This window comes from Neisseria perflava (assembly GCF_024170405.1).
GTDB classification, from domain to species: Bacteria; Pseudomonadota; Gammaproteobacteria; order Burkholderiales; family Neisseriaceae; genus Neisseria; species Neisseria perflava_B.
Window position 1 is genome coordinate 1 of sequence record NZ_JALJYC010000005.1, and the last position, 108,573, is coordinate 108,573.

99 protein-coding genes, 3 tRNA genes and 3 pseudogenes are annotated in these 108,573 nt (G+C 53.3%); 41 read left to right on the forward strand and 64 right to left on the reverse strand.

Annotation, left to right across the window (positions count from 1 at the left end):
• The first annotated feature begins 102 nt into the window (after positions 1-102).
• From J2T37_RS02730 to mnmA, 9 genes are all read left to right on the forward strand, one after another.
• Positions 103-639: an MFS transporter gene (locus tag J2T37_RS02730; protein WP_367398801.1), complete on the forward strand. Its 537-nt coding sequence runs from the start codon at positions 103-105 to the stop codon at positions 637-639.
• A 284-nt stretch (positions 640-923) separates the two neighbouring features.
• Positions 924-2,291 carry an MFS transporter gene (locus tag J2T37_RS02735; RefSeq protein ID WP_253353667.1) on the forward strand — a complete coding sequence of 456 codons (1,368 nt, stop codon included), beginning with the start codon at positions 924-926 and terminating at the stop codon, positions 2,289-2,291.
• 133 nt (positions 2,292-2,424) lie between these two features.
• Positions 2,425-3,762, forward strand: coding sequence for a glucarate dehydratase family protein (locus J2T37_RS02740; RefSeq protein WP_253353668.1), 1,338 nt, complete (start codon positions 2,425-2,427; stop codon positions 3,760-3,762).
• Between the two features lie 123 nt (positions 3,763-3,885).
• Positions 3,886-5,214 carry a glucarate dehydratase gene (gene gudD / locus J2T37_RS02745; protein WP_253353669.1) on the forward strand — a complete coding sequence of 443 codons (1,329 nt, stop codon included), beginning with the start codon at positions 3,886-3,888 and terminating at the stop codon, positions 5,212-5,214.
• Between the two features lie 226 nt (positions 5,215-5,440).
• Positions 5,441-7,102: a DNA repair protein RecN gene (gene recN, locus J2T37_RS02750; protein ID WP_253353670.1), complete on the forward strand. Its 1,662-nt coding sequence runs from the start codon at positions 5,441-5,443 to the stop codon at positions 7,100-7,102.
• An 89-nt stretch (positions 7,103-7,191) separates the two neighbouring features.
• Positions 7,192-8,148, forward strand: coding sequence for a glutathione synthase (gene gshB, locus J2T37_RS02755; protein ID WP_253353671.1), 957 nt, complete (start codon positions 7,192-7,194; stop codon positions 8,146-8,148).
• A gap of 165 nt (positions 8,149-8,313) precedes the next feature.
• Positions 8,314-8,718 carry a diacylglycerol kinase gene (locus J2T37_RS02760; protein WP_253353672.1) on the forward strand — a complete coding sequence of 135 codons (405 nt, stop codon included), beginning with the start codon at positions 8,314-8,316 and terminating at the stop codon, positions 8,716-8,718.
• A 113-nt stretch (positions 8,719-8,831) separates the two neighbouring features.
• On the forward strand, positions 8,832-9,305 hold the full coding sequence (locus tag J2T37_RS02765; RefSeq protein ID WP_253353759.1) for a copper chaperone PCu(A)C: 474 nt from the start codon (positions 8,832-8,834) through the stop codon (positions 9,303-9,305).
• 181 nt (positions 9,306-9,486) lie between these two features.
• Positions 9,487-10,593, forward strand: a complete 1,107-nt coding sequence (gene mnmA, locus J2T37_RS02770; protein ID WP_253353673.1) for a tRNA 2-thiouridine(34) synthase MnmA — start codon at positions 9,487-9,489, stop codon at positions 10,591-10,593.
• A gap of 65 nt (positions 10,594-10,658) precedes the next feature.
• Here the strand turns inward: mnmA and J2T37_RS02775 are convergent, their stop codons facing one another.
• Positions 10,659-11,432, reverse strand: a complete 774-nt coding sequence (locus J2T37_RS02775; RefSeq protein WP_253353674.1) for a M48 family metallopeptidase — start codon at positions 11,430-11,432, stop codon at positions 10,659-10,661.
• Positions 11,433-11,556: 124 nt separating this feature from the next.
• Complete coding sequence (locus J2T37_RS02780; RefSeq protein WP_437179431.1) at positions 11,557-12,492, reverse strand: serine hydrolase; 936 nt, start codon at positions 12,490-12,492, stop codon at positions 11,557-11,559.
• Positions 12,493-12,817: 325 nt separating this feature from the next.
• Between J2T37_RS02780 and clpX the strand changes: the two genes are divergently transcribed.
• Complete coding sequence (clpX, locus tag J2T37_RS02785) at positions 12,818-14,095, forward strand: ATP-dependent Clp protease ATP-binding subunit ClpX (protein ID WP_253353675.1); 1,278 nt, start codon at positions 12,818-12,820, stop codon at positions 14,093-14,095.
• Positions 14,096-14,363: 268 nt separating this feature from the next.
• Positions 14,364-16,949: a bifunctional aconitate hydratase 2/2-methylisocitrate dehydratase gene (gene acnB, locus J2T37_RS02790; RefSeq protein ID WP_253353676.1), complete on the forward strand. Its 2,586-nt coding sequence runs from the start codon at positions 14,364-14,366 to the stop codon at positions 16,947-16,949.
• An 82-nt stretch (positions 16,950-17,031) separates the two neighbouring features.
• Here acnB and panB read toward each other — a convergent pair whose 3' ends face one another.
• The 3 genes from panB to J2T37_RS02805 form a co-directional block, all read right to left on the reverse strand.
• Positions 17,032-17,820, reverse strand: a complete 789-nt coding sequence (gene panB / locus J2T37_RS02795) for a 3-methyl-2-oxobutanoate hydroxymethyltransferase (protein ID WP_253353677.1) — start codon at positions 17,818-17,820, stop codon at positions 17,032-17,034.
• A gap of 150 nt (positions 17,821-17,970) precedes the next feature.
• Positions 17,971-18,046: transfer RNA gene (locus tag J2T37_RS02800), tRNA-Thr, on the reverse strand.
• Positions 18,047-18,082: 36 nt separating this feature from the next.
• Positions 18,083-18,158, reverse strand: a tRNA-Thr gene (locus tag J2T37_RS02805).
• A 197-nt stretch (positions 18,159-18,355) separates the two neighbouring features.
• Between J2T37_RS02805 and J2T37_RS02810 the strand changes: the two genes are divergently transcribed.
• The 3 genes from J2T37_RS02810 (at position 18,356) to J2T37_RS02820 (ending at position 20,275) form a co-directional block, all read left to right on the forward strand.
• Entirely contained in the window at positions 18,356-19,147 is a 792-nt protein-coding gene (locus J2T37_RS02810; protein ID WP_253353678.1) for a polyamine aminopropyltransferase, read from the forward strand.
• Positions 19,148-19,169: 22 nt separating this feature from the next.
• Complete coding sequence (locus tag J2T37_RS02815) at positions 19,170-19,553, forward strand: hypothetical protein (protein ID WP_253353679.1); 384 nt, start codon at positions 19,170-19,172, stop codon at positions 19,551-19,553.
• Between the two features lie 74 nt (positions 19,554-19,627).
• Positions 19,628-20,275 (forward strand): alpha/beta hydrolase, encoded by a 648-nt coding sequence (locus tag J2T37_RS02820; RefSeq protein WP_253353680.1) that lies wholly within the window; start codon positions 19,628-19,630, stop codon positions 20,273-20,275.
• A 183-nt stretch (positions 20,276-20,458) separates the two neighbouring features.
• On the opposite strand, the gene J2T37_RS02825 is transcribed toward J2T37_RS02820, so the two are convergent.
• The 3 genes from J2T37_RS02825 to folB form a co-directional block, all read right to left on the reverse strand.
• Positions 20,459-20,995 carry an NUDIX hydrolase gene (locus J2T37_RS02825; RefSeq protein WP_253353761.1) on the reverse strand — a complete coding sequence of 179 codons (537 nt, stop codon included), beginning with the start codon at positions 20,993-20,995 and terminating at the stop codon, positions 20,459-20,461.
• A gap of 901 nt (positions 20,996-21,896) precedes the next feature.
• Positions 21,897-22,610, reverse strand: coding sequence for a hypothetical protein (locus J2T37_RS02830; RefSeq protein ID WP_253353681.1), 714 nt, complete (start codon positions 22,608-22,610; stop codon positions 21,897-21,899).
• A 98-nt stretch (positions 22,611-22,708) separates the two neighbouring features.
• Positions 22,709-23,062, reverse strand: a complete 354-nt coding sequence (gene folB / locus J2T37_RS02835) for a dihydroneopterin aldolase (protein ID WP_253353682.1) — start codon at positions 23,060-23,062, stop codon at positions 22,709-22,711.
• Positions 23,063-23,120: 58 nt separating this feature from the next.
• Here folB and plsY point away from each other — a divergent pair, with 58 nt between their 5' ends.
• From plsY to J2T37_RS02850, 3 genes are all read left to right on the forward strand, one after another.
• Positions 23,121-23,729: a glycerol-3-phosphate 1-O-acyltransferase PlsY gene (plsY, locus tag J2T37_RS02840; RefSeq protein ID WP_253353683.1), complete on the forward strand. Its 609-nt coding sequence runs from the start codon at positions 23,121-23,123 to the stop codon at positions 23,727-23,729.
• A 197-nt stretch (positions 23,730-23,926) separates the two neighbouring features.
• On the forward strand, positions 23,927-25,420 hold the full coding sequence (locus J2T37_RS02845; protein WP_253353684.1) for a patatin-like phospholipase family protein: 1,494 nt from the start codon (positions 23,927-23,929) through the stop codon (positions 25,418-25,420).
• Between the two features lie 76 nt (positions 25,421-25,496).
• Positions 25,497-26,219 carry an epoxyqueuosine reductase QueH gene (locus J2T37_RS02850; protein WP_253353685.1) on the forward strand — a complete coding sequence of 241 codons (723 nt, stop codon included), beginning with the start codon at positions 25,497-25,499 and terminating at the stop codon, positions 26,217-26,219.
• A 70-nt stretch (positions 26,220-26,289) separates the two neighbouring features.
• Here J2T37_RS02850 and kdsA read toward each other — a convergent pair whose 3' ends face one another.
• The 6 genes from kdsA to hda form a co-directional block, all read right to left on the reverse strand.
• The gene (kdsA, locus tag J2T37_RS02855; RefSeq protein WP_253353686.1) at positions 26,290-27,132 is read right to left on the reverse strand and encodes a 3-deoxy-8-phosphooctulonate synthase; all 843 of its coding nucleotides are present in this window, start codon (positions 27,130-27,132) and stop codon (positions 26,290-26,292) included.
• Between the two features lie 62 nt (positions 27,133-27,194).
• Positions 27,195-27,578 carry an aspartate 1-decarboxylase gene (panD, locus tag J2T37_RS02860; protein ID WP_253353687.1) on the reverse strand — a complete coding sequence of 128 codons (384 nt, stop codon included), beginning with the start codon at positions 27,576-27,578 and terminating at the stop codon, positions 27,195-27,197.
• A gap of 79 nt (positions 27,579-27,657) precedes the next feature.
• Complete coding sequence (cutA, locus tag J2T37_RS02865; RefSeq protein WP_253353688.1) at positions 27,658-27,981, reverse strand: divalent-cation tolerance protein CutA; 324 nt, start codon at positions 27,979-27,981, stop codon at positions 27,658-27,660.
• 15 nt (positions 27,982-27,996) lie between these two features.
• Positions 27,997-28,623, reverse strand: a complete 627-nt coding sequence (locus J2T37_RS02870) for a LysE family translocator (protein WP_253353689.1) — start codon at positions 28,621-28,623, stop codon at positions 27,997-27,999.
• Positions 28,624-28,661: 38 nt separating this feature from the next.
• Positions 28,662-29,333 (reverse strand): HAD family hydrolase, encoded by a 672-nt coding sequence (locus J2T37_RS02875; protein WP_253353690.1) that lies wholly within the window; start codon positions 29,331-29,333, stop codon positions 28,662-28,664.
• Positions 29,330-30,001, reverse strand: coding sequence for a DnaA regulatory inactivator Hda (gene hda / locus J2T37_RS02880; protein WP_253353691.1), 672 nt, complete (start codon positions 29,999-30,001; stop codon positions 29,330-29,332). Before hda ends, J2T37_RS02875 begins: the two co-directional genes overlap by 4 nt.
• A 252-nt stretch (positions 30,002-30,253) precedes the next feature.
• On the opposite strand from hda, the gene J2T37_RS02885 reads away from it, so the two are divergent.
• Positions 30,254-30,886, forward strand: a complete 633-nt coding sequence (locus J2T37_RS02885) for a DedA family protein (protein ID WP_437179434.1) — start codon at positions 30,254-30,256, stop codon at positions 30,884-30,886.
• Between the two features lie 89 nt (positions 30,887-30,975).
• Here the strand turns inward: J2T37_RS02885 and J2T37_RS02890 are convergent, their stop codons facing one another.
• The gene (locus J2T37_RS02890; RefSeq protein ID WP_253353692.1) at positions 30,976-31,587 is read right to left on the reverse strand and encodes an MlaC/ttg2D family ABC transporter substrate-binding protein; all 612 of its coding nucleotides are present in this window, start codon (positions 31,585-31,587) and stop codon (positions 30,976-30,978) included.
• A gap of 212 nt (positions 31,588-31,799) precedes the next feature.
• Between J2T37_RS02890 and J2T37_RS02895 the strand changes: the two genes are divergently transcribed.
• Positions 31,800-31,884: transfer RNA gene (locus J2T37_RS02895), tRNA-Leu, on the forward strand.
• 261 nt (positions 31,885-32,145) lie between these two features.
• Here the strand turns inward: J2T37_RS02895 and J2T37_RS11555 are convergent.
• The 3 genes from J2T37_RS11555 to J2T37_RS02905 all read right to left on the reverse strand — a co-directional run bounded on the left by J2T37_RS11555 (position 32,146) and on the right by J2T37_RS02905 (position 33,728).
• Complete coding sequence (locus J2T37_RS11555; RefSeq protein WP_437179435.1) at positions 32,146-32,487, reverse strand: aldo/keto reductase; 342 nt, start codon at positions 32,485-32,487, stop codon at positions 32,146-32,148.
• The gene (locus J2T37_RS11560; RefSeq protein ID WP_437179432.1) at positions 32,475-33,053 is read right to left on the reverse strand and encodes an aldo/keto reductase; all 579 of its coding nucleotides are present in this window, start codon (positions 33,051-33,053) and stop codon (positions 32,475-32,477) included. Before J2T37_RS11560 ends, J2T37_RS11555 begins: the two co-directional genes overlap by 13 nt.
• A gap of 138 nt (positions 33,054-33,191) precedes the next feature.
• Positions 33,192-33,728 (reverse strand): hypothetical protein, encoded by a 537-nt coding sequence (locus tag J2T37_RS02905; protein WP_253353693.1) that lies wholly within the window; start codon positions 33,726-33,728, stop codon positions 33,192-33,194.
• Positions 33,729-33,805: 77 nt separating this feature from the next.
• On the opposite strand from J2T37_RS02905, the gene J2T37_RS02910 reads away from it, so the two are divergent.
• The 3 genes from J2T37_RS02910 (at position 33,806) to J2T37_RS02920 (ending at position 35,928) form a co-directional block, all read left to right on the forward strand.
• Positions 33,806-34,432, forward strand: a complete 627-nt coding sequence (locus J2T37_RS02910) for a LysE family transporter (protein WP_253353694.1) — start codon at positions 33,806-33,808, stop codon at positions 34,430-34,432.
• 80 nt (positions 34,433-34,512) lie between these two features.
• Positions 34,513-34,929, forward strand: coding sequence for an NfeD family protein (locus tag J2T37_RS02915; RefSeq protein WP_253353695.1), 417 nt, complete (start codon positions 34,513-34,515; stop codon positions 34,927-34,929).
• A gap of 33 nt (positions 34,930-34,962) precedes the next feature.
• Positions 34,963-35,928 carry an SPFH domain-containing protein gene (locus tag J2T37_RS02920; RefSeq protein ID WP_253353696.1) on the forward strand — a complete coding sequence of 322 codons (966 nt, stop codon included), beginning with the start codon at positions 34,963-34,965 and terminating at the stop codon, positions 35,926-35,928.
• A gap of 126 nt (positions 35,929-36,054) precedes the next feature.
• On the opposite strand, the gene J2T37_RS02925 is transcribed toward J2T37_RS02920, so the two are convergent.
• A complete protein-coding gene (locus tag J2T37_RS02925) occupies positions 36,055-36,549 on the reverse strand; it encodes a hypothetical protein (protein ID WP_253353697.1) in 495 nt (164 codons plus the stop codon).
• 153 nt (positions 36,550-36,702) lie between these two features.
• Positions 36,703-39,276: an ATP-dependent chaperone ClpB gene (gene clpB, locus J2T37_RS02930; protein WP_253353698.1), complete on the reverse strand. Its 2,574-nt coding sequence runs from the start codon at positions 39,274-39,276 to the stop codon at positions 36,703-36,705.
• A gap of 342 nt (positions 39,277-39,618) precedes the next feature.
• On the opposite strand from clpB, the gene trpS reads away from it, so the two are divergent.
• Entirely contained in the window at positions 39,619-40,629 is a 1,011-nt protein-coding gene (gene trpS, locus J2T37_RS02935; RefSeq protein ID WP_253353699.1) for a tryptophan--tRNA ligase, read from the forward strand.
• A gap of 149 nt (positions 40,630-40,778) precedes the next feature.
• On the opposite strand, the gene J2T37_RS02940 is transcribed toward trpS, so the two are convergent.
• The gene (locus tag J2T37_RS02940; protein WP_253353700.1) at positions 40,779-41,048 is read right to left on the reverse strand and encodes a YihD family protein; all 270 of its coding nucleotides are present in this window, start codon (positions 41,046-41,048) and stop codon (positions 40,779-40,781) included.
• Between the two features lie 99 nt (positions 41,049-41,147).
• On the opposite strand from J2T37_RS02940, the gene ung reads away from it, so the two are divergent.
• Both ung and J2T37_RS02950 read left to right on the forward strand, forming a co-directional pair.
• Positions 41,148-41,810 (forward strand): uracil-DNA glycosylase, encoded by a 663-nt coding sequence (gene ung / locus J2T37_RS02945; protein WP_367398802.1) that lies wholly within the window; start codon positions 41,148-41,150, stop codon positions 41,808-41,810.
• 453 nt (positions 41,811-42,263) lie between these two features.
• Positions 42,264-43,898, forward strand: coding sequence for a glycoside hydrolase family 3 protein (locus J2T37_RS02950; protein WP_253353702.1), 1,635 nt, complete (start codon positions 42,264-42,266; stop codon positions 43,896-43,898).
• A gap of 189 nt (positions 43,899-44,087) precedes the next feature.
• Here J2T37_RS02950 and aroD read toward each other — a convergent pair whose 3' ends face one another.
• The gene (gene aroD, locus J2T37_RS02955) at positions 44,088-44,837 is read right to left on the reverse strand and encodes a type I 3-dehydroquinate dehydratase (RefSeq protein ID WP_253353703.1); all 750 of its coding nucleotides are present in this window, start codon (positions 44,835-44,837) and stop codon (positions 44,088-44,090) included.
• 220 nt (positions 44,838-45,057) lie between these two features.
• Between aroD and mfd the strand changes: the two genes are divergently transcribed.
• Together mfd and J2T37_RS02965 are read left to right on the forward strand one after the other, a co-directional pair.
• Complete coding sequence (gene mfd, locus J2T37_RS02960; RefSeq protein ID WP_253353704.1) at positions 45,058-48,447, forward strand: transcription-repair coupling factor; 3,390 nt, start codon at positions 45,058-45,060, stop codon at positions 48,445-48,447.
• Positions 48,448-48,587: 140 nt separating this feature from the next.
• Positions 48,588-49,589, forward strand: coding sequence for an adenosine deaminase (locus tag J2T37_RS02965; RefSeq protein ID WP_253353705.1), 1,002 nt, complete (start codon positions 48,588-48,590; stop codon positions 49,587-49,589).
• Between the two features lie 57 nt (positions 49,590-49,646).
• Here the strand turns inward: J2T37_RS02965 and scpB are convergent, their stop codons facing one another.
• From scpB to J2T37_RS03015, 10 genes are all read right to left on the reverse strand, one after another.
• Entirely contained in the window at positions 49,647-50,279 is a 633-nt protein-coding gene (scpB, locus tag J2T37_RS02970; RefSeq protein WP_253353706.1) for an SMC-Scp complex subunit ScpB, read from the reverse strand.
• A gap of 122 nt (positions 50,280-50,401) precedes the next feature.
• Positions 50,402-51,364, reverse strand: a complete 963-nt coding sequence (ylqF, locus tag J2T37_RS02975; RefSeq protein ID WP_253353707.1) for a ribosome biogenesis GTPase YlqF — start codon at positions 51,362-51,364, stop codon at positions 50,402-50,404.
• 102 nt (positions 51,365-51,466) lie between these two features.
• Positions 51,467-51,718: a protocatechuate 3,4-dioxygenase gene (locus tag J2T37_RS02980; RefSeq protein WP_253353708.1), complete on the reverse strand. Its 252-nt coding sequence runs from the start codon at positions 51,716-51,718 to the stop codon at positions 51,467-51,469.
• A gap of 32 nt (positions 51,719-51,750) precedes the next feature.
• Entirely contained in the window at positions 51,751-52,602 is an 852-nt protein-coding gene (gene rapZ / locus J2T37_RS02985; protein ID WP_253353709.1) for an RNase adapter RapZ, read from the reverse strand.
• A complete protein-coding gene (gene hprK / locus J2T37_RS02990) occupies positions 52,583-53,545 on the reverse strand; it encodes an HPr(Ser) kinase/phosphatase (protein WP_253353710.1) in 963 nt (320 codons plus the stop codon). The genes rapZ and hprK overlap by 20 nt, the downstream gene beginning before the upstream one ends.
• Before the next feature lie 2 nt (positions 53,546-53,547).
• A complete protein-coding gene (gene ptsN / locus J2T37_RS02995; RefSeq protein ID WP_253353711.1) occupies positions 53,548-53,997 on the reverse strand; it encodes a PTS IIA-like nitrogen regulatory protein PtsN in 450 nt (149 codons plus the stop codon).
• 195 nt (positions 53,998-54,192) lie between these two features.
• Positions 54,193-55,098 carry a 4-hydroxybenzoate octaprenyltransferase gene (gene ubiA, locus J2T37_RS03000; protein WP_253353712.1) on the reverse strand — a complete coding sequence of 302 codons (906 nt, stop codon included), beginning with the start codon at positions 55,096-55,098 and terminating at the stop codon, positions 54,193-54,195.
• A 371-nt stretch (positions 55,099-55,469) separates the two neighbouring features.
• Complete coding sequence (gene trpB / locus J2T37_RS03005; protein ID WP_253353713.1) at positions 55,470-56,672, reverse strand: tryptophan synthase subunit beta; 1,203 nt, start codon at positions 56,670-56,672, stop codon at positions 55,470-55,472.
• Positions 56,673-56,921: 249 nt separating this feature from the next.
• A complete protein-coding gene (locus J2T37_RS03010) occupies positions 56,922-57,506 on the reverse strand; it encodes a DNA glycosylase (RefSeq protein WP_253353714.1) in 585 nt (194 codons plus the stop codon).
• Positions 57,507-57,604: 98 nt separating this feature from the next.
• Positions 57,605-58,225, reverse strand: coding sequence for a phosphoribosylanthranilate isomerase (locus J2T37_RS03015; protein WP_253353715.1), 621 nt, complete (start codon positions 58,223-58,225; stop codon positions 57,605-57,607).
• A gap of 306 nt (positions 58,226-58,531) precedes the next feature.
• On the opposite strand from J2T37_RS03015, the gene mnmC reads away from it, so the two are divergent.
• The 3 genes from mnmC to argS all read left to right on the forward strand — a co-directional run bounded on the left by mnmC (position 58,532) and on the right by argS (position 62,820).
• Entirely contained in the window at positions 58,532-60,139 is a 1,608-nt protein-coding gene (mnmC, locus tag J2T37_RS03020; RefSeq protein ID WP_253353716.1) for an FAD-dependent 5-carboxymethylaminomethyl-2-thiouridine(34) oxidoreductase MnmC, read from the forward strand.
• Between the two features lie 130 nt (positions 60,140-60,269).
• Positions 60,270-60,998 carry an excalibur calcium-binding domain-containing protein gene (locus J2T37_RS03025; RefSeq protein WP_253353717.1) on the forward strand — a complete coding sequence of 243 codons (729 nt, stop codon included), beginning with the start codon at positions 60,270-60,272 and terminating at the stop codon, positions 60,996-60,998.
• 103 nt (positions 60,999-61,101) lie between these two features.
• Positions 61,102-62,820 (forward strand): arginine--tRNA ligase, encoded by a 1,719-nt coding sequence (gene argS / locus J2T37_RS03030; protein WP_253353718.1) that lies wholly within the window; start codon positions 61,102-61,104, stop codon positions 62,818-62,820.
• Between the two features lie 80 nt (positions 62,821-62,900).
• Here the strand turns inward: argS and J2T37_RS03035 are convergent, their stop codons facing one another.
• The 9 genes from J2T37_RS03035 to J2T37_RS03075 all read right to left on the reverse strand — a co-directional run bounded on the left by J2T37_RS03035 (position 62,901) and on the right by J2T37_RS03075 (position 72,665).
• A complete protein-coding gene (locus J2T37_RS03035) occupies positions 62,901-63,794 on the reverse strand; it encodes a DMT family transporter (protein ID WP_253353719.1) in 894 nt (297 codons plus the stop codon).
• Positions 63,795-63,872: 78 nt separating this feature from the next.
• Positions 63,873-65,351: an aldehyde dehydrogenase gene (locus J2T37_RS03040; protein WP_253353720.1), complete on the reverse strand. Its 1,479-nt coding sequence runs from the start codon at positions 65,349-65,351 to the stop codon at positions 63,873-63,875.
• Between the two features lie 244 nt (positions 65,352-65,595).
• Positions 65,596-66,495: a dihydrodipicolinate synthase family protein gene (locus J2T37_RS03045; RefSeq protein ID WP_253353721.1), complete on the reverse strand. Its 900-nt coding sequence runs from the start codon at positions 66,493-66,495 to the stop codon at positions 65,596-65,598.
• Between the two features lie 93 nt (positions 66,496-66,588).
• Entirely contained in the window at positions 66,589-67,962 is a 1,374-nt protein-coding gene (locus J2T37_RS03050; RefSeq protein ID WP_253353722.1) for an MFS transporter, read from the reverse strand.
• A gap of 282 nt (positions 67,963-68,244) precedes the next feature.
• Positions 68,245-69,564 carry an NAD(P)/FAD-dependent oxidoreductase gene (locus tag J2T37_RS03055; protein WP_253353723.1) on the reverse strand — a complete coding sequence of 440 codons (1,320 nt, stop codon included), beginning with the start codon at positions 69,562-69,564 and terminating at the stop codon, positions 68,245-68,247.
• Between the two features lie 101 nt (positions 69,565-69,665).
• A complete protein-coding gene (locus J2T37_RS03060; RefSeq protein WP_253353724.1) occupies positions 69,666-70,361 on the reverse strand; it encodes a GntR family transcriptional regulator in 696 nt (231 codons plus the stop codon).
• Positions 70,362-70,654: 293 nt separating this feature from the next.
• The gene (locus J2T37_RS03065) at positions 70,655-71,338 is read right to left on the reverse strand and encodes a hypothetical protein (RefSeq protein WP_253353725.1); all 684 of its coding nucleotides are present in this window, start codon (positions 71,336-71,338) and stop codon (positions 70,655-70,657) included.
• A 71-nt stretch (positions 71,339-71,409) separates the two neighbouring features.
• Positions 71,410-72,093 carry an MOSC domain-containing protein gene (locus J2T37_RS03070; protein WP_253353726.1) on the reverse strand — a complete coding sequence of 228 codons (684 nt, stop codon included), beginning with the start codon at positions 72,091-72,093 and terminating at the stop codon, positions 71,410-71,412.
• 101 nt (positions 72,094-72,194) lie between these two features.
• Positions 72,195-72,665, reverse strand: a complete 471-nt coding sequence (locus J2T37_RS03075; protein ID WP_253353727.1) for a universal stress protein — start codon at positions 72,663-72,665, stop codon at positions 72,195-72,197.
• A 198-nt stretch (positions 72,666-72,863) separates the two neighbouring features.
• On the opposite strand from J2T37_RS03075, the gene J2T37_RS03080 reads away from it, so the two are divergent.
• The 4 genes from J2T37_RS03080 (at position 72,864) to cysI (ending at position 77,798) form a co-directional block, all read left to right on the forward strand.
• A complete protein-coding gene (locus tag J2T37_RS03080; RefSeq protein WP_253353728.1) occupies positions 72,864-73,649 on the forward strand; it encodes a tRNA threonylcarbamoyladenosine dehydratase in 786 nt (261 codons plus the stop codon).
• A complete protein-coding gene (locus J2T37_RS03085; protein ID WP_253353729.1) occupies positions 73,649-74,497 on the forward strand; it encodes a segregation and condensation protein A in 849 nt (282 codons plus the stop codon). Before J2T37_RS03080 ends, J2T37_RS03085 begins: the two co-directional genes overlap by 1 nt.
• A 139-nt stretch (positions 74,498-74,636) precedes the next feature.
• Positions 74,637-75,860: a nicotinate phosphoribosyltransferase gene (gene pncB / locus J2T37_RS03090; protein ID WP_253353730.1), complete on the forward strand. Its 1,224-nt coding sequence runs from the start codon at positions 74,637-74,639 to the stop codon at positions 75,858-75,860.
• 165 nt (positions 75,861-76,025) lie between these two features.
• Positions 76,026-77,798 (forward strand): assimilatory sulfite reductase (NADPH) hemoprotein subunit, encoded by a 1,773-nt coding sequence (gene cysI / locus J2T37_RS03095; protein ID WP_253353731.1) that lies wholly within the window; start codon positions 76,026-76,028, stop codon positions 77,796-77,798.
• A gap of 539 nt (positions 77,799-78,337) precedes the next feature.
• Here cysI and J2T37_RS03100 read toward each other — a convergent pair.
• The 5 genes from J2T37_RS03100 to J2T37_RS03120 all read right to left on the reverse strand — a co-directional run bounded on the left by J2T37_RS03100 (position 78,338) and on the right by J2T37_RS03120 (position 82,082).
• The gene (locus J2T37_RS03100) at positions 78,338-79,114 is read right to left on the reverse strand and encodes a ferredoxin--NADP reductase (RefSeq protein ID WP_253353732.1); all 777 of its coding nucleotides are present in this window, start codon (positions 79,112-79,114) and stop codon (positions 78,338-78,340) included.
• Between the two features lie 95 nt (positions 79,115-79,209).
• On the reverse strand, positions 79,210-80,625 hold the full coding sequence (gene thrC / locus J2T37_RS03105) for a threonine synthase (protein ID WP_253353733.1): 1,416 nt from the start codon (positions 80,623-80,625) through the stop codon (positions 79,210-79,212).
• A 113-nt stretch (positions 80,626-80,738) separates the two neighbouring features.
• On the reverse strand, positions 80,739-81,521 hold the full coding sequence (locus J2T37_RS03110; protein ID WP_253353734.1) for a PhzF family phenazine biosynthesis protein: 783 nt from the start codon (positions 81,519-81,521) through the stop codon (positions 80,739-80,741).
• A 9-nt stretch (positions 81,522-81,530) separates the two neighbouring features.
• Positions 81,531-81,701 (reverse strand): hypothetical protein, encoded by a 171-nt coding sequence (locus tag J2T37_RS03115; RefSeq protein ID WP_253353735.1) that lies wholly within the window; start codon positions 81,699-81,701, stop codon positions 81,531-81,533.
• 18 nt (positions 81,702-81,719) lie between these two features.
• Entirely contained in the window at positions 81,720-82,082 is a 363-nt protein-coding gene (locus J2T37_RS03120) for a hypothetical protein (protein WP_253353736.1), read from the reverse strand.
• 135 nt (positions 82,083-82,217) lie between these two features.
• On the opposite strand from J2T37_RS03120, the gene J2T37_RS03125 reads away from it, so the two are divergent.
• A complete protein-coding gene (locus J2T37_RS03125) occupies positions 82,218-83,519 on the forward strand; it encodes a replication-associated recombination protein A (RefSeq protein WP_253353737.1) in 1,302 nt (433 codons plus the stop codon).
• A 202-nt stretch (positions 83,520-83,721) separates the two neighbouring features.
• A complete protein-coding gene (locus J2T37_RS03130) occupies positions 83,722-85,065 on the forward strand; it encodes a hemolysin family protein (RefSeq protein WP_253353738.1) in 1,344 nt (447 codons plus the stop codon).
• Between the two features lie 84 nt (positions 85,066-85,149).
• Here the strand turns inward: J2T37_RS03130 and cls are convergent, their stop codons facing one another.
• From cls to J2T37_RS03200, 14 genes and pseudogenes are all read right to left on the reverse strand, one after another.
• Positions 85,150-86,643, reverse strand: a complete 1,494-nt coding sequence (cls, locus tag J2T37_RS03135) for a cardiolipin synthase (RefSeq protein ID WP_253353739.1) — start codon at positions 86,641-86,643, stop codon at positions 85,150-85,152.
• A 154-nt stretch (positions 86,644-86,797) separates the two neighbouring features.
• The gene (gene hemE / locus J2T37_RS03140) at positions 86,798-87,862 is read right to left on the reverse strand and encodes a uroporphyrinogen decarboxylase (RefSeq protein ID WP_253353740.1); all 1,065 of its coding nucleotides are present in this window, start codon (positions 87,860-87,862) and stop codon (positions 86,798-86,800) included.
• Between the two features lie 145 nt (positions 87,863-88,007).
• On the reverse strand, positions 88,008-89,228 hold the full coding sequence (locus J2T37_RS03145) for a heme biosynthesis HemY N-terminal domain-containing protein (protein WP_253353741.1): 1,221 nt from the start codon (positions 89,226-89,228) through the stop codon (positions 88,008-88,010).
• On the reverse strand, positions 89,225-90,475 hold the full coding sequence (locus J2T37_RS03150; RefSeq protein ID WP_253353763.1) for a uroporphyrinogen-III C-methyltransferase: 1,251 nt from the start codon (positions 90,473-90,475) through the stop codon (positions 89,225-89,227). Before J2T37_RS03150 ends, J2T37_RS03145 begins: the two co-directional genes overlap by 4 nt.
• A gap of 318 nt (positions 90,476-90,793) precedes the next feature.
• Positions 90,794-91,411, reverse strand: a pseudogene (locus tag J2T37_RS03155) (uroporphyrinogen-III synthase); the annotation flags it as partial.
• A 54-nt stretch (positions 91,412-91,465) separates the two neighbouring features.
• Positions 91,466-91,945, reverse strand: a pseudogene (locus J2T37_RS03160) (DUF6636 domain-containing protein).
• Positions 91,946-91,988: 43 nt separating this feature from the next.
• A complete protein-coding gene (locus tag J2T37_RS03165) occupies positions 91,989-92,705 on the reverse strand; it encodes a thermonuclease family protein (protein WP_253353743.1) in 717 nt (238 codons plus the stop codon).
• Between the two features lie 97 nt (positions 92,706-92,802).
• Positions 92,803-93,477 (reverse strand): ribose-5-phosphate isomerase RpiA, encoded by a 675-nt coding sequence (gene rpiA, locus J2T37_RS03170; RefSeq protein ID WP_253353744.1) that lies wholly within the window; start codon positions 93,475-93,477, stop codon positions 92,803-92,805.
• Positions 93,478-93,574: 97 nt separating this feature from the next.
• On the reverse strand, positions 93,575-94,054 hold the full coding sequence (gene ispF / locus J2T37_RS03175; protein WP_253353745.1) for a 2-C-methyl-D-erythritol 2,4-cyclodiphosphate synthase: 480 nt from the start codon (positions 94,052-94,054) through the stop codon (positions 93,575-93,577).
• A gap of 149 nt (positions 94,055-94,203) precedes the next feature.
• Positions 94,204-94,899, reverse strand: a complete 696-nt coding sequence (gene ispD, locus J2T37_RS03180) for a 2-C-methyl-D-erythritol 4-phosphate cytidylyltransferase (RefSeq protein WP_253353746.1) — start codon at positions 94,897-94,899, stop codon at positions 94,204-94,206.
• Entirely contained in the window at positions 94,896-95,357 is a 462-nt protein-coding gene (locus J2T37_RS03185; RefSeq protein ID WP_253353747.1) for a hypothetical protein, read from the reverse strand. The genes ispD and J2T37_RS03185 overlap by 4 nt, the downstream gene beginning before the upstream one ends.
• Positions 95,324-96,052: a DNA polymerase III subunit epsilon gene (gene dnaQ / locus J2T37_RS03190; protein ID WP_253353748.1), complete on the reverse strand. Its 729-nt coding sequence runs from the start codon at positions 96,050-96,052 to the stop codon at positions 95,324-95,326. Before dnaQ ends, J2T37_RS03185 begins: the two co-directional genes overlap by 34 nt.
• 36 nt (positions 96,053-96,088) lie before the next feature.
• Positions 96,089-96,502, reverse strand: coding sequence for an FUSC family protein (locus tag J2T37_RS03195; protein WP_253353749.1), 414 nt, complete (start codon positions 96,500-96,502; stop codon positions 96,089-96,091).
• A gap of 21 nt (positions 96,503-96,523) precedes the next feature.
• Positions 96,524-97,072, reverse strand: a complete 549-nt coding sequence (locus J2T37_RS03200) for a hypothetical protein (protein ID WP_253353750.1) — start codon at positions 97,070-97,072, stop codon at positions 96,524-96,526.
• A gap of 423 nt (positions 97,073-97,495) precedes the next feature.
• Between J2T37_RS03200 and J2T37_RS03205 the strand changes: the two genes are divergently transcribed.
• Both J2T37_RS03205 and J2T37_RS03210 read left to right on the forward strand, forming a co-directional pair.
• The gene (locus tag J2T37_RS03205; RefSeq protein ID WP_253353751.1) at positions 97,496-97,972 is read left to right on the forward strand and encodes a pyridoxamine 5'-phosphate oxidase family protein; all 477 of its coding nucleotides are present in this window, start codon (positions 97,496-97,498) and stop codon (positions 97,970-97,972) included.
• A 150-nt stretch (positions 97,973-98,122) separates the two neighbouring features.
• On the forward strand, positions 98,123-98,806 hold the full coding sequence (locus J2T37_RS03210) for a 16S rRNA pseudouridine(516) synthase (RefSeq protein ID WP_253353752.1): 684 nt from the start codon (positions 98,123-98,125) through the stop codon (positions 98,804-98,806).
• A gap of 369 nt (positions 98,807-99,175) precedes the next feature.
• On the opposite strand, the gene J2T37_RS03215 is transcribed toward J2T37_RS03210, so the two are convergent.
• Entirely contained in the window at positions 99,176-100,888 is a 1,713-nt protein-coding gene (locus tag J2T37_RS03215; RefSeq protein WP_253353753.1) for a proline--tRNA ligase, read from the reverse strand.
• Positions 100,889-101,502: 614 nt separating this feature from the next.
• On the opposite strand from J2T37_RS03215, the gene fghA reads away from it, so the two are divergent.
• The 3 genes from fghA to mutL all read left to right on the forward strand — a co-directional run bounded on the left by fghA (position 101,503) and on the right by mutL (position 105,523).
• Positions 101,503-102,342: an S-formylglutathione hydrolase gene (gene fghA / locus J2T37_RS03220; RefSeq protein WP_253353754.1), complete on the forward strand. Its 840-nt coding sequence runs from the start codon at positions 101,503-101,505 to the stop codon at positions 102,340-102,342.
• 513 nt (positions 102,343-102,855) lie between these two features.
• On the forward strand, positions 102,856-103,419 hold the full coding sequence (locus J2T37_RS03225; RefSeq protein WP_253353755.1) for a YagU family protein: 564 nt from the start codon (positions 102,856-102,858) through the stop codon (positions 103,417-103,419).
• 100 nt (positions 103,420-103,519) lie between these two features.
• A complete protein-coding gene (gene mutL / locus J2T37_RS03230; RefSeq protein ID WP_253353756.1) occupies positions 103,520-105,523 on the forward strand; it encodes a DNA mismatch repair endonuclease MutL in 2,004 nt (667 codons plus the stop codon).
• A gap of 111 nt (positions 105,524-105,634) precedes the next feature.
• Here the strand turns inward: mutL and J2T37_RS03235 are convergent, their stop codons facing one another.
• The 3 genes and pseudogenes from J2T37_RS03235 to J2T37_RS03245 all read right to left on the reverse strand — a co-directional run.
• Positions 105,635-106,534, reverse strand: a complete 900-nt coding sequence (locus J2T37_RS03235; protein ID WP_253353757.1) for a hypothetical protein — start codon at positions 106,532-106,534, stop codon at positions 105,635-105,637.
• A gap of 468 nt (positions 106,535-107,002) precedes the next feature.
• The gene (locus J2T37_RS03240; protein ID WP_253353758.1) at positions 107,003-108,370 is read right to left on the reverse strand and encodes a polynucleotide adenylyltransferase PcnB; all 1,368 of its coding nucleotides are present in this window, start codon (positions 108,368-108,370) and stop codon (positions 107,003-107,005) included.
• A gap of 125 nt (positions 108,371-108,495) precedes the next feature.
• Positions 108,496-108,573 (reverse strand): annotated as a pseudogene (locus tag J2T37_RS03245) (IS1595 family transposase); the annotation flags it as partial.

Below are 108,573 nucleotides of genomic sequence, written 5' to 3' on the forward strand. Positions count from 1 at the left end.
TAGCTTGTTTTGCTTATAAGGGCTCAGTCGACTTTTTTTCATGGGATTTATTCTAAATGATTTTGAATAAATCTAGTTATCTAGTACAGCCCCTTCTTCTTTATTACCTGGTTCCCGGTTTATTTGGCCACCGAACGCGGTTTGGATTTGAAATCTGTCGGCTTTGCCTCTGCCGTTCCTGCCATTTGCGGTTTCCTCGGCGGTCTGACCGGCGGTGTGATTTCCGATATGCTGATGCGCAAAACCAATAATCTGGCCTTTGCCCGCAAAACCCCGATTGTGTTGGGTATGCTGCTCTCCATGATTATGATTGCCTGCAATTATGTCGATTCGATTTATCTGGTGATTACCTTTATGTCGATTGCCTTCTTCGGCAAAGGCGTGGGTGCGCTGGGTTGGGCGGTGATGGCTGATACCGCGCCGAAAGAAATCAGCGGTTTGGCCGGCGGCTTGTTTAACATGTGCGGCAATATCTCCGGTATCGTTTCCCCGATTGTCATCGGCTATATCGTGCACGCTACCGGCCACTTTGAATATGCGCTGATTTTCGTTGCCCTGCACGCTTTGGTTGCCGCCTTCAGCTTCCTGTTTATCGTCGGCCCGATCAAACGCATGGAATTAAAAAAAGAACCTGCTTAATCCTTGATGTTTTCAGACGGCCTTTGATTCTCAAGGCCGTCTGAAAATCTTTTTATCGGTTCACGCCGCAGGCAAAACCTATTTCACGCTCTTTAACAATTCGGTTGCTTTTTGTTTATCCTACAAAAGACTACATTTTTCCTGCCTTATTGTTACTTTGCCCAAAAATTTAAAACATCCCCTGTTGCAACTTCGGCGCTTTGTCCAATTCATTTAGTAGGCGACTTCCCTATAATGGATGCCACGTTAGCAATTATTAATGACATCCATTTAGGAGCTGTATCATGAGTAACAATGTGTCAACGCAACCTGATGCGCAAATGAAGCGCACCAATGTACGCTGGGGTATTGTGGTTCTGCTTTTCCTGGTTACCGCCGTCAACTACGGCGACCGTGCCACGCTGGCGATTGCCGGCAAACCGATGGCCGAAGCCGTGGGTATCGACGCGGCTGGGATGGGCTGGATTTTCTCGGCTTTCTCTTGGGCGTATGTGCTCGGCCAATTACCCGGCGGCTGGCTGCTGGATAAATTCGGTTCTAAAAAGGTTTACTTTTTCAGTATTTTCTTTTGGTCGCTGTTTACCCTGTTCCAAGCCGGTGTCGGTTTGTTTACCGGTATGTGGGCGCTGATTATCCTGTTCAGCCTGCGCTTCTTGGTGGGTATCTCTGAATCGCCTTCTTTCCCGGGCAACAGCCGTATCGCGGCAGCCTGGTTCCCGGCCAAAGAACGCGCCACTGCAGTTTCAATTTATAACTCTGCACAATATTTCGCTACTGTGATTTTTGCGCCGATTATGGGTTGGCTGACCGTTGAATTCGGCTGGCAGTCAGTGTTTATCTTCATGGGTGTCGTCGGTCTGTTAATCAGCGTTGTTTGGCTGAAAATGATTTACGACCCGAAAGATCACCCGCGTGCCAACAAAGCCGAAGTCGAATACATCGAAGCAGGCGGCGGTTTGGTCAACATGGACCAAAACAAAAGCGATACTTCGAAAAAGAACGAAGGCCCGAAACTGGGTTATATCAAACAGCTTTTGACCAACCGCATGATGTTGGGCGTGTATCTGGGTCAATATTGTATCAACTGCCTGACCTTCTTCTTCATTACCTGGTTCCCGGTATATCTGGCAACCGAGCGCGGTTTGGACTTGAAATCTGTCGGCTTTATCGCAGCGATTCCCGCCATCTGCGGCTTCTTGGGCGGCTTGACCGGCGGTGTGATTTCCGACACCTTGATGAAAAAAACCAACAACTTGGCAGTTGCCCGCAAAACACCGATTGTGCTAGGTATGCTCTTCTCTATGACCATGGTGTTCTGCAACTACGTTGATTCGATTTATCTGGTGGTATTGTTTATGTCTATGGCCTTCTTCGGCAAAGGCGTAGGCGCACTGGGTTGGGCAGTAATGGCCGACACCGCACCGAAAGAAATCATGGGCTTGGCCGGCGGCTTGTTTAATATGTGCGGTAACTTGTCCGGTATCGTGTCTCCGATTGTCATCGGTTACATCGTAGCCCAAACCGGTAAATTCGAATGGGCGCTGGTATTCGTTGCCCTGCATGCCCTGGTTGCCGCCTTCAGCTTCCTGTTTATCGTCGGCCCGATCAAACGCATGGAACTGAAACCTTTGGAAAACAAAGCAACCGCTTAATTTAACCTAAAGCTTTTTCAGACGGCCTAACGCCTCACAAGGCCGTCTGAAAAAACAAACAGATTTTAAAAACCATCATGTTTCACCCAGCCGGATGATTTTTAAGATTTGAACACCGAAAAAGGATTCGATTATGTCCACCCAATCTGTACCCGTAATTACCAAAATGCAAGTTGTGCCTGTTGCCGGACACGACAGCATGCTGATGAACGTCGGCGGTGCCCACTCGCCCTACTTCACCCGCAATCTGGTGATTCTGACCGACAATGCCGGACACACCGGCGTCGGCGAAGCCCCCGGCGGCGAGACCATTTTAAATGCGCTCAAAGAAGCCGTCCCCCATGTCGAAGACCGTCCGATTTCCATTTTGAACCGCATTGTCAATGATATGCACAACGGCTACCTCGATGCCGACTACGACACTTTCGGCAAAGGCGCATGGACATTCGAGCTACGCGTCAACGCCGTGGCCGCTCTGGAAGCCGCCCTGCTGGATCTGATGGGACAATTTTTAAATGTTCCCGTTGCCGAACTCTTGGCTGGCGGCCAACAGCGCGACGAAGTCACCGTATTGGGCTATCTTTTCTACATCGGCGACGACAAAATTACCGACCTGCCGTATCAGCAGCCCGTGACAGGCAAACACGAGTGGTACAACATCCGCCGCAAAAAAGCGATGGACACCCAATCCGTGGTCGAGTTGGCCGCAGCCGCCAAAGACCGCTACGGCTTCAAAGATTTCAAAATGAAAGGCGGCGTATTTGAAGGCGCGAAAGAAATCGAAACCGTTACCGCCTTGAAAAAACACTTCCCCGATGCGCGCATTACGCTTGATCCCAACGGCTGCTGGTCTTTGGATGAAGCCATTCAGTTGTGCAAAGGTTTGGATAACGTATTAACCTACGCCGAAGACCCGTGCGGTGCCGAGCAAGGCTACTCCGGCCGCGAAATCATGGCCGAATTCCGCCGCGCCACCGGCATTCCCACCGCCACCAATATGATTGCGACCAACTGGCGTGAAATGGGGCATTCCATCATGCTGCAAGCTGTCGATATTCCGCTGGCCGACCCCCACTTCTGGACGCTCACCGGCGCCAGCCGCGTAGCGCAGTTGTGCAACGAATGGGGCTTGACTTGGGGCTGCCACTCCAACAACCACTTCGATGTTTCGCTGGCGATGTTTACCCACGTCGGCGCTGCCGCCCCGGGTAACCCGACCGCACTCGACACCCACTGGATTTGGCAGGAAGGCGATTTCACCCTCACCAAAGAGCCGCTGGAAATCGTCAACGGCAAAATCAAGCTCAACGGCAAACCCGGCTTGGGCGTAGAACTGGATATGGCCAAAGTGCAGCAGGCCTACGAGTTGCACCAAAAACTGCCCACCGGCGCGCGCAACGACGGCATTCCGATGCAGTTTTACTACCCGGGTTGGAAATTCGACCGCAAACGTCCGGCAATGGTACGTTAAGCCGTTCCACCCGCAACCCGATACACCATTTTTCAGACGGCCTTTGCCGTCAACCCGCACAGGCCGTCTGAAAACCCTTGAATCCGATTCATCCGTTTTGACTTATTTTTTAAGGAGAGCACCATGAGCACCCCCGTAATCACCGAAATGCAAGTTATCCCCGTAGCCGGTCACGACAGCATGCTGCTGAACCTCAGCGGCGCCCATGCCCCCTACTTTACCCGCAATATCGTGATTCTGACCGACAACAGCGGTAACACCGGCGTCGGTGAAGTGCCGGGCGGCGAAAAAATCCGCCAAACTTTGGAAGACGCCAAACCTCTGGTCATCGGCAAAACCTTGGGCGAATACAAAAACGTGATGGAAGCCGTGCGCCGCAACTTTGCCGACCGCGATGCCGGCGGCCGCGGCCTGCAAACCTTCGACCTGCGCACCACCATCCACGTGGTAACCGCCATCGAAGCGGCCATGCTCGACCTGTTGGGCAAATTCCTCGGCGTGACCGTGGCTTCCCTGTTGGGTGACGGCCAACAACGCGACGCAGTGGAAATGCTGGGTTATCTGTTCTTCGTCGGCGACCGCAAAAAAACCGACCTGCCGTACCAAAGCCAGGAAAACGACCCGTGCGACTGGTACCGCCTGCGCCACGAAGTTGCCATGACACCGGATTCCGTAGTTCGCTTGGCCGAAGCCGCTTATGAAAAATACGGTTTCAACGACTTCAAACTGAAAGGCGGCGTTTTGGCCGGTATTGAAGAAGCCGAGTCCATCAAAGCCTTGGCCAAACGCTTCCCCGAAGCCCGTATCACCCTCGACCCCAACGGCGCATGGTCGCTCAATGAAGCCATCCAAATCGGTAAAGAACTCAAAGGCGTTTTGGCCTACGCCGAAGACCCGTGCGGTGCCGAACAAGGCTACTCCGGCCGCGAAGTGATGGCCGAATTCCGCCGCGCCACCGGTCTGCCGACCGCCACCAACATGATTGCTACCGACTGGCGTCAAATGGGTCACACCATTTCCCTGCAATCAGTTGACATCCCGCTGGCCGACCCGCACTTCTGGACCATGCAAGGTTCCGTGCGCGTTGCCCAAATGTGTAACGACTGGGGTCTGACTTGGGGTTCGCACTCCAACAACCACTTCGACGTTTCACTGGCCATGTTTACCCACGTCGCCGCCGCCGCACCGGGCAACATTACCGCCATCGACACCCACTGGATTTGGCAGGAAGGCAACCAACGCCTGACCAAAGAACCGCTGCAAATCAAAGGTGGCTTGGTGGAAGTGCCGAAAAAACCGGGTTTGGGCGTCGAATTGGACATGGATCAAGTCGCCAAAGCCCACGAGCTCTACAAAAACATGGGCTTGGGCGCGCGCAACGACGCCATGGCCATGCAATACCTGATTCCGGGCTGGGAATTCGACAACAAAAAACCGTGTCTGGTACGCTAATCCAGCATAGTTGAAAGCCCAAAGGCCGTCTGAAAAATCTGCTGATTTTTCAGACGGCCTTTTTTACAACAAAACAGTTACTATAAAATCAAAGGGATACACAAAAAATCAGATAATCTCAAAATAAAATATAGAAAAACTTATTCAAACTATAAAAAATCTTAGTTATAATCAGCCTATCTAAAGTAATCCGTTTCAGACGGCCTCTTTATTAAGGAATACTGCAATGTTGCTGGCGCTCTCCCTCCGCGATTTCGTGATTGTCGATCACTTGAATTTGGATTTCCAAAACGGCTTTACCGTCTTAACCGGCGAAACCGGCGCGGGCAAATCCATCACGCTCGACGCCATCGGCCTGCTGTTGGGCGACAAAGCCGATTACAGCCAGGTGCGCAACGGCGCGAAAGAAGCGCAATTATCCGCCCTGTTCGACATCGGCGGCCTGCCGCAGCTACAAGCGCAGCTGCGCGAGCAAGGTTTGCTGGAAGACGGCGCGGAAGAGCTGAACATCCGCCGCATTATCGACGCCAAAGGCAAAAGCCGCAGCTACCTCAACAACCAAGCCGCAACACTGGCGCAGCTCAAAACCGTCGGCGAGCAGCTGATTGATATCCACGGCCAAAATGCCCACCATTCCTTAAACCAAGAATCCGCCCAACGCGAGCTACTGGACGCATTCGCGGGCGCAGCGGCGCAGGCCGAAAGCGTGAAGCAGTTATATCAAAACTGGATTAGTGCCAAAAAATCCCTGCAAGAAGCGCAGACCCAATCGGAAAACATCGCTATCGAGCGCGAGCGCCTGCAATGGCAGTTTGACGAACTCAACCGCCTTGAATTGAAAGCAGGCGAATGGGGAGCGCTCAGCCAAAGCCATGACAGCCTTGCCCACTCTGCCGAGCTGTTGCAAACCGCCGAACAGGTCGGCGAACAAATCGACGGCGACAACGGCCTGCAACGCCAAATTTACCTGTGTCAAAAGCTGCTGGGCAACCTGCAAAACATCGAACCGCGTTTTGCCGACAGCCTGAACATGCTCGCCAGTATCGAAGCCGAGTTGGGCGAAATCAGCGCCAATATGCGCGATGTAGCCGGACGTACCGACATCGACCCGGATGAGCTCATCAAGCAGGAACAACGCATGAGCGAACTGATGAGTATGGCGCGAAAATACCGTATCGAGCCGGAAGAATTACCGCACAAACTGACCGAGCTCGACGAACAGTTGCAAAGCCTGCATGCCGCCACCGATTTGGAAGCGCTGGAGCAGGCCGTTGCGCATAATCTGGCCGAATATCAAGAAGCCGCGCATGTCTTATCCGCCATGCGCCATCAGGCCGCCGGCAAATTGAGCGCCGAAACCACTGATCATATGCAACATTTGGCGATGAAAGGGGCGCGTTTCGACATCGTATTGCTGCCCTCCTCTCCGACTGCTTACGGTTTGGAACAAGTGCAGTTCCAAGTGGCCGCAAACAAAGGCAGCCCGTCGCGCCCGTTGAACAAAGTCGCTTCCGGCGGCGAATTGGCGCGTATCAGCCTGTCGATTCAGGTTGTAACCAGCCAATACACCCAAGTACCGACGCTGATTTTCGATGAAGTCGATACCGGTATCGGCGGCGGCGTGGCGGAAATGGTCGGCAAAGCCTTACGTGCCTTAGGTAAAAAACATCAGGTATTGGCCGTGACCCACCTGCCGCAAGTCGCCTCCTGCGGCGAAAACCACTGGCAGGTACGCAAACACAGCGAAGGCGAACAAACCATCAGCGAAATCAGCGTATTGGATACCTGTCAGCGCGTCGAAGAAATCGCCCGTATGCTCGGCGGCGAAATCATCACCGATACCACGCGCAACCATGCGGCGGAATTGCTGGCGATGGCGGCTGCTTAAACGGCTTGAGGCCGTCTGAAAATGTGAAAACCTTTTCAGACGGCCTCAATACAAGGTATGATGGCAGCGTTTGTTGTTAAGGAAAAATCATGCACGTCCTGTTTATTGCCGACCCGATGGCGACCTTCAAAACCTATAAAGACACCACCTACGCCATGATGCGCGAAATGGCGGGGCGCGGCTGGCAGCTCTCGCATACCTTGAGCGCGGAATTGTCGGTCAAACAGGGCAATGTTGTCGCGCAGGCCGCGCCGTTTGAATTTCTCGGCGCGAAAAGCGACGACGATCACGCTTGGTTTTCTGCGGGCAGCAAAATTCAGACGGCCTTAAAAGATTTTGACGCCGTGATTATGCGCACCGACCCGCCGTTTGACATGCAGTATCTGTATGCCACCCAACTGCTGACCCTAGCCGAAACGCAAGGTGCCAAAGTGTATAACAGCGGCCAAGCCATGCGCGATTTCAACGAAAAGCTGGCGATTCTGAATTTCAGCCCGTTTACCGCCCCCACGCTGGTGACCACCCGCTCCGCCGATGTGCGTGAATTTTTATCGGAACACGGCGACATCATCGTCAAACCGCTGGACGGCATGGGCGGTATGGGCATTTTCCGACTGACGGAACGCGACCCCAATATCGGCAGCATTTTAGAAACCCTGATGAAGCTGGACACGCGTACGATTATGGCGCAGCGCTATATCCCCGAAATTGTAGATGGCGACAAACGCATTCTGGTCATCGGCGGCGAAGTCGTCCCTTACGCGTTGGCGCGTATTCCGCAACAAGGCGAAACGCGCGGCAATCTTGCCGCCGGAGGGCGCGGCGTGGCGCAGGAATTAAGCGCGACCGACCGCGAAATCGCCGAAACCTTGGTGCCCGAATTGAAACGGCGCGGGATTCTGCTTGCCGGTTTGGACGTTATCGGCCGCAACCTGACCGAAGTCAACGTCACCAGCCCGACCGGTTTCCAAGAAATCATGAAGCAAAAAGGCTTTGACGTGGCCGCCATGTTTGCCGATGCCGTGCAAACCTGGGCGAAAAATTAACGCCGTTATCCAAACACAAATGGGCAAATCTGCGCCATACCGATGGAAAAGATGGACACAGATTCTGCCCTCTCCCCCAACACATCAGGCCGTCTGAAAACCGCCGAATCTTATGCTGACACAGTTTTTTCAGACGGCCTCTCAGTCTCTTCCTAAAAATCCATCATGAAACCCGATTCTTACGCCGCCGATAAAAAAGGCAAAACCGGCCTGAAGCGCATTATCAACGCATTCGGCTACTCCAAAGACGGTCTAAAATCCGCCTACCGCCATGAAAGCGCATTCCGCCAACTGCTCTGGCTCAACGGCCTGCTGTTTGTCGCTACGTTTTTCTTCAATTTCGGCCCGAGTACCCGCATTCTGCTGATTATGGCCTCGTTTGTTTCGCTGATTACCGAACTCTTTAATACCGCTATTGAAGCCGCCGTCGATCACACCTCCACCGCCAAACACGAATTGGCCAAACGCGCCAAAGATGCAGGTTCGGCAGCGCAATTACTGGCACTGGTGCTATTGGTCATCGTGTGGTGTATCTCCCTTTGGCGCGAATACGGCTTTAATCTTTTCTGATGTATTGACCGCTCATGTTTAATTAAGATTCATTTAATTTGAATCAAATACTTTCAGGCAGATTTCCCTGTAAGATAGCGTTCTCATCCAACCCAAAGGAATACATCATGAAAATGAAAGCACTGCTGACTGCCGTGGTCTTGTCAGCAATTTGCCCAACCGCCATCGCCGCAGGTATCCAAGTACAAAACGCATGGGCGCGTTCAACTGTTGAAGGCATGAAAATGGGCGGCGCCTTCATGACTCTGCGCAACGAAAGCAATACCCCTGACACCCTAATCGGCGGCAGTTCGCCCGTGGCAGAACGTGTCGAAATCCACACCCACATCAACGACAACGGCGTTATGCGCATGCGCCAAGCTAAAGATGGTGTAGCGTTACCGGCCAATGCCACAACTGAAATGAAACCGGGCGGTTATCATGTGATGTTTATGGGGCTGAAACGCCCGTTAAAAGCAGGTGAAAAAATTCCCGTTACCCTCAAATTCAAACAAGCCAAGGCGCAAACTGTGCAAGTTGAGGTGAAAAACGCGCCGCAGCAGGCTGCTTCTCAACACAATCACGCGGGCGCGGCACACCAGCACTAAACTTGCCGAATAAACTTGTATATTTTATCCGCTAGAAACGCATAGTCTGCCTAAAAAATCCCGCACAAGGCCGTCTGAAAACCGCAGTAACATCCGGTTTTCAGACGGCCTTTGGCCTATCGGTTACAAAAGTGCTAAAATCCGCCTTTAAAATTTTCGTATTTGCCCCATTTCCCTGCCCATGAACACCACACCCACTACCCCGCAAAATATCATCGTCGGTTTGTCCGGCGGTGTCGATTCCTCCGTAACCGCCGCCCTGCTGCAACAGCAAGGCCACAAGGTGCGCGGTGTGTTTATGCAAAACTGGGAAGACGACGACAACGACGAATATTGCAGTATCAAGCAAGATTCTTTTGACGCCATCGCCGTGGCCGACATCATCGGCATTGATATCGACATCGTCAATTTCACCGCGCAATACAAAGACAATGTTTTCGCCTATTTTTTAAAAGAATACCGTGCCGGCCGCACACCGAATCCCGACGTATTGTGCAACGCCGAAATTAAATTCAAATGCTTTTTAGATTATGCCATCGAACAAGGCGCCGACATCATCGCCACCGGACACTACGCGCGTAAAGAAGTGCGCGACGGCGTGCACTACCTGCTCAAAGGCTTGGACAACAACAAAGACCAAAGCTATTTTCTCTACCGCCTGCAGCCTTTTCAACTCGAACGCGCCATTTTTCCGCTCGGCGATTTGGAAAAACCTGAAGTGCGCCGTTTGGCCGAGCAGTTCAAGCTGCCCACGGCCGCTAAAAAAGACAGTACCGGTATCTGCTTTATCGGCGAGCGCCCGTTCCGCGAATTTTTGCAGCAATACCTGCCGACCAACAACGGCAAAATGGTGACTCCCGAAGGCAAAACCGTTGGCGAACATGTCGGCCTGATGTTTTACACCCTCGGCCAGCGCAAAGGCTTAGGTATCGGCGGCGCGGGCGAACCGTGGTTTGTTGCCGCCAAAGACCTGACGAAAAACGAGCTGATTGTGGTGCAAGGACACGACCATCCGCTGCTTTACACACAAAGTCTGATTATGAACGATTTGAGCTTTACCCTGCCCGAACGTCCCGCCCCCGGCCGCTATACCTGCAAAACCCGCTACCGCATGGCCGACGCACCTTGCGAACTGCGCTATGTCGATGACGAAACCATCGAACTGCTCTTCGATGACCCGCAATGGGCGGTTACACCCGGCCAATCAGCCGTTTTATACGATGGCGACGTCTGCTTGGGCGGCGGGATTATTATGTCCACCGACAAACCCGTTATCATCACAGCATAATCTTGTTCCTATAAAAATGCCGTCTGAAAAATTTTTCAGACGGCATTTTTTATGGTTCCCGACCATCAGCGTTTATTGCGCTCGTAAATCGGCATAACCTCCGGCAACATCTTTTGAATAGCGGCAATCCGCGCATTATTGCTCGGGTGGGTGGATAACACCGCCACGGAGCTGCCTCCTTCTACACGGTTCATTTTCTGCCATACCGTTACCGCCGCCTGCGGGTTGTATCCGGCCAAGGCCATCAGGCGCACACCGCCTGCGTCTGCCTCGCTTTCCTGATAACGGGAAAACGGTTTGGTAGCAATCAAATCCGAGCCCAAGCCGACCACGCTGCTGTCCACGCCGGTCACGCCGGATAAAATCGTACCGCCCAAGCCGGTCAAAACCTGCCCGCCGATGGCTTTTTTGCTGTGCTCCAGCAGTGCATGGGTCATTTCATGGCCGATAACGGCGGCGATTTCGTCATCGGTCAGATTCAGCCGTTCGACAATACCGGTGTACATCGCCATTTTGCCGCCGGGCATGGCCCATGCGTTCATTTCATTGCTGCGGATAACATTCATCTGCCAGTTAAACGCCACACCGGTACGGTTGGCTTGGTTGGCATACGGTTTCAAACGGTTGAACACCGTCTGAATACGGCGGGCGGTTCTCGAAGTGGTATCCAACACCTGCTGACTTTGCGCTTTAGTCATCACTTGGCTGTAACTTTTCGCCGCGCTTTGGTTCAGCGTTGCCGTATCGTAACCGACCATATCGGCAACCGAAGTGCAACCGGCTATCATCAAAGCAGCCGCCGCAATCAAAGATGTATATTGCTGGATATGGCGGGTCATCATACGCTCCAATATCGTTTCATTTATTGTGTAAGCATAAGGCCTGAAGTATTTTTAGGCAAGTAAAGGCCGTCTGAAAACAACACTATTTTCAGACGGCCTTAGCATAGCCAATACCAATGGTTTAAGACGGACGCTGCAACATCCAAGACTCGATTTTACGTGCGTCGTTGACGCGGGTGGTCGAGGTCGGCGAATTCAGCAAAACGATGGTAATCGGTTGGTTTTGCACATTGGCTTTCACCACCATCGAGCGGCCTGCCTCGCGGATATAGCCGGTTTTCTGCATTTCGATGTTCCAAGCGCCTTCGCGCACCAAGGCATTGGAATTTTTATACTGCTGACGGCCGTTGGCGGTATAAACCGCGCCGTAGTTTGAAGTCGAATTTTTGCGAATCAGCGGATACTTACTGGCAGCAGATACCATTTTGCTCAAATCGTTGGCAGTGGAAACATTGCGCGGATCCAAGCCTGTCGGCTCGTAAAAACGGCTATTGTACATGCCCAAACTTTGCGCTTTGGCATTCATGGCGGCGACAAATGCGCCCATACCGCCCGGATAGGTGCGACCGAGCGCGTGGGTGGCGCGGTTTTCGCTGCTCATCAGGCTCAAATGCAGTAATTCACCACGGCTCAACGTGGTGCCGATAGCCAAACGGCTGCCCGTACCCTTGATGCGGTCGATTTCGTCCGGCGTGATGGTAATCATCTCATTCATGTCCAAACGCGCATCCAGCGTCACCATCGCACTCATCACTTTGGAAATCGAGGCAATCGGCATCACGCGGTTGGCATTTTTCTGATACAGTACCTCACCGGTACGGTTATTCAAAATCAAAGCCGATTGCGAAGACAGCAGCGGGCCGGCAATCTGCGCCTGCATTTCGACTTGCTCGGCACGGCTGTTGGCTAAAGCTTCCAGCGGGTCTTGTTTGGTCGGAAAATTCTGCTCCAAAAACTGACCCAACACATCCATGTCGTCAGCCATTACCGGCAATGCCGCCGTTGCCAATACCGCGCTCATGCACAATACGCTTAATTTTTTACACAATCTAATCATAGAATCTCCCCAAACTCTGAATACATACCATAACGGCGACCGCGCAGGAAAAACCGGTTGGTTCACCGTTCTTGCGAAGTAGAATCTCATTAATCTATAAATCTATATGTTTTATTGTGGTTATATTTCAAAAAAATGTAAAGCAAGTCATTGAAATTTTGCTTTTGTTTGCAACATTTACCCAAACCAGTACATCCGTCGCGCGTTTTATGCGACACAAGCCTTGAAATTTGATAAACCATGCATTACTTATTATACTAGAGCGCTTTACCGGGAAACCTGCCCGTCGGCCCATACTGCTTAACTTAACAAAGAAAAAAATACCATGTCTGAAGAAAAACGCTCCTGCTCGTTCTGCGGAAAATCCGAGCATGAAGTCAAAAATCTGATTGAAGGCGAACACGCTTTCATTTGTAACGAATGCGTTGAAACCTGCGGCATTATGTTGCAGGAATCCCATAGCGAAAATCCTGCCCAAGCAGACGCGCCCGCCGCTACGGGCAACGGCAAACTGCCCACGCCGTCTGAAATCGTGGCCAATCTGAATGTACACGTTATCGGCCAGGAACACGCCAAAAAATCGCTGGCCGTAGCGGTTTACAATCATTACAAACGCCTGCGCCATCCCAAAACCGGCGACAACGTCGAGCTTTCCAAATCCAACATCCTGCTTATCGGCCCGACCGGTTCGGGCAAAACCCTGCTGGCGCAATCGCTGGCGCGCAAATTGGATGTGCCTTTTGTGATGGCCGACGCCACCACCCTGACCGAAGCCGGTTATGTCGGCGAAGATGTCGAGCAGATTATTACCAAACTGCTGGGCAAATGTGATTTCGATGTGGAAAAAGCGCAGCGCGGTATCGTTTATATCGACGAAATCGACAAAATTTCACGCAAAAGCGAGAATCCGTCGATTACCCGCGACGTTTCCGGCGAAGGCGTGCAACAAGCGCTGCTGAAACTGATTGAAGGCACCGTCGCCAGCGTGCCCCCGCAAGGCGGCCGCAAGCACCCGAATCAGGAATTTATTAACGTCGATACCACCAATATCCTGTTTATCTGCGGCGGCGCGTTTGCCGGTTTGGAAAAAGTTATCCGCCAGCGTACCGAAAAAGGCGGTATCGGCTTTGGTGCGCAAGTACACAGCAAAGACGAAGAGAGCAACCTTTCCGAAGTCATCGAAACCGTCGAACCTGCCGACCTGATTAAATTTGGCCTGATTCCCGAATTAATCGGCCGCCTGCCGGTCATTGCCACCTTGAGCGAATTGGACGAAGAAGCGCTGACCAACATCCTGACCGAGCCGAAAAACGCCCTCATCAAACAATACCAAACCCTGTTTGAAATGGAAGGCGTTGAGCTGGAAGTTGAAGAAGACGCGCTGCACGCCATTGCCCATCAAGCCTTGGAACGCAAAACCGGTGCGCGCGGCCTGCGCTCCATCGTCGAGCGGTACCTGCTGGACACCATGTATCTGCTGCCCGACTTGGAAGACGTGAAAAAAGTCGTTATCGACAAAGATGTGGTCGAAAACAACCAAGCGCCGAAATTATTGTTGGCCGATGGCAGTGTCTATACCATGCAGCCGGAAAGCAAAGCATAAAAAAGCGGTAACGCTACGCTTTAAGACAAGTCTCAAATAGAAACAAAAGGGCGTCTGAAAACCGTATTGCAGATACTCGATTTCTGCCCGATAACGGTATTTTCAAACGGCCTTTCCGCTTTCATAGAAAACATCTATTACAGTATGCAACATCGCTGTTCCCATTTTATAAAATTTAGTCTATTATGCACTCAGAAGATTGTTTACAATCTTTAACTGCAAATCATTTGCACCTCCCAGAAGAAAAACACCCAAAAGGAACAAAGAGATGTTAGAAGCCTACCGCAAAGCCGCCGCCGAGCGTGCCGCCTTGGGCATTCCCGCCCTGCCCCTTACCGCACAACAAACAGCCGACCTCATCGAGCTCCTCAAAACCCCGTCCTCAGGCGAAGGAGAATTTTTGGTGGACTTGCTCGCGCACCGCGTTCCGCCCGGTGTCGATGATGCCGCCAAAGTCAAAGCCTCATTCCTCGCCGCCGTTGCCGAAGGCAGCGCCGCCAGCCCGCTGATTACGCCTGAATACGCCACCGAATTATTGGGCACCATGTTGGGCGGCTACAACATCCACCCCATGATTGAGCTTTTGGACAACGACAAACTCGCGCCGATTGCCGCCGAAGGTTTGAAACACACCTTATTGATGTTCGACTCTTTCCACGACGTACAGGAAAAAGCCGACAAAGGCAATGCCTACGCCGAGGAGGTGTTGCAGTCTTGGGCAGATGCGGAATGGTTTACCTCCCGCCCTGCCGTTCCTGAAAAAATTACCGTAACCGTCTTCAAAGTCAGCGGTGAAACCAATACCGACGATTTATCGCCCGCGCCCGACGCTTGGTCGCGCCCGGATATTCCGTTGCACGCATTGGCGATGTTGAAAAACCCGCGTGAAGGGATTACCCCCGACAAACCCGGCGAAGTCGGCCCGATTAAATTATTGGAAGAACTCAAAGCCAAAGGCAATCTCGTGGCCTACGTCGGCGATGTAGTCGGCACCGGTTCTTCGCGCAAATCCGCCACCAACTCCGTAATTTGGCATACCGGCGAAGACATCCCGTTTGTCCCTAACAAACGCTTCGGCGGCGTGTGCTTAGGCGGCAAAATCGCACCGATTTTCTTCAACACCCAAGAAGATTCCGGCGCACTACCGATTGAAGTCGATGTTTCCTCGCTGCAAATGGGCGATGTGGTCGATATTCTGCCGTATGAAGGCAAAATCCTTAAAAACGGCGAGACCGTGGCCGAATTTGCGCTCAAATCGCAAGTCTTGCTGGACGAAGTGCAGGCCGGCGGCCGTATTAACCTGATTATCGGACGCGGCCTGACCGCCAAAGCGCGTGAGGCTTTGGGCTTGCCCGCTTCCGACAAATTCCGTCTGCCGCAAGCCCCGGCCGAAAGCAATGCCGGTTTCTCGCTGGCGCAAAAAATGGTCGGCCGCGCCTGCGGTTTGCCGGAAGGCCAAGGCGTACGCCCGGGCACTTATTGCGAACCGAAAATGACCACCGTCGGCTCGCAAGACACCACCGGCCCGATGACCCGCGATGAGCTCAAAGACCTTGCCTGCTTGGGCTTCTCCGCCGATTTGGTCATGCAGTCGTTCTGCCACACCGCAGCCTATCCGAAACCGGTCGATGTGCGCACGCATAAAGAGCTGCCGGAATTTATTTCCACCCGTGGCGGCGTGTCGCTGCGCCCGGGCGACGGCGTGATTCACTCCTGGCTCAACCGCCTCTTGCTGCCCGATACCGTCGGTACCGGAGGCGACTCGCACACCCGCTTCCCCATCGGCATTTCCTTCCCGGCAGGTTCGGGCTTAGTGGCCTTTGCCGCCGCCACCGGTGTCATGCCGCTGGATATGCCGGAATCGGTATTGGTGCGTTTTAGCGGTACGCTGCAACCCGGTGTCACCCTGCGCGATTTGGTCAACGCCATTCCGCTCTACGCCATCAAACAAGGCTTGCTCACCGTTGCCAAAGCGGGTAAGAAAAACATCTTCTCCGGCCGTATTTTGGAAATCGAAGGTCTGCCCGATTTGAAAGTAGAGCAAGCCTTTGAGCTGACCGACGCTTCTGCCGAGCGCTCCGCCGCCGGTTGTACCGTGAAGCTGAACAAAGAGCCGATTATCGAGTACATGACCTCCAACATCGTGTTGATGAAAAACATGATTGCCGACGGCTACCAAGACGCGCGTACTTTGGAACGCCGCATTAAAGCAATGGAAAGCTGGCTGGCCAATCCGCAGCTTTTAGAAGCCGATTCCGATGCCGAATACGCCGCCGTCATCGACATTAATATGGACAACATCAAAGAACCGATTATCGCCTGCCCGAACGACCCCGACGACGTTTGCTTTATGTCGGAAAAATCCGGTACGGTAATTGATGAGGTATTTATCGGTTCGTGCATGACCAATATCGGCCACTTCCGCGCCGCCTCCAAACTTTTGGAAGGCAAGAGCGATATTCCCGTGCGCCTGTGGGTGGCACCGCCGACCAAGATGGATGCCAAAGAGCTGTCCGACGAAGGTCACTACGGCGTACTCGGCCGCGCCGGTGCGCGCATGGAAATGCCGGGCTGTTCGCTGTGTATGGGCAACCAGGCTCAGGTACACGAAGGTGCTACCGTGATGTCCACTTCCACCCGCAACTTCCCCAACCGCTTGGGCAAAAACACCAATGTGTTCCTGGGTTCGGCAGAGCTGGCGGCAATTTGCTCCAAATTGGGCAAAATCCCGACGTTGGAAGAATACCGCGCCAACATCGGTATCATTGATGAAAACAGTGCTCAGATTTACCGCTACATGAATTTCAATGAAATCGACACCTACAACGAAGTGGCGGAAAAAGTAAGCGTATAAAGCCGTTCTCTTTGTAATAAAAAAGGCCGTCTGAAACAAAATATGGTTTCAGACGGCCTTTTTCGTGCATAGCCATCAAGATTTAATCAAACGTATGTTCCGTAGCGGGGAAAGTTTTGTTTTTGACCGCCGCAACATAGGCTTTGACCGCCTCTTGTACGCTGCTCTGCCCCTGCATAAAGTTTTTCACAAACTTCGCCGTTTTGCCGGGGAATACGCCCAGCATATCGTGCATGACCAAAACCTGCCCGTCGCAATCCACGCCTGCGCCGATACCGATGGTCGGGCAGAGCACCGATTCGGTGACTTTCTTACCCATTTCAGACGGCACACATTCCATCAAAATCATGGCTGCGCCTGCGTCATCATGCGCCTTAGCATCATTCAGCAGCGCTTGGGCCTTATCGCCGCGCCCCTGCACTTTATAACCGCCGAAGGCGAACACCGACTGCGGCGTCAGGCCGATATGGGCGCACACGGGAATACCGCGCAGTTGCAGAAATTCGGTGGTTTCCGCCATCCACACGCCGCCTTCCAATTTCACCATATGCGCGCCCGCCGCCATCAATTCGGCAGCGGCGGCAAAAGCCTGCTCTTTGCTCTGCTGGTAAGCGCCGAATGGCAAATCGGTGACAATCATGGCATTTTTCGCACCTCGCGCCACGCATTCGGTGTGGTAACACATATCGCGCAGGCTGACCGGCAGCGTGGAAGTGCGCCCTTGTACCGCCATACCCAAAGAATCGCCGACCAGCAAAACATCCACGCCGGCGTCATCCATCAATGCGGCAAAACTGGCTTCATAAGCTGTCAGCATGGCGATTTTTTCGCCGTCCGCTTTCATTTTTTGCAGCGTATTTACAGTAATCATATTGCATTATTCCGTCGTTTTCAGACGGCCTTATCGTCAAAACTGGGCTATTATAAGACTTATGGACGTCAAACGCCATTTTGCGCGGTAAGCCCCTTAAGACGATACATATAAAAACAGCCCGAGCATTGCTGTTTGGGCTGTTTGAATTGGTGCCGGCGGCAGGAATCGAACTCGCGACCCCCTGATTACAAGTCAGGTGCTCTACCAACTGAGCTACACCGGCGCAACCAAACCTTGCGGCTTGATTGAAATTAAATTGTGGTGCCGGCGGCAGGAATCGAACTCGCGACCCCCTGATTACAAGTCAGGTGCTCTACCAACTGAGCTACACCGGCGGAAAACGGTATTATGCCGTTAAGACACCGCATAAGCAAGCATTTTTTAGCCACTGCCACGGCATGTAAAAAAAATATTTGATTTTTAAACAAATTAAATTCAGGCGTAACCATCACTCACTCAAACAATGCCGTCTGAAAAAAGCCGCCGATTCTGTTAAAATAAGCCGTTTTCCCCTCGTCCTGATTGAATCATTATGGCACAACACCCCTACCGCCGCCTGCGTGCGCCCAAGTCCCATCTGCCTGAGGTCGGTATTTCCGAAGAAGGCAACATCCGCTCGCTGCACTTGGGCAGTGCCACCATTCAAAGCTCGATGAACCTCGACCACCCTGCCGAATTGGTGCTGTCATACAGCCGCGCCATGATGGGCTGGCTGCTGTTTGCCGAAAAGCTGCCGCAACACATTACCCAAATCGGTTTGGGTGGTGGCTCGTTTGCGCGTTGGATCGATACCTACCTGCCCGCTACCCGCCAAACCGCCGTGGACATCAATCCGCAAGTGATTGCCGTGGCGCGCAGCCTGTTTGAGCTGCCGCCGGAGGGCAACACTTTTGAAATCATCGAAGCCGACGGCGCGGAATACATCAAAGTCTTGCGCCACAGCACCGATGTGATCTTGGTGGACGGCTTCGACAGCGTGCAGATTATTGACGAGCTGGTCGGTGAACCCTTCTTCCAAGACTGCCGCAACGCCTTGTCTTCAGACGGCATTTTCGTTACCAACTGGTGGAGCGGCGACAAGCGCTACCAGCTTTTTATCGAACGGCTGCTGAAAGTCTTTGAAGGCCGAGTGTTGGAGCTGCCCGCCGAAAGCCACGGCAATGTGGCGGTAATGGCGTTCCAAAGCAGCCCGAAAGAGCAGAATCTCGACAACCTGAAAAAACGCGCCGAAAAGCTGAGTGAGCGTTATGATTTGAATTTCAAACGCATGTTGGCCGATTTAAAAGCCAATAATCAAAACAACGGCAAGCATTTTTACCTGTAATCCCGCATAAGGAAACCCGACCATGCGCAAACTGACCGCACTCGCCCTGCTGACTGCCGCGCTAACCCTGACCGCCTGCGGTAACAGCCAACAATCCGATACCGACAAACCGGCCGCCGCCGAAAAAGTGGTGCAGGCATTTGAAAAAAGCAAAGAGCAGCGTTTTACCGAAGGTTTCCGCGAGAGCTTCGGTAAAGCCGTCAGCACCTCCTGTCTGGCTGCGGCGGAGCAAGCCAAAGTCGCCTCAGCTGAAGCCCAAACCCTCTGCACCTGCGCCGCTGAAAAAGCCGTGGGCGCATTAAGCGATGCCGACATTCTACGGATTCAGGAAGAAGGAGCGGATTCTCCGGTTGCCCAAGCGTTGCGACAGAAAGCGGAAAAAGCCGCCGATACCTGCCGCCGGTAGTTGCCCCTCACAGGCCGTCTGAATTTATGCTAACTTTCAGACGGCCTGCACACCACATAGAATAAGGATATTTTATGCTCAAACCCGACATCCTCCGTATCCCCGGCCCGGCCGGTTGCTTGGAAACCATCTTTCTGCCCGCGCAAGAACCCGCACGCGGGGTGGCGATACTCAACCACCCCAACCCGCTGCAAGGCGGCACCAACACCAACAAAGTGATTCAAACCGCCGCCAAAGCGCTCGCGCAGCTCGGTTTTCACTGCTACCTGCCCAATTTGCGCGGTGTGGGCAACAGTGAAGGCGAACACGATTACGGGCGCGGCGAAACGGCCGACTGTCTTGCCGTGATTGATTATGCCCGTGCGCAACACCCTGATGTGGCTGAATTTGCCTTAGCCGGTTTCTCTTTCGGCGGCTATGTCGCCACTTTTGCCGCGCAAGCGCGCACGCCCGATTTGCTGCTGCTTATCGGCCCGGCGGTACACCATTACACCGACCGCCCCGAGCCTTCATCCGTACCCGATGCCGCCAAAACGCTGCTGATTCACGGTGCCGATGACGAGGTGGTGGCAATCAGTAAAGCCCTGTCGTGGGCGGAACCGCAGAATCTGCCTGTGGTGGCGATTGCCGGTTCGTCGCATTTCTTCCACGGCAAATTGATTGTATTGCGCGATACGATTTTGCGTTTTGCACCGGCGCTGCTGGATAATTCGGTCAAATAAACAAAATGCCGTCTGAAAACGCTGATTTTCAGACGGCATTTTGACGTAAGCCGATTGACAACCAAAGCAGTGGACATCCCGCGTAGGGTGGGCATTTATGCCCACGCGGTTTAGGTTTGTCATGCCGGTTATCTATTGGAACGACAACTGCGTGGGCAACAACTTGCCCACCCTACGAATCTCCTAGCTGTTCATCAGCCACCACTGCAAGCCCACCAGCGTTTTCGCGTCGCGGATTTCATCATTGGCCAAAGCCTCTTTTACCTGCTCACGGTTCATCAACACGGTTTCAGTGATTTCGTCTTCGTCATTGCTCAACGTGCTGCCCAAGCGCACACCCTCGGCTTGATAGAGGTACATTTTTTCATCGCAAAAACCGACAGCAGTGTAAAAGGTATGCAGCAGCTTCACGCTGTCGGCAGCATAAGGCGTTTCCTCCGCCAATTCGCGCAAAGCGCATTCGGAGGGATCTTCCCCCGCAACATCTAGCTTGCCCGCCGGCAGTTCCAACACCGCTTGATCGGCGGCATAACGCCATTGGCGCACCAGCACCACTTCGTCATTATCCGTTACCGCCAACACGCAGGCCGCACCCGGATGACGAATCACCACGCGCTGGCTTTCGTTGCCGTTGGGCAGACGGATTTTGTCGCGGCTGATGGTAACAAAAGTACCTTCGTAAATCGGTTCGCTGCTGATTTTGGTTTCTTTTAAGTCCATGTGTTTATTTTCCTTTCTCTTCGCTCTTAAAGGCCGTCTGAAAGATTTTTCAGACGGCCAATCGGTTAACGCAAACGGTCCATGGAAATCACTGCCGTCCATACTCCATATTAAGCCGTCGCCAATCAGTCCGACAATACTGACCGTGTCCAAAGCTAAGGTTATCGGCGTAGCAATGGCTTTTAAAACGTTTTTACCCGCCGCACCTTTATTCAATCCGCGTTTTTGCGCATAAATGCTGATTGGAACTGTCTGTTTGAAACGATAATCCACCGCTGTGTTTTGCGGCTTGCTATATAGCCAGCCTTTTACCGTATAACACCGCTCATACCTTTCTCCCGTTTTCAGCTGCGCTCGAGGGGAATACCACAATTTTCTCAACTTTTGCAATTCCCCCTGAGTTTCAGGGAAATAGACCAAACAGAATTCACTCGTGAAACCGTTACCGTCACGGCTCATGATAACCGGCAACGATGTCAAAGATTTGCCGGTATCGAGCGTATAGGGGACATTTTCTTTTTTCTTGCCGATAATTTGAAATGGCTTAGCCATCTTCGCCTCAACCAACTGCAACACATCATCCGAGCTACCGGGGTTCAAGCCTAACCAATATTTTTGCCCCATCATGACCAAACTGCCCGCTTTCAGATTATCCGTGTCCTGCTGCACTTTACCGAACGCATAAATCTGATCTTCCCCAACCTGTTTCTCTTGATAGGTATAGCTTCTATTACTTCCGTCCCACATCAAAGCCGTACACCCCCGTCAGCGCGACAGCGCAACCCAACATACCCGCTATGTTCAACCACTTCATTTTATACCGTCCTTTAAATTCAATGTGATACGCGAAACCTCATATCAGGCCGTCTGAAAACCTTTTCAGACGGCCTTTCACGCATTCCTACGGTTTGCCGCCGTCAAAATTCCACATAAACAAATCGCCCAGCAAGCCGACCACGCTGACAGTATCTAAAGCGATGGTTAAAGGCGTGGCGATGACTTTCAAGGTATTGCCCGCCACCCGGCCTTTGTTGATTTTCATTTTTTCGATATAAATTCTCACCGGTACGCTGCTTTGGAAACGGTAGTCCTCACGGGCATTGACCGGCTTGGCAAACAGAGTGCCGCCGGTTTGGAAGCATTGTTTGAAATAACGGTCACCGCCCTCGAATCCGATAGCCTTCAATTTCGCTTTTTCATCGGCATTATTGGCGCGGTACGCCAGGCAAAAGCGGCTTTCAAACGTCATGCTATCCTTATCCAAATTGACCGGCAATGCGCTTAATTCAGACGGTGCACGCAGCGCAGCACTATCTTCCGGCTTAATAGTAAAGCGGTTCGGCAAATCAATGTTCAAAACCGGCAACAGCTTTTCAGCACGCTCGGGCGGAATCACAAACCAATATTGTCCGCCCATCATCACCAAGCTGCCTTTTTGCAACTCGCCGTCCGTTTTACGGGCAAGGCCGAAGGCATAGATATTGTCCTTGGCAACATCGACTTCGTCCCGATAACGGATATTGGGGCCGCCGCTGCCGGCGCTCCACATCATAGCGGTACAGCCCGACAATGCGGCAGCCGCCACGCAAGCCGCCGATAATACACGGATATTCATCATGCTTTCCTTATAAAAAAGATACTGCATAAAAAGATACTGCTTGATTGAAAAACAAAACAGGCCGTCTGAAATCTTTTTCAGATGGCCTCTCCGACTCACGCTTCTTTACTGCGCTCAATCTCCACGCCCACTTCTTTCACATCCGGCAAAATACCCAGTTTCACAATGCGCACGCGCACCCACAATGCGCCGAAATCCTGCAAAACCAGCGTCGCCACATGCTCCGCCAGCATTTCCAAGAGCAGGAAATCCTGTTCGCGCAAACTGCGGCGCACGGCTTCGCACACGTCGCCGTAGTGTACCGTATCGGCGATGTCGTCGCTCAAGGCGGCTTTTTGCGCCACGCCGATGTCCAAATCCAAAATCAGGGTTTGCAACTGCTCGCGTTCCCAGTCGTACACGCCGATTAAAGTGTCGGCCTTCATGCCGCGTAAAAAGATTTTATCCATTTGCATCGTCCGTTTTTTTGGATAGAATAAGCACTTCATTGTAAGCAAAGCGTCAAAAATGTTCAATGTATTGGCAGTAACCGCTTCCTATCTCATCGGCTCGCTCTCGTTTGCCGTTATCGTATCCAAATGCTACGGCATGGACGACCCACGCACTTACGGTTCGGGCAATCCGGGTGCCACCAATGTCTTGCGCAGCGGCAAGAAAAAAGCCGCCGCGCTGACCCTGCTCGGCGACGCGCTCAAAGGCTTGGTGGCGGTGGTATTGGTACGCTGCCTGCAAGACAAATTCGGCTTGGCCGACAGCACGGTCGCGCTCTCTGCCGTGGCTGCGCTGGTCGGGCATATGTGGCCGGTGTTTTTCGGCTTTAAGGGCGGTAAGGGTGTCGCCACCGCGCTGGGCGTATTGCTGGCCTTGTCGTGGCCGACGGCGCTGGTGTGCGCGTTGGTATGGCTGGTAATGGCGTTCGGCTTTAAAGTTTCCTCGCTGGCAGCTCTAGTGGCGACGGTCATCAGCCCGATTGCGGCGTATTTTTTTATGCCGTATGGGTCTTGGGTATGGGCAACAGCAGTGATTGCCGTATTGGTACTGTACCGGCATAAAAGCAATATCCAAAACCTGCTCTCCGGCAAAGAGAGCAAAATCGGCGATAAGGCCGGTAAATAGCCGCAAACGTATTGCGCAAAAGCCCGACAGCGTTCGGGCTTTGTTTTATCCTGCGCGTCATCGGGCAATGCTGCTTTTTCAGACGGCCTCGTTCAAAAAAGTAAGCAACAATCCGTTTGATTTTATGCATAAAACTTGCTTAGGCCGTCTGAACGGATTATCATCGCCGTTTATTTTTTATCCCCCTGTTTTTTGTGATGCCATTGAAAACATACGCCAAACATGCATTGACCGCCCTGACCGCGCTCGCCCTCTCCGCCTGTTCGCTGGTAAAATACCAACCGCTTGAAACCATTGATAAAGTCGATTTAACCAAGGGCTACCGTCTGGAGCGCCAACAAGCCGACTGGAGCAAAGACGACACCCTGGTGGTGTTGATGTTTTCCGGCGGCGGCACACGTGCGGCGGCTTTGGGCTACGGCGTGTTGGAAGAGCTAAACCGTTCCCAAGTCACCATCGGCGGGCAAAACAAATCCCTGCTGGAGCATGTCGATGTGGTCATCGGCGTATCCGGCGGCTCGGTATTGGCGGCCTATTACGCGCTTAACGGAAAAGACACCATCCCCGCTTTCTACAAACGCTTCCTGCGCCAAAATTTCCAGCGCACCATCATCAAACAGGCTTTCTCCGCCGCCAACCTACCGCGCTTGGCCTCGCCCGAGTTCGGCCGTGGCGATTTGTTGCAAGAGCAGTTTGAAACCTATCTCTTCGGCGACAAAACCTTTGATGATTTGGACAAACACCGCAAAGGGCCGTTTGCCATCGTGACCGCTTCCGACATGGGCACGTCTTCGCAACTGAAATTCATTCAGGAAAGTTTCGACCCGATGTGCCTGAATCTGGGCGATTTGCACATTGCCCGCGCCGTGGCCGCCTCCAGCGCCGTGCCGCTGGTGTTTGCCCCCGTTACACTCAACAACAACGGCGGCAACTGCGGTTATCAGATTCCGAAAAGCATCGCAGCCGTCCTTGACAGCAGTAAAACCCAAGCGCAACGCAACGCCATCCGCTCAAGATGGGAAAACACCTATGAGCAATATGCCGACAGCAAAGCGCGTCCGTATATCCACCTGCTCGACGGCGGCCTGACCGACAATCTCGGCATGCGCGTCTTGTTGGACTTCGCCGACCTGAGTTCGGACACCATGATGCAGCGGATGCATCAGGCCGGTATCCGCCGCTTGGTTATCATCAGCGTCAATGCGCAAAACGAATTAACCAAAGAAATCGACAAATCCGCCAACGTACCCGGCGTGGCCAGCGTGGTCAGCGCGATTGTCGATATTCCGATTGACCGCTATTCGCAAAATACGCTGCAAAATTTCCGCATGTTTGCCGAACAATGGAACAGCGAGCAAGGCAAACTGCCCGCCGACAAGCAGGTTAACCTGTCGTTTGTCAGCCTTAATTTGCGCGATTTGACCGACCCCGCCATGCGCCAAAAAATGCTGAACGTCCCCACCAGTTTCTATCTACCCGCCGAAGATGTGGACAACCTGCGCCAATCCGCAACCTTCCTAATGCAAAACTCGTCCGAGTATCAAAAGCTGTTGAAAGATTTGGGCGCAAAACCCAACTTGAAAGCCGCCGAAACAACAGAAAACGACGACAATGATGACAACGGTGCCGATTATGTACCGATTGCCCAACGCTATCCGGCAGCAGCAAGCGCAGTAAACGCAGCGCAATAAGTCCGTCAGGTTTCCAACCACTTTCAGACGGCCTATAATGCCGTCTGAAAGCAAACTTTTATTTTTCTATAACAATATGAATCCGAACACACCCGAAGTTACCCCCATCGACCGCCCCGTCCTCGTTCCGCCGGGCGGACATAAAAAAGTTTTGCTGCACTCCTGCTGCGCCCCCTGCTCGGGCGAAGTGATGGAAGCCATGCTCGCCAGCGGTATCGACTACACCATTTATTTTTACAATCCCAATATCCATCCGCATAGAGAATACATGCTGCGCAAAGAGGAAAACATCCGCTTTGCTGAAAAATTCGGCATTCCGTTTATCGACAAAGACGACGATTACGAAAACGACCGCAAAGAGTGGTTTGAAAAAGCCAAAGGCATGGAACACGAGCCGGAGCGCGGTATCCGCTGCACCATGTGCTTTGACATGCGCTTTGAAAAAGCCGCCCAATACGCGCATGAAAACGGTTTTCCCGTGTTAACCAGCTCGCTGGGCATTTCCCGCTGGAAAGACATGAAACAGATTAACGGCTGCGGCCAACGCGCCGTCGCGCCCTACGATGACGTGGTTTATTGGGATTTCAACTGGCGCAAAGGCGGCGGCAGCGCACGCATGATTGAAATCAGCAAACGCGAACATTTCTACCAGCAGGAATACTGCGGCTGCGCCTATTCGCTGCGCGACTCCAACGCCCACCGCCGCTCGCAAGGCCGCGTGCCGATTAAATTAGGCGTTTTGTATTACGGCGATGATTCAACAATTTACGAGCCGCAAATGATTAAAGTGGACAAATAATTCTGACCGCAAATTATCCAGATAACAAAATGCCGTCTGAAATTTCAGACGGCATTTTTTATGGCTTTACTTAATCAATGACCAAGGGCGCAAATGATTTGACCGTTTCGTCCACTGCTTTCACACGTGCCAAAAATTCTTCCAACTGTGCCAGCGGCAAGGCGCTCGGGCCGTCGCAGCGGGCTTGGTCGGGGTTTTCGTGCGATTCGAGGAACAAACCGGCTAAACGGGTGGCCATACCTGCCAGCGCCAAATCCAAGACCTGGCTGCGGCGGCCGCCCGAAGCAGCCGCGCCGGAGTCGCGTGTTTGCAGGGAGTGGGTTACATCGAAAATAATCGGTGTATCAGCGCAGGTTTTCTTCATCACGCCGAAGCCCAGCATGTCCACCACCAGATTGTCGTAGCCGAAATTCGCGCCGCGTTCGCACAAAATCAGCTTATCATTGCCCGCTTCATGGAATTTTTCCACGATGTTTTTCATTTGCGACGGGCTGAGAAACTGCGGCTTTTTGATGTTGATGACGTTGCCGGTTTTCGCCATCGCCACCACCAAATCGGTTTGGCGCGCCAAAAACGCGGGCAGTTGGATAACGTCGCACACTTCCGCCACCGGCTGGCATTGGTAAGGCTCGTGTACATCGGTAATCACCGGCACATTAAATTCTTTTTTGACCGCTTGAAAAATCTTCATGCCCTCGTCCAAACCCACGCCTCGGAAGGAATGGATAGACGAGCGGTTGGCTTTGTCAAATGAAGCTTTAAACACATACGGAATGCCGAGTTTGTCGGTAACTTTGACATACTGTTCGCAAGCGCGCAGCGTGGAATCCAAGTCTTCCAAAACATTAATGCCGCCAAACAGGGTAAACGGCAGGTCGTTGCCGACGGTAATATCGTTGATTTTTACATTCATGGCAGAGCCTTTCTCAAACAAGGCCGTCTGAAAAATATCGCTTTTTCAGACGGCATATTAGGTTACAAAACCGTATGCGGCGGTTCGTAAGTAATCACATCCCGGATTTTGTTTTGCTCATCCACCAGCACCACTTTCGGCTCATACGCGGCGATTTCCGGCTCAGACAACATCACATACGACATGATAATCACAATATCGCCCTTCTGCACCAACCGCGCCGCCGCACCGTTCAGACACACCACGCCGCTGCCGCGCTCGCCGGCAATGGTATAGGTTTCCAAACGCGCGCCGTTGTTGTTGTTGACGATGGACACTTTTTCATTGACGCAGATACCGGCGGCATCGAGCAAATCCAAATCGACGGTAATGCTGCCGACATAGTTTAAATCGGCTTCGGTAACGGTGGCACGGTGTATCTTGCCGCCGAGCATGGTACGGAACATGGGTTTCCTTCTTTCAAATTCATCTTGCGTTTTCAGACGGCCTGATTCAATAAAGGCCGTCTGAAAACGAAAAGCGCTATTATAACCCCAACTGCGCCTTCATCCAGCGCAAATAAGGCACAAATCCGCGCGATACCGTCTGCATCAGGATTTGCGGACATTCGTAGCTGTGGTGGGCGCGGATGGTTTTTTCGATTTCGCCGTAATAACAACGCGCCGTTTTAATCACCAAGCGCGTTTCCGGATCGCGGTAGATTTCGCCCTGCCACACATACTGGCTGGTGATGTCTTCATATTGTACGCAGGCGGCAAGCTGCTTTTGCAGCAGCAGTAAGCCGATTTTCTCGGCTTCTTCGCGCGTGGCGGTTGTGGTGGTAATGATTACGGGTTTGAAATGCGGCATTTCAGACGGCCTCCGTTAATGAATCCATACTTCCCATACCAACATCAGCCCAATCAGCATGAAGATCAAACCGCAAATGCGGTTGAGCCACATCAGGCGTTGCCCTTGATTGAGCCAATCGGCCAATTTTTTCCCGCTGCCGGCATAAATAAACTGCCATAAGTTTTCAATCAGGAAAAAGCCGACAACCAAAATCGCATACTGCGGCAGCAAAGGCTGGGAAAAATCAATAAATTTCGGGAAAAACGCTACAAAAAACAAAATCGCTTTCGGATTGGACAGGCTGACCCAAATGCCGTTTTTAAACAACTGCCACGACGCAGGAGCGGCTTTCAACACGCCTTCCTGCAAATGGCTGCCCGAATCCCGATAGCTGCGCACACCCAGATAAAGCAAGTAGGCCGCACCCGCCAATTTGATGACGGTAAGCAGCCACGGCATTTTTGCGCTAATCAGCGACAGCCCGAACAAGGAGGTAAACAGCAGGACAAACAGCCCTAGCATCAACCCCGCCATCACCCATAGCGTTTTTTTCACGCCATAATTCATGCCGCACTGAAAGGCAAAAATCATGTTCGCGCCCGGTGCGGCTGAAACCAAAAACGTGCTGGCGGCAAAAAATAAAAAGTTAGCCCATGTCATAAGGCGGTTTCTCTAACAAAGCGGTTTTCAGACGGCCTTTAAAACTTGAAATTCAGCACCGGCCAGCCCTTTACCGCTGCTTCCGCCGCCAGCTCTTCATCGGGGTTGACCGCCACCGGCTCGTTAACATAGTGCAGCAGCGGCAAGTCGTTTTTCGAGTCACTGTAAAAATACACTTTGTCGTAGTCGTCGAAACTTTCGCCGCGTGCGGCCAGCCATTGGTTGAGGCGGGTGATTTTGCCCTCTTTCAAGCTGGGTGTGCCAATGTAGTTGCCGGTATAGCGGCCGTCGGCACCGATTTCTAATTGTGTGCCAATCACATTTTCAATGCCGAATTCGCGGCAAATCGGCGTGATGATAAATTCGTTGGTAGATGAAATCACCAATAATTCGTCGCCAGCGGCTTGATGGCTTTGCACCAGCATACGCTGCATGGGCGTGATATGCGGCGTGATGAACTCAGCCATAAATTCGCGGTGCATGTCGGCCAATTCTTCCATGCTGTAACGGGTCAGCGGCGCAAGATGGAATTTTAAAAATTCGTCTATATTCAGGCAGCCGTTGCGGTAGTCTTGGTAGAATTTTTCGTTTTGCGCTTCGGTGTAAGCCACATCTACCAAGCCTTTTTTCATCAGGTATTGCGGCCAGCTGTGGTCGGAGTCGGTGTTGATGAGTGTGTTGTCGAGATCGAAGATGGCGAGGTTTTTCATTCGGTTTCTTCCTGTTGTTTTAAAAGTTGGCGCAACAGCGGCAGGGTAATGCGTTTGCCCATCATCACGGCGTAGTTGTCGAGCGTGTCCAGCATTTGCAGCAGGCTGTCCATGTCGCGCCGCCAGTGGTGCAAAAGATATTCGAAAATTTCGGGGTCAACCGTCACCTGCCGCGCCGCCGCCATGCTCACTAGCGCGTCGATTTTTTCTTGATCGGTCAGCGGTTTGACTTCATACACCAGGCAATAGGCCATGCGCGTGCGCAAATCTTCGCGGATGACCAACTGTTGCGGCGTGTATTCCGAACCGAGCAGCAGAAAGCCTTTGCCGCTGTTGCGAAAACGGTTGAAAATGGCAAATAATAAGGCCTGTTCTTCGTTGTTTAGCCGCTCGACTTGGTCGATGGCAAGGTATTCGGCGGTAAAGGCGGCATCGGTCAGCGGGGTAACGGCGGCGTCGATATACACGGCTTTTTTGCCCGCATCTAAGGCTTGCGCAATCCACGCTTGCAAGAGGTGGCTTTTGCCCGCGCCCTGTTCGCCCCAGACATAGATAAACTGCCCGTGGCGGTGTTGTAACACATACACCAGCTCGGCGTTGGACGTGCCGAGGAATTTATCAAAACTCGGGTAGTCGTGGGCGGCGAAATCGAAAATCAGCTGGTTCACGGGCGCTCTGGCGGGAAAGGTTGGAATAGCTTTATTGTACGTTGTTTCCCGCCGCCCTTTCAAGCTGCGAGGATGTTCAGACGGCCTTTGCAAGCGCTTTTTATGACTGCTTTCGTCCGCTTGTCGGGTTTCTTTGGAATGTTTGGCCATTTCATTTTAAAATAGCGCATTCTATTTCAGACGGCCGTCTGAAATATCCTTTATTTTCAGGAAGACACTGTGATTGACACTCTGATGACCCTTTTCGGCGGCATGATTGATTTCATCCTGCACATCGACCAACATCTGACCGAGTTGGCCACGCAATACGGCGTATGGATTTATGCCATTCTGTTTTTGATTATTTTCTGCGAAACCGGCTTGGTGGTCACGCCTTTCCTGCCGGGCGATTCGCTCTTGTTTGCTGCAGGCGGGATTGCCGCCGTGGGCAGCATGAATATTCATATCATGGTGTTGGTCTTGCTGGCCGCCGCCATCATCGGCGACGCGGTCAATTTTATGATTGGCAAATATTTCGGCGCCAAGCTGTTCTCGAATCCCGATTCCAAAATTTTCCGCCAGTCTTATCTCGATAAAACACACGCGTTTTATGAAAAACACGGCGGCAAAACCATCGTCATCGCCCGCTTTGTGCCGATTGTGCGCACCTTCGCCCCGTTTGTGGCCGGTATGGGCAATATGCACTACGGCACGTTCCTGCGCTACAACATCATCGGCGCGGTGGCTTGGGTCTTGCTGTTTTCCTACGGCGGCTATTTCTTCGCCAATATTCCGGCAGTGAAAAACAATCTGGGCTTGGTGTTGGGCGCGATTATCGTGATTTCGGTATTGCCCGGCGTGATTGAAGTCTTGCGTGCACGCCGTGCCGCGAAAAAAGAGCAGTAACGCTCCATCCGGATAAACCAAGGCCGTCTGAAAATTATCATATTTTCAGACGGCCTCTTCATTACATTTACATTTGGCAGGGAAACCGATTATTTAATCACTTCCTGTTTTTTCACGCCTTTGGCTTTGACCGTGGCAATCATGCCGTCAATGCCTTTTTGCTTAATCAAATCGCCAAACTGGTTGCGGTACACCGTTACCAAGCTGGTGCCGTCAACTTTGATGTTGTAAATTTTGTAAAGCGAACCGTTTTGATACAGCTGGTAAGCCACTTCATATTTATTGCCGCTGGCGGTTTGCAGTTCGGTAAACACATCCACTTTATTGCCGTTGTTAACCAATTTCGGCAATACTTTCACCTGCGCATTTTGCGCACCGCTCAACAGCGAATGCGAATACATAGACACGACCATGTCGCGGAACGCAGCGATAAAATCGGTTTTCTGTTTGGCAGAAAAATCGCGCCACGGCTGGCCGACGGCTAAAGCGGAAATACGCTCGTAGTCCAGATAACGGCCGGCGTAGCTTTCCACCTGTTTCACTTTCGCCGCTTCGTTCAGCGAACCATTGCGCGCGATTTTCAAAACAGTATCCACGTTTTGCTGCATTTGCACCTGAGCAGGATGAGTTGCCGCAGCAGCATAAGGCGCAACCACGGCCATGGGCGCAGCCACCAAAAGAGCGGTCAGATAACGGTTCATTTATTTTCCTCGAATGAGTGTCGTAAAAGCGCCATTCTAATCCTTTGCAAGCGCAGGAATATTTAACAAAATGTAAAACCGCGAAAGGCCGTCTGAAACCCGCCGCTATTTTTTCACAAACGAAACAAACAACTAAATATTCAGACGGCCTCCCAACCGGATAAACACTTTACAAAACCACACCCCTTCCCTATAATGCCAATCTTTCCACCGCCCAGGTGGCGAAATTGGTAGACGCAGGGGACTCAAAATCCCCCGCCGCAAGGTGTGTCGGTTCGAGTCCGACCCTGGGCACCAAATATTAAAAACCGCATGAAACGCTTGTTTCATGCGGTTTTTGTTTGACTAATCAAGCGTAAAAATGCAGCAAGGCCGTCTGAAAAATATTTCAGACGGCCTTGCTGCATTTTGCTGGTTTACGGGCAAGGATTACTGATTTCCGCGTGCACCGCGTTCACCGCTTATCACATCATCCGGCAAGATAATATCCGCCGTGGCAATGTTTTCCTGCAACTGGGCGATGGAAGTCGCGCCGATGATGTTGGAGGCAACGAATTTTTACTGCGTGACAAAAGCCAACGACAATTGAGTCAGGGTCAGACCGGCTTCGTCGGCGATTTGGGCGTAGCGCTCTACCGCTTCCATGCCCTTGGGCTTGCTGTAACGCTGGAAACGCTCAAACAACACCAAGCGGCTGTCGGCCGGTTTTGCGCCGTGGCGGTATTTGCCACTCAACACGCCCATCGCCAAAGGCGAGTAAGCCAGCAGCGGCACGTCTTCGCGCAGGGCGATTTCGCTCAAGCCGACTTCAAAGCTGCGGTTGAGCAGGTTATACGGATTTTGGATGGAGGCTACGCGCGGCAGCTCGGGGTTTTGCTCGTATTGGTTCAGATAACGCATACGCCCCACGGGGTTTCGTTGGACACGCCGAATGCGCGGATTTTGCCCTGCTTCACCAGTTCGCCCATTGCATCGACAATTTCGACAAAGGCGGTAAACTGCTCGTTGTCAGCTAATTGCACCAAACCCAGTTTGCCGAAAAAATTGCCTTGACGTTCCGGCCAATGCAATTGGTATAAATCCAGATAATCGGTATTTAGGCGTTTCAGGCTGGCTTCGCAGGCCTCGAAAATTTGCGCACGGGAAAAATCGTTGCCGTTGCGGATGTAGTTGTCCAAACGGTTGGCGGAAGTCGGGCCTGCGATTTTGCTGGCCAACACAAAATCATCGCGTTTGCCGCGCGCTTTAATCCATGAGCCGATATAACGCTCGGTGGTGGTATAGGTTTCTTTGCTCGGCGGCACGGGGTACATCTCGGCCGTGTCGATAAAATTCACGTCGTTCGCCAGCGCGAAATCCAGTTGCTCATGCGCCTCAGCTTCGCTGTTTTGCTCGCCCCAAGTCATCGTACCCAAGCAGATTTTGCTCACTTGGATACCGCTTTTGCCTAATGTTCTTTGTTCCATATTATCACTCCGTTTAATAGGTTTTCAGACGGCCTTGGATAGGGTAAGGCCGTCTGAAAGAAGATTTTTATGGCTGCCCGTTTGAAACATATCCCGTCAACAGGTGGCTGACAGACCGCTATTGTCCGACAGCAGTCATTAATAATGCCGCCGCCGGAAACTGAATGCGCCGCTGCTGTCCGTTTCCAAAATATAACGCCCGTTTTGCACGGCGGCATAGCCCGATGCGCCGCTGTGATACGGCTGCAAGGCGGCATGGCGTATCAGGTAGGCCGAAATTTTATCCGGCTCTTGCGCAACATTGGCGGTCAGGCGGGCAAACAGTTTGGCGCAAATGCCCTCTTGCGGCCAACCGGCCGAATTGCCGGAACGGTCGGTTTCCATGCATTGCCCGTTAACGGCTTCCAAATCGCCGCGATGGTTGCCGACGGCTTCCAGCATGTTTTGTCCACCGTCCAAACCGACAATCGGATAGCGCACGCGGGTTTTGCCGTCTTCCCCCCGGCTGCTTTGCCCAGCGCCCAGCGGCAAGCCGCGCCACACGTCGGCGCTGATAAATTTAACGAGGAATACCGGCTTGGGGGCATTGTCGGCGGGCTTTTTCGGCGTTTGCTCGTCTGCGCCGCCGCAGGCCGCCAGCAAAACGGCTGTCAGCAATACGGGAGAAAATTTCATCGGATGTTCCTTGTCAGCCGTTAATCTTAAAACAATGCTATTATAGCAGCCGTTACCCACGTTTGCGCCGATTTGCCATGATGATTTTTAATATCGCCGTCGTCCATTTACTCGGTATGATGACGCCCGGTCCCGATTTTTTCTATATCGCACGCACCGCTGCGGTTAGCGGGCGCAAAAACGCCGTCTGTGCCGCATTCGGCATTGTGGTCGGCGTAATGTTTTGGGCATCGGCCACCATGCTCGGCTTGGCGCTGCTGCTCAAGGCGTTTCCAGCCTTTAATGCCATGTTGATGGTTTTGGGCGGCGGTTATTTGATGTATTTGGGCTGGCAAATGGTGCGTGTACGCGAAAGTGCGCAATTTCAAGAATACCGTGCCGCCGCGCCTGCTGCGGTATCTTCGCCGCTAAATGAGGCGAAAAAAGGGCTGCTGGTCAATCTCTCCAATCCCAAAGTGGTGATTTACTTCAGCAGCGTCATGTCGGCGGTATTGTCGGAAATCCGTTCCGGTTGGCAGATTGCAGGCGTGTTGCTGCTGCTGTTGGCCGAAACGCTGGCGTATTTCAGCGCCATCGCCCTGCTCTTTTCCGGCCAAACGGTCAAACGCTTTTATAGCCGTTACAGCCGCTGGCTGGACAATTTTGCCGGACTGTTTTTTCTCGGCTTCGGCGCGTATCTGATTTACCGCGCATTGGCCGTCTGAAAATTCCGTTTCTTCCCCTTTCTCCGTGTTTTTATTTTATAATCAAAATCCTGCCTACCCCATCCGAGGATAATAAGGATATGACGACTTGGTTTATCGCCGCCGCGCTGCTGCTGATTTTCGAGCTGTTTGCCGGTACGGTTTATCTGCTGGTGGTCAGCGCCGCCCTCTTCGGCGCGGGCGTGGTGGCTTGGTTGACCGACAATATCACGGCGGCCGTCATCACCGCTGCCGTTTTGTCTGCGCTCGGCATTTGGCTGTCGCAAGGCTGGATACGCGAACACCGCCGCAGCCCCGCTGAAGAAATGGCGCAAAACGATTTGGACATCGGCCAAACTGTGCAAATCCTGCGCCATCTACACACCGACCGCTACGAAGTCTTGTATCGCGGTACGCACTGGCAGGCGCAGGCGCTCAACCCCGCTTCCGTTTCCCAGCCACACACCGCCGTGATTACCGGCAAAAACGGTAATGTTTTATTGGTTCATCTGCATTAAACGTCTGTTGTAACGCTTGTAAGGAGCAACCCTATGGAATTGTTATACAGTTTTCCCGTTTTGATTTTGATTGTCGTCGTTTTGTTCGGCTTCAAAGCCTTTACCGTCGTGCCGCAGCAAGAGGCCTATATTGTCGAGCGTTTAGGGCGTTTTTACAAAGTGCTCAATCCCGGCCTGAACATCCTGATTCCCTTTATCGACCGCGTGGCCTACCGCCATTCGCTCAAAGAAATCCCGCTGGACGTGCCCAGCCAGGTGTGTATCACCCGCGACAACACCCAGCTTACCGTTGACGGCATTATCTATTTCCAAGTCACCGACCCTAAGCTGGCCTCCTATGGCACCAGCAACTACATCCTCGCCATCACCCAGCTGGCGCAAACCACACTGCGCTCGGTTATCGGTCGCATGGAATTGGACAAAACCTTTGAAGAGCGTGACGAAATCAACAGCATTGTCGTGGCCGCGCTGGACGAAGCCGCCGTATCTTGGGGCGTGAAAGTGTTGCGTTACGAAATCAAAGACCTGATTCCGCCGCAGGAAATCCTACGCTCCATGCAGGTGCAGATTACCGCCGAACGTGAAAAACGCGCCCGTATCGCCGAATCCGAAGGCCGCAAAATCGAGCAAATCAACCTCGCCAGCGGCCAGCGCGAAGCCGAAATTCAACAGTCCGAAGGCGAAGCGCAAGCCGCCATCAACGCCTCCAACGGCGAAAAAGTCGCCCGTATCAACCGCGCCCAAGGCGAAGCCGAAGCCCTGCGTTTAGTGGCCGAAGCCAACGCCGACGCCATCCGTCAAATCGCCGACGCGCTGCAAACACCGGGCGGTAATGAAGCGGTGAACCTGAAAGTGGCCGAGCAATATGTAGCCGCGTTCTCCAAACTGGCCAAAGAAGGCAACACCCTGATTATGCCCGCCAACGTCGCCGACATCGGCAGCTTGGTCAGCGCCGGATTAAAGATTGTGGAAGGCAACAAAAATCCGCTTGCGAAATAAATAAAAAGGCCGTCTGAAACGGCCTTTTTATTATATTATTCAAAACTATAACGATATGGGACTTGGATGATAATCCCGCTACGCCGCTAAATTTAGCAGTACAGGCAACCCAACCTGCCTGCCTTTTCAGACGGCCTCCGCCACCCACTGCGGTAACTTAGCTTTGCCTTTGCATAATGCCTGCAAGCGCTGCACACCGTCTTTTTCAAACACCAAATCCACCCCGCTTTGCAAACGCAAAACCACGGCGGCTTTTTCTTCGGTTTTGATAAAATCAATATGCTGTCGAATCAGCGCACCCAATACCTCATTTAGGTTCAACTGCTCCGTCTGCGCGAATATCCACGGCCGCAGCATAATCGAACGCCCGCCGTGTACGCCTTCAAACGCTAGGTTTTCTACTCTAATCTGATTCAGACGGCCGTCTGAAAAATGAAATTCCACATTGCCGTAAAGCCAGATGTTCCAGCCTTTTTTCACCACCAAACCGCCGGACACACAATCGGGATCAGGGAACATCTGCAAAATCGCCTCATCGCTCTGCCCGATTTCGATATAATCAAAACGGCCGCTTCTGATAAATTCACACATATCGACGGTAATGGGGAAATTGAATTTCATGGCTGCTGCTTTCAAATCGCTGAGTGCTTATCTTAGATTAAATCACTATTAATATCAATTCTCATTATCTTATAATTATCTAAAAAGGCCGTCCGAAAATCTTTTTTGATTTTCAGACGACCTTTTTCTTCTAACTAATCAATTAGTTACTTATCACTCAAACACCAGCTTGCCATCTTTCGCATCGATTTTGATTTCGCTTTCCGGCGCATATTGTCCGGCCAGCAGCACTTTGGCCAACGGGTTTTCGATTTCGGACTGGATGGCGCGTTTGAGCGGACGCGCACCATATACCGGATCGAAACCGGCTTGCGCCAATACGTCCAAAGCGGCATCGGTCACGCTCAAATGCAAATCTTGCGCTTCCAGACGTTTTTCCAAACCGCGCAGTTGGATTTTGGCGATATTGCGGATGTTTTCTTGGTTCAAGCCGTGGAACACCACCACTTCGTCGATACGGTTAATCAATTCGGGGCGGAAGTAGGCTTTTACGTCTTCCATCACCACTTCTTTGAGCGCATCGTAATCGGCAGTACCCATTTCCTGAATGTGCTGGCTGCCGATGTTGGAAGTCATCACAATCACGGTGTTTTTGAAGTTCACGGTACGGCCTTGTCCGTCGGTCAGACGGCCGTCATCCAAAACTTGCAGCAGGATGTTGAAGACATCAGGGTGGGCTTTTTCCACTTCGTCGAGCAAAATCACGCTGTACGGTTTGCGGCGTACCTGTTCGGTCAGATAACCGCCCTCTTCGTAGCCGACATAGCCCGGCGGCGCGCCGATTAAGCGGGCAACCGCGTGTTTTTCCATATACTCCGACATATCGATGCGGATCAAGTGGTCTTCTCTGTCAAACAAAAAGCCCGCCAGCGTTTTGCACAATTCGGTTTTGCCCACACCGGTGGGGCCCAAAAACAGGAAGCTGCCGTAAGGTTTGTTCGGGTCGGCCAAACCGCTGCGGCTGCGGCGGATGGCATCGGACACGGCGCGTACGGCTTCGTTTTGGCCGACCACGCGCTCATGCAGCACCGTTTCCATTTTCAGCAGTTTTTCGCGCTCGCCTTCCATCATTTTGGCCACCGGAATGCCGGTCATGCGCGAAACGATTTCGGCCACTTCGTCGGCACCCACTTCGGTGCGGAACAGCTTGTTGGCCTTTTTCGCTTCCGGATTGCCCTCGGCGGCCTGCAACTGCGCGCCCAGCTTGGGCAATTCGCCGTATTCCAGCTCGGAGGCTTTGGCAAAGTCGCCCGCGCGTTTGGCCTGCTCGATTTTGACTTTGATGTCGTCGATTTGCTTTTTGATGTCGGCAGAGCTGGACGAGGCGGCTTTTTCGGCTTTCCAGATTTCGTCCAAATCGGCGTATTCTTTTTGCAGCGCGTCGATTTCTTCGTCAATCAGCTCGAGGCGTTTTTTGCTCGCCTCGTCGCTTTCTTTTTCCACGTGCATTTTTTCCATTTTCAGTTGGATAATGCGGCGGTCGAGTTTGTCCATCTGCTCCGGTTTGCTATCGAGCTCCATTTTGATGCGGCTGGCGGCCTCGTCAATCAGGTCGATGGCTTTATCCGGCAGGAAGCGGTCGGAAATATAGCGGTCGCTCAATTCGGCAGCGGCCACAATCGCCGGGTCGGTGATGTCGATGCCGTGGTGGATTTCGTAACGCTCCTGCAGGCCGCGCAAAATGGCGATGGTGTCTTCCACACTGGGCTCGCCCACCAATACTTTTTGGAAACGGCGTTCCAGTGCGGCATCTTTTTCGATGTATTGGCGGTATTCGTCCAGCGTGGTTGCGCCGATGCAGTGCAATTCGCCGCGCGCCAGCGCGGGCTTGAGCATATTGCCCGCATCCATGGCGCCGTCGGTTTTGCCCGCGCCCACCAGCGTGTGGATTTCGTCGATGAAAATCAGCGTGTTGCCGTCGTCTTTGGCCAAATCGTTGAGTACGCCTTTGAGGCGCTCTTCAAATTCGCCGCGGTATTTCGCCCCCGCAATCAGCGCGGCCAAATCCAACACCAGCAATCGTTTGTTGCGCAGCGATTCGGGCACTTCGCCGTTGACGATGCGCTGCGCCAAGCCTTCGACAATCGCGGTTTTACCCACACCCGGCTCGCCGATGAGTACCGGATTGTTTTTGGTACGGCGCTGCAATATCTGAATGGCGCGGCGGATTTCGTCGTCGCGGCCGATAACGGGGTCGAGTTTGCCGTCGCGCGCACGCTGGGTCAGGTCTAAAGTGTATTTTTTCAACGCTTCGCGTTGGTCTTCTGCATTCGCGTCATCCACGGTTTGTCCTCCTCGCACCGCGTCAATCGCGGCATTGATATTGGCTTCGGTTGCACCGGCGTTTTTCAGGATTTTGCCGGTGGCATCGTTTTGCTGCACCAGCGCGAGTAAAAACAATTCGCTGGCGATATAAGCGTCACCGCGTTTGGCGGCGGCTTTGTCCATCAGGTTCAATACGGCGGACAATTCGCGGCTGGGCGTAATTTCGCCGCCGTTGCCGGAAATTTTTGGCAGGCTGTTTAAGGTTTGCGCCAACTGCGTTTTGACCTGCGCCACATTGACGCCGGCATGCGCCAGCAACGCGCCCGCGCCGCTGTTTTGGTCGTCGAGCAGGGCTTTCAAGACATGTCCGGCTTCCAAATAGCCGTTGTCGGCCGCCAAAGCCAAACTCTGGCCTTCTTGCAGGGCTTGCTGGAATTTTGCGGTAAGTTTATCGAATCTCATCTTAGGTTTCCTTTTAAGGATAGTGTTCTGATGAAACCTATATAGGGACATCTGTGGATAACTCAACTGATTTTTTCACCAAAATATTAAAAATATTTTATCTATTTGTTTTATTTCGATATATTTTAATAAATGAATTGTGAATAACTTTTTCAGACGGACTAAAAAGCAAACCGATACATAGGGAGAGTTATGCCGGATTATCTTTAATCTGATGATATCCTCAGGCCATCTGAAAAACCCGACCGATTCAGGTATAATCAAACCCGTTTCGCCGTCTTAATTTAACATTTATAGCCATTTTTCAGACGGCCTTTGATTTTGTTTGAAGGAAAGCCAACCATGAGCAAAAAACGTGTCTTAACCGGCGTCACCACTACCGGTATCCCGCATTTGGGTAACTACGTCGGTGCCATCCGCCCCGCCATCCGCGCCGCCGCCGAGCCGGATACCGAGTCGTTTCTGTTTCTCGCCAACTACCACGGCATCATCAAATGCCACGATCCCGATCTGATTCACGAATCCACCCAAGCCGTTGCCGCAACCTGGCTTTCCTGCGGCCTCGACCCCGAGCGCACCACTTTTTACCGTCAGAGCGACATTCCCGAAATCATGGAGCTCAACTGGATTCTGACCTGCATTACCGCCAAAGGCCTGATGAACCGCGCCCACGCCTATAAAGCCGCCGTACAGGATAATCTCAACAACGGGCAGGAAGACCAAGACCACGGCATTGAAATGGGCTTATACAGCTATCCGATTCTGATGACCGCCGATATTCTGATGTTCCGCGCCAACGAAGTGCCCGTCGGCCGCGACCAAATCCAACACGTCGAAATGGCGCGCGACATTGCCGGACGCTTCAACCACCGTTTCAAAGAACTGTTTACCCTGCCGGAAGTGAAAATCGACGAAAACGTCGAATTGCTGGTGGGCTTGGACGGGCGCAAAATGTCCAAATCCTACGGCAACACCATCCCGCTGTGGGAAAACGACAAAAAAACCCAAAAATCGGTCAACAAAATCATCACCAATTTGAAAGAACCCGGCGAGCCGAAGCAGCCCGACGAAAGCCCGCTGTTTGAGATTTACAAAGCCTTCGCCACAGCGCAGGAAACCGCTGAGTTTACCCAAATGCTGGCCGAAGGTCTGGCTTGGGGAGAAGCAAAAAAACTGCTGGCCGCCAAAATCAACAGCGAGCTGGCCGAGCCGCGCGAACGCTACGCCGCGCTGACCGCTAACCCCGCAAAGATCGAAGAAATCTTGCAGGCCGGTGCGCAAAAAGCGCGTATCGAGGCACGCGAGATGTTGGATAAAGTACGCGACGCGGTGGGAATTCGGCCGTTGAAATAAGGTATCACGTAGGTTGGGATAAAATCCCAACAAAATAACGAGCCTGACGATTAATGTTGGGTTTGCAACCCAACCTACTAAAACAACACAAAGGCCGTCTGAAACAATCCCATGTTTCAGACGGCCTTTCATATTGAAAACCAAGCAAATCAATCCTTCAACACCCCGCGCGCGCGCAGCAGAGCGGTTTTGAAATCTTCTTCGTAATCTTTGGCGATGCCCGGCACCGGCGCATCTTTGTCGCGGCCGTACATTTTCAAATGGTAGATAATCACTTCGTCGGTCAGCTCGGCCACCGGTTTTTCAAAGCCCGCTTCGTCGGCAATTTTCTGCAAAATCTGCGTCAGGTGCATTTCGGGGTCTTGTTTCCAATACGGCTCAAGCAGTTCCAATAATTCGCGCAGGCGGTGTGAACGCATGATGTTTTCCTTGTGTGCAAGCGATTTAAAGCATTAGTGTAACGGATTTTACCGCCGCATTCACGCTATAATTTACCCGACCATTATTTTGAGGAAGCAATTATGCAGACTTGGCACGAAGCCATCGGCGCGGAAAAGGCACAGCCGTATTTCCAACACATTATCAGCAGTGTGCGGCAGGAGCGAGAGGCGAGGCAGACGGTTTATCCGCCTGCGCATGACGTGTTCAATGCGTTTAAGGCCACCGAATTTGATCAGGTCAAGGTGGTGATTTTGGGGCAAGACCCGTATCACGGCGCGGGGCAGGCGCACGGCTTGGCGTTTTCCGTGCGCCCGGACGTACAGATTCCGCCCTCTTTGGTTAATATTTACAAGGAGTTAGCCGACGACATTCCCGGCTTTCAAATCCCGCAGCACGGCTATTTGCAACACTGGGCGGAACAAGGCGTGTTGCTGCTCAATACGGTATTGACCGTTCGCGCGGGGCAAGCGCATTCGCATGCGCCCTTGGGTTGGGAGCAGTTTACCGACCGCGTGATTGCGCAGCTTAATGAACACCGCGAGCATATCGTGTTTATGCTGTGGGGCAGCCATGCACAGAAAAAAGGCGCGTTTATCGACCGCAACCGCCATCTGGTTTTGACCGCACCCCACCCTTCGCCGCTTTCGGCCTATCGCGGCTTTTTCGGCTGCAAACATTTTTCGCAGGCCAATGCCTATTTGCAGGCGCACGGGCTGGCGGCGATTGATTGGCAGGTTTAATTTGGTATGCCAAATTTGGGGATTCGCCATATCGCTTTTTTTATCCTGACCACTCACCCCTTACTTTAGTGATAAATACCTAAATACAATACCGAGGCCGTCTGAAAATATGTTTTTTCAGACGGCCTTTTTCAAGCAAACCGCCGATACAAGGCTGTTTTACCGAATCAAAAAGGAATCTAAGATTCCCATTACGCCGTTCAGACGGCCTTTTCCGCTTCATTCAAACCTTATCATTCACCAATTAAACAGGCATATAATTTGGCATACAACAAATTTACACAAAAGAAATTTGACAGATAAACCCATCATTTGTTAAATTAAAATTGGTAAACCAATCTAACAACACAGGAGTCGTTAAAATGTCCCGTCTCGTTGATTTAACTCAAAAACCCTATAACCTTTCTCCTTCCCAAATCGAATGGGTAGAGTCCACATTGTCCGGCCTGACCGATGAAGAAAAAAATCGGCCAGCTGTTTGTCAACTTGTTCTTCTTTGGCGAAGACGCTTTCAGCGGCAACAAGCTGACCAACGAAGAAATTCTCAGCCGCTACCACATCGGCGGCGCGCGCTACATGAATGCCGACAAAACCAAAGTGCAAGGCTTGCTCAACGATTTGCAAAAAGCCAGCAAAATCCCGCTCTTGATTGCCGCCAACTGCGACTCCGGCGGTAACGGCGCATGCAGCGACGGCACTTACATCGCCTCCGGCGCCCATGCCGAAGCAGCGGGCGATACCGATGTGGCCTATCATGCCGGTTTGGTGTCCGGCCGCGAAGAAGCCGCGCTGGGCGTAAACGTCAACTTCGACCCGTGCGTGGATATCCTTTACAACTGGCGCAACACCATCGTCAATACCCGCGCCTACGGCACCAATGCCGACACCGTTATCAAATACACCCAAGCCTATCTCGACGGCCTGACCGACGGGCAGGAAATCATCCGCTGTATCAAACACTTCCCGGGAGACGGCACGGAAGAGCGCGACCAACACTTGATTTTGGGCGTGAACGAACTCTCGCCTGCCGAGTGGGACGACTCTTTCGGCAAAGTGTACCGCCACCACATCGACCACGGCGTAGAAATGATTATGGCCGGCCACATCGCCCTGCCGTATTACCAACAAAAACTGAATCCCAATCTGAAAGACGAAGACATCCTGCCCGCAACCTTGGCCGAAGAGCTGATTCAAGGCTTGCTCAAAGAGCAGTTGGGCTTCAACAGTTTGGTGATTACCGACGCCAGCCACATGCTGGGCATGACCTCTGCTATGCGCCGTGAAGACTACGTACCGGGCGCGATTGCCGCCGGTTGCGATATGTTCTTGTTCTTCAACCAATTAGACGAAGACTACAACTACATGCTCAACGGCTACAAAAAAGGCGTGATTACCGAAGAGCGCTTAAATGACGCCGTGCGCCGTATCTTGGGCTTAAAAGCCAAATTAAACCTGCACGTCAAACAAGCCGAAGGCAAACTGACCCTGCCGGAATCTGCTTTGGATATCATCGGCTGCGAAGAACACCTCAAATGGCAGCGCGAAGCCGCCGACAAAGGCATTTCGCTGATTAAAGATACCCAACACAACCTGCCGATTAATCCAACCAAACACAAACGCGTGCGCCTGTATTACCTCGAAGGCGAAACCAAAGGCATTGCCGCTTCCGACAACAAGTTAGTCACCAATCTGGTGGCCAAATTAGAAGAGCGCGGCTACGTCGTCACCATCAACGACGGCACAACCCGCGTGAAAGGCTCCATCAACCAATACCACGAAGAAGTGGATTTGGCGCTGGTCGTGGCCAACGTCGTCGGCTACGGTGCGCAAAACAACTACCGCATCCAATGGAAAACCGCGATGTCCAACGAAGTGCCTTGGTATGTACACGAAGTGCCGACCGTATTTGTGTCGCTGAACTACACCACCCACTTGCACGACGCGACCATGGTCAAAACCTTCGTCAACGCCTACCACACCAACAGCAACCTGCTCGACAGCCTGCTGGATAAATTGGAAGGCAAAGCCGAATTCAAAGGCGGCCACAACGAATTGGTATGGACAGAAAAATGGCAGGCCAAACTGTAAGCAGATAAAAATATAGGAGAAACAACGGCCGAGGCCGTCTGAAAAAAGGGCTTGCACCCATATGGGTGCAAGCCCTTTTTATATAGATTGGATTGCAAACCTAACCATTACCCCAAGTTTTCGTTAGGATTTCAGCCCAATTTACTCACTATGCCATTAAGATTATAAATACAGATTCTCAGCCGACCATCAAGCCAACACATCCAAAATCTTGCGCAAATCATTTGCCCCGATTTGACCCGGCGCCGATACCTGTTTGGCCGCGCCGAAGGTCATGGCCGAGCCGAAGGTCTGCCCTGCCAGACGGCTGATGACGCCCAGTTTGCCCATCGACATGGTGACAATCGGCTGCGAGGCCGTCTGAAACACCTCCTGCGTTGCATCCAGTAGTGTCACCACATCCGCCGCCGATTGCGGCATCACCGCGATTTTACACACATCCGCGCCCAGGCTTTCCATCTTTTTCAGACGGCCGACAATGTCTTCTTTCGGCGGCGTTTTGTTAAAATCATGGTTGCACAGCAGCGCCGTTACCCCGCGCTCTTTGGCGGCGGCAACGGCAGCTTTGACCCGCTCGTCACCGGCAAACAGCTCAATGTCGATTACATCAACCAAACCCGATTCTATGGCGCGGTTGACCAGCTCAAAATAATAATCGTCGCTGCACGGGCAAGAGCCGCCCTCCGCCGCACGGCGGAAAGTAAACAAGAGCGGCGTATCCAGCAGCGCTTGGCGCACAAGGGCAGTTTGCGCCAACACATAATCCGCATCCGCCGCCTGCGCCAAAAAGTCCACGCGAAATTCCACAATATCAAAGCTCAAGCCCTGCAAATCCGCCAGCGCCTGCTTGAGGCCGTCTGAATCCTGCGCCACCAGCGGCACGGCGATTTTCGGGCTGCCTGCGCCCAATTCGATGTTTTTGATTTTTACGGTATTCATGTTTCGTCCTTTGTCTTGAAAACGGGAAAATTCGTCTTATTATACTGAAAGCCACAGCCGTATTGCGTGGATATTTGGCATAATTTTTCACACGCCCAGCATTACGGGCGCACCGTCATCGCAACACAACCGTGCGAATTTGTTAAAATACTGTTTCCCCTTATTTTTAGGCCGTCTGAAAACCGCTCGTTTTCAGACGGCCTCACACACGAAGCTGCCCATGAATTTCCCCCTTCCCCAACCCCGCGAAAAATCCCGTTGGCTGCATTTGTCCCAAGGCAGCCTGCCTTTGGCCTTGGCGCGCCATCTGCCGAATAAGCAATTAAAAATCGTGCTCACGCAAGACACCGAGCAGGCTTTGCGCCTTCAGACGGCCTGGCAGTTTTTCCGCCCAAACGACACCGCCGTGTTCCTGCCCGACTGGGAAACGCTGCCTTACGAGCGTTTTTCGCCGCACCATGATTTGGTGTCGGAACGCCTTTCCGCCTTATGGCAAATCCGCAGTGGCGCGGCGGATGTGGTGTTTGTGCCGGTGGCGACGGCCATGCAGAAATTGGCGCCGGCGGCTTTTTTGGCGGGGCGCACGTTTTGGCTGAAAACAGGGCAGACGCTGGATGTGGAGCAATTAAAAGCGGATTTGATCGAGGCCGGTTACAACCATGTATCGAATGTGGTGGCGACGGGCGAATTTGCCGTGCGCGGCGGGATTGTGGATTTGTTCCCGATGGGGGCGGATCTGCCCTATCGTTTAGATTTGTTTGATGACGAAATCGACAGCATCAAAACCTTCGACCCCGACAGCCAGCGCACCGTTGCGCCCGTGTCCGAAATCCGCCTGCTGCCCGCGCACGAGTTTCCTACCGACGGCGAAGCGCAAAAAATCTTCCGCGCGCGTTTCCGTGAGGAAATCGAGGGTGATTACAACGCGGCAGCGGTGTATAAAGCCGTCAGCAACGGTCACTTCGGCGCGGGGGTGGAATATTATCTGCCGCTGTTTTTTGAAAACGAATTGGATACGCTGTTTGACTATGCGGGGGAAAACGCGCTGGTGGTGTGTTTGGGCGATGTCCACGCCGAGGCCAAGCGTTTTGCCGCCGATGTCAAATCGCGCTATGCGATGGCGCAGGGCGACCCAACTTATCCGCCGCTGCCGCCGCAGCATTTGTATCTGACTGCCGACCAGTTTGCAGGCCGTCTGAAAGCCTATGCGCAGGTGTGGCCGGATTTGGACGATACCCACGCGCTGCCCGATGTGGCGGTCAACCGCCAAGCCGACGAGCCTTTGCAGGCTTTGCTGGATTTTCAGACGGCCTTCGGCGGGCGGATTCTGGTGTGCGCCGAAAGTTTGGGGCGGCGCGAGACCATGCTGGGCTTTATGCAGCAGCACGCCGTGCGCCCGAAAGCGGTGGCGGATTGGCAGGGCTTTTTGTCGTCAGCCGAACCGCTGATGATTACCGTGGCACCGCTGGCCTATGGTTTTCAGTTAGCGGAGCAAAACATCGCCGTCATCACCGAATCCGACCTCTACCAATACGTTGCCAAATCCCGCAAACGCAACCGCCGCAAACACGCTGATGTTTCAGACGGCCTGCTGCGTGATTTGGCGGAAATCAACATCGGCGATCCGGTGGTGCACGAAGAACACGGCATAGGCCGTTATATGGGCTTGGTAACGATGGACTTGGGCGGCGAAACCGCCGAGATGATGTTGCTGGAATACGCGGGCGAGGCGCAATTATATGTACCCGTGTCGCAGCTGCACCTTATCAGCCGCTATTCCGGTCAGGCGCATGAAAACGTGCAGCTGCACAAACTCGGCAGCGCGGCGTGGAACAAGGCCAAGCGTAAAGCCGCCGAAAAAGCCCGCGACACCGCCGCCGAACTGCTCAACCTCTACGCCCAACGCGCCGCGCAAGAAGGCTTTAAATTCGCGTTTAACGAAGACGATTACCGCGCCTTTGCCGACGGTTTCGGCTACGAAGAAACCGAAGACCAAGCCGCCGCGATTGCCGCCGTCATCAAAGATTTGACCCAAGCCAAACCGATGGACAGATTGGTGTGCGGCGATGTCGGCTTCGGCAAAACCGAAGTTGCGCTGCGGGCGGCCTTTGTCGCCGTAATGGGCGGCAAGCAAGTCGCCGTGCTCGCCCCGACCACGCTCTTGGTGGAGCAGCACGCGCAGAATTTCGCCGACCGCTTCGCCGATTTTTCCGTCAAAGTCGCCGCCCTGTCGCGCTTCAACAGCGGCAAAGCCACCAAAGCCGCGCTGGAAGGCATGGCCGACGGCACGGTGAATATTGTCATCGGCACGCATAAATTGGTGCAGGACGACATCAAATTCAAAAACTTAGGCTTGGTGATTATCGATGAAGAACACCGCTTCGGCGTGCGCCAGAAAGAGCAGCTCAAACGCCTGCGCGCCAATGTCGATATTCTCACCATGACCGCCACGCCGATTCCGCGCACCTTGAGCATGGCGCTGGAAGGCCTGCGCGACTTCTCGCTGATTACCACCGCGCCGAGCCGCCGTTTGGCCGTGAAAACCTTTGTCAAACCGTTTAGCGAAGGCAGCGTGCGCGAAGCCGTGTTGCGCGAACTCAAACGCGGCGGGCAGGTATTTTTCCTGCATAATGAAGTGGATACCATAGAAAATGTGCGCGAACGCCTCGAAGCCCTGCTGCCCGAAGCGCGTATCGGCGTGGCGCACGGCCAGTTGCGCGAACGCGAGCTGGAGCAGGTCATGCGCGACTTTTTGCAACAGCGGTTTAATGTCTTGCTGTGTTCCACCATCATCGAAACCGGTATCGACATCCCCAATGCCAACACCATCATCATCAACCGCGCCGACAAATTCGGTCTGGCGCAGCTGCACCAGCTGCGCGGGCGCGTCGGCCGCAGCCACCACCAAGCCTACGCCTATTTGCTGACCCCCGAATACATCAGCAAAGACGCGGAAAAACGCCTCGACGCGATTGCGGCGGCGGACGAATTAGGCGCCGGTTTTACCCTCGCCATGCAGGATTTGGAAATTCGCGGCGCGGGCGAAATTCTCGGCGAAGGGCAAAGCGGCGAAATGATGCAGGTCGGCTTTACGCTTTATACCGAAATGCTCAAACAGGCCGTGCGCGATTTGAAAAAAGGCCGCCAGCCAGATTTGGACGCGCCTTTGGGCGTAACCACTGAAATCAAGCTGCACAGCCCCGCGCTGCTGCCGGAAGACTACTGCCCCGATATTCACGAGCGGCTGGTACTCTACAAACGCCTCGCCACCTGCGAAACCCCGCAGCAAATCAACGCGATTCATGAAGAGCTGGTTGACCGCTTCGGTCTGCCCGAACAGCCGGTAAAAACGCTCATCGAAAGCCACCACCTGCGCCTGACCGCCAAGGCGCTGGGTATCAGCGCCATCGACGCCACCGGCGAAGCAGCCACGTTTACCTTCGGCAAAAACACCCCCATCGAACCGGCGGATATTATTCTCTTAATGCAGAGCAATAAAAACTACCGTTTCGCCGGCGCCGACAAACTGCGCGTGGAAATGGTGATGGAAGACGTGGACACGCGGATTAAAAGCGTGAAAGCGGTGTTGGCGAAATTGAAAGGGAAGTAGGCCGTCTGAAAAAATGCGGCAACATACTGCCGTAGGGTAAGCATGTCCGCACTACGGCTTAATGATATAATTTCGCCTATTTTCAACCCCACGCCAAGGCCGTCTGAAATTTCAGACGGCCTTACCCGAAAGCAACCACCATGTCCCTGAATACCCTCATCCAAACCCTCCCCAAAGCCGAGCTGCATGTGCATATCGAAGGTACATTCGAGCCGGAATTGATGTTTGCCATCGCGCAGCGCAACGGCGTCAAGATTCCTTACGACAGCGTGGAGGAAGTCCGCGCAGCGTATGATTTTCACAATCTGCAATCGTTTTTAGACATTTATTACGCAGGTGCGGCGGTGCTTTTGCACGAGCAGGATTTTTACGATTTGACCCGCGCTTATCTTTTGCACTGCAAGGCGGATAATGTGGTGCACACGGAAATGTTTTTCGACCCGCAAACGCATACCGCACGCGGCGTAGCGTTTGACACAGTTATCAGCGGCATTACCCGCGCCTGCGAAGACGCACGCCAAGAATGGGGCATTACCGCCAAGCTAATTATGTGTTTCCTGCGCCATTTGTCGGAAGAAGACGCGCTGGCAACGCTGGCCTTAGCGCTGCCGTTTAAAGACAAAATCATCGGCGTAGGCTTGGATTCGAGCGAAGTTGGCCATCCGCCGTCCAAATTCGAGCGTGTGTTTGCGGCAGCGCGGGCGGCGGGATTTTTGGTGGTGGCGCACGCGGGCGAAGAAGGCCCGCCGCAATATGTGTATGAAGCGCTGGATAAATTACAGGTCAACCGTATCGACCACGGCGTGCGCTCGGAAGAAGACGAGGCTTTGATGGCGCGGCTGGTGGCGGAGCAAATGCCTCTGACCGTCTGCCCTTTGAGCAATCTGAAATTGAAAGTCGTCAACCATCTAAACCAGCACAACCTGCGCCGCATGCTGCAACGCGGGGTGTTGGTAACGGTCAATTCCGACGATCCGGCCTACTTCGGCGGCTATGTGAACCAAAATTTTAGCGAGCTGGCCGAGGCGCTGGATTTAAGCGCGGCGGAAATCCGCACGCTGTGCAAAAATTCCCTTACCGCATCGTTTTTAAACGCAGAAGAAAAAGCGGCATGGTGTCAGAAAATTGACAGTTATATTTGAATGTAAAAAGGCCGTCTGAAACAGAAATCCGTTTCAGACGGCCTTGGCTTACCAATACTAATGCACCAGCGGTGTGGCAGCTTCCATGCTTTCAGCCGTTTGCGCCGCTTCATCGCCCTCTTCTTTCTCATCGCCCGTTGGCGGCGTATCCATCAATTCCGGCAGCACCAATTCGCCCAACTCGGTCAGCGGCGGCAGCTCTTCCAAGCTGTCTAGCTGTAAATCGCTGAGAAAAGCGGCAGTAGTTGCCCACAACGAGGGGCGGCCGACGGAATCGCGGTGGCCGATAACTTCAATCCAACCCCTGTCTTGCAGCGTTTGCATCACATTTTGCGACACAGCCACGCCGCGTATACCTTCGATGTCGCCGCGCGTGACCGGCTGCTGGTAGGCGATAATCGCCAGCGTTTCCATCACCGCCCGCGAATAACGCGGCGCGCGCTGCTCTTGCAGGCTGCCGAGCCGTTCAAAAGCGGCTTGGGCAATCTGAAAGCGCCAACCTTCATGCGTATGCACCAGCTGCAAAGCGCGGTTTTGCCAACGCAGTTTAAGCTGGGTCAGCACGTCAATCAGCTTGTCTTGCGAAATCGGCGGCATGCACAATTCGCGCATGGCCTTTTCGCTCAAGGGTTCGAGTTGGGTCAGTAAAGCGGCTTCAATCAGCGCGTCAGGGGGAAGTTTTTCGTTCATATGAGTTGTTTGAGGCCGTCTGAAAAGAATGGGTTTTCAGACGGCCTTAATGATATAGAAATAACGGGATATTCAAGAAAACGCGTGCGTGGCTGAGCCACACACCCTACGGAATCAACGGTTTATTCTTCACGGTTGCGCGGCTCATGTCCTTCGCGCGCGCCGCCTTTTCTTTCGGCCTTACGCGCTTCACGCTGGGCTTTGAGTTCGGCTTCGCGTTTGCGGGCGGCTTTGAGCCAGCTTTCCCATTGGTTCGGCGTTTCCAGCGTGATGTTACCAATCAGGCCGTCGCGGAAATCCGTTAATACGTTTTCAGCGGCTTTTTGGTAGTTAATGCGGCCGCCGGGCAAAATCGCGCCGCGTTTTTTGGCAATCCAATCGAGCCATTCGCTGTCGTTCCAATGGCTGCTGGGGTCTTTGTCGGCTTGGTAACGCGTTTGCAGCAGCGGCAGGTAGTGGCGGCGCAGGTAGTCGAGCAATTCCAGCGCCACTTCTTCTTCGTCTAGCGCGTTGCGACCGACGGCGCCGCTGGCGGCAAGGTTGTAGCCGCTCTCTTCCACGATGATTTTCGGCCACAACATGCCGGGCGTGTCGTAAAGCCAGAAATCGTCGGCGAGAAACAGGCGTTGTTCGGCTTTGGTAATGCCGGGTTCGTTGCCGGTTTTGGCGGATTTTTTGCCAATCATGCCGTTAATCAGGGTGGACTTGCCGACGTTGGGAATACCGCAAATCAGTACGCGCAGGGGTTTGTCTATGCCGCCACGGTTGGGCATCATTTTGCGGCAGGCTTGGGTAATTTTGGCGTGCGCACCTTTTTCGGAAGAATCCAGCGCGATGGCTTGGGTATCGGGCAGGCTGTTGTAATGCGCCAGCCAGACGGCTGTACGCTCGAGGTCGGCCAAATCCTGCTTATTGAGGATTTTCAACTTGGGTTTGCCTTTGGAAAGCTGCGCCAATAAAGGGTTTTCGCTGGAAGCGGGCAAACGGGCATCCAGCATTTCTATCACCATATCAACGCTTTTGACGCGCTCGGCGATGGCTTTTTTCGCCTTGTTCATGTGGCCGGGAAACCATTGGATGGCCATGACGTTCCTTTCGCTCGAAAGGCCGTCTGAAAGAAAATATGGGGTTTTCAGACGGCCTGAGGGGATAATGGTTGATTCAATCCGCAAAATGCAGATAAGGCTTTACAGATTGCCGCCGCCGGACGGGATTTGGTAATAGCCGGCGCGATCCATGCATTCTTCCAGGCTTTGCGGGGTTTTACCGTGTTTGGCGTCGGCCTGCGCTTGGGCGCGGCAGCTGCGCTGCTGGCGGTTGACATCGGATTCGCTCATGCCGCTTTGGTGCCAGCGGTAGGAAGCAATCGGTGCGCGGTCAACCGATCCGCAGGCGGTCAACGCGAGAGCGGCGCACAACATCATCAATGGGGTTTTCATGGTTTTTCCTTTACATACAGGCCGTCTGAAAATCAACGTTCGGCCAGATTTTGCGCCTGACGGTGGCGCACCAGCAATTCGTACTTGCCTTGCAAGCGTTGCGCCAAACGCTCTACCGTATAGACCGAGCGGTGTTGCCCGCCGGTGCAGCCGATGGCGATGGTCACATAGCTGCGGCTTTCTTGCTGCATGCGCGGCAGCCAGCGTTTGAGGAAGTTGTCGATGTCGTCCACCATTTCCTGCGCCCACAGCTGGCGGTCGAGGTAATCTTGAATCGGCTTGTCCATGCCGTTAAACGGGCGCAATTCGGGGTCGTAATACGGATTGGGCAGGCTGCGCACGTCAAACATAAAATCGGCATTGTTCGGCACGCCGTATTTGAAACCGAACGACACCAATACCACCAGCAGCCCCTGCCGGTCGATTTCCAACCATTGCTGCACGGCGTAGCGCAGCTGCTGCGCATTCATTTTCGAGGTATCGATACAATACGCCAATTCACGCAGCGGTGAGAGCCATTCGCGCTCTTTATGCAGACTCTCCAAGAGGGTCATGTTTTGCCCCGCCAGCGGATGGCTGCGCCGTGTTTCGGAAAAACGGCGCATCAACACATCTTCTTCCGCTTCGACAAACAATACTTCCACCTGATTGCCCGCTTCGCGCAGGCGGCGGATTTGCTCCGGCACTTGGTTCACATCAATACCGGAACGGATATCGACGCTGACGGCCAATTTGTCTTCGCGGCGCGATTGGTGGTAAGCCACCAATTCGGGCAGCAGCTCCAGCGGCAGATTGTCGATGGAATAATAGCCCAAATCTTCCAACTGCCGCAGCGCAACCGATTTGCCCGAGCCGGACAATCCGCTAATGATGACGATTTTCATGGTTTTGTTCGTTTTCTTTCAACAGGTTTTGATGGCGTTCCAAAAATTCGCGGGTGCTGTCTTTGCCACGCAGATGCAGGATGTAATTGCGCACCGCCGTTTCCACCAACACCGCCAAGTTGCGGCCGACGGCCACCGGCAGGGTCACGGAGCGGACGTTGACATTCAGAATCGACTCGGTTTCCGTGCGGATACTCAAGCGGTCGAGCTGCTTCATGTATTCGTCGTCGGCCAACACCAGATTGATGATGAGTTGCAGCACTTTTTTCGGACGGATAGAAGTTTCGCCGAAAATATGCCGGATATTCAGCACACCCAATCCGCGCACTTCCAAAAAGTCGCGCAATATCGGCGGGCAGCGCCCTTCCAGCATTTCCGGGCCGGTACGGAAGATTTCCACCGCGTCATCGGCAATCAGGCTGTGGCCGCGCGAAATCAGCTCCAAAGCCAGCTCGCTTTTACCCAAACCGGATTGGCCGGTAATCAATACGCCGATTTCAAACACATCCAAAAACACGCCGTGGCGCATAATCGACACCGCCAGCGTGCGTTGCAGGTAAATGCGCAATACGTCCATCAGGTGCGGACTTTCCTGCTTGGAAGTCAACAGCGGAATGCCGCGCGTGTGGCAGTAGTCGCGCAGCTTGGGCGATACGGGCAGGCCGTTGGCGACAATCACCAGCGCCATCGGAATATCAAACAGCTCGCCGAAATCGTATTTCAGCTCGCCCGACTCCAAACGCTTGAGGTATTCGGCTTCGGCCACGCCGACCACTTGGATTTGGTTGGGGTGGATAAAATTCAAATGGCCGACCAGCGCCAAAACGGGCTTGTCGGCCTCGACACCGATACGGTTGTCCGCACCGGAATTACCGGCCGCCCATGCCAGCTGCAACTTGTTTTGGTTGTCGGCATACAGGCGGCGGACGGAGATACTCGGCATGGCTATTCTTCAACCAAAAGTTGGCGCACGGCTTCGGCCGTCGGCGCAGCCAGCAGCGCCTCGCGCACGGATTTTTGCGAGAATTTTCCGGCCAGCTTCGACAACACTTCCAAATGCTCGCCGGTGGCGTTTTCCGGCACCAGCAGGATAAACACCAGCGACACCGGCTTGCCGTCGGGCGCATCAAAAGCAATCGGCTCTTTGGTGCGCACAAATGCGCCTACGGCTTTTTTCACGCAGGCATGACGGCCGTGCGGAATCGCCACGCCCTGCCCCAAACCGGTCGTTCCCAGTTTTTCACGGGCAAACAGGCAGTCGAACACATCGGCGCGCGGTAATCCGGCTTCGTTTTCCAACAGCAGCCCCGCCTGCTCGAACAAGCGCTTTTTGCTGCTGACATCCAAGTCCAATACGATATGGGACAAAGGCAGAATATCGCCAATCAGGCTCATAGCAATCACTTTAAAAGATAGCAAAACAAGGTGGAATTGTACCGAGTGTCGGCGCAAATCTCAATGCCAAGCCTGCAATTTACACTCAAAACTCTGACAAACGACAGCATTTTTTAATGTTTTTTAACGGCTTGGAATACTATCCCGAAAGACGCAAAGGCCGTCTGAAAACAATTTCAGACGGCCTTTTTAAGGTTACAGCAAGCGCCACATATAATGCCCCACCAAGCCCAAAAACCAGGCCAGGCCGATACGGTTGTTGGCTAAGAAAGTGTGGAAACAGACCTCGCGATCGCGCGTTTTGATGGCTCTGTATTGGTTAAACTGCCACCACGCCGTGATTGGCAACATCATCCAATACGGCCAAGTCGCGTCAATCTGCCACCCCAATACCGCCATCAAGACGGTAAACCAAAAATGGCACAGCATGACCGCCGAAATATCCTGATCGCCAAACGTGACCGCCGAGGTTTTAATGCCGATTTTCAAATCGTCTTCCTTATCGGCCATCGCATAAATGGTATCGTAGGCCAGCGTCCACAGCACATTGGCGGTAAAAATCAGCCAAGCCAGCGGCGGTACGCTGTCGGTTACGGCGGCAAACGCCATCGGAATGCCGAAAGAAAACGCCAGCCCCAGATAAAACTGTGGAATCGGGAAAAAGCGTTTGGTAAACGGATACGTCAGCGCCAAAAACAAAGCGGGCAGGCTCATCAGCCAAGTCAGGCCGTTGAGCGGCACCAAACACATGGCCGCCAGCAGACACAAAATCGCCGTCAGCAGCAGCGCCTCCGATTTGCTCACCGCACCTTGCGCAAACGGCCGGTTTTTGGTGCGCTCGACGGCGCCGTCAAAATCGCGGTCGGCAAAATCATTGATGACGCAACCCGCGCTGCGCATGAGAAACACACCTGCGGTAAACGCAAAAAACACGGTATAACCCGGATGGCCTTCCGCAGCCACCCACATCGCCCAATACGTCGGCCACAACAGCAACAGCGTGCCGATGGGCTTGTCGGCGCGCATTAAGCGGGCATACACATCCAAACGGCCGACCACATAGCGCGGTAAGAAACTCAAGAGTAATCGTTTGATATTCATCGTAAAAATATTCTTATCATAGATTCAGACGGCCTCTGCGCATGAGTGCAAGGCCGTCTGAAAAAAAGTATTTGCTATTATAGTCGCATTAACCATTGACCGTCACTAAAACCATTCTGCTTAATTTTAGAACCTGTATTCATAAGATTGATAGATGGATTTTTGTTGGATAATCATACGAATACAAGGCGGATTTTTGCGCCAATAGTGGACTATTGGCGTAAAAGTCCAACGCAGTCGGCGTGTGATTCGACAATAAAAAGACGCTATCAAGATAGTGAATGCAGGTTCTTATTTCAATCAAACACCAAAAGGCCGTCTGAAACGGCAATATCCGTTTTCAGACGGCCTCATTATTGGAAGAAATCGGCTTACAGCTCAATGCCTTTCAATTTCGCCACGGTATTGATGTCTTTGTCGCCACGGCCGGACAGGTTCACCAAAATCACTTGGTCTTTGCCCATTTTCGGCGCATTTTCTACCGCCCACGCCATCGCATGACTGGATTCCAGCGCGGGGATAATGCCCTCGTATTGACACAATAAATCAAACGCAGCCAAGGCTTTATCATCGGTGGCGGCGGTGTATTCCACGCGGCCGATGTCGTGCAGGTAGCTGTGTTCCGGGCCGATACCCGGATAGTCCAAACCGGCGGACACCGAGTGCGTACCCAAGACCTGACCGTTTTCATCCTGCATTAAATAGCTGCGGAAACCGTGCAACACGCCCGCCGGCGCGCCGCTGCTGATGGGCGCTGCATGATCCAGCGTATCCAAGCCGTAACCGCCCGCTTCCACACCGACCAAGCGCGTTTTTTTCTCGCCGATATACGGATAAAACAGGCCGATGGCGTTCGAGCCGCCGCCGACGCAGGCCACGGCGATGTCCGGCTGGCGGCCGATGGCTTTTTTCATCTGTTTTTTCGCTTCGTTGCCGATCACACATTGGAAATCGCGCACCATTTCCGGATACGGAGTCGGGCCGGCCGCCGTGCCGATGATGTAAAACGTATCGTCAACCCGCGCCACCCACTCGCGCATGGCCTCGTTCATCGCGTCTTTGAGCGTACGGCTGCCGCTATCGACGCTGACCACGTTCGCCCCCAGCAGTTTCATGCGGAACACATTGGGCGACTGGCGGATAATATCGTCCGCGCCCATATACACATCGCAGGTCATACCGAAACGCGCGGCCACGGTTGCCGTAGCCACGCCGTGTTGACCGGCGCCGGTTTCCGCAATCACGCGCTTTTTACCCATGCGCTTGGCCAGCAGCGCCTGACCGATGGCATTGTTGATTTTATGCGCACCAGTATGGTTCAAATCCTCGCGTTTGAGCCAAATCTGCGCCCCACCCAAATGCGCGCTCAAGCGTTCGGCGTGGTAAACCGGGCTCGGACGGCCGACGTAATACTTCAAAACATCCTCAAACTCCGCCCAAAAAGCGGGGTCTTTTTTCGCGTCTTTATAGGCCTTTTTCACTTCGGCCAATACCGGAATCAGCGTTTCGGCCACAAACAGACCGCCGTGTTCGCCAAAAAAACCCTGCTTGTCGGGCGCATGGTAGTTTTTCATCTTTTTTATCCTTTGGGTGGGCGACGGCTTGAGGCCGTCTGAAAGTAAGAACCTGTATTCATAAGATTAATAGATGGAATTTTATTGGATAATCATACGGATACAAGGCGGATTTCTGCGCCAATAGTGGACTATTGGCGCAGAAATCCAACGCAGTAGGCGTGTGATTAGCCAATAAAAGCCGCTATTAAGATTGTGAATGCAGGTTCTTAAGAGAACAATGGGTTGATTATAGGGTTTCAGACGGCCTTACACCAGCCCCGCATACTCAAAAAATGCCCGATACGCCGCTGTTTTCTTATCCAGGCTCAAGGGATAGGCGCGGGAAGTCGAGGGCAGACGGGTCAGGGTCAGGTTGCGTCCGCCAAACGGAAAGGCGACGGTTTCGCCGGTTTTCGGCAGTTTGATTTTTTCAGGCAGCAAGCCCAGCAAGACTTCCGTGGCTTTGCCACCGGTGGTGCAGATATGGCGGCAGTCGGGCATTTGCGCCAATACGTCTGCCAGCGGAACGGCTTCGACCACCTGCAAAAATTTGTCCGAGGCATTGTCATGGCCGCGTATCGCCTTCCACACCGTCGGGCAGGAGGCAATGCCGCGCTCGTGAAGAAACGCGGTGATTTTGTCGCCGTCAAACGCTTTTTCATCGGGCTTTTTAAAATGCTCGGCGTCGTTGAAAAATATCCGCCCGAACACGCGCCACATGTCGTTTTGGAAATTGGGATAATGAAACTGCATGGCGCGTTTGTCGTCTTTGGGCGGAAACGAGCCCATCATCATTACCGTGGCTTTGGGCGGGAGAACGGGCGGAAAAGGATGGGTTTCGATTTCAGGCATTTTTTATTTTCTTGATTCCGTTATATTTTTTAAATAGAAAACGTGAATTTCGGCAAGCGCAACCGCCATCATGGTTGCGCCGTACTGATGCAAAGTTTTCAGACGGCCTGCGCCGCTTTGACAAACGCCACTACTTTCTCATGGTCTTTCACGCCGCCGCTTTGTTCCACGCCGCCGGATACATCCACCGCTGCCGCGCCGCTGATTCGGATGGCGGCGGCGACGTTTTCCGGTGTCAGGCCGCCCGCCAAAATCCACGGTTTGCCCTGATATTCGCGCAACAGATTCCAATCGAAGCTGATACCCGTGCCGCCGTATTCGTCGGGGTGGTAGGCGTCGAACAAAATGGCGCGGGCATGAGGGAAACGCGCCGAGGCCGTCTGAATATCGGCGGCGTTTTGCACGCGCACGGCTTTGAGATACGGGCGCTCGAATTGGCGGCAGAAATCGTCTTCCTCATCGCCGTGAAACTGAATCACATCAATCGGCACTTGGCACAGAATCTCGCGAATGCGCTCGGCGCTTTCGTTGACAAACAAAGCCACCACGCTGACAAAGGGCGGCAGCGCAGCCACCACCGCCTGCGCCTGAGCGATGGTTACGGCGCGTTTGCTTTTGGCGTAAAACACCAGCCCGACAGCATCTGCGCCTGCCTCTGCTGCGGCGCGAGCATCTTCGGGGCGGGTAATGCCGCAGATTTTGGTACGGATTTTTGACATAGTGGAGGTTCCTGTGCGGGTTATAGTGAAATAAGTAAAAAACCAAACTGCGTAGATTGGGATGAAATCCCAATAGAAGTTTAGGTAAATGTTGGGTTTACAACCCAACCTACACCGTATCGATGGTTTGGTTTTTAGATTGTCCTGTAAGGATGGATGTAGGGCGGGGTAGCAACCCCGCTGTTTTTCAGACGGCGTAGGCAACTGCGTTTCCAGGCCAATTATAGGCATTTCCCCGCCTTTTTGATACCCGCAGGCAATCGGCGTTACAATAGCCTCTCTTTATTTTTCAGACGGCCTTTTCCCATGACCTGCCTTGCTTGGAACGGCGTTCCGCCCGTTCATGAATTGTTGGCGGCAATAAACGCGCAGCGCGGTACGCTGCATTTGCTGCTTTGCCTGACCGACCACACGCTGCCCGTGTTCGCCGCCAATTCCGCTGCGCCGGAGGAAGGCCGTCTGAAAAAGCGGCTCGATGACGCGGTGCAATGCCTGCAATTTAACGGCATGAATATGGTAGAACATTTCTTGCCCGATGTGCATTTATGGCTGGTGCCGCCTGCCTGCGCAGGCCGTCTGAACGAATATTTCGGCGATGAAACCCTAAATTGGCAAACCGCAGCCGTGCCGCAGCAGCCCTTGGCGGCGGTCAAACCGTGGTTCAGGCCGTCTGAAAACCGCACTATGCCCGAGCATGTGCTCATCATCGGCGCGGGCATTGCGGGCGCGGCCACGGCGCGGCTCTTGGCGGATAAAGGCGTGGGCGTAACCGTATTGGAAGCGCGGGGCGTGGCGCAGGGCGGCTCGGGCAACCGGCAGGGCTTGCTGTATGCCAAAATTTCGCCGCACCCGACCGAGCAGACCGAACTGCTGCTGGCGGGTTACGGCTACACGCGGCGTTTGTTGGAAAAGCTGCTGCCCGGGGCGGATTGCTGGGGCGCAGGCGGCGTGGTTCATTTGAATTTTGACGACAAAGAGCGGCAGCGCCATCAGGCTTTGGCGGCGCAAAACCGCCATGCCCACTTGTATCACGCCGTATCGCAAGCCGATATCCGCGAAATTTCAGGATTGGATTTTGGTGTCGATGGCCTGTATTGGCCGCAAGGCGTATGGCTCAATCCGCCCGCCGTGGTACGCGCCCTGCTCGACCATCCGCTGATTGAAGTGCGCGAACACACGCCCTTATTATCGGCGCAACACGACGGCCAAAGCTGGACGGCGCACACGCCAAGCGGCGATTTCTGCGCCAGCCATCTGGTCTATTGTATGGGCGCGCACAGTCCGACCGCCGCCGACCTGAATATCGCCGTGCTGCCCTACCGCCAAATCCGCGGACAAACCGGCGTGGCGCAGGCATCCGCGTTCTCGCAGCATTTGCGCTGCGCCGTATCCGGCGAGAGCTACATCAGCCCCGCATGGCAGAATCAGCATTGCTACGGAGCGACCTTCGGCCTCAACAGCGCCGACGAGCATTGGTATCTCGAAGAAGAGCAAGAAAACCGCGCCGCCCTGCAAACCTTGCAACCCGAGTTGGCGCAATCCCTGTTTTCAGACGGCCTTAATCCTTTATCACAATCTCCCGGCCACGCCGCCTTGCGCTGCGACAGCCCCGACCACTTACCCCTAGTCGGCGCACTCGGTGACATCGCCTCCATGCAAAACGTGTACGCCAAACTCGCGCTGGACAAAAACTACCGCCTCGATGCGCCCTGCCCCTACCTGCCAAACGCCTACCTCAACACCGCCCACGGCACGCGCGGCTTGGCCACCGCCCCGATTTGCGCGGCGGCTGTCGTGGCAGAAATATTGGATTTGCCCAACCCCTTGTCCCAACGCCTGCGCACCGCGCTGCACCCCAACCGCACCGTTATCCGCGCCATGGTGCGGCAGCAGCCGCTGTTGCCTGAATCATAAAACCGAGGCCGTCTGAAAGCCGATTCAATATTTTCAGACGGCTAAACTGCCGTTTAAACCCGTTTGTATTACGCATACCGTTTTTTTCACCGCCACACCGCTGTTTCATTTACAATGTCCGCCCCTGAATATGCACACATCCCCTTTGAATATCCCCATGCGCTACTACGGAACCATTATCCGCTGGAATGAAAAACGGCAATTCGGCGCTATTCGCGAAGACGCCACCGGCGCGGAAATTTTTGCGCCGCTGTATGCCTTCGATTCCGATTACGTCCCCGCCGAAGGGCTGCGCGTGTCGTTTGACATCGCCAAAGGCCGACGCGGGCGCGATGAAGCCCAAAACATCCGCCCTGCCGCACCCGACGGCGATATGCCTGTCCGCACGCTGTTTACCCCCAATACGCCATCACGCCCGCGCCGCAGCTATACGGCGCCTCTGACGGCCATGCTGGTGCTGGCTTGTTTGGCGGTTGCGGGCTGGTTCGGCTACGGCTATTGGCAGGACTACCGCGCCGCGCAGTTGGCCGAGCAAAACAAGGTCTTGGTTGACGAAGTGGCGGATAAAATGAAATCCGAGCGGCGGGCGTGGATGAATGCGGTGCAAAACAAACCTGCGACGGCCGCCCCCAAAGCTGCCCAATCCAAGCCCAGCACCACGCCGTCTGAAAAATCCCAATTCACCTGCGACGGCCGCCAACATTGCTCGCAAATGCGTTCTGAAGAAGAAGCCCGCTATTTCAGCCGATATTGCCCCAACACCGAAATGGACGGCGATAACGACGGCATTCCTTGCGAATGCGGCGTCGGCAGCGAAAACCGCTGCGGCGATAAAGGCGGACGCCGTTCGCGCCGATAAACAATATGAAAACCTTGAGGCCGTCGGAAACACAGAGCGCGTGTGTTTCAGACGGCCTTTTTGATGTAAAATACCGCCCTAAACGAATTTTCAGAGAAACAGCATGAACCTACATCAAACCGTCGTCCGCGAAGCCGAGCAAGCCTTTGCCGCAGCGGGCATTGCGGGCGCGCCCGTTGTATTGCAACCGGCCAAAAGCGCCGATTTCGGCGATTTCCAAATCAACGGCGTGATGGGCGCGGCGAAAAAAGCCCAGCAAAACCCGCGCGAGTTGGCGCAAAAAGTGGCCGACGCGCTGGCGGACAACGCCGTTATCCAATCGGCGGAAGTGGCCGGCCCGGGCTTTATCAACCTGCGTTTAAACCCCGAATTTTTGGCGCAAAATATTCAGACGGCCTTAGCCGACCCGCGTTTGGGCGTGGCGGAAACCGCCGACAAAAAAACCGTGGTCATTGACTACTCATCGCCCAACCTAGCCAAAGAAATGCACGTCGGCCATCTGCGCTCCAGCATCATCGGCGACAGCATTTCGCGCGTATTAGAATTTATGGGCAACACAGTCATCCGCCAAAACCACGTCGGCGACTGGGGCACGCAGTTTGGCATGTTGGTGGCGTATCTGGTCGAGCAGCAACAGGCCGATACCGAATTCAAATTATCCGATTTGGAGCAATTCTACCGCGCTGCCAAAGTGCGCTTTGACGAAGACCCTGCTTTTGCCGACACCGCCCGCGAATATGTGGTGAAACTGCAAGGCGGCGATGAAAAAGTGTTGGCGCTGTGGAAACAGTTTGTGGAGATTTCCCTCAGCCATGCGCAAGCCGTGTATGACACGTTGGGCTTGAAGCTGACCCCCGCAGACGTAGCGGGCGAGTCAATGTACAATGATGATTTACAGGCCGTGGTCGATGATTTGACCGCCAAAGGTTTGGCGGTAGAAGACGACGGCGCGAAAGTGGTGTTTTTGGACGAATTTAAAAACAAAGACGGCGAAGCGGCGGCGTTTATCGTGCAAAAAAAAGGCGGCGGCTTTCTGTATGCCTCCACCGATTTGGCCTGCGTGCGCTACCGCGTGGGCAAACTGGGCGGCCAGCGCCTGCTGTATGTGGTCGATCACCGCCAAGCCTTGCACTTCGAACAGCTTTTCACCACCTCGCGCAAAGCCGGTTATCTGCCGGAAAATGTCGAAGCGCAGTTTATCGGCTTCGGCACCATGATGGGCAAAGACGGCAAACCCTTCAAAACCCGCTCCGGCGACACCGTGAAACTGGTGGATTTGCTGGATGAAGCGGTCGAACGCGCCACCGCTTTGGTGAAAAGCAAAAATCCCGACTTGGCCGACGATGAAGCCGCCAACATCGGCCATACGGTCGGCATAGCCGCAGTCAAATACGCCGACTTGAGCAAAAACCGCACCAGCGATTATGTTTTCGATTGGGACGCGATGTTGAGTTTCGAGGGCAACACCGCGCCGTATCTGCAATACGCCTACACCCGCGTGCAGTCCGTCTTCAAAAAAGCCGGCGAGTGGGATACCGCCGCGCCGCTGACCCTGACCGAGCCGCTGGAAAAACAACTGGCCGTCGAATTGCTGAAATTTGAAGACGTGTTAAACAGCGTGGCCGACACCGCCTATCCGCATTATCTGGCGGCCTATCTGTATCAAGTGGCAACGCTGTTTTCCCGCTTCTACGAAGCCTGCCCGATTTTGAAAGCCGAAGGCCAAGTGAGCAACACCCGTTTGCAGCTGGCCAAACTGACCGGCGACATTCTGCAACAGGGCTTGGATTTGCTCGGCATTGACACGCTGGACGTGATGTAAGCCGACATCGGCAGGCACATAAAGGCCGTCTGAAACGGATTGTTTCCGTTTCAGACGGCCTTGTCGCTATACAGCCACCTCTATTTCCGATATGCCGTTTTTTTCTTGCCGCCTGTCGCATTCAATACTGCCACGGCAATAATCAGCGCGACCCCCGCATATTGCAGACTGCCGAGGCGTTCGTCCAAGAATACCTCCGCCAGCAAAACGGCAGTAAACGGTTCAAATACGGTAAACACCGCTGCTTTGGCCGCCGACATTTTTTCCAAACCTTTAACAAACAGGAAAAAAGCAGCCACCGTACCGACCAGCGACATACCGATTGCCGACAACCATGCCGCCCAGTCCTGCTGCGCCAGCTTACCGAATGCAGTATGAGTGGCTGGCAACAGCAGCAACACCAGCGCAGGACAGCAAATCGAGGTAAAGAACACCAACATCGGCGGATTACCCAGCATAGCGCGTTTGCCCAATACGCCGTATAAAGCATAGCAGATACCTGCGCCCAATCCGGCGGTAATCCCAGCTGTGTCGGCAGCTCCGCCACCGGTCATGGTCAAGCCGACCCCAGCGGCGGCTACTACTGTCAGCAGCGCTTGGCGGCGGGTAATGCCCTCGCCCAAAATCATGCGGGCAAAAATCAGGCTCCACACCGGCGCGGTATACAGCAAGGCCACCGCCAGCGACGAGCCGACCCGCGCCACCGCCGCAAAATACAGCAGACTCATGCCCAATACGCCGATAAACGACTGCACCGCCAAAAACGGAAGCTGACGCATGCGCAGCTGCTTCAGATACGGCAGAAAGTAGCGCAAGGCAGACAGCAGCAACACGGCGGCAATCACTATCCGCAACGCCGCCACTTCCCCACCGCTGAACGACAAGCGGTTGAGGGTTGCACCCAATACGCCGAGCGTCCCCCAGCAGACCGCACCCGAAACCACCTGTATCATGCCTGTGGTTTGTGTATTCATGGTTTCCCTGTTCCCAATTTTCAGACGGCCTTATCAGGGATATTTCCCGAACAAGGCCATCTGAAAACAGACTAACCCTTATTCCACAAACCAAACGGTTTTGGTCTGCATATACTGCTCGAAGGCTTCCACGCCTTTGTCGCGCCCGCCGAAACCCGACTGCTTGTAGCCGCCGAACGGCGTGGCCGCACTGCCCTCGGAAAAGCCGTTGACCGACACCACGCCCGCCTGAATCTGCCGCGCAACACGGTGGGCACGGCTGAGGTTTTGCGTGTAAAACGACGCGGCCAAGCCGTAAATGGTGTCGTTGGCCAGAGCGACGGCTTCTTCTTCGGTTTTGAAGGTGGTTACGCCGGAAATAGGGCCGAAAATTTCTTCGCGGAAAATCGTCATTTCGGGCGTAATGCCGTCAAACAGGGTCGGTTCGATGTACCAACCACTGCCCAAATCCTTGCGGATATTACCGCCGAACACGACTTTTCCGCCCTCTTGTTTGGCAATTTCCAAATATTCGGCCACTTTTTCAAAATGGCGCTGCTCCACCATCGGGCCGAACAAAACGCCTTCTTCGCGCGGGTCACCGACTTTCCATGCTTTGACCGCCTCGGCCAGTTTCGCCAACAGCGTATCTTTGATTTTTTCATCCACCAAAATGCGCGAACCGCTGCTGCAATTTTCGCCCATATTCCAAAACGACGAAGCCAAAATATGCGGTACGGCTTTGTCCAAATCGGCATCGTCGAAGATAATCTGCGGGTTTTTACCGCCGCACTCGAGCACGACTTCCTTCATATTGCTCTTGGCCGAATATTCCAAGAAATACGCGCCCACTTCCGAAGAACCAGTAAACGCCACCATATCGACGCCGTGGTGCATACCCAATGCGCGGCCGACTTTGCTGCCCGAGCCGCACACCAATGTCAGCGCACCTTGCGGCACGCCTGCTTCATAAGCCAGTTCAATCAGGCGGTGTGCGCTCAAGGTGGTAATCGCCGCCGGTTTCACAATGACGGAATTGCCCGCTGCCAGCGCGGGAACGACTTTCCAAGCAAACATCAGCGCAGGGAAATTCCACGGTAACACGCAGGCCACCACGCCGATGGGCTCGTGCACAATCATGGCAGTGACATCGCTGCCGCTCGGCGCAACACGGTCAAACGATTTATCCAGATATTCGGCGTAGAAATAAAACGTATCAATCGTCGCGGGCAAATCGGTATTGCGGCATTCGTCTATGGGTTTGCCCGCGTCGATGCAGTCGAGCGCGGCCAATTCTTCGGCGTGTTCTTCCACCAATTGCGTCCAACGCAGCATGATTTTACGGCGTTCCGCAGGCGACAGTCCTGCCCAGCTCTGTTCGGCAAAGGCCTGCCGTGCGGCGGCAACGGCGGCATCGACATCGGCTTCATCGCTGTCGGCAATCGTGCCGATGACGCTGTTGTCAATCGGCGTGCGGTTTTCCAAAGTGCGGCCGTTGCCGCTGTGATTGGGAATCAAATTAACGGCATGCAACGCGCCCGCTTGCGCGGCTTCAAAAATCTGTGCGGCGGTTTTCATCAAAAATTCCTTAATGGTTGAAACCCCGCCATTTATGGCGGTAGAATCAGGGTCTATTCAAGCGGGGCGTAACCCCGTCTGAATCAGGGCAACACATAGGGCTGCGCCTTATGTGCAGTCCTGTGTGTTGAAACATCTTTTCTTTCCTTTGAGGTTTAAAGTTCGGCCTTTTCAGACGGCCTGAATATCCGACGTGCGGGTTGTACAGGCCGTCTGAATATTCCCGTTCAGACGGCCTGTACGGTTATGCGGCAACCGCTGCCACGTCAGCTTTCAATTTGGCGACAATCGCGGCCAATTCCGTTTTTTCGGTTTCATCCAAACCCAAAAGCGGCAGGCGCACGCCGCCAGCTTTCAAACCGGCCAGTTCGCAGCCGTATTTGATGGACTGCACGAATTTGCCGCCTTCCAGGAAATCCATAAACGGCAGCATGGCATTCATAATTTTACGGCCTTTGTCGAAATCTTTTTCCACTGCGCATGCCTGATACAGCGCGATGTGTTCGGCCAACAGGAAGTTGGACCCGGCGCACACCCAGCTTCGCGCACCCCATGCGAAAAATTCCAGCGCCTGATCATCCCAGCCGCACGACACCTGCAACTGCGGGAAATCATGCACCAGCATATGCAGCTGCTCGGGGCGGCCGGTACTTTCTTTAATCGCCACGAAATTTTTAGACGCGGACAATACAGTTTCAAAAAATTCGCGTTCCATGGTCATATTCATGCGGCCGGGGTAGTTGTAGAGCATGATGGGCAGACCGGCAGCTTTGTCCACCGCCAGCGCATGGGCGGCGTTTTCCGCCTGTGTCGGCAGCGCGTAAGGCGGTGTGCCGACCAAAACGGCATCTGCGCCGATGTCTTTAGCCATCGACCCCAAGGCAACTGAATCTTCGGTACGGATGGCTCCGGTGCCGACCACCAACGGCACGCGTCCACCGATGACATCTTTAGCCTGTTTCGCCAAAGCGAAACGCTCTTGCAGGGTATGGGCGTAGTATTCGCCGGTAGATCCACCGATGATGATGCCGTGTACCTTATTAGCAATCAGGTATTCCAATACCTCGGCAAATGCGGCTTGGTCTATATTGCCCGCGGCGTCTAGCGGGGTGATGGCGGGGGTGTAGATACCTTCGAATTTCATGGTAATTGCTCCGTTAAATGATGTGGGTGAACAGGCCGCTTTATGGCGCAAAGGCTGCGCTTTCAGACAGCCTAAAGTCGGGTAAAAATCAAGTCAGGCGGCAGAAGTTTTGCGGCTGACGTTTTCAGGTTTGGCCGGTTTGCGTTTGAGTGAACTGGCTTCCTGCAAGTCCAAACCTTTGGTTTCAGGCGCAAGCCAAACAGAAACCAGCAGACCCAGCAGAGTGACGGCTGCGGCGGCATACATGGTGTTGCCGATACCGATTCCGTCCAGCGACAGCGGCACTGCCCATGTACCGACCGCTGCGCCGATACGCGACAACGATGCGCCGATACCGACAGCCTGCGAACGGATTTCGGTCGGGAACAGCTCGTTCGGATAAACCAGCTGCAACACCTGCGCACCACCGATAAACACCGCATATGCGCCGAACAAAGCCAGCACCAGCATTTCCGAAGCCTCGGAGAAATAACCCAAACCGAGCAGTGCCAAGCCTGACCACAAGAAGCTGTGAATCACTAATTTTCGGCGGCCAAGCGAGTTAATCAGCTTCGTACCGAGAATACAGCCGACTACAAACAGCAGCGTAATCAATACCGAGCCATAATCCGCCCATGCGCCCTGTAGGTTCAAGGCAGACAATACGCGCGGTGCAAACGCATACACGGCAAACACGGGAATCACCGAACAGCTCCAAAACACCACCACAAACAGCATACGCGGGCCGTAACCGGCTTTCAGAATATCCAACAGCGTGGCGTTACTCTGCGTCGGTTCCTCCGGCAGGTTGCGCAGGGAAAAATCGCTGCCGTACACTTGCTTGATAACGGCTTCCGCCTCAGCTTTGCGGCCTTTGCTCAACAGCCAGCGCGGAGATTCGGGCGTACCCAAGCGCAGCAGGAACAGCGCGACACCGATAAAAGCCGGGCTCAACACCACCCATCGCCATGCCGCATCACCGAATTCGCGCAGAATCAGCGTACCGGCGATATACGATAATGCTGCACCGGCAAACCACAAAATCGTCAGTGCCGCTAAACGTGGGCCACGGTATTTTTTCGGCAGAAACTCCACCAGCAGCGAACCGGCCACCGGATATTCGAAACCGACACCGATACCGATGATAAAGCGGCAGAGGAATACCAACCAAGCGGAGTCCGCCCAAAATTGAATTACCGAGCAGACGGTAAACAACACCGGCCCGACAAAATACAGTTTCTGCCGTCCGACCAAACCGGTCAGCCAACCGCCGAGAAAACCGCCGGCAAAAATGCCGAACAGTGCGGAAGCGGCAATCATGCCCTGCCAAAAGCCGTTAATATTAAGCTCAGCCGACATCGCCACCAGAGCAACACCGATAATGCTGAGGATATAGCCGTCCATTACCCAGCCGCCACCCGAACGGGCGGTCAGCAATCGGTGAAAACGGTTCAAGGGAACATCTTCAATCGAAACGTAATTAGCCACTTTGTTTCTCCTTTTGTTGCGTGTAGTCCGAACGGGCAATGCACCCGCGCTTTGCAGAGGCCGTCTGAAAGCAGGAAATATTTTTCAGACGGTATTTTATTTTTATGGAATGTGTTCTTCCGTTCAGGGTTTCTACGACCCTTTATCCAGCGGTTTAGGAAAACGGACAAATTCAAAATAATCCGTTTTCCTAAAAAACCGTTTTAGTAAGCTATATGTTCAGACGGCCTTTGCCTGTTTCAGGCCGTCTGAATATAGAGTCAGCATAATTTGAATAACAGCCTAGGCTTCCAAGCCCGCTTTACGCCAAGTGTTCCACAGGCTGAGATTGACCCCGACAGATAAAAACGGTTCGGGCGGATTGGCGTTGGGGCCGGGTGAGGCGAGCAGAAAATCAATCATGTCGTTCTTCTCGCCAGCCAACCAGTCGGCCAGCAGCATGCCGGATACCGTGCCGCGCGTGACACCCAAGCCGTTGCAGCCGAGTGCGGCGTAGACATTGGGTGCAAGTTGGCCGAAAAAAGACTGGTGGTTGCGCGTCATCGCCAACTGGCCGCTCCAGGTGTATTCGAAATCCACATCCGGCAGCATAGGGAAACGGTTGGCAAACGATTTGCGGTGGTTTTCGCGGAACTTGGCCAATTTGCTGCGATCGCCCACACCATTGGGATGGAAGCTAAAGCTGTTGCGCATCAGAATGCGGTTGTCGTGGGTACGGCGTACGGTCGAACCGCCCGGATCCGCGGGAATCACACCCCAGAAGTCTTTGCCGCCCAAACGCGCCTGTTCGTCTTCATTCAGCGGACGGCTCAGACTGGCATACAGAAACAAGGGAATAAAACGGCCTTTGAGAAAACCGAAATGCTGGCCGAAGGCATTATTGGCCAAAATGAGCTTGTCGGCGGTAATCGTGCCGCCCGCATGGGTTAGCGTGACTTTTTCGCCGTAATCAACACCGGTAATCGCGGTGTGTTCATAGAGAGAAACATTGGCAGGCAGGCTGTCGGCCAAACCTTTGACCAGCGCGGAAGGCTGGAGCAGAATCGTGCCCGGCGTGAACAAGGCTTCTTTGTAAAATGATGTGCCGATGTGGTTGGGCAAATCCTGTCCGTTGATGACTTCATACGGTTCGCCCAATTTGTCCAAACCGCTGCGGTAGGCTTTCAATACCGCCAAACCGCGCGGCTCGACGGCGGCCTGATATTTTCCCGAATGCCGCATATGGCATTGGATATTGTGTTTGCCGACCAAACCGGCCAAATACTGCTGGCCGGTTTTATTCAGCTTCAACACCATTTTGGCGGTTTCCACATCGCCGATGTAATCATCCGCACCGATGTCGTGCGGCAAATCAATGGCAAAGCCGGCATTGCGTCCGGCCGTGCCGAAACCGACTTCCTGCGCTTCAATCAACGCAACCTCGTCATCAGGAAAGCGTTCGGCCAAGCGGCGGGCGGCGGCCAAGCCGACATAGCCCGCACCGATAACTGCCCAACGTACCTGACTGTTGCCCGAATGTGCGGGTTTGGCTGTGCGTTGCGGCGCGGTATGAAACCAGCCGCAAGCTTGGTCATCATCGGGTAAGGCTTTGACTTGAATCATCTCGGTTTCTCCTTGTTTGCAAACTGTGCCGGTTTGCTACCGGCCTGACAGAATATAGCGCAGGCAGAACACGGATATTTCAGACGGCCTCGGAACCAATATCAGGACATGACTATCTCCCCTTCCAATCCCGACGGAATCACATATTCCGTCATCCGCCGTCTTGACAGCTCCATGTGTTCGCGCATCAGCCGTACCACCGCCGCGCTGTCCCGCTGCTCGATTGCAGCAATAATCTCATCGTGTTGCGCCACTGCTGTGTAGGCATCCTGCTGCATGCTTTTACCCGCCTCATGGTGGTAAAACAGTTTGCCCAACCGTGCATGGTCGATTAAAACCCGCTCCATACTTGGCAACAGATAAGGGTTGTGCGCCATCTTGCCGATTTCCCAATGAAAACGGTTGTTGTGGTAGACGCTGCCCTCGGTGTCGCCGTCACGCGCCGCTGCCGCGACGTGTAACTGAATGTCTTTTAATGCGGCAATTTCCGCCGCCGTCGCATTTTCCGCCGCCAGCTGTGCGGTTGCGGTATACAGCAGCGGCGCAGCCAAAAAGAAATTGCGCAAAGCATCGTATCCCATAGCCGATACCCGTGCGGCGCGGTTTTCTTCCAACTCCAGATAACCTTCTGCCGCCATTTGCCGGATAAGCTCGCGCACAGGCGAACGGGATATGCTGAATTCATCTCCCAGTTTTACTTCATCCACTACTGCACCGGGGCGCAACTCCATGCTGAGAATGCGGCGGCGTAAAGTTTCGGCCATTAAGGTTTTGCGGTCTGTGCTGTGTTTGGACATTGCTGCTCCGAAGTCTTGTTGTAGGACTTCAGATGTTATCATTATTTTTATTGTATACAATTTGTATAAACCGTTTTTTCTCACAAATCGTAATGTGCTGTCTACTCTTTTTTGATAAAACTACATTCAATTACAATTAAAATTATGATTTAAAACAAATATATATTAGTTGGAAATAACAACTTCCAAACAGAAAAAGCACGCCCTCCTTCGAGGGCGTGCTTTTTTTATTTTCAGACGGTCTGCTATTACCGTCTGTCGACTATCAATCTGTTTTCAAATCAACCGTTTTCCTAAAGAAAATCCGCCAATTTTCTGCTGCGGTCATACAGCGTCAAAGCCGAATCGGGATTGACGTTCCAAATTTCCGGCAACGGGTTGTCGGCTCGCCACACATCGCGGCGCAGCTTTTCAAAGCGGTTGAAATCTTTGACAAACATCTTCCAAAAGCGCAAATAACTGTCCACCGCCTGCTGGTCTTTTTTCGCATAGCCGTGGCTTTTACCGTCTTTGGCCTGAAAATCGAAACCAATCAACACGATATTTTTCGGCGCAAACAAATGCGCCAGCGAAAGGGCTTGCAAGCCACTGTTACCGCCGTAAACATAAATATCATCTGTCGGATAAAACATCTCCTCGCCCAACTGGCTGTTTTGATTGCGCAAACCTACCCGCAACACGCTGCCGTCTTCCTCCAGATTACAGCCCAAACCGCAGCCGGTGATAAATTCGCCTTTAAAATTTTCCGCCAAACTGGTGCGGTAGTCGCGCCACCATTTGTGGTCGCAATGATGGGCGATACGCGCATGCGGCATCAGCTCGAAGGCCTGATTGCAGACAATCACGAAATGTTCGGGCGTAAACAGGCTGAAATTGACATTTTTCAGCGACGGCCCGCCGCCAATAACGAAAATGGTATCGGGATATCGCTGCTGTTGCATATAGTGCAAAAATGCCTCACTGGTTGCCGGTTGCATCAAGTCGTTTCCTTTTAATGTATTGGGTTCAATAAAATAATCTTATTTTTCAGACGGCCTGACGGTATGTTTCAGCCTTTTACCATACCATCACCGCCGTTTAATTTATCGCGCAGCGAACGCTTGAAGGCTTCGGCCAGCGGCGGATAGTCTAAGGCCGTCTGAATTTTGTCAGGATATGGCACGCCGTCGGCAGAAAGCAGGCGGTTGAGCGCCATAATGCTTAAATCGGGGTGTCCGGCCTGCTGCAAAATCACGCTATTGCCGCGCCGGATCTCGCCGCCCTTTATCACGCGGGCGTACCAGCCGGTCAGCCCGCTAGCAAAGATGGTTTCTTTCATAACCGGGTAGCTGCTGTTTTTGGATAAGCGGCTGCACGGGCGGCGCGGCTGGGCGATTTCCAGCAGACACGTGCCGATTTGATAGACATCGCCGACGCGCACGTTTTTTTCGTTCAAACCCGACAACACCAAATTTTCGCAGTACACCGCCTCCCCTTCGTAGCCGAAACTTTTACCGGTCAATCGGTTGAGCTGTTCAAACGAATCAGCCGACATCAGAAACACAGCCTTGTCCACGCCGCCGTGGTGCGCTTTGAGGCCGACATCGTTGCCGACCAAGCCGTGTTCATCTACTTTTACCGATTCGACAGGCTGCTTGCGGATGGCACTTTCCATTTCGCTGCCGTCGTCAAAGCGCAATAAGACGGGCTGCCCGATTTTAATACATAACACGCGGCTGTCGGTAGGATTCATGCCGTTTTCCTATGGGGTACATAATGCGTAAAGGCCGTCTGAAAACGGAAAAATCCCCAAGTTTTCAGACGGCCTTCATCTAATCATGATGCAAACGGCAATTATGCTTCGTCATCCTCGCCTTTGCTGCGGATAATCAGGAGCGGCAGATGGCTTTGGCGCATTACGGTTTCGGCGAAGCTGCCCATCAGCAAATGCATCAGACCGGTACGGCCGTGCGTACCCAATACCAGTAAATCCGCGCCGTTTTCATCGGCGTAATCCACCAATTCCTGCGCCATTTCGCGCGCGCCTTTGTTGGCGACCAGCAGGTGTTTGACGATATTGTGTACGCCGTCTTCGCGGGCGGTTTTTTCGGCAAAATCCAAGACTTCCGTACCTTGTGCCACGGCAGCGGCTTCATAGCTTTCGTGTTGCAGGAATTCGGGCGCCAAAGCCATGTATTCGGCGGGGTTGGCCACATGCACCAAAGTCAGGCGGGCATCGTTGACTTGCGCCAGTTCGGCCGCATGTTTCAACGCGTTCAAAGAAGTTTCGCTACCATCTACGGCAACCACCAAATGTTTGTACATAATCGTTCTCCTTGTGCGCCGCACCTGCTCCGGCAGCGGATGTAAATAAAAAGGGTAAATTGATTATAGACTGTTATTTCTGCTTTGCACAACTGTCTTTCTGCTTTCCAGTATAATACGGTCAGGCCAAATCAGGCAGTATTTTTTTGCTGCCGTTCGCCAGATTTATTTGTTTGTTGATTTATCACAAGGTTGACCATGTCCGACACCGCTTCCCTCTCTTCCCGCCGCTTCGGCGGCATTGCCCGGCTCTACGGCGATACGGCTTTACAGCGTTTTCACGAATCGCACGTGTGCGTGGCCGGCGTGGGTGGCGTCGGCTCGTGGGCGGTGGAAGCGCTGGCGCGCAGCGGTATCGGCCGTCTGACTCTGATTGATTTGGACAATGTCGCCGAATCCAATATCAACCGCCAGCTCCACGCGCTCACCGATGATTTCGGCAAAGCCAAAGTTACCGCGCTGCACGAGCGTATCCTGCAAATCAATCCCGCCTGCGAAGTTACCGAAATCGAAGATTTTGTGACCGAAGAAAATTTAAACGGATTGTTTTCAGACGGCTTTGATTTTGTCATCGACGCCATCGACCAAATCCGCGTCAAAGCGGCGATGGCGGATTATTTTGTCAAACACAAACAGCCGTTTATCCTCAGCGGCGGCGCGGGCGGTCAGAAAAATCCCGCGCTGATTCAGACGGCCGATTTGAGCCGCGTGACCCACGATCCCTTATTGGCCAACCTGCGCTACACCCTGCGCAAGCGCTACGGCTTTTCGCGCGATACCCAAGAAAAAATGCGCGTACCCTGCGTGTATTCCACCGAAAACATTACTCCGCCGCAATCAGGCGAAGCCTGCACGGTAGGCGGGAATGCCGCCGCGCCGCAAGGCTTGTCATGCGCGGGCTACGGCGCGAGTATGCTGGTGACGGCGACCTTCGGCCTGTATTGCGCGCAAGCGGCCATCGACCATATTGCGGCGGGCAAATAATGGATAGCGCCGTTCAGATTCATCATGCCGAAAACACCATCGCCTGGGTGTTCGGCCAACCCGTTACCGACATCCCACAGGATTTGTTTATTCCGCCCGACGCGCTGGAAGTGGTGTTGAGCAGTTTCCAGGGCCCGTTGGATTTGCTGCTGTATCTAATTCGCAAGCAGAATATTGATGTTTTGGATATTCCGATGGTGAAAATCACTGAGCAGTATCTGCACTACATTGCGCAAATGGAAGCCTATCAATTTGATTTGGCGGCAGAATATCTTTTAATGGCGGCGATGTTGATTGAGATTAAATCGCGCCTCTTGCTGCCGCGCCCGGAAGAAATCGAAGACGAAGAACACGACCCGCGTGCCGAACTGGTGCGCCGTCTGCTGGCTTACGAGCAGATGAAACTGGCGGCGCAGGGCTTGGACGCACTGCCGCGTGCCGGACGTGATTTTGCTTGGGCATACCTGCCGCTGGAAATCGCCGTTGAAGCCAAGCTGCCTGAGGTGTATGTGGCCGATTTGACGCAGGCATGGCTGGGGATTTTGTCCCGCGCCAAGCATACCCAAAGTCATGCCGTAGTGCAGGAAGCGATTTCCGTGCGCGCGCAGATGACGGCGATTTTGCGCCGACTGAACGAGCAGGGATTTTGCCGTTTTTCCGCGCTGTTTAAGCCCGAACAGGGCGCGGCGTATGTGGTGGTGAATTTCATCGCCCTGTTGGAACTGGCTAAAGAAGGCTTGGTCAGAATCGTGCAGCCGGAAAATTTTGCCGAAATTGAAATCCATTTGAAACAGGATGAAACGGAAAGCGCGGAGCAAACGGCGCGAACGGATAACGAGGCCGTCTGAAAAATATCATGACACCGCCGTTTTCAGACGGCCTTTCGTTCACACATTAAATTTCTTGCCGCCCGCCGCCACAAGCGCTGCCAAACGTGCTTTAATACCATACTGCTTTAACGAGTAAAAAATACCAGAGAGGAAAACCATGACAGACGTCCGCCCACCCATCGTCAAATCCTTACTCGACACCGATTTATACAAATTCACCATGTTGCAGGTGGTGTTGCACCAATTTCCGCAAACTTACAGCCGCTACGAATTCCGCTGCCGCAATAAAGAAATGGTGTATCCGCTGGCCGACATTCAGGAAGACTTCGAGCGCGAATTGGATACGCTGTGCCAACTGCGCTTTACCGACGACGAGCTGCTGTATCTGCGCAGCCTGCGCTTTATCAAAAGCGATTTTGTCGATTATTTGGAGCTGTTCCAGCTCAAACGCCGCTTCGTTACCGTCAGCCCCGATGAGCAAGGTCGTCTGAACATCTGTATTGAAGGGCCGATGATACAGGCGATGTTCTTCGAGATTTTCATTCTGGCGATTGTCAACGAGCTGTTTTTCCGCCGCTTGGAAACCCCTGCCGTATTGGAAGAAGGCGAACGCCGCCTGCAAGCGAAAGCCGATTTCCTGTGCAACATCGCCGCCACGCAAAACCCCAACGACCCGCCGTTTCTCGTCTCCGATTTCGGCACGCGCCGCCGCTATACGCTGGCGTGGCAGGAGCATGTATTGCGTACCCTCTACGAAGCCGCACCGGATATTTTCCGAGGCACGAGCAATGTCTATCTGGCGAAAAAACTCAACATCACCCCCATCGGCACGATGGCGCACGAATTTTTGCAAGCATTCCAAGCGCTGGACGTGCGCCTGCGCAATTTCCAAAAAGCCGCGCTGGAAGCCTGGGTGCACGAATACCGTGGCGACTTGGGTATCGCCCTGACCGACGTCGTCGGCATGGACGCTTTCTTGCGCGATTTCGACCTGTATTTTGCCAAACTGTTTGACGGCCTGCGCCACGACAGCGGCGATCCGTATGTGTGGGGCGAAAAAGCCTACGCCCACTACAAAAAGCTCAAAATCGACAGCCGTACCAAAATGCTGACTTTTTCAGACGGCCTCGATTTGGAACGCTCGTGGGCATTGCACCAATACTTCAAAGACCGTTTCAAAACCAGCTTCGGTATCGGCACCAACCTCACCAATGATTTGGGGCATACCCCGCTGAACATCGTCTTGAAACTGGTGGAGTGCAACGGCCAATCCGTCGCCAAGCTCTCCGACAGCCCGGGCAAAACCATGACCAACAACACCACCTTCCTCGCCTATCTGCGGCAGGTGTTTGACGTACCCGAGCCGGAAGGCAACGCTTGATTTTCCCGTATCAACGGCGCTCCTCGTCTAAGAGCGCCGTTTTATCGTCTTGCGATATTGCAATATAACAAAATCATCTTAAAATACAACAAACCATTCTTTCCCATTTTTCAGCAGCATCAGTAAAGTACCCTTCATTATCACAATAAATCCAGGAGCACTCCGATGACCACCACCGACCCGCGCGCCAAACTGCCCGACGCGCCGCTTGCCGACAACGAACGCTTGAAAGGCGACAGCCACCACCTGCGCGGCACCATCGCCGAAGACCTCAAAGACGGTCTGACCGGCGGTTTCAACGGCGACAACTTCCAGCTTATCCGCTTCCACGGCATGTACGAGCAGGACAACCGCGACATCCGCGCCGAGCGCAACGATCAGAAACTCGACAACCTGAAAAACGTCATGCTGCGCTGCCGCTTGCCCGGCGGCATCATCTCGCCGCAGCAATGGCTGGGTATCGACAAATTTGCCGGTGAAAAAACCATCTACGGCTCTATCCGTCTGACCAACCGCCAAACCTTCCAGTTCCACGGCGTATTGAAAGACGATGTCAAACCCATGCACCAATGGCTCAATGAATTGGGTTTGGATTCCATCGCCACCGCCGGCGACGTCAACCGCAACGTCTTGTGCACCAGCAATCCGGTAGAAAGCAGCCTGCACAAAGAAGCCTACGAATGGGCGAAAAAAATCAGCGAACACCTGCTGCCCAAAACCCGCGCCTACGCCGAAATCTGGCTGGACGGCCAAAAATTGCACTCCACCGAAGACATCGTCAATGCGCCGCTGGCCGATTCCGTGAAAAGCGGAGACGCCACCGAGCCGGTATTGGGTAAAAACTACCTGCCGCGCAAATTCAAAACCACTGTTGTCATTCCGCCGCATAATGACGTTGATTTGCACGCCAACGACTTGAACTTCATCGCCATCGAAGAAGATGGCAAACTGGCCGGATTCAACGTCTTGGTCGGCGGCGGTCTGTCGATGGAACACGGCAATACCAAAACCTATCCCAACACCGCACGCGAATTCGGCTTTATCGGCTTAGATAAAGTATTGGACTGCGCCGCTTCCGTGGTTTCTGTACAACGCGACTGGGGCAACCGCAGCGACCGCAAAAACGCTAAAACCCGCTATACGCTGGAGCGTGTCGGTACAGATGTGTTTATCGCCGAAGTGGAAAACCGCATGGGCGCAAAATTCGAGCCGATCCGCCCGTATGAATTTACCACCCGTGGCGACCGTATCGGCTGGGTGCAAGGCGAAGAAGGCAACTGGCATTTGACCCTGTTTATCGAAAACGGCCGCCTGCTCGACTACCCCGGTCGTCCGCTGAAAACCGGCATGCGCGAAATCGCCAAAGTGCACCAAGGCGACTTCCGCCTGACCGCCAACCAAAACCTGATTGTCGCCAACGTACCGCCCGAACAAAAAGACGAAATCGAGCGCATTGCCCGTGAGCACGGCTTAATCAGCGACAACATCACCCGCCAGCGCGAAAACAGCATGGCCTGCGTTTCCCTGCCGACCTGTCCGCTGGCAATGGCCGAGGCCGAACGCTTCCTGCCGCAATTCTCCGACAAAGTGGACGAAATCATGGCGAAAAACGGCCTGAACGATGAATATATCGTCTTGCGCGTGACCGGCTGCCCCAACGGTTGCGGCCGCTCCATGCTCTCCGAAATCGGTCTGGTGGGCAAAGCCGTCGGCCGCTACAACCTCTACACCGGCAGCAACCGCCAAGGCACACGCATTCCGCGCCTGTTTAAAGAAAACATCACCGAACCGGAAATTCTGGAGATTCTGGAAAGCTGGATTGCAAACTGGGCGCAAAACCGCCAAAACAACGAAGGCTTCGGCGACTTCGCCGTGCGCACCGGCATCGTCAAACCGGTATTGGACGCGCCGCGTGATTTCTGGGTAGCGCAAGCGTAAGCAGATAACAAGTAAACAAAGCCGTAAATAGAGCCAAGGCCGTCTGAAAAATCATTTCAGACGGCCTTATCTTTGATTCCTTGATATAGCGCTTTTCCTTAACATGAGTTTGGGATAAGCGTTTTGAATATTTTATTATTTCCAGAACCATACAAAATCCCGGCAGACAGAAAATCGCCAGATTTTCGTCATTCCCGCACAGGCGGGAATCCAGACGTTTGAGCTTCTGATACTTTAAAAACATTACAGAAATACTGGGCTTCTGGATTCCCGCCTGCGCGGGAATGACGAATCCTTGCGGATTCTGTCTGCCGGAAGAAACACGTTTCGGAAATTTAAAAAGATATTCTATCTGCTTATCCCGAACTCACGTTCCTTATTACCTGAGACCTTTGCCAAATTCTAAAAATACCGTTTGAAATCCCACCATCGTCATATTTGCGCTTTCCTAGTTTATCGCGGGGTGCATACAAAACAAGGCCGTCTGAAATGATTTTTCAGACGGCCTTGTTTTTAAATTACCCGAATCAAACGATAGATTATTGATCCACGAACGCGCGTTCAATCAGATAATCGCCGCGTTGACCCATTTTCGGCGAAGCGGTCAGGCCGAAGCTGTCGAGGATGGCGGCGGTGTCTTTGTTCATGGCGGTGCTGCCGCACAGCATGGCGCGGTCGTCTTGCGCATTCATCGGCGGCAAGCCGATGTCTTCAAACAGTTTACCGCTCTTTATCAGGTCGGTCAGACGGCCGTGGTGTTCGAATTCTTCGCGTGAAACCACCGGATAATAAATCAGTTTTTCGCGAATCATTTCGCCCAGATATTCATGGTTAGGCAGCTCTTTGGTAAAGCGGTCGTAGTAGGCCAAATCCTGTTTGTAGCGCACGCCGTGTACCAAAATCACTTTTTCAAACTGCTCGTACACTTCCGGATCTTTGGTCACACTCAAGAAAGGTGCTAGGCCGGTGCCGGTAGAGAGTAGATACAGGTGTTTGCCGGGATTTAAATCGCCGAGAATCAGAGTGCCGGTCGGCTTTTTGCTAATGAGGATTTCATCGCCGACTTTCAGGTGTTGCAGGCGGCTGGTCAGAGGGCCGTCTTGCACTTTAATGCTGAAAAATTCCAGATGTTCTTCCCAGTTGGCCGATGCCACGCTGTATGCACGCATCAGCGGCTTGCCGTCCACCATCAGGCCAATCATCACGAATTGGCCGTTTTCAAAGCGCAGAGACTCGTCGCGGGTACAGGTGAAAGAAAAATAAGCATCGGTCCAATGGTGTACGGACAATACTTTCTGGGTGTTGAATGCTGCCATATTGCTTCCTATGGGATAAGGCCGTCTGAAAACCGACGGCGGTGTTTTAAAAATCGGAGCGGGTAGCGCCGCTTTGCCGCCCTATCCGCTGCTCATTATTTGCCTAAAGCTTCGCTGATGATTTCTTTTACCACTTCGGCATCGTTCGGCACAACCTGCACGCGTTGCGGCAAATCTTCCAAACCGGCCAGCGCCGCCGGACGCGGAATGGCAACATTGCTGCCGACTGCCTCATGGATGGTGGTGTCGAATTTAGCCGCCAAAGCGGTTTCCAAGCAAACGATGGTTTCGCCCGGCTCGCGCACTTCGCGGGCGACTTTGACACCATCGGCGGTATGCGGATCAATCAATTCGCCGTCTTGCTGATAAACCTGCTTGATGGTGGCCAAACGGTCTTGATGGATGGATTTGCCGGAGACAAAACCGTATTGCTGATGGATTTTGTCCAGCACAAAGCTCAGGTCAAAGCCTTTGCCTGCGCCGACTTCCGCCCACAATGCCTTGATTTCGTCGCTGTCGCGGTTCATCAAATCAAAGATAAAGCGCTCGAAATTGGAGGCTTTGGAAATGTCCATCGATGGGCTGGAAGTAACCATCGTATGATCCGCCGTACGCGGGCGGTACTCGCCGGTTTTAAAGAACTCGTCCAACACATCGTTTTCATTGGTGGCGACAATCAGGCGGCCAATCGGCAGACCCATTTGGCGGGCGATGTGGCCGGCGCAGACATTGCCGAAATTGCCGCTCGGTACGCAGAAGCTGACTTTCTCATCGTTGCTTGAAGTGGCTTTGAAATAGCCGGCGAAATAATACACCACTTGCGCCACGATACGCCCCCAGTTGATGGAGTTGACCGTACCGATGTGGTATTTGGCTTTAAACTCGGCATCGTTTTGCACGGCTTTGACGATGTCTTGGCAGTCGTCAAACATGCCGTCAACGGCGATGTTGTAAATATTTTTGTCTTGCAGGCTGAACATTTGCGCACGTTGGAACGGGCTCATTTTGCCTTCCGGCGACAGCATGAAGACATTAATGCCTTTTTTGCCGCGCAGGGCGTATTCGGCGGCCGAACCGGTGTCGCCGCTGGTCGCGCCCAAAATATTCAGCTTCTTGCCCTCTTTGGCCAACACATATTCAAAGGCGTTGCCCAAAAACTGCATGGCCATGTCTTTAAACGCCAGCGTCGAGCCGTTGGACAGGGCTTGGATTTTCAGGCCGTCGGAAAGCGTGCGCACAGGCGTGATTTCTGCCGTACCGAATGCTTTTTCGGTATAGGTGCGGTTTAAAATATCGCGCAAATCTTCCGCCGGAATATCGCTCACAAACAGGCTCATAATCTCGAAAGCCAGCTCGGGATAGCTCAGGCCGCGCCATTGTTGCAGCATTTGGGCGCTGACCTGCGGATAGCTTTCCGGCAGCATCAGACCGCCGTCGGGCGCAAGCCCCATCAACAATACTTCGCTAAACTGTTTGTGCGCGGTCGAACCACGGGTACTGATGTATTTCATGATTTGCTCTCAACAGGAGTAATGTAAAAGAAAATAGGTTTTTATCACAATCTATTATTTTCAGACGGCCTTGCGGGCAGTTTGGCCGTCTGAAACCGGCGACGTAAGCGAAATTACGGCTCGATTCTCAACAGCGATTCGGAAAAAGTTACCGCCTCGCCGCCCAACACCACGCAGCCGTTTTGCAGGCGGCAATACAGCATACCACCGCGCGCCGAAGCCTGATATGCCAAGATTTCGTTTTGCGCCAAACGCTGCGCCCAATACGGCACGATATGGCAATGCCCCGAACCGCACACCGGATCTTCCGCCACGCCCAACTTCGGCCCGAAACTGCGCGAAACGTAGTCCGTATCCCGCCCTTTGGCGGTGGCGTGAAACAGCAGGCCATCCAGCGTTTGCAGTTTTTCCCCGTCGGGGGCAAGGCGGCGCACCGTATCTTCATCGTCAAACACGCACAGCAAATCCCGTCCCAAATACGCTTCAGACGGCACTGCGCCCGCCGCCGCGCAGATTTCGGGTGTAACCGCCACCGGCTCGAGCGCGTAAGCCGGAAAATCCATTTCGTAACGGCTGCCGTTTTTTACCACGGTCAACACACCGCTCAAGGTGTGAAACGACACCTGCGCCAAGCCCTTATCTGTCTCGCTCATGATGACATGCGCCGTTGCCAAAGTCGCATGGCCGCATAAATCAATTTCGCCGCCGGGCGTAAACCAGCGTAGCCGGTAATCTGCACCTTCTTTGACGGCAAACGCCGTTTCCGAAAGATTGTTTTCCACGGCGATATTTTGCATGAGTTTTTCAGACGGCCATCCGTCTAAGATACACACCGCCGCCGGATTGCCGCCAAAGAGCTTATCGCTAAACGCATCCACCACATATTGCCGAATCATACCGCTGCCTTATTGTTGTTGCGGGTTGCTTTTAATCGCGCAATGGTCGCCGTAGCAGGCGTTCCATGTACCGTATTTCTGGCAGGATTTGCTCTCGCACGGGCGGTTGGCCGTTGAATAATGGCTGCATGCTCCCAGCAGCAACAGTGCGCAAATACAGGCGGACAAACGGACTTTCATGACCTTATCCTTTTATTTTCATGATTTTTTGTATAAGCGCTGAAAACAAGCCGTTACCGTTTTTGCCGTTACCGAAGCCACCGCCTGCGTGCGTGTGGAAGGCGCGAGCATTTGCATCATCTCGCCGGAGGTCATCTGATTGGGCGCTTCTTCCGCCGCACAGCCGCAGATTTTGTTTTCCCATTCGGCTTTTTTCTCATCGCCCAAGGCCAGCGACAATACTTTCCACTCTTTGCGTTCGGCCAATTCGCTGCGGCATTGGCTTTCCACCGCTTTTTTTACCAAGCTGCCGCCCAAGCCGGTACCCACCGGCTGCGTGCTGTCTGCGCTGCATGCGCCCAAACACAAAGCGGCACACGCCGCCGCCCAAATCTTGTTCATGTTTATTCCAATCGGATTCGGATGGAAAAATTGCGCACATTATACCGCAAGGCTCTGAATCTTGGGAATGATTCGGCTATAATTAGGGGCTGTTAACCCCCATGCCGTCTGAAACAGCAAAACGAAAGAGCGACCATGTCCGACCTGTTTGCCCGTACCCCCGAAGCCCCGCTTGCCGAACGCTTGCGCCCGCACACGCTCGACGAAGTCATCGGCCAGCAGCACCTGATTGGCGAAGGCAAACCGCTGCGCGTGGCGGTAGAAGGCGGCAAGCCGCATTCCATGCTGCTGTGGGGGCCGCCGGGCGTGGGCAAAACCACGCTGGCGCGGATTTTGGCGCAGAGTTTCAACACGCAGTTTCTGCCCGTTTCCGCCGTGTTTTCCGGCGTGAAAGACATACGCGAGGCCATACTTAAAGCCGAAACCGCTTTGCAGCAAGGCCGCGCCACCATTTTGTTTGTCGATGAGGTGCACCGCTTCAATAAAGCACAGCAGGACGCTTTTTTGCCGCATGTGGAAAGCGGCCTGTTGACCTTTATCGGCGCGACCACCGAAAACCCGTCGTTTGAAGTCAATCCCGCGCTGTTGAGCCGTGCGCAAGTATATGTTTTGCAGCCGCTTGCCCCTGCTGATTTGCAGCAACTTATCGATAAAGTATTGACCCTGCCCGAATATCAAGGCTTTTCCATTACCACCGACGCCGCCGAACTCTTGATTCAGACGGCCGATGGCGATGCCCGCCGCCTGCTGAATTTATTAGAGCAGCTTCTACGCGCCGCCGCCACACGCCGTCTGAATACGTTGGACACGGCCTTTCTCGCCGACAGCCTCGGTGCGCAAATTCGTCGTTTCGATAAAGGCGGCGAAAGTTTCTACAACCAGATTTCCGCGCTGCACAAATCCGTGCGCGGCTCCCATCCCAACGCCGCGCTGTATTGGTTCGGGCGCATGCTCGACGGCGGCGCCGACCCGCGTTACCTCGCCCGCCGCATTGTGCGCATGGCATGGGAAGACATCGGCTTGGCCGACCCGCGCGCGCTGCAAATCGCCAACGAAGCCGCCGCCACTTACGAACGCCTCGGCTCGCCCGAGGGCGAACTGGCGCTGGCGCAAGCCGTGCTGTATCTAGCCGCTGCCGCCAAATCCAATGCCGGTTACAAGGCGTATAACGAAATGCGCCAGTTTGTGAAAAGCCACGCCAGCGACGAAGTACCGGTGCACCTGCGCAATGCGCCGACCAAATTGATGAAGGAATTGGGCTACGGCAAGGAATACCGCTACGCCCACGATGAGCCCAATGCCTACGCCGCCGGCGAAACTTATATGCCCGACGGCGTGGACGAACCGGACTTTTACCGCCCCGTGCCGCGCGGTTTGGAAATCAAAATCGGCGAAAAACTGGCTTGGTTGAAGCAGTTGGATGACGAGGCGGAATAGGTAAAACCTATCAACAAAGGCCGTCTGAAAATAATTTTTCAGACGGCCTTTGTTTATCTATGTTGTCTTACCTGCATATTTTTTATTAATTCCACACAAACAATCATCAGATACATAGTCAAACCCAATCGGTTACATTCCCCCTATCCGGTTAATATTTTAATGGTAGAATGTTCCATCTCTCCCCTATCCCCTTTATTTTATGAATATTCTCGAAGCCTTCCTGCTGCTGGCCGTGCTGATTTTAATCAGCGCCTTTGTCTCCTTTTGCGAAATCTCGCTGGCCTCGGCGCGTAAAATCCGTTTGCAGGTGATGGGCAAAGACGGCGATGTGCGTGCGCTGGATGTATTGAATGTGCAGCAGCAGCCGGGCAGTTTCATTACCGTGGTGCAGATTTTGGTGAACGCGGTGGCGGTATCGGCAGGTATCATCAGCGAGGCGGCTTTGCGCCCGTATTTCGGCGATTTGTTTGCCGGTATCGGCAGCTGGGGCAGCACGGCGGCGTCGCTGCTGACGTTTGCCCTGACCACCGGCGGTTTCATTCTCTTTGCCGACCTCATGCCGCGCCGCTTTGCCATGACCCATCCGGAAGCGGTGGCGGTGCGCGTGGTGCGGCCGATGATGTTTCTGATTTTTATCTTAAAACCGTTTGTGTGGTTTTTCGACGGCTTGGCCAATCTGATTTTCAAAATGCTGAAAATTTCCACCGTGCGCCAAGAGCAGCTGACTTCGGAAGATATTTACGAAGTGGTGGACGCAGGCGCTCGTGCGGGGGTACTCAACCGCCAAGAGCATTATCTGATTGAAAATATTTTCGATATGCAGGAGCGTACCGTGACCTCAACCATGAGTACGCGCGAATACATCGTGTATTTCGATAAAAACGACAGCAGCGAAACGGTATTGGAAGTGATGGCGGAAAAGCCGCACAATAAATTTTTGGTGTGCGACGGCGATTTGGAACGGGTTATCGGCTATGCCGAATCGCATACGTTGATGGCTTTGTTTCTTAAAGAAAAAGAAGTGCGCCTGACGGATAAGCGGGTATTGCGCAAGGTTTTGTTTGTTCCCAATACCCTGTCGCTTTATGATGTTTTGGAATCGTTTAAAACCTCGGGCGAGGATTTTGCCGTGGTGGTCAACGAATATGCGCTGGTGGTCGGCGTGGTAACGCTCAAAGACGTGATGAGCATTGTGATGGGCGAGCTGGTCAATACCGAAGAAGAGCCGCAAATCATCCGCCGCACGGAAGACACTTGGCTTATCGACGGCGCCACGCCGCTGGAAGATGTCATGCGCGCGCTGGACATCGAGGAATTTCCCAATTCGGAAAACTACGAAACCATCGCCGGCTTTATGATGTATGCCCTGCGCAAAATCCCGAAACGCACGGATTTTCTGGTGTACGGCGGTTACAAATTTGAAATCATTGACACGGAAAATCTGAAAATCGATCAGTTGCTGGTATCGAAACAGGAAATACCGGCGGAGGATACCGTTTCCGCCAAACCGTCCAAAACAGCAGAAAACGCCAAAGCGGATTAAGCTCAAAGATAAAAACAGCAAGGCCGTCTGAAAAAATATCGGATTTTTCAGACGGCCTTATCTTAGCCATTTTATTTTCCGCTACTACAACAACGGGCTGACCAAGCGCACGGTATTTTCCACCAAACCCCACCACTTCGAACGTTGCAGCCAGGTATCGGCGGTGATGTAGCTGCTGTCGGCCAAATAACCCTGTTGCAATTCATAAATCTGCTGCGTCATCTCCTTATCGAAAATCGCCAAGCTGATTTCGAGATTCAGGAAAAAGCTGCGCATATCCATATTTACCGTGCCAAAGAGCGCATAGCCGCCGTCCACCGTCAGGGTTTTGGCGTGCAGCAAGCCGCCGTTGAAGGCGGCGATTTTCACGCCCGCCGCCAGCAACATCGGATAATAGGCACGCGATGCATAGCGTACCATCTTAGAATCCACCTTCGCCGGCACAATCAGCATCACTTCCACGCCGCGCTTGGCAGCTACCGTCAGCGCGTTCAATAAAGGCTCGTCCGGTACAAAATACGGCGTGGTAATGGTAATCCGCCGCGTGGCGGCATGAATCACGCTGATGATGTTTTCGTAAATCACATGCCCGCCCTGCTCCGGTGCCGAGGGAATCACCTGCGCCACAATCTCGCCCTGACGCATTTTTTTCGGCAACATTTGCGGAATGCGGTCTCGGTGTTCGGTCAGGTATTGCTGGATGCCGTGCAGGTTTTCATCATCTTCCACCGCCAAATCCGCAAAAAACACCGCCGCCATTTCCAACACCATCGGCCCGGTGCAGCGCATCATCACATCCACCCATTCGCCCACGCCGGAATCTTGTTTGAAAAAGCGCGGGTCAACCAAGTTGAAGCTGCCCGTGTAGCCGATTTTATTGTCCAGCACCAAAATCTTACGGTGGTTGCGCAAATCCGTGCGCGTAAACAACGTACGCAACACACCTACCGGCAAGGCGCATTCCACCTCCACGCCCGCGTCGCGCAAACGCTTGACCCAGTCGCTTTTGAAAAAACCGCTGCTGCCCACGCCGTCGGCCAAAATCGCGCAATCCACGCCGCGATTGGCGGCACGAATCACTGCCTCCAACAAGGTTTCAATCCTCCCTTGCGGGTCGATGATATAAAACGCCAGCATGCAGGATTGCTGCGCCGCGTCAATGTCGGCCAACATGCTCTCGACAATGCTGTCGGTGGTCGAAAGCAAGGTCATGCTGTTGCCCTGCGTTGCCTGCAAACCCGTTGTCCGTGCCGCCGCTTGGCTGATACCGTAATAATGCGGCGGGATTTTATCGGCGGTATCCAAATACATCGGCGTCAGATATTTGTCGGCAAAACTCTCGTAAAAACGGTTCATCTCATCCGCCCGCTTTGCCCGCGCCGCGCCCAATCGCGGTTCGCCAATCAGCAAATAACCGATGGTACCGAATAAAGGAAACAGAAACAGGATAATCAGCCAAGCAAAAGCCGAGCCGGTATTACGCTGCTTATACAGCACCCGAACCATGCAAATCAGCGCAGCGGCGGTGTGGATAAACAGAAATACTTTGCCCCATTCGATATTGGAAAGAAACGTCATGGTAATCCGGGAAAACAGTCATGAAACGCTTATTATATAATTTGCCTGACCTTTTCGGCGAAGAAAATCCCCGTAAAAAGGCCGTCTGAACAAGTATTCCCAAAATCAAATTTTTCCGAAATACCTGTTCAGACGGCCTTTTAAAATCCAACACTTATCCTTGATGATATTGGCGCGACAATTCGTGTACGCTATCCACCAGAATTTTAGCGTGTTCGGGGTCGGCGTGTTGGTTGATGCCGTGTCCCAAGTTGAATACATGGCCGCTGCCGTGGCCGTAATCGGCCAAAATGCGTGCGGCTTCGGCGCGGATGTTGTCGGGCGTGCCGAACAGGGCAAACGGGTCGAAGTTGCCTTGCAGCGCTACTTTGTCTCCCACGCGGCGGCGGGCTTGGCCGATGTTGCACGTCCAATCCAAGCCCAACGCGTCGGCGCCGATGGCGGCCATTTGCTCCAGCCACAAACCGCCGCCTTTGGCGAACACAATCACCGGCACGCGGCGGCCTTCGCTTTCGCGTTTCAAATCGGCAACAATCTGCTGCATATAACGCAAGCTAAACTCTTGGAAAGCCGCGTCGCTCAATACGCCGCCCCAAGTATCGAAAATCTGCACCGCCTGCGCACCTGCGTCGATTTGCGCGTTCAAATAAGCGGTCACGGCGCGGGCGTTGACAGCTAGGATTTTGTGCAGCAAATCGGGGCGCGAATACATCATGGTTTTGATGGTGCGGAACTCCTTGCTGCTGCCGCCTTCCACCATATAGCAGGCCAATGTAAACGGGCTGCCGGAAAAACCAATCAGCGGCACGCGGCCGTTTAAAGCCTTGCGGATAGAGCTTACTGCGTCAAACACATAATCCAGCTTAGCCATATCGGGCACGTCCAGCTTGGCAATATCCGCTTCGTGTTGCAGCGGGCGCTCAAACTTCGGCCCTTCGCCCTCAGCGAAATACAACCCCAAGCCCATCGCGTCGGGTACGGTCAGAATATCGGAAAACAGAATCGCCGCGTCCAAATCGAAGCGTTCCAGCGGCTGGATGGTCACTTCCGTTGCCAGCTCGGTGTTTTTGCACAAATCCAAAAAGCTGCCGGCGCGTGCGCGGGTGGCTTTGTATTCGGGCAGATAGCGCCCCGCCTGCCGCATCATCCAAATGGGCGTGTACTCGACAGGCTGTTTCAACAGGGCGCGTAAAAAGGTATCGTTTTTTAAAGCGGTCATGGTAAGGTTTTCCGGTATGGGAATGTGTGAAAAGGCCGTCTGAAAACAGGTTTCAGGCGGCGAATGGATAATCTGGCTGTTGCAAGGCCTTGCACTCAAATGCCGTCTGAATTTCAGACGGCATTGATGCGCCACGGCGACAGGTTTATTTCTGCACCAAAGCCGTGCTTTCTTCATCCTCTTCCACCGCTTCCAAAGCCAATTTGCGCTGCACTTCGGCTTTTTGCGGCTGCTCGGTTTCATCAAACACACGCGCCAGCGCCAAGTGCGCCGACAGGCTCGGTTTGATGGCGAGGCTGGCTTCCAAATAGCCCTGCGCCTTGCCCCACAGCTTTTTGCTGTAAGCCAATTCGCCCAAATACATCAGCAAGCGGGCATTATCCGGGCGGGCTTTGAGCCAAGAATCGGCGGTGTCGATGGCTTTTTGCTGCTCGCGCTCGCTCAGGTAGCGCACGCTTTCCACAAACGGCTCCAGCAGTTCCACCTGTTGTGTTTGCGGATAATACTGACTCACCCATTTTACCGCTTGACTGTATAAACCCAAACGCTCGTATTTATTGGCAATTTCAACGCACAGCTCGCCCGCTTTCAAGGATTCGGGTATGCGCTTCAAACAGGCTTTTAAACCGGCCGCGTCAGACACCAGCGCCAGCAGGCGGCGGTAAGCCCAAGTCTGATATTGTACGGCTTCAAAATCGTTTACCGCACCGGCTTTCGCCAGCTTGTCGGCTTTATCCAATACTTCCAGCGCATTGCCGTGGTCAAAGGCATAACGCAGTTGCAGGCGAACCAGGCGCGTTAGATTGGGATTGATGTGGGCGGCGGCGGCCAAATTTTGCTCGGCAGTCGGGTAATCGCGGCGGTTGAGCGCGGATTCGGCCAACAGCAAATAGCGCGACAACTGCTGCTTTTGCGGCAGCAACTCGATGTCTTTCAGATAGCGGTCGCGCAGTTCCAAATTATCCATCTGGTCGGCGGCATGAGCACCCAACATCAGCGCCAGCGTGCGGTTGTCGCCCGCTTCTTTGTTGGCCAATACTTTGGCCGCTTCCAATTCCGCTTTTTCGTAACGCCCTTCAAAGAAAGCCAAACCCGCGCTATTTAAGGCTACGGAAGCCTGACGGCCTTTACGCGCCGTACCGAAACGCTGCATACGGCCGGGCACATGCAACACACCCGCCAGCAGACGAATCAGCAGATACAATACCACCACCGCCAACACCAGCCCCAAAATAAAGGCATGCAGGTTGACGCGCAACATGGTCTGGCCGACCACCACATACACGTTGCCGGTATAAATGCCCGAAGCCAGCGCCAAACCCACGGCGGCGGCAAACAAGACCACAATCCAAATCACGCTTTTCATGCCGCCGCCCCTTTCTCTTTGTCTGCCTTAGGCGCTTGCGGTTGAACTTTCGGCTGCGCCGCTTCGTCGGCTTGTTCAGACGGCAATGCCGGTGCTTGCGGCATAACGGCAGCAGCTTCCGAAGCAGCGGCCGGTTCGGAAACAGCGGCAGCAGCCGGAGCGGAGGCTTCGTCCGTTGCTGCGCCGGCACCATCAACCTGCGTGCGCACGCCGTCTTGATAAGTGCGCACCGCCGACAGGCTAGCTTTGAGCGCATCATCCGACACCATGCGCACGTCCAGCGCTTTGAGTTCGGCCAATTCTTTCAGCCAAGACTGGGTAGCGGGCGATTTGTTGTCAAAATACTGGCGCACCGCCGCTTCGACGTTGTTCAAATCGCTTTGATACACTTCGCCGTTGAGCTGTAACAGCGCGGTTCGCGCATCCAACAGGCGCAAGCGCAGGTTTTCGCGCACGAAATACGCCTGCTCCGGCGCCATCAGCATGGCATCGTTGTTATCCAGGTGGCGCACTTCCACCAAGCCCTTCAACGCGCCCAGGGTTTTATCCCACGCATTTTGCCACCACGGTAACGTCGCGTCGCTTTCCACTTTTTGCGCCGCACCCGGTTTCAACATACCGTCCGTCACCAAAGGCAGACCGGCCACGGCGGTTTCCAAGCGGTCAATCCGCAGCGCAGTGCCGGAAACATCCACATACGGGCGGTTTTTCAGCGCCGCCAAATCGCTGCTGACCGCCTGTTTGATGGGCAGCAAATCGGGTTGGTCGAAACGGCTCAGGCGGTTGTTGATGTGTTCCAACACAGCCGCCGCGCCCTGCACGTTGCCGGTCAGCAAGAGCTGTTGCGCGGCGATGTTCAACATGGTTTCGGCTTCGTCCACCAGCCAGTTGACACGGCCTTTGAGCAGCTCCTGATAGGCTTTTTGGTTGACGGCAATCTGCTCGCTGTTGCTGCGCTGACCGTTGTTCAGGCGCTCCAATTCGGCCTGAATGGTGGTTTGGCGGTTGATGTTGTCTTTAAGCAAAGAAGCGTTTTCCGACTCGCCCAGAGCGGCTTTGTCGATTTTTTGCGAAAACGCCAATTCCTGATTTTTCAACACGTTCTGCCCCTGCACAAACAGGAAGCCGCTCGCGCCCAAGCCCAGCAGCGCCAATACCAGCGCACCGGCGGCCAAGCCTTTGCCGGAAGATTGTTTGATGACCACCGGCGCGGCGGCGGGTTGCGGATTTTGTTTCGGTTCTGACATGGTATTTCCTGTGGCAGGTGCGGCGGATTCGGCCGCACAGCGGGTTTCCGGTTGGACATTGCCCTGCGGCGCGGCCTGCGCACCATTTTGGGCAGCCTGACTTTCAGACGGCACGGCTTGACCGTCTGCATTGACGGTAATTACGCGCGCGCTTTCGGCGGGAACTTGGCCATCTGAAGATTCGGGAAGGTTGGGTTGTTCAGCTTGGTTCATCATTGCTCCGTGGTCGGAATCAGCTGCAAGCGCGGCAGCCAGTGAGCTCGCCACGCGGATATTTTCCGCACCGGCCTGCCGCAAAGCAGCCGCCACGCGCGGATGATGGGTGAAGTATAGCAAGGTTTTGAAGAATCGGGCGGATTCGGGCGGAATTTGCGCAAACAGATTACCCACCAATTCGGACGACGTGATATAGGCAGCCTCAATATTATCAGGATTAAAATTCTGCCAATTCAGCGCTTTAGGCCGTCTGAAATACACGTCAGCCACATCAACCGCAAAGCCGAGTTCCCGCAGAGCCTGTGCCAAAAAATCACGCCCACCATGCCCGCGCACAATCAAAACCGCCGCACCTGGCGGCAGATTATCCCACAAGGGCAGGCGCAGCACCGCCTCGCTGTCATTACCGTCTTGCGGCGCGAAAATTTCATGCGCACCATACCGCGCCAAAGCCTTGCGGCTGCCCTGCCCGACGGTAATCTGCACCTTAAGGCCGTCTGAAAAATCCAGCAGCGGCGCAGCGGTTTCTACCGCCGTCGGGCTGACCCAAAACACCGCTGCGGCACAGGCGAACTGCTGCGGCAGCTGCTGCAAAGCGGCCTCGTCCGGCTCAACCGCCATCGGACTGAACGGCACGCCCTGCCAGCCGTATTGTGCGCACACCGCCATATCATCGGCGGTGCGGGCTTCGGGGCGGATAATCAGAAGTTTTTTCGGCATTTTTTCAGACGGCCTAATACGGATAATATGCTTTAATTACAAATAATTATGAATTTAAAATAAAACCTGCTTTTTTCGGTTAATCAAAAATCCGTGGCCGTCGGTATTGGTACAGCGCATGCCCGTTTCCAAGCTGGTACATTGCCAGCCTTTGCCCTGTACTCGTTTACCGTAAGGCAAAGCTCAGGCAAAGCCATCCCAAAAAACATCGCCATGGCAGTCTCCTTCATGCTTGGCACGACCCTTTGCGGGCAGCACCTGACTGACCGTCCAATCCAAATTGCAGTCTTTTTCCCGTTTCAATGCCGGACGTTTGTTTGCCAGCACAAAACACTCTACCCCGCTCCACGGTTTTGCGCCGTATTCGCGGTACGCTTTTGCCCGCTCGGGTGTAATGTCGCCTTGGCAGATAATGTTGCCGCTGGGCGACGTAAAACTGCGGCTGTACCTCACATCATCAGACGCTTGATAAGCGGCCGCAAATGCAGCTTGCGCCAAACCCAGAAAAATAAACGGTAATATTTTTCTCTGCATGATTTTTCTCGCTATCTCACTTTTTTGCTTTTTTCAGACGGCCTCACCAAATCCCAAACCATTTTTTCTCTTGAGACTGCGCACCGCTGCCCTGATTGCGCTGTTCGCGGCGGTAGTCCCACGGCGCTTGCGGGTTGCGGTTGCGCCACAGGCCTTTGCGCTGCTGTTTGGCCTTTTCCTGTGCGGCGGCATAGGCGTTGTAATCAGCTTTGTCCTGCTGTTTTTTGGCGTAAGCGGCATAATGCCACGCCACGCCTTGCCGGATTTGTTGCAGGTTCAAATCGGTATCGCCCTGCCATACCTGCGCCACTTCGCGCTGGTAACGGTCGAGTTCGTACACGCGCACGGTGACTTTTTCGCCGTCAGCCGCCGCTTGCAGCGCATCGCGCGAACGCGTGCCGTAGGCTTGGTGCAATTCAGGTGCGTCGATGTTGGCCATGCGGATTTTGTGTTTGCGCCCGTTGCCGTCGGTAACGTGGATGGTATCGCCGTCTGAAACTTTGGTAACGCGGCCGGTGTAGTTTTTCCGATTTTTGCTGCTGTTGCCGCTTGCATTACCGCTGGCGCTTGTATCTTCGCTGTCCACCGCTGCGGCCAAGACTTCGGGCAGCATTTTTTTCAATTCCGGCAACGCGCTGCCGCCGGCCTTCTCCAGCGCTTGCGTGCCGAGTTTGAGCCATTCGGTTTTATCGCCTGCGCTGTAACCGAACGCTCCGGCCAAAGCCGCGACAACGGCCAGCCATTTGTACAATTTGCCCATTCCTGCCTGTTTTCCTGCTGCTTATCGTCAAAAAAGCCGTCTGAACGGGTTTTCCGTAAGGGAAACCGCTTCAGACGGCCTACTGGGGTCTGCTAAATCAATCCTGACCCGGTTTGATTACTTTCACGCCTTCTTGCGTGCCCAATACCAAAACATCGGCGGCGTTGTGGCCGAAAATGCCGTTTTCCACCACGCCGGGGATATTGTTAATCTGGTCTTCCAGGGTAACGGGGCGGTCGATGTTGATATCGTGCACATCCAAAATCGCGTTGCCGTTGAAGGTGGTAAAACCGATACGCAATTCGGGTTGGCCGCCGAAAGCCAGCAATTTACGCGCTACCAGCGAACGGGCATGGGGAATGATTTCCACCGGCAGCGGAAATTTGCCCAAGCGCGATACGTATTTAGTTTCGTCGGCAATGCAGACAAATTTTTCCGAGGCGCTGGCAACGATTTTTTCGTTGAGCAAAGCGCCGCCGCCGCCTTTAATCATTTGCAGCATGTGGTTGACTTCGTCTGCGCCGTCGATATACACCGCCAGTTTGCCGGACAAATCGCCCAAGGTAATTTCGGGAATACCCAACTTCGCCATTAATGCGCTGGATTCTTTGGAAGTGGATACCGCGCCTTTGATGGTTTTGCCGCTTTTGGCCAGCGCTTCGATAAAGAAATTCACGGTCGAGCCGGTACCGATACCGATGTATTCGTTTTCCGGCACAAATTCTACGGCTTTTTCCGCCGCCATGCGTTTCATTTCATCTTGTGTTGCCATGATATTGCCCTTCGTTAAAGATAAAATTAAGAATGCTCATATATTAACATTTCCGCACCGCGCCGTCATTGCGCAAGCGGCAGATACGCAGAAAAACTTACAGACGGCCAAGTAAAACCACCACCCGCGCTTCAATCGCTTCACTGCGGCCGAGGTAGCCGAGTTTTTCGTTGGTTTTTCCTTTGATGTTAATGTAATCGGGCAACAGGCGCAAATCGGCGGCGATATTGGCGCGCATTTGCGGGATATGTTCGGCCAGTTTCGGCTGCTGGGCGATGATGGTACTGTCGATGTTGATGACGCGCCAGCCTTTGGTCTGCACTTTCAAATATACTTCACGCAGCAGCTCGCGGCTGTCGGAATCTTTATAGGCTTCGTCGGTATCGGGAAACAGCGTGCCGATATCGCCCAATCCGGCCGCACCCAGCACGGCATCAATAATGGCATGCAGCAGCACGTCGGCATCGGAATGCCCCTGCAAACCTTTTTCAAACGGGATGTTGACCCCGCCGAGAATCAAATCGCGGCCTTCGACCAGTTGGTGAACGTCATAACCTTGTCCGACACGGATATTCATTTTGCGCTTCCTTTATTGCTGTCCTGCTTGGTTTTTCGGAGACCGCCCGAATGAACCGGACGGCGGTATGGGGCAGCGGCACTAGGCGGCAGCGCCGTCAGGCCGGTTTGTTTACCTCTCTTTGCATTCTATCACTTGCACTCATAAAATCATACGCAAACTTGACTCTTTGCTCCCAGCAGCAGCCTGACGATAAATTCATCCTGCGGCAGGGTCAGCTTCAAATTGCGCGTATCGCCCAATACCAAGAGCGGCCGGATACCGAGCCTTTCCACCGCAGAGGCTTCGTCTGTGACTGCACTCAAATCTTCTACCGCCAAGGCACGTTGCAGCAAGGCCGTCTGAAAAAGCTGCGGCGTTTGCGCCTGCCATAATCCGGCGCGGTCAACTGTGGCAGCGATTTGCCCGTCGCTGTCGGCGCGTTTGAGCGTATCCGCCACCGGCACCGCCAAAATCCCGCCCTGCGCTTTGCCGCCCGCCTCGGCAATCAGGCGCGTCAAGGCTTCAGACGGCAAACAGCAGCGGGCGGCATCGTGCACCAGAATATTGTCGTCCGCTGCGGCAATGCCTTGTTGCAACAAAGCATTAACGCCGTTGCGCACGGTTTGCGCGCGCGTGTCGCCGCCGACTTTAAACACGCCCGCATTAGGCAAGGCCGTCTGAAAAATACCGTCTTCGGGCGACACAATCACGGCGGTAAAATCAATCTGCGGATGACGGGTAAAAATCTCCAGCGTATGCTGCAACACGGTTTTGCCGTTGATTTCAACATACTGTTTGGGCTTGCCCGCGCCGAAACGTACGCCGACACCGGCCGCCGGAATCAAAGCGATGTTGCGCGTCATGCCGCCTCCGCCAGCCATTGCACGGCTGTGAATCCCATATGGTGCAAAAATTCGCGCACCAGCAAAAATTGCGCATACGCTGCGGCTTGCTCCGGAATCTCTGCGCTGAAACCATAGGCGCTGACGCGGTAAAACAGCTGCTCGACAGCCTCAACCGTCATGCTTTGTCCGCCGAATTGCAGTAAAGCCGAAGCCGCCACCGACAGGCATTTTTCAGACGGCATATGCGCATTGACCGTATCACGCCACGGCGCAATCGCGTCTTCCACCGTCATAATCGCCTCTTCCCATGCGCCGTTGTCCGGCGGAATGCGGCTGAAATAGCGGCACATGAGTGCGGCCATATCCAAATCCAAAGCCTGCGTTTGGCCGTCTGAAAATGTGACCGCCGCATGTGTTTCGTCAATCATCAAAGCCACCATCGTCATGCCTCCTCTGTTGTCGCGCTTTTGCGCCATACGCAGTCTGCACCCAAATCATCCAAATAATGCTCATGCGCCGCCAATTCTTCCGTGTCTGCCTTAATGATCTTCAAACGCGCCGTGCGCGGCGCATGTATCTGCACCGTTTCCACTGCCTTAACCGCCTGCGTTTCCTCTTCTTCGCCGCTGCCCATCAGGTCAAACTGCTGGCGCGTCATCGCCAAATACACTTCGCCCAACAGTTCGCAGTCAATCAAAGCGCCGTGAAACACACGCTTGCTGCGGTCAACGGAGAAACGGTTACACAACGCGTCGAGGCTGTTTTTCTGACCCGGGAACAGTTCTTTGGCAATCGCCAGCGTATCGGTAATTTCACAGCCGAGTTCTTCCAAAGTCGGCAAGCCCATGCGCTGAAATTCCATATTGATAAAGCGCACGTCAAACGGCGCGTTGTGCGCAATAATCTCCGCACCGCGCATGAAATCGGCAATCTGTTTGCCTACTTCAGCAAAGGGTTTGGCGCTTTTTTCTTCCAATACGTCTATCGTCAGCCCGTGGATTTTCGCCGCGTCTTCCGGCATATCGCGTTCGGGATGGATGTAGATGTGCAGATTATTGCCGGTCAGCTGGCGGTTGGTCATTTCCAAACCGGCAAATTCAACCATGCGGTCGCCTTTGTCTTGGTAAAAACCGGTGGTTTCGGTATCAAGCAGGATTTGTCGTTTAGCCATTGGGTTGTCCTTAAAATATTGCCGAATCATATCACATCACAGGCGGAACAGTTTGACCGAAGCCAGCGCTACCAGACCGCCCAAAGAAGTGGCAATCAAGCGGTGTTCGGTGGTAACAATCGGATCGCCGAAACCGATGGCAATCAGAAACACGATATTGGAAGAAATCAGGCTGCTCAGAAGCAGATAATGGGCTTTCTGTATGGAAAAGGCGAGTGCGCTGGAAATAATCAGCGAACCCAGCAGGATATACTGGTTGTCATGACACAGATAAATAATCACAGTTGCCACGCCGCAGCCCAACAGCGTGCCGAGCAAGCGGTTAATCATGCGCGTATAAGTCACCCGGCCTGCAGGACGGACAATAATTAAAGCCGTCATCGGCGCCCAATAATCATTGGCAATACCGATGGATTTGGCTGCGACAAAAGAAAAAATGACCGCGCACACCACCGCCCCGATAAAACGCGGCTAACGGCTCGGTGGCAAGGTATTGAACAGCGCCGAGGGCAAAACCGGCGCCATTTGCGGGAAAAAACGCGCAAAGACCATCATGCCGCCCAACTGCAAAAAGCCGCCCAGTAATACAAATAAGCCGCGCAGCAGCGCATAGTCCAAACCTTTGGGATAATGGCTGGCCACCAGAAAAGCCACCACCGTCTGCAAGCTGACCCACCACATATCGCTGTTTTTACTCGTTAAATATGCGCAGCCGCCCGAAAGCAAGGCCAACAGCGGAAACAGCTGTTCGAGCCGGTTACCTACCAGCGAACCCAATACAGCCGCAGCCGCCATCCCCAGCGTGGCAATAGCCACCGCACCCCAGCGGTAGCGGCCGAGTGTGCGAGAAACACCGAAGCCAACCGACAAAGCCGCCCCGACCATAATCACAGCCACAACCGTATTCAGTTCAAGACTGAGCGCGATCACCAACATCACCGCCGGCGAGCATAAAAATGCCTCCCGCCAGTAGATTTTACCAATCGACTGCCCAAATGTAGTAAAAAGATTTGATTTCATTGAAAAATATGTGAAGCTCCTGCATAAAAGCGGCCTGCAGGAGAATGATGATTTTTATGATAATGAGACCGATGGGAGGACAACAGTTGCCCTAGCCGAAAACCTTTAGAATCGATTTTCAGCCACCTCCCGACAGCAGGCGGGAAGTATATCGCCAATCCAATCCAAGACCAACCCCGAAACTGCTCCGCTTCAGACGGCCTTTCTTCACATCAAACAGTATAGCAAATACATCTTCTTAGCCAAATATGAGTAAATTTCTCAACATTTCTTCTAAAATTTAAAAATTAATTTTGATTTAAATCAATAAATTAATTTCAATCTCAAATAACAATAACAATTATCATTTGCAATCTTTGCCAATATCCGTATAATTCAAATCAACGAAACGCAACAAGCAATACAGAACGAAAGGAGAAGAAAATGCCCGAAAGTATTTTTAAGCAAGTCTCCCTCGATATTCTGAGACTGCACCAGCAAACCCTGCGCTCGCTTCTCGCCACTCAAGGCTGCGAACATTGCGAGATTCATGATGCGGTATATATTACTTTAAACGGTCGTTATTATGTGTGGCTGCCTTGCATGCCGTCTGAAAAACCATGCGCAACCGGCATTCTTCTGATTGAAGACGAGGCTTCCAATACGCGCCTAAGCTGGGTGGCGGATACCCGCGAAGTCAAGCAGAAAGACAGCCTGTACCAACGCGTGAGCGCTGCCCTGCAACGCCGTATGCGCCGCACAAAAGAAAAGTTCCACCAGGCCGCAGATGCCTGCCTCTTGGAGCTGACCCCGCAACAAGGCCGCCTGACCACCGGCAGCAAAGATTTGTCGCTCTCACCGCATGATTTGGTGAAAGCCCTTTATCCGGCAACCCATAAAGTAGGAGGATTCGCCCTGTAACAGTTTTGGTAGTGGTTTGTGTTCCTTTTGCGCCCCTTAATTTCTTAAAGGGGCGATTTTTTTTGCTTGTTCAAAATCCGTATTTGTCAGACGACCTAAACGGTTTTCCAGTAAAATAAGGCCGTCTGAAAACTTCTGCCCGCACCTCCTATGCAACTCTTAAAATACCTCCAAGCCCAAGGCCACGGCAGCCGCAAGCAATGCCAATGGCTGATTGACAACGACTGCATTGCCATCAACGGCGAAATCCGCAACAAAGCCAAAAGCGACATCAACCCTACCGACGTGCAAACGCTGGCGATTGAAGACGAAGCGCAAACCGTGGTGCCGCTGCCTTATTTCTATATCCTGCTTAATAAACCTGCCGATTACGAAACCTCGCACAAGCCGCAGCAGTATCCCAGCGTGTTCAGCCTGTTTCCCGACCACATGCGCAACATCGACATGCAGGCCGTCGGCCGCCTCGACGCCGACACCACCGGCGTTTTGCTGATTACCAATGACGGCCAGTTTAACCACCGCGTGACTTCGCCCAAACACAAAGTCGCCAAACTCTACCGCGTTACCCTCAAACATCCGGCGGATGACAGCCTCTGTACCACCCTAAAAAACGGCGTTTTGCTGCATGACGACAACGAAACCGTCCGCGCCGCCGAAGCCGTATTGGAAAACCCGACCACGCTCTTAATGACGATTACCGAGGGTAAATATCATCAGGTCAAGCGCATGGTGGCCGCCGTCGGTAACCGCGTCGAACAACTCCACCGCGACCGTTTCGGTGATTGGGATACACAGGATTTGGCACCGGGCGAGTGGAAATTTATTACTTTATAGTATCTTTTTCTCATTTTTTGAAAAAAATTACACATTTTGAATTTTTAATTTATTTAAAATTAAATATTTATTTATAATCTATTTTATTTAACTAAAATTAACACTAAAACCGCCGAACTATTATATAATTCGCGTGTCTGAGTAACACTTGCTTCGAAAGAAGTGAGTAAGTGAGTAAGACGTTTTCCCCGTAATGTGTTTGGCCATCTATACTTTCCCCTTAGTATAGATGGTTTTTTTTGTCTGTATTTTTCTCAGCCCAGTATTCGTACATTGCTTATATTGCCCCGTTTGGGCAGGATAAGAGCCGCAAAAAGGCCGTCTGAAAATCATCATGGTTTCGGACGGCCTTTACTTCATACAAACTGATTACGATTTCAGCGCAGTCACGACTTTCGCCACCACATCACCCAGAGCCACGCTTTGCGATTCGGCATCACGGCGGTAGGCATATTCGACATTGCCTTCTTTCAAGGCGCGGTCGCCGATGACGATACGGTGCGGAATGCCCAAGAGTTCGGAATCGTTGAGCAGCACGCCGGCGCGCTCGTCGCGGTCGTCCAACAATACATCCACGCCCTGCGCCAACAGTTCGGCATAGATTTGGTCGGCAGCAGCTTTCACGCTTTCCGATTTTTTGTAGTTCATCGGCACAATCACCGCTTCAAACGGGCTCATCGCCTCCGTCCAAATAATACCGCGCTCGTCATTGTTCTGCTCGATGGCGGCGGCAACCACACGGGTTACGCCGATACCGTAACAGCCCATTTCCATGATTTGCGATTTGCCGTTGTTGTCGAGGAAAGAGGCATTCAGGGCTTTGGAATATTTGTCGCGCAGTTGGAACACATGGCCGACTTCGATACCGCGCGCCAGTTTCAGACGGCCTTGACCGTCGGGGCTTTCATCGCCTTCCACTACATTGCGCAAATCGACAAACTCCGGCTCTGCGGCGTCGCGGCCGAAGTTGAAACCGGTATAGTGGTAGTCGTCTTCATTCGCACCAATCACCCAATCCGCGCCTTTTTCAGTGGCAAAATCGGCATACACTTTACCTTTGAATCCCACCGGGCCGAGTGAGCCACCGTTGGCACCAAACTGCGCCAAAATTGCTTCCGGCGCGGCCATGGTCAGCGGCGCTTTTACACCCGCCAGTTTTTCCGCTTTGATGTCGTTAAACTCGTGATCGCCGCGCAACAGCAGCAACACGATTTCGCCCTCTTCTTCGCCTTCCACCACGATGGATTTGAGCGTGGTTTCAATCGGAATATGCAAAAATTCTACCAATTCGGCAATGGTTTTAACCGCAGGCGTATGTACTTTTTCCAGCACTTTGCCTGCTGCTGCGCGTTCGCCCGCCAGCGGCAGGGTCGGCGCCAATTCCAAGTTGGCGGCGTAATCGGATGTGTCGCTATACGCAATCACGTCTTCGCCGCTCTCGGCCAACACTTGAAACTCGTGTGAACCGGTACCGCCGATACTGCCGGTATCCGCCGCCACCGGGCGGAAGTTCAAACCCAAGCGGTTGAACACGCGGCAATACGCGTCGTACATATCCTGATAAGTCGCCTGCAGCGAAGCAAAATCGGCATGGAAAGAATACGCGTCTTTCATGATAAATTCACGCGCGCGCATCACGCCGAAACGCGGGCGAATTTCGTCGCGGAATTTGGTTTGGATGTGGTAAAAATTCTTAGGCAGTTGCTTATAGCTGGTAATCTCGCGGCGCACGATGTCGGTAATGACCTCTTCGCAGGTCGGGCCGATACAGAAATCGGCGTCTTTACGGTCTTTAAAGCGCAACAGCTCTTTGCCGTAAAACTCCCAGCGGCCGCTTTCCTGCCACAGCTCGGCCGGCTGCACCACGGGCATTAAAAGCTCGATACTGCCGGCGCGGTTCATCTCTTCGCGCACGATGTTTTCCACTTTGCGCAACACGCGCAAGCCCATCGGCATCCAAGTATATAAGCCGGAAGCGTTGGCTTTAATCAGACCGGCGCGCAACATCAGCTTGTGGCTGGCAAGCGTGGCTTCTGCCGGGGCTTCTTTTAAGGTAGAAATAAAAAACTGGCTGGCTTTCATGGTGTTTGTATTCGGTATCAAAAATAATCGCATATTGTAACGCGAAACGCTTAGGGTCTGTTAACATTTCATCACGTGCCAGCTTTTCGGATGAAGTGTCAACAGACCCTGATTTTGATAATTTTTCAGGTGTCAACCGCCGGATAGATAAAATTATCCACCGCCTTGTTTTATAGGGGAATTTTGTTACCGCTTCTTTCAAATACACCATTTATTTTTAACTTATTGATTTTAAATGATTTTATATGCCTATTTTTTAAGCAATCTATCGGCTTGATTGTCGCTAAAGAAATTTTTCTGTTTACTCCCTGCTTACCCACATACTTATCCACAGAGCTTGTGTATAGATTTTCATCTTATTGAAATATAAGAACCTGTATTCATAAGATTGATAGATGGATTTTTGTTGGATAATCATGCGAATACAAGGCGATATTTATGCAAATCTGGACGATTGGCGTAAAAATCCAACGCGGTAGGCGTGTGATTAGGCAATAAAAAGACGCTATCAAGATTATGAATACAGGTTCTAAGCCCTCAGCGGCGTTTTCAGACGGACTGACGCTTTTCTGCTACCATTGGTTTCGTCTGCTTTATATATTGGAGAATACCGCATGTCCGCCCCCATCCTTATCGAACAACACAAACTTTTCAACGGCCTGCAAGCGCGTTACCGCCATTTTTCCGAGTCCAACCAATGCGACATGACTTTCAGCATTTACCTGCCGCCGCAAACGCAGCAGGGCTACCGCGTACCCGTGCTCTATTGGCTCTCCGGCCTGACCTGCACCGATGAAAATTTCATTCTCAAAGCCGGTGCGCAACGCTTTGCCGCGCAATGGGGCATTGCCTTGGTGTCGCCCGACACCTCGCCGCGAGGCGATGGCGTGGCCGACCATGAAAACAAAGGTTTGGGGCAAAGCGCCGGTTTTTATGTCAACGCCACGCAAGCGCCGTGGGCGGCGCATTATCAGATGTACGACTATATTGTGAAAGAGCTGCCCGCGCTGATTGAAGCCGTGTTCCCTGTAACCGACAAGCGCAGCATTGCCGGACACAGCATGGGCGGCCACGGCGCTTTACAGATTGCCTTAAAAAACCCCGACCGCTACGCCGCCGCCTCTGCTTTTGCGCCCGTTGCCAACCCCAGCCGCACGCCGCTGGGCAAACAGGCTTTTGCCGCCTATCTGGGCAACGATCCGGCCGCGTGGGTGCAATACGACAGCACCGAGCTGGTCAAAACCGCCGTCAAAAAATTTCCCATTTTGATTGAACAAGGCGATGCCGATGAATTTATGCCCGAGCTACGCAACGACGCTTTTGTCCGCGCCGCACGCGGCAACGGCTTTAATGTGCAATACAAACTGCGGCCGGGTTACGACCACAGCTATTTCTTCGTCGCCAGCTTTATGGATGCGCATATCGAGTTTCACGCCGACGCATTAGACTTGTAAAGGGCTTGTTTGCATTCTGTCCGGCCGCTGTGCCAAACCATCTTATTTATTAAGGCCGTCTGAAAACCTGAGCATAGGCATCGGTTTTCAGACGGCCTTTTCATATGCTTACACATTTTCTTAATTTCCCCTCCAAATGATGACTTTGTAATAATGATGTAGTACGGCTGACCTGTTTTCCGCGCTTCCCAACCCTTATCTTTCTCATGATTGAGCCCCCTAGCGCAAAAATTAAATTAACAATTTAAAAACATATCACTAGATTCAAAAAACACCTGATTTTACACCGCATATCCCCCAAAAAAATCGCTTATTCTGACTGAAAGGCAAGCCACGGTAATAAAATCATATCGCTTCCGCCCCCGCTCCTCTAAAAAAAATGCTTTTTTCATTAAAGCTTTAACGTACCTTCACATTAATCTTGACTTACATCAAATTAATTGATACCTTTTATCGACACCACCCTATTTTTGAAATAAAGTTACATGAAATTCACACACAAGGACTGTCAACATGAGTAATCAAAAAACTGCCTCCAACGGCAAAATCATTTTCTGGGTCACGCTGGTCGGCGGCTTTATCAGCTCTCTGGTCAAATGGGGTTCTGAAGTCAACATGCCGCCGCGCATGCCGGGCGAAATCTCTCCTCCGGGCGCGCACATCGACGCTTGGCTGGGCGGTTTGGGCTTTAACCAACACTCGCTGGATTATATTTACCAAGGCGCCAATGTCTTGGGCGCGGTAACTTTGTATCACTGGCTATTTAGCTTTGCCTTTGCATTTATTTACGTTGTAGCGTCTATGTTTTGGTCGAAAACCCGCCTGTGGTACGGCGCTTTGTACGGCCTGATTGTGACTGTTTTCGCCCACGGCCTGATGATTCCGCTCTTAGGCTTCCGCCATCCGGCCTACGACACGCCGGGTACGGTCGGCTGGCTGTGGAATTTGAACAGCGCCGAATTAATCAGCGAAATCCTCGGTCACGTTTACTGGTCGGTGTCGATTGAAATCTGCATGATCGCCGTCCTCGCCCACTTCGGCCGCCCGATTTACGGCGTGTGGTGGAAAAAAGACTAAGCGTATTTTGATTTGAAAAACACGGCAAAAGGCCGTCTGAATCCCAAGTTCAGACGGCCTTTTGCTATAATAAGCGCCTATTTTTGCAAGAAAGCCAACCATGTCTCGAATTGCCGCCCTGCCCGATCATCTGGTCAACCAAATCGCCGCCGGCGAAGTGGTGGAACGCCCCGCCAATGCCTTGAAAGAAATCGTAGAAAACAGCATAGACGCAGGCGCGACAGCGGTTGAGGTCGAGCTCTCAGGCGGCGGTATCCGCCTGATTCGCGTGACCGACAACGGCAGCGGCATCCATGCCGACGACATCGAATTGGCGCTACACCGCCACGCCACCAGCAAAATCAAAACCTTAAACGATTTGGAACATGTCGCCAGCATGGGTTTTCGCGGCGAAGGCTTGGCCAGTATCGCCTCTGTCAGCCGCCTGACCCTCACCAGCCGTCAGGCCGGCAGCGACCATGCCAACCAAGTCAAAGCCGAAGACGGCAAGCTGAGCGCCGCCACCCTTGCCGCCCACCCCGTCGGCACCACCATCGAAGCGGCCGAACTGTTTTTCAACACTCCCGCCCGCCGCAAATCTCTCAAATCGGAAAACACCGAATACGCCCACTGCGCCACCATGCTCGAACGCCTCGCGCTGGCGCACCCGCACATCGCCTTTACCCTTATCCGCGACGGCAAAACCATCTTCAAACTGCCCGTGCAGAGCCAACACGAGCGCATCGCCGCCATCGTCGGCGACGATTTTCAGACGGCCTCGCTGGAAATCGACAGCGGCGAAGGCATCATGCGGCTATACGGCGCGATTTCCAAACCCACCTTTGCCAAAGGCAAAAGCGACAAACAATACTGCTTTGTCAACCACCGCTTCGTGCGCGACAAAGTCATGCTGCATGCGGTCAAACAAGCCTACCGCGATGTTTTGCACAACGCCGTTACCCCCGCATTTGTCTTGTTTCTCGAACTGCCGCCTGAAGCCGTTGATGTGAATGTGCACCCAACCAAAACCGAAATCCGCTTCCGCGACAGCCAGCAGGTGCACCAGCTCGTGTTCCACACCCTCAACAAAGCGCTGGCCGCCACCCGCGCCGACCAAACCGAAAGCGTCAGCAATGTCGGCGACGTATTGCACGAGGTTTTGGGTGTACCCGCCATGCCGTCTGAAAATCTGCCCACCGAAGCGGCCGATAATACCCTGACTTCAGACGGCCTTACCCGCTCCGCCACCGCCCGCAGCTACCGCGACGAATACCCCACCCGCAGCAGCAAAACCACGCCCATGCCTTATCAGGCCGCACGCGCACCGCAGCAGCGCACCTTATCTCTGCGCGAAAGCCGTGCCGCGCTGGATACCTACGCCAAGCTGTTTAAAACAACGCCTGCCGATGACGATATCGAGCTGCGCCAATTCGAGCAGGCGCGTTTCGGCAACAATATGCCGTCTGAAAGCGCACTCCATCTCAGCGGCCAAGACAGCGCCCCAAGCATTTCAGACGGCCTTAATCCCCCATCAGAACTGCCGCCGCTCGGTTTCGCCATTGCCCAGCTTTTGGGCATTTACATCCTCGCCCAAGCCGAAGAAAGCCTGATTTTGGTGGATATGCACGCCGCCGCCGAGCGCGTCAACTACGAAAAAATGAAACGCCAGCGCGATGAGCAAGGCAGCCTGCAAAGCCAGCGCCTGCTGATTCCCGTGACCTTTTCCGCCAGCCACGAAGAAACCGCCACCCTCGCCGACCACGCCGACATCCTGCGCGGATTCGGCCTCGAACTCTCCGACATGGGCGGTAACACCCTCGCCGTGCGCGCCGTCCCCGCCATGCTCGGCAAAGCCGACGTCGCCGCCCTCGCCCGCGACGTATTGCGCGAATTGGCCGCCACCGGCAGCAGCCAAACCATAGAAGCGCGGGAAAACCATATCCTTTCTACCATGTCGTGCCACGGCTCTGTGCGCGCCGGACGGCAACTGACCCTGCCCGAAATGAACGCCCTCCTGCGCGATATGGAACACACCCCGCGCAGCAACCAATGCAACCACGGCCGCCCGACTTGGGTGAAGCTGACGTTGAAAGAATTGGACGCGCTGTTTCTGCGCGGGCAGTAAATATGTTTGGATGATAAAAATGCCGTCTGAAAAATTCGCTTTTTCAGACGGCATTTTTATTTTATAAACAAGAGAACATACATTAAGTGAAGTGAGTAGCGAATGCATGTCCTACGATGCAATCTGCTCTTCTCGTTTTGCCAAGCCCTGCCGTAATTCCGTAAACTCGGGCGTATCGAACACACTTCCGGGCTTAGGAATGGTATATTTTTCCAAATGCGCTTTCAGTATATCCAAGCTGTAACCTTTCTCCCGTTTGTAAAAGGCATTCGGATTCAGATAGGCTTTTACGGCTTGTTCTTTTGCACGATAGCTTTCGTAGTCGGTTACCATATCGCTGATGTTTTCGGTCAACTGCAACAGATAACCCTCGCCGATTTTTTCCACACGGTAAACTGGTGCTTGGGCGAGTTTTTCTTCCCCGAACAATTCGACATAAGGTCTGCCGAAATAGGCCAGCCATGGAAGATTTGGCAACCAGTGGCGTAGTTCGTGGGTAGTAACAATCATGTGCGGCTCTTTAGTTTCTTCATCGTGTCCATCGCAGCACGATATGCCCAAATAATCCAACATACGTGGATAGGTCATATATTCAATAAAGGCATAGTCAGCTTGGTTATGTCGTAGCCGATACTTAAAATATTCATATAACTCTAAAAAGATTTTTTCTTCATCTATATTTAAGCGAAGATATAATCTTTCCATCATGTGTAGAGGAGCATTATTTGCAAGCATGCGAACTGCAGAAAATCCCCCTAACGCTTCTGGATTCTTGCGAATTTTCCAGTTTAATTGCTGTAATTCAGGGAGAAATTCATCCTTTTCTACTGCTACATTAAGCCTTTCTAAAAAATGAGCATCAAATTTTTTAGTCGGCTCATACAAACCCCAATTAGATGACCTTGCATTTTTAACCATTGCTTCATATTCAAGCAACATTTTGCTAAAGTCCGATATAAAAAGTTCTGTATCAGATAGAAAGAATTTCATAAACAAGGTATTTTTAAACATATCAATTCCCTTTATTTGTCTTGTCTTTGTAATCGGTTAGTTTTTTCGTTATGGGATTAAAAACTTGAATTTTACATCCTGAATTCTTTACAGTCTCTTGAACCGTACCCGAAATCTTTGTTTTAGCAAATCATAGCCTGCAAGAAACATAAATTTCCTATGCAGGATGCATGCCAAAGCATGCACGCGTTGGTTGACCTTTGTATTCGCTACCGTCTGAAACGCTTTCAGACGGCATGTTGTTTTGGTTTTCATGGTTTGTGAGAAAACTTATTCTCTTCGGTTTAGACATTGTACCGTTTCATTAAACAACGCGTGCATGCTTTGGCATGCACGCTACCAAACAGGAATCGCGCCGCAACCAGCCGCAGCCTGCATGAAACGTCAATTTCCCTAAATACGGTACGTTACCCATATTTTAATGCCGTCTGAAAAATCATTTTTCAGACGGCATTTGTTGATTACCCTTTATTCCGCTGTCGGCACGGCCACTTTTTTCTTCGGTTTGCGACGGCGGCGGCGTTTCGGTTTGGCTTCGCCCTCGCCGGTGTGCTGCTGTTGGGCGCGTTGCTGGGCGGCTAGGGTCATGTCGGCGCGGGTGGCATCGTCGGCGTGTTGGAAGGTTGTCCACCAATCGACATAATCTTTATTCACTTCGCCGACTTGTCCGCGCAAGACCAGAAAATCGTAGGCGGCGCGAAAGCGAGGTTGCGCCAATAATTTATGCGGGCGGGCGCCGCGTGTGTTGTCGAATTGCGGTTGCAGCTGCCAGATTTCGCGCATGGTGGCGGTGAAGCGTTGCGGCACGCCCCAGCCTTTTTCGATGGTGTCGCGCAGGGTGTTGATGGCGTCGGTCAGCGCAGGCGCGGGTTTTTGGCCGCGTTGCAGGTTTTGCTGCCAGTAGCGGTTGAGCTGCGGCCACAATACGGCGGCCAGCACGAAGCCGACGGATACGGATTTGTCGGCGCGTAAACGCTCGTCAGTGTTTTTTAAGGCCAGCGCGATAATGCGGTTTTCCGGTTTTTCGGCGGATTTGAGGGCGCTCAAAAGCGGGTGGATGTCGCCGCTGACACCAAGAGAATGGAGCTTTTGCAGGCATTCTCGGGCGTGGCCGGAAAACAGCAGTTTCATGATTTCGTCAAACAGCCGCGCCACGGGCTCGTGTTTCAGACGGCCTGCCTGCTCGGGAATCGGCGCGGCGGTACGCGGCTCGACATCGAAGCCGAGTTTGCCCGACAGCCTGACGGCGCGCAGTATGCGCACGGGGTCTTCCTGATAACGCTCAGCCGGATCGCCGATCATCACCAGCTTTTTATCCGCCACATCGCCTACGCCGTGATGAAAATCAATGATTTCTTGGCGGATGGGGTCGTAATACAGGGAATTGCAGGTAAAATCGCGGCGCATGGCGTCTTCTTCCATGCTGCCGTAGGTGTTGTCTTTCATAATCCGCCCGGCGGCGTTTTGCACGGCTTTGCTGCCGCCCCGGAAGGTGGTGACTTCGATGGTTTCGGGGCCGACCATGACATGCACGATTTGGAAACGGCGGCCGATAATGCGGCTGCGGCGGAAGATTTTGTGCACTTGCTCGGGCGTGGCGTTGGTGACGACGTCGAAGTCTTTGGGCTCGACGCCGAGCAGCAAATCGCGCACGGCGCCGCCGACGACATAGGCTTCAAAGCCTTCGGTATGCAGACGGCGCACGACTTTTTCGGCGGCGAAGCTGAGCATGTCGGCGCTGATATGGTGCGCGCTAAACGGGAGGATTTCTTTATGCGCCGCAGCCTTGCCGCTACGCTTGGCGGGCAGGACTTTGTGCAGCAGTTTTTTCAACATGGATACGGTTCTTTTTCTGATGGCAGGCCGTCTGAAAAAAAGGGCGGGAAACCTTGATACAGTGTTCTTCAATGATACGAGGTAAGGATACGTATTTAAAATATTTTTGGGGCTGTACTAGATAATTAGAGCAAATTACCTTTTACTAACTGTTTCAAAATAGAAATTTGAGATTTTATTTCACTGTTGTTAAAACGCCATTC

What these genes read in the sequence shown, in the direction of transcription:
- J2T37_RS02735 (WP_253353667.1), top strand. Translation starts at nt 924, where the DNA reads ATGAGTAACAATGTGTCAACGCAACCTGATGCGCAAATGAAGCGCACC.
- J2T37_RS02740 (WP_253353668.1), top strand. Translation starts at nt 2,425, where the DNA reads ATGTCCACCCAATCTGTACCCGTAATTACCAAAATGCAAGTTGTGCCT.
- gudD (WP_253353669.1), top strand. Translation starts at nt 3,886, where the DNA reads ATGAGCACCCCCGTAATCACCGAAATGCAAGTTATCCCCGTAGCCGGT.
- recN (WP_253353670.1), top strand. Translation starts at nt 5,441, where the DNA reads ATGTTGCTGGCGCTCTCCCTCCGCGATTTCGTGATTGTCGATCACTTG.
- gshB (WP_253353671.1), top strand. Translation starts at nt 7,192, where the DNA reads ATGCACGTCCTGTTTATTGCCGACCCGATGGCGACCTTCAAAACCTAT.
- J2T37_RS02760 (WP_253353672.1), top strand. Translation starts at nt 8,314, where the DNA reads ATGAAACCCGATTCTTACGCCGCCGATAAAAAAGGCAAAACCGGCCTG.
- J2T37_RS02765 (WP_253353759.1), top strand. Translation starts at nt 8,832, where the DNA reads ATGAAAGCACTGCTGACTGCCGTGGTCTTGTCAGCAATTTGCCCAACC.
- mnmA (WP_253353673.1), top strand. Translation starts at nt 9,487, where the DNA reads ATGAACACCACACCCACTACCCCGCAAAATATCATCGTCGGTTTGTCC.
- J2T37_RS02775 (WP_253353674.1), bottom strand. Translation starts at nt 11,432, where the DNA reads ATGACCCGCCATATCCAGCAATATACATCTTTGATTGCGGCGGCTGCT.
- J2T37_RS02780 (WP_437179431.1), bottom strand. Translation starts at nt 12,492, where the DNA reads ATGATTAGATTGTGTAAAAAATTAAGCGTATTGTGCATGAGCGCGGTA.
- clpX (WP_253353675.1), top strand. Translation starts at nt 12,818, where the DNA reads ATGTCTGAAGAAAAACGCTCCTGCTCGTTCTGCGGAAAATCCGAGCAT.
- acnB (WP_253353676.1), top strand. Translation starts at nt 14,364, where the DNA reads ATGTTAGAAGCCTACCGCAAAGCCGCCGCCGAGCGTGCCGCCTTGGGC.
- panB (WP_253353677.1), bottom strand. Translation starts at nt 17,820, where the DNA reads ATGATTACTGTAAATACGCTGCAAAAAATGAAAGCGGACGGCGAAAAA.
- J2T37_RS02810 (WP_253353678.1), top strand. Translation starts at nt 18,356, where the DNA reads ATGGCACAACACCCCTACCGCCGCCTGCGTGCGCCCAAGTCCCATCTG.
- J2T37_RS02815 (WP_253353679.1), top strand. Translation starts at nt 19,170, where the DNA reads ATGCGCAAACTGACCGCACTCGCCCTGCTGACTGCCGCGCTAACCCTG.
- J2T37_RS02820 (WP_253353680.1), top strand. Translation starts at nt 19,628, where the DNA reads ATGCTCAAACCCGACATCCTCCGTATCCCCGGCCCGGCCGGTTGCTTG.
- J2T37_RS02825 (WP_253353761.1), bottom strand. Translation starts at nt 20,995, where the DNA reads ATGGACTTAAAAGAAACCAAAATCAGCAGCGAACCGATTTACGAAGGT.
- J2T37_RS02830 (WP_253353681.1), bottom strand. Translation starts at nt 22,610, where the DNA reads ATGAATATCCGTGTATTATCGGCGGCTTGCGTGGCGGCTGCCGCATTG.
- folB (WP_253353682.1), bottom strand. Translation starts at nt 23,062, where the DNA reads ATGGATAAAATCTTTTTACGCGGCATGAAGGCCGACACTTTAATCGGC.
- plsY (WP_253353683.1), top strand. Translation starts at nt 23,121, where the DNA reads ATGTTCAATGTATTGGCAGTAACCGCTTCCTATCTCATCGGCTCGCTC.
- J2T37_RS02845 (WP_253353684.1), top strand. Translation starts at nt 23,927, where the DNA reads ATGCCATTGAAAACATACGCCAAACATGCATTGACCGCCCTGACCGCG.
- J2T37_RS02850 (WP_253353685.1), top strand. Translation starts at nt 25,497, where the DNA reads ATGAATCCGAACACACCCGAAGTTACCCCCATCGACCGCCCCGTCCTC.
- kdsA (WP_253353686.1), bottom strand. Translation starts at nt 27,132, where the DNA reads ATGAATGTAAAAATCAACGATATTACCGTCGGCAACGACCTGCCGTTT.
- panD (WP_253353687.1), bottom strand. Translation starts at nt 27,578, where the DNA reads ATGTTCCGTACCATGCTCGGCGGCAAGATACACCGTGCCACCGTTACC.
- cutA (WP_253353688.1), bottom strand. Translation starts at nt 27,981, where the DNA reads ATGCCGCATTTCAAACCCGTAATCATTACCACCACAACCGCCACGCGC.
- J2T37_RS02870 (WP_253353689.1), bottom strand. Translation starts at nt 28,623, where the DNA reads ATGACATGGGCTAACTTTTTATTTTTTGCCGCCAGCACGTTTTTGGTT.
- J2T37_RS02875 (WP_253353690.1), bottom strand. Translation starts at nt 29,333, where the DNA reads ATGAAAAACCTCGCCATCTTCGATCTCGACAACACACTCATCAACACC.
- J2T37_RS02885 (WP_437179434.1), top strand. Translation starts at nt 30,254, where the DNA reads ATGATTGATTTCATCCTGCACATCGACCAACATCTGACCGAGTTGGCC.
- J2T37_RS02890 (WP_253353692.1), bottom strand. Translation starts at nt 31,587, where the DNA reads ATGAACCGTTATCTGACCGCTCTTTTGGTGGCTGCGCCCATGGCCGTG.
- J2T37_RS11555 (WP_437179435.1), bottom strand. Translation starts at nt 32,487, where the DNA reads ATGCGTTATCTGAACCAATACGAGCAAAACCCCGAGCTGCCGCGCGTA.
- J2T37_RS11560 (WP_437179432.1), bottom strand. Translation starts at nt 33,053, where the DNA reads ATGGAACAAAGAACATTAGGCAAAAGCGGTATCCAAGTGAGCAAAATC.
- J2T37_RS02905 (WP_253353693.1), bottom strand. Translation starts at nt 33,728, where the DNA reads ATGAAATTTTCTCCCGTATTGCTGACAGCCGTTTTGCTGGCGGCCTGC.
- J2T37_RS02910 (WP_253353694.1), top strand. Translation starts at nt 33,806, where the DNA reads ATGATGATTTTTAATATCGCCGTCGTCCATTTACTCGGTATGATGACG.
- J2T37_RS02915 (WP_253353695.1), top strand. Translation starts at nt 34,513, where the DNA reads ATGACGACTTGGTTTATCGCCGCCGCGCTGCTGCTGATTTTCGAGCTG.
- J2T37_RS02920 (WP_253353696.1), top strand. Translation starts at nt 34,963, where the DNA reads ATGGAATTGTTATACAGTTTTCCCGTTTTGATTTTGATTGTCGTCGTT.
- J2T37_RS02925 (WP_253353697.1), bottom strand. Translation starts at nt 36,549, where the DNA reads ATGAAATTCAATTTCCCCATTACCGTCGATATGTGTGAATTTATCAGA.
- clpB (WP_253353698.1), bottom strand. Translation starts at nt 39,276, where the DNA reads ATGAGATTCGATAAACTTACCGCAAAATTCCAGCAAGCCCTGCAAGAA.
- trpS (WP_253353699.1), top strand. Translation starts at nt 39,619, where the DNA reads ATGAGCAAAAAACGTGTCTTAACCGGCGTCACCACTACCGGTATCCCG.
- J2T37_RS02940 (WP_253353700.1), bottom strand. Translation starts at nt 41,048, where the DNA reads ATGCGTTCACACCGCCTGCGCGAATTATTGGAACTGCTTGAGCCGTAT.
- J2T37_RS02950 (WP_253353702.1), top strand. Translation starts at nt 42,264, where the DNA reads ATGAAGAAAAAAATCGGCCAGCTGTTTGTCAACTTGTTCTTCTTTGGC.
- aroD (WP_253353703.1), bottom strand. Translation starts at nt 44,837, where the DNA reads ATGAATACCGTAAAAATCAAAAACATCGAATTGGGCGCAGGCAGCCCG.
- mfd (WP_253353704.1), top strand. Translation starts at nt 45,058, where the DNA reads ATGAATTTCCCCCTTCCCCAACCCCGCGAAAAATCCCGTTGGCTGCAT.
- J2T37_RS02965 (WP_253353705.1), top strand. Translation starts at nt 48,588, where the DNA reads ATGTCCCTGAATACCCTCATCCAAACCCTCCCCAAAGCCGAGCTGCAT.
- scpB (WP_253353706.1), bottom strand. Translation starts at nt 50,279, where the DNA reads ATGAACGAAAAACTTCCCCCTGACGCGCTGATTGAAGCCGCTTTACTG.
- ylqF (WP_253353707.1), bottom strand. Translation starts at nt 51,364, where the DNA reads ATGGCCATCCAATGGTTTCCCGGCCACATGAACAAGGCGAAAAAAGCC.
- J2T37_RS02980 (WP_253353708.1), bottom strand. Translation starts at nt 51,718, where the DNA reads ATGAAAACCCCATTGATGATGTTGTGCGCCGCTCTCGCGTTGACCGCC.
- rapZ (WP_253353709.1), bottom strand. Translation starts at nt 52,602, where the DNA reads ATGAAAATCGTCATCATTAGCGGATTGTCCGGCTCGGGCAAATCGGTT.
- hprK (WP_253353710.1), bottom strand. Translation starts at nt 53,545, where the DNA reads ATGCCGAGTATCTCCGTCCGCCGCCTGTATGCCGACAACCAAAACAAG.
- ptsN (WP_253353711.1), bottom strand. Translation starts at nt 53,997, where the DNA reads ATGAGCCTGATTGGCGATATTCTGCCTTTGTCCCATATCGTATTGGAC.
- ubiA (WP_253353712.1), bottom strand. Translation starts at nt 55,098, where the DNA reads ATGAATATCAAACGATTACTCTTGAGTTTCTTACCGCGCTATGTGGTC.
- trpB (WP_253353713.1), bottom strand. Translation starts at nt 56,672, where the DNA reads ATGAAAAACTACCATGCGCCCGACAAGCAGGGTTTTTTTGGCGAACAC.
- J2T37_RS03010 (WP_253353714.1), bottom strand. Translation starts at nt 57,506, where the DNA reads ATGCCTGAAATCGAAACCCATCCTTTTCCGCCCGTTCTCCCGCCCAAA.
- J2T37_RS03015 (WP_253353715.1), bottom strand. Translation starts at nt 58,225, where the DNA reads ATGTCAAAAATCCGTACCAAAATCTGCGGCATTACCCGCCCCGAAGAT.
- mnmC (WP_253353716.1), top strand. Translation starts at nt 58,532, where the DNA reads ATGACCTGCCTTGCTTGGAACGGCGTTCCGCCCGTTCATGAATTGTTG.
- J2T37_RS03025 (WP_253353717.1), top strand. Translation starts at nt 60,270, where the DNA reads ATGCACACATCCCCTTTGAATATCCCCATGCGCTACTACGGAACCATT.
- argS (WP_253353718.1), top strand. Translation starts at nt 61,102, where the DNA reads ATGAACCTACATCAAACCGTCGTCCGCGAAGCCGAGCAAGCCTTTGCC.
- J2T37_RS03035 (WP_253353719.1), bottom strand. Translation starts at nt 63,794, where the DNA reads ATGAATACACAAACCACAGGCATGATACAGGTGGTTTCGGGTGCGGTC.
- J2T37_RS03040 (WP_253353720.1), bottom strand. Translation starts at nt 65,351, where the DNA reads ATGAAAACCGCCGCACAGATTTTTGAAGCCGCGCAAGCGGGCGCGTTG.
- J2T37_RS03045 (WP_253353721.1), bottom strand. Translation starts at nt 66,495, where the DNA reads ATGAAATTCGAAGGTATCTACACCCCCGCCATCACCCCGCTAGACGCC.
- J2T37_RS03055 (WP_253353723.1), bottom strand. Translation starts at nt 69,564, where the DNA reads ATGATTCAAGTCAAAGCCTTACCCGATGATGACCAAGCTTGCGGCTGG.
- J2T37_RS03060 (WP_253353724.1), bottom strand. Translation starts at nt 70,361, where the DNA reads ATGTCCAAACACAGCACAGACCGCAAAACCTTAATGGCCGAAACTTTA.
- J2T37_RS03065 (WP_253353725.1), bottom strand. Translation starts at nt 71,338, where the DNA reads ATGCAACCGGCAACCAGTGAGGCATTTTTGCACTATATGCAACAGCAG.
- J2T37_RS03070 (WP_253353726.1), bottom strand. Translation starts at nt 72,093, where the DNA reads ATGAATCCTACCGACAGCCGCGTGTTATGTATTAAAATCGGGCAGCCC.
- J2T37_RS03075 (WP_253353727.1), bottom strand. Translation starts at nt 72,665, where the DNA reads ATGTACAAACATTTGGTGGTTGCCGTAGATGGTAGCGAAACTTCTTTG.
- J2T37_RS03080 (WP_253353728.1), top strand. Translation starts at nt 72,864, where the DNA reads ATGTCCGACACCGCTTCCCTCTCTTCCCGCCGCTTCGGCGGCATTGCC.
- J2T37_RS03085 (WP_253353729.1), top strand. Translation starts at nt 73,649, where the DNA reads ATGGATAGCGCCGTTCAGATTCATCATGCCGAAAACACCATCGCCTGG.
- pncB (WP_253353730.1), top strand. Translation starts at nt 74,637, where the DNA reads ATGACAGACGTCCGCCCACCCATCGTCAAATCCTTACTCGACACCGAT.
- cysI (WP_253353731.1), top strand. Translation starts at nt 76,026, where the DNA reads ATGACCACCACCGACCCGCGCGCCAAACTGCCCGACGCGCCGCTTGCC.
- J2T37_RS03100 (WP_253353732.1), bottom strand. Translation starts at nt 79,114, where the DNA reads ATGGCAGCATTCAACACCCAGAAAGTATTGTCCGTACACCATTGGACC.
- thrC (WP_253353733.1), bottom strand. Translation starts at nt 80,625, where the DNA reads ATGAAATACATCAGTACCCGTGGTTCGACCGCGCACAAACAGTTTAGC.
- J2T37_RS03110 (WP_253353734.1), bottom strand. Translation starts at nt 81,521, where the DNA reads ATGATTCGGCAATATGTGGTGGATGCGTTTAGCGATAAGCTCTTTGGC.
- J2T37_RS03115 (WP_253353735.1), bottom strand. Translation starts at nt 81,701, where the DNA reads ATGAAAGTCCGTTTGTCCGCCTGTATTTGCGCACTGTTGCTGCTGGGA.
- J2T37_RS03120 (WP_253353736.1), bottom strand. Translation starts at nt 82,082, where the DNA reads ATGAACAAGATTTGGGCGGCGGCGTGTGCCGCTTTGTGTTTGGGCGCA.
- J2T37_RS03125 (WP_253353737.1), top strand. Translation starts at nt 82,218, where the DNA reads ATGTCCGACCTGTTTGCCCGTACCCCCGAAGCCCCGCTTGCCGAACGC.
- J2T37_RS03130 (WP_253353738.1), top strand. Translation starts at nt 83,722, where the DNA reads ATGAATATTCTCGAAGCCTTCCTGCTGCTGGCCGTGCTGATTTTAATC.
- cls (WP_253353739.1), bottom strand. Translation starts at nt 86,643, where the DNA reads ATGACGTTTCTTTCCAATATCGAATGGGGCAAAGTATTTCTGTTTATC.
- hemE (WP_253353740.1), bottom strand. Translation starts at nt 87,862, where the DNA reads ATGACCGCTTTAAAAAACGATACCTTTTTACGCGCCCTGTTGAAACAG.
- J2T37_RS03145 (WP_253353741.1), bottom strand. Translation starts at nt 89,228, where the DNA reads ATGAAAAGCGTGATTTGGATTGTGGTCTTGTTTGCCGCCGCCGTGGGT.
- J2T37_RS03150 (WP_253353763.1), bottom strand. Translation starts at nt 90,475, where the DNA reads ATGTCAGAACCGAAACAAAATCCGCAACCCGCCGCCGCGCCGGTGGTC.
- J2T37_RS03165 (WP_253353743.1), bottom strand. Translation starts at nt 92,705, where the DNA reads ATGGGCAAATTGTACAAATGGCTGGCCGTTGTCGCGGCTTTGGCCGGA.
- rpiA (WP_253353744.1), bottom strand. Translation starts at nt 93,477, where the DNA reads ATGGCAACACAAGATGAAATGAAACGCATGGCGGCGGAAAAAGCCGTA.
- ispF (WP_253353745.1), bottom strand. Translation starts at nt 94,054, where the DNA reads ATGAATATCCGTGTCGGACAAGGTTATGACGTTCACCAACTGGTCGAA.
- ispD (WP_253353746.1), bottom strand. Translation starts at nt 94,899, where the DNA reads ATGACGCGCAACATCGCTTTGATTCCGGCGGCCGGTGTCGGCGTACGT.
- J2T37_RS03185 (WP_253353747.1), bottom strand. Translation starts at nt 95,357, where the DNA reads ATGGCGCAAAAGCGCGACAACAGAGGAGGCATGACGATGGTGGCTTTG.
- dnaQ (WP_253353748.1), bottom strand. Translation starts at nt 96,052, where the DNA reads ATGGCTAAACGACAAATCCTGCTTGATACCGAAACCACCGGTTTTTAC.
- J2T37_RS03200 (WP_253353750.1), bottom strand. Translation starts at nt 97,072, where the DNA reads ATGAAATCAAATCTTTTTACTACATTTGGGCAGTCGATTGGTAAAATC.
- J2T37_RS03205 (WP_253353751.1), top strand. Translation starts at nt 97,496, where the DNA reads ATGCCCGAAAGTATTTTTAAGCAAGTCTCCCTCGATATTCTGAGACTG.
- J2T37_RS03210 (WP_253353752.1), top strand. Translation starts at nt 98,123, where the DNA reads ATGCAACTCTTAAAATACCTCCAAGCCCAAGGCCACGGCAGCCGCAAG.
- J2T37_RS03215 (WP_253353753.1), bottom strand. Translation starts at nt 100,888, where the DNA reads ATGAAAGCCAGCCAGTTTTTTATTTCTACCTTAAAAGAAGCCCCGGCA.
- fghA (WP_253353754.1), top strand. Translation starts at nt 101,503, where the DNA reads ATGTCCGCCCCCATCCTTATCGAACAACACAAACTTTTCAACGGCCTG.
- J2T37_RS03225 (WP_253353755.1), top strand. Translation starts at nt 102,856, where the DNA reads ATGAGTAATCAAAAAACTGCCTCCAACGGCAAAATCATTTTCTGGGTC.
- mutL (WP_253353756.1), top strand. Translation starts at nt 103,520, where the DNA reads ATGTCTCGAATTGCCGCCCTGCCCGATCATCTGGTCAACCAAATCGCC.
- J2T37_RS03235 (WP_253353757.1), bottom strand. Translation starts at nt 106,534, where the DNA reads ATGTTTAAAAATACCTTGTTTATGAAATTCTTTCTATCTGATACAGAA.
- J2T37_RS03240 (WP_253353758.1), bottom strand. Translation starts at nt 108,370, where the DNA reads ATGTTGAAAAAACTGCTGCACAAAGTCCTGCCCGCCAAGCGTAGCGGC.